Below are 111,951 nucleotides of genomic sequence, written 5' to 3' on the forward strand. Positions count from 1 at the left end.
GATGATCAGGCCCGACGATCGATGCTCCACCTCCTCGCAGAAGTGCCAGAGGAACAGCGATGCGACCCGCTCGTCGCCCGCCCTGAACAGCGTCTTCTCGTGGTCGAGCAACATCTTGAAGAACGGCGTGAAGGTGGCCTCGAGGTCGGCGAGGAACGCCAGGCGCCAGGAGAGTGATTTCTTCTTGGCCAGTCGCTGGTAGTAGTCGATTGCTTCTTGCAGCGTCTCTTCGAGGCCGGGATAGGCACGTGCCAGCGCATCGGCGTGGGTGCGGTGGGCCATGGAGTGCTGGGCCTCTTGGTTCACGAAAGCCCTAGCCTCTTCGAGAACCCCCGGATCCTCGATCTGTGGCATCGCCTCGCGTACGGCCGCCACCACAAACTTCTCGAACGCGATGGCCAGGAACGAGATGGCGTTGGCCTGGAGCGAGAACGCAGGGTTCGAAGGATTCCAGTTGAACGGGATGTCCCCGCCGAAGTCGAAGTCGATCTTGCGTACAACGAGATCTGTCATGGCATCCTGCTCTCTAGCGTCAAAGTGGAGTCAGTGTCACATTTGATTGGCTGGCGTGCAAGGTGCCGCCCGAGATTTGCCACCATTTCGGCATGTCGGCGGTAGCGGTGGCACACTGTCCACTAGTATGTGTCGCAAAAGCGTTGTGAATGATGTCTTCACCTACCGCTTGTTCCGGAGGAGAGCCGATGGCTGGACCTGGCTGGGGAGGCAGTCCTCCCGGCAACGAAGAAGAGGCACGTCGTCGTATCGTCGCTGCGACGGCCGCGTGCGTGCGTCGCCTTGGGGCCTCCGCAACAACGATGCAGGCCGTGGCCGACGAGCTTGGCATCACGCGCCGCACGATGTACCGCTACTTCCCGAGCGTGGAAGCGCTGTTCGCAGCGGTGGGCCTGGCCGCGCTGACGGACTTCCGCGGCCGGGTGGACGAGGCGACCGCGGGCATCACTGACGCTGTGACGCTGGTGGTCGAGTCACTGGCTTTCGCAATCGAAGTCGTCCCCGACGAACCGATGCTGCAACTGCTCATCAACGCTGGCCGCAGCGACCTCTATGTTGCACAGCTGGTGAGCCGGGACGTGGTGACGATGTGCCGGCAAGCGGTTCTCGACGGTCGCGTCGACTGGGCCGTACTGGGCTACGACGAGGCAGCACTCGACGATCTCGTCACCCTGATGTTGCGACTGTTCCACTCCTTCGTCTTCGTGCCACCCGACCCTCCGCTTCTCGGCACCGATCTACGCACATGGCTGCGCCAGTGGATCGGTCCAGCCGTACTCAGCGGTGGGCAGGTGGGCGGACCCCGACTCGCCTAAGTGAACTCGAGGAGCCTCCTCGGCCCCGCACCACGCGACCTCCATCCAATTTCCGCCGCGGGGACCGTTGTGACCCCATCGGCAGCTGCCGCTGCCCAGACCGATCTGTCACCCAGATCGTTCAGCAGACCCTCATGCTTGGCTCTGGTCGCCGCGAATTTCCCTCGACAACTCCAGTAGCAGCGGCGCTACTCCTTGACCCGCTTGGTCTCGTACGCCCACATGGCCACTTCGACCCGGTTGCGTGCACCGATCTTGTTCATCAGCGCGGCGACGTGGGCCTTCACGGTGCTCACGGTGATGTGTAGCTCCTCGGCGATCTCGGCGTTGGTACGTCCGCGGGCGACAGTGAGCAGGACCTGTTCCTCGCGTTCGGTGATCGGCTCGATCGGCTGGGCCGGCGGGGTGGATCGTTCCAAGCCGGCCAGCGTGGTGAGTAGTCGGCGGGTGATGGTGGGGGAGATGAGCGCGTCGCCGTTCGCCGCGGCCTGGATCGCCTGGACCAGCAGCTCGGGTCCGGCGTCCTTGAGCAGGAAGCCCCGAGCCCCGGCCTTGAGTGCGCCGTAGACGTACTCGTCGAGATCGAAGGTCGTGATGACCACGATGGCGAGCGGATCCTCGACGCCGGGGCCGGCGAGCTGGCGGGTGGCTTCGACTCCGTCGATGCCGGGCATCTGGATGTCGAAGAGGCAGACGTCGGGACGTATCTCCCGGGCCAGCGCCACCGCCTGAAGGCCATCGATCGCCTCGCCGACGACCTCGATCCCGGGCTGCGCGTTGAGGATCATCGTCAGGCCGGTGCGGACCAGGAGCTGGTCGTCCGCGACCACCACCCGGATGGTCATTGCGGCACCTCGCGCGGCAGGGTCGCCGAAACGGTCCAGCCACCGGCCGGGTCGGGCCCGGCCCGACACGCACCGCCGAGGAGCTTGGCCCGCTCAGCCATCCCGAGCAAGCCGTAGCCCAGACTGGTCGAGAGGCGGGCTGCGTGTCCGTCGTCGTGCACACGCAACTCTACAACGCCGGCCTCGCCCCGGACCTCCACGCTGACCCTTGTGGGGTGGTGGGCGTGCCGGATCGCGTTGGTGACCGACTCCTGGCAGATCCGGTACACCGCCACCTCGACCGGCAGCGGCAGGTCGGCGAGATTGCCCACGCACTGCACCTGCACCAGGGGGCTCATCCGGATCAGCTCATGAAGGTCGCCGATGCCGTGCTGCGGTGCGTAGTCGGCCGCGTCGCCGTCGCGGAGCACCCGGACCATCGTGCGCATCTCGGACAACGTCCGGGAGGCCTCGGCCTCGATCACGGCCAGTGCCTCGAGGGCGGCGCCGGGGTCTGCGGCCGCCACCGCACGCCCTGCCTGCGCCTGGATCGCAATGGCAGAGACATGGTGAGCGACGGTGTCGTGCAGCTCGCGGGCGAGCTCACCGCGCTCCAGGGTCCTGACCTGCTGGACCTCGCGCCCGTGGGCCACCGCGCGGAAGCGCATCGCGGCCCCGAGCGCGAACGCCGCGACCAGCACGGTGGTGCCGCCGACCAGGTTCCCGAGATTGTCGGTGGTCGCGAGGCTCAGGCCGGCCGGTACGGCGACGATCGCCGTACCGATCAGAGCCTCGCGTCCCGAAGCCCAGCGGTACAAGGCATACGGCAGCACGATGAGGCCGAACATCGAGTCCAGCCCCACCTCCGAGACGTCGTAGACGAAGGTCGGTAGGACCAGCGTCAGCGCGCCACCGAATCCGATCGCGGTCGCCAGCAGCGGATGGGCACGCCGCCAGAGCAGGGCCGGGATGACCAGGAGAGCGACCACGGTGGCCAAGGGGCGCCACGGTACGTCGGGGCGGAAGATCGATTCGGCGCCGGCCGCGATCAGCAGTGCGCTGACCAGGGCCCAGTCCCGCCAGTCCCGCGCTGGCGGGTCCGGGGCGCGGGGCTCGGCCAGGACTGAGCGGACGAAGGCGGTCACCATCACTCCACCCTAGAGAGATGACGGCCTCGTCGTACGGGGCACAAGTACGAGCTTCTCCTCGTTCTTTCGGCCCGGGAGCCCACGGGCTCGGCTGTGCCAACGGCCAGGTCAGATCAGGCTCCGCGACTGATGTGCCCGGCGTCGGCATCGGTGAAGGTGGAGGTACCCACCCGATCAAGCCAAGGAGCATCGTGATGAGAACGCTTCAATCCCACACCGCACTGGAGAATCCACCGTTGCAGAGCACGCTGGAAGATCTGCGCATGCCCGTGCAGGCCAAGCTCGCTGCAGCGTGGGCCAGCTTCATGTTCTTCTACATCTACGTTGACTATCTCCACCTGTACAAGCCCGGCATCATCGACGACATCCTGGCCGGCGTCGTCTTCGAGTTCGACACGAACCAAACCTTTGTCGTCAGCGCGCTCGCGCTCGTGGGGATCCCGGCCCTCATGATCATGCTCTCGATGACGCTGCCCGCGCGCGCGAACCGGACGCTCAACCTCGTCGTGGCATCGCTGTACATCCCTGTCTCTGTGTTCAACGTGGTCGGCTCATCCTGGTTTGTCTTCTACGGCCTCGGCATCGTGGTCGAGGTGCTGCTCCTGGCCTTCATCCTGCGCTCCGCCTGGACCTGGCCACGCCGCACCGTTTCGCCGATGACCTCGGCACGCTGACAACTCGGAGGGAACAGGTCCCGAATCTGTCCCCACTGCCAAGCCAAGAGCCCCTGACCAGCTTGCCGGTCGGGGGCTCTTGCCACGCCCGGGTGCGCTGCCCGGGACGCCCCGTTGCTTCGCCCGCCCGGGCCGGGAGCTAGTTTTCGGTCATGACCGAACCAGATGCCCTTTCTCAACTCACTGCCGATGCCCGTTCGATGATCCCGATCCTGGGCGCCATGGGTCTTGAGGTGCTCGAGGTGACTCCGCACAGTGCAGCCGCGCGGATCCCAGCGGAACCGAACGCCAACCATTTCGGCGCGATGTACGCGGGCTCCCTGTTCACGGTGGCCGAGGTCCTCGGCGGACTGATGGCCGGGTTCATGGACGTGCCCGGTGGTTTGCCACTGGTCAAACGCCTCGAGATCGACTTCACCCGGCCGGCGATGACGGCGGTGACCGCGCGGACCACGCTGTCCGAGGATGAGTTCCTCCGAGTGCAGGCCGAGGCCGTTGCCAACGGCAAGTCGAACTATGAGCTGATCAGCGAGGTCACCGACGAGTCCGGGACGGTCGTGGCCCGCACGCATGGCTACTACCAGATGCGGGTGATGGGCTGACCCCGCCAGCAAGTCGAAGGCCCCTGATCAGCAGAACTGCCGGTCGGGGCTTTTGTTTTGCCGCGAGGCTGGAGGCGGGGATACGAGTGCCCCGACCTGCTGAGGCGTCCCCTTCGTAGATCTGAACTGCGCGTGCCGTCGCATTCCCGTGACCAGGCGTCCGCGTCGCGGATGATCTGGCGAAGCTGCTCGCAGACCTCCTGCTGCCACGGTGGCAGCGGCTGGATGTACGCATCGACTTCTGATCGAGAATTGGCCATGCCCGGCACCCTGGGGTCATCGAAGAAGTGTCGGTCGTCAAGCGCAGACTGACGACATGGCTGACATCGTGCTGTTCCATTCTGTGCTGGGAGTTCGACCAGGCGTTCACGACGCCGCCGATCGGTTCCGCTCCGACGGCCACGAGGTCGTCGTCGTGGATCAGTACGACGGGCGCGTCTTCGACGACTACGCCGAGGCGAGCGCGTTCGCCGAGGCGATCGGCTATCCAGACCTCATGCGTCTCGCCGCTGAGGCGGTCAGGAATGTGCCTGACGGATTCATCGCTGCAGGCTTCTCCAACGGTGGTGGCATGGCCGAGTACGTCGCGACGCAACGCCGCGTGTCGGGTGTGCTGATGCTGTCTGGCGCCCTGGACCTCGCGATGCTCGGCACCGACACATGGCCCGCCGGCGTCGCGGCCCAGATCCACTACGCCGTCGACGACCCCTTCCGGAATCAAGCCTGGATCGACGCCGTCGCCGACCAGGTGCGGGCTGCGGGCGGGCCCGTGGAGATCTTCGACTACCCCGGGGCCGGACACCTTTTCACCGACAGCTCCCTCAAGTCGGAGTTCGACGAGCAGTCGTCCGAGCTGCTGTGGTCTCGCGTGCTTGCCTTCTGCGGCACGCCATCGATGTAGCCGGGAGGATCCACGCAGAACTGGTTTCCTTCCGTGCTGTTCCGTGGGAGACGCGTCACGAGACCTCCGCATGAGGGCTGCGTTCGAGGACGAGTCGGAGCCCGAGAAGCAAAGCGGCACGGAGCCCGAGCCGGCCCCGAGCCATCGACCAGAAGGCAGCGGGTAGATCGTCAGGGGTTGGGTCAGGATCAGGAGTTGAGCAGCACGATCCCGGCGAGGGCGAGTGCGATCACCTTGGCGGTCTCGAGGGCGATGTAGACGTAGTGGACACGCGACCCGGGTGGATCCTGGCCGGACAGGACCAGGTCTGATCGTCGGGTCAGGCGTGGACGGACCACACCGAGCTGGACGGCCAGCACCACGACCGGGATCACGAGCGTGATCATGGCCCAGGTGTCCGGTCGGTCGATGGCGACCGCGCCAACGATGACCACGGCAAAGACGAGCTCGATGGTGTTCAATGCGCGGAACACGAGGCGCCCGATCCCGAGCCCGATCCGGATGGTCACGTCGGGCGCACGGAACTTCAGTGGCGCCTCGATGAACGAGATGGCTGCCACCATGCCGAGCCAGACGAACACGATCGCGACGCTGAGACCTGATGTTCCGCTCATCGGCGTCGCCTCAAGGTGTCGCGCGGTGATCTGTCAGTGAGGGTCATCGTGGGTCCTTGGTCGGGGTCAGGTGGGCCATGCAGAGGTCCGGCTCAGTGAACGGTTCGAGACGCTCGACGGTGACGGGGGAGGACCAGGCCGCCAGAGAGCCTTGCATCAGTCCGAGGTGGATCGGACAGATGACCTCGGAATGGTCCTCGACCAGCTCGATGAAGGGGCAGCGCCGCAGACCGATGCCGACGGCGGAGGTCTCGGGAGCGAAACCCAGGTCGTCCAGCAGTCCGACCAGGCGTCCGATCGAACCTTCCACTGGGTTGTCGTCGGCGACATCCGGCTGCTCTGCCACGGGGGAGTGCATGCTCAGGGCCCATGCATGACCGGCTTCGATGGCCTTGGCTGCGGGATCGGGCGAACCGGCGAGATTTTGGGCCAGGACCTCGGCCAGCAAACGGTACTGGCGTGGGCCGGCGGGATCCATCCTGCGGACGAACCGAAACATCAGGGGTGGACGACCCGGAGCCCTGCGGTCGGCCTCGACCAGCATCGCCTGGCCAACCTCGACCAAGGTGTCCAAGTGGAATCGGGCCGTGTTCGGGTGCACCCCCAGCGATGCAGCGATCTGCACGATCGTCAACGCGCGGTCGGCGTCCCTCAGGACTTGCAGGACCTGGTCGCGGCGACCGCGCGGAGGAGTTTCAGTTGTGGCGTCTGGTGTCATGACGGTTCCTTCGCTGGTTCTGGCAAGGCGGCAACCATCGCCGTATCCACTCCCAATGCACCGAGCAGCGCTGCGCCGCCGGGAGCCTCGAGCGGGCCGGAGCGACCGGGCAACGTGTGGGTGAAGAAGTCGGCGTTGTCGCCCAGAAATGGCTCGAGCTCTGCTGGCAGGTCGTCCTCGTAGAAGATCGCCTCCACCGGGCACACAGGTTCGCAGGCGCCGCAGTCGATGCACTCGTCGGGTTGGATGTACAGGCTTCGACGGCCTTCGTAGATGCAATCGACCGGGCACTCGTCGACGCACCCGCGGTCGGTCACATCCACGCACGGCAGGCCAATCACATATGTCATGCCCTAGAGTTTACACAAACATCGTTTGTATAAACTCTAGGGCAAGGAGAATCAGATGACCGATCATGAGCTCGACGTCCGCGCGCTGCGCAAGCCTGACAAGCACCCGACGATCTTCGCGACGTACGCGGGGCTGGGGGTGGGTGAGTCCTTCGTGCTGGTCAACAACCACGACCCCCGACACCTGCGCGATGAGTTCGAGACCGAGTACCCGGGCGGCTATGAGTGGTCCTACCTGGAGCCAGGTCCCACCGTGTGGCGGATTCAGATCACCAAGCACACCACCACCGCGTTGCCTCGGGTCCTGGCCAACACGGCCGCGTTGGCGAGCGCGGCTGAACCTGACGCCAATGGGGCGATCTGGAACCTGCCGGTACGGCAGCGGGACCTGGACGCCAACGTGATCCGCCTGCTTCCGGGCGGATCGATCGCGGAACATGCCGGCCCTGACATCGACGTGCTCATCCACGTGATCGACGGCACCGGTCACCTGATCACCGAGCGTGGCCGCCTCGAACTGTCGCTCGGGGACGTGGTGTGGTTGCCGCAGCATTCGCGCCGCCAGTTCACGGCAGGCGCCGAAGGCATCCGCTACCTGACGGTCCACCGGCGTCGACACGGACTCGTCCTCGAGCCCGCCACGCGGGCATCGTCGTCGACTGCGGGTGGCGTTGGTGTCTGAAGGGAGGTGCTGGCGATCAGGGCGACCGCACTGATGGCGAGTCCCTAGAGGATGGTCCAGGCCAGCGAGGGCATAGCCGTACACGCGCCCGCCGGGGTGGTTCCAAAGATGGGAACAATACCCCGTAGGGTATGTGTTGCACGAGGTGAGGAGCGCATCCGAGGAGCCGGGCGGGCCACAGATGCCTTCGCCTGTTCACGAGCACCTCGACGAAAGGGTGGGCCCCGATGAAGATGGTGGCCAAGAAGCACTACTCCATCCGCGAGATCTACCGGATCACGTACGACGCGGCTCGAACCAGACGATTCATGGCCGGGACGAACCTGGGTCGGGACAAGCAGTTCACCGAACGGATCATGCTGGCGGTGACCGAGGTCAACGGTTGTGAGCTGTGCTCGTACGCGCACACTCGCTTTGCTCTCGAGGCTGGTCTGAGCGATGCGGAGATCCGCTCCCTGCTGGGCGGCCTCTCGGAGGGGGTGCCGGACCACCAGATCCCCGCCATCGCCTTTGCCCAGCATTACGCCGACACCGGCGGGCACCCGGACTCGGCCGCCTGGCAGAACATTCTCGACGTGTACGGCGAGGACGAGGCGCTCAGCGTCCTGGCCGCTGCCCGCATCATGATGTGGGGGAATGCCGTCGGCATTCCGCTGAGCTCGTTGCGCTCACGACTCAAGGGTGCCGCAGACCCCGGGAGTGGCCTCGGTTACGAGGTTGCGACGATCCTCGGGTCGACTGTCGTGACGCCGTTTGCGCTGCTTCAGGCGCTGGTCTCGGTGAAGCGGCGCGCCGCGGTCGCTCCGGCGGCCAGCAAGGATGTTGTCGCGGGCCGCTGACTCGCACGCCCCTGCACCCGAGCGTGCGCCTTGAATCTGGGCCTTTCATGCGTTGAGTCGCGTGAAATGGGTACGGCGACTGCATGGACAGCGAAAAGTTCACGGCCCCGCCCGATGCCGGCGACGGGCAGCGGTTCTCCTTCGCGTGGGAGCCTCGCTATCGGCTCCCGGCTTTTGCCTTCGGCCTGACACCGCGCACGGCGTGGGTCGAGGTCACAGGCTCCGAGCTGCATGTCCGCTACGGGTTTTGGTCACTGCGCTCAGCGTTGAGCAACATCACCGGCGTCGAGGTCAGCGGGCCCTATGCGTTCCTCAAGACCGCCGGTCCGGCGCACCTGTCGATGAGCGACCGCGGCATCACCTTCGCCACCAACAGTCGCGAGGGTCTGTGCATGACCTTCCGTGAACCCGTGCCCGGGATCGATCCCACCAAGCGGATCAAGCATCCGGGGGCCACGCTGACGGTCTCCGACGTCGCCGGGCTGTCGCGGACTCTCGGGTTCCCGCGTTCTGTGGGCTCCCCATGACCGCGCCACCGTCAGAGTCGGTCGGCGACACGGCAGGAGAAGTGCCGAAGGCGACACTTCGGGTGCTGGTGACAGGTGCAACCGGATACATCGGGTCACGCCTGGTCCCAGTACTGGTCAAGGAGGGACACACGGTCATCGCCGCCAGCCGCTCCTCATCAGGCACGGACGACTATCCGTGGGACGGCGAGGTCGAGACCCGAGAGCTGGACATCGAGGACGAGGACCAGACAGGCGAAGCGGTCGCGGGAGTCGACGCCGTGATCTATCTGGTCCATTCGATGGAGTCTGAGGACTTCGCTCGCAAGGACCGCGAGGCCGCCCAGAGGATGGCCTCGGCCTGCGAGCGCAACGGAGTCTCGCGCATCGTCTACCTGTCCGGGCTGGTGCCCGACGGCGAGCTCTCCGCGCACCTGCGCTCTCGCCAGGAGGTGGAGCAGATCTTCCTGGCCGGGGCGGTGCCGGCGGTCGTGCTGCGTGCGTCGATGGTCATCGGCGCAGGCTCCACGTCGTACGAGCTGCTCAAGCGGCTCAGCGAGCGCGTCCCCTTGATCACGCCGGTCCCGGCGTGGATGCGCAGCAGGATCCAGCCTGTTGCCGTCGAGGACGTCGTGCATGTCATCGCGCGATCCCTACGCGTCGATCCGAGGAACGCTCACTTTGATGTCGGCGGCGATCAGGTGCTGACCTACCCCGAGCTTCTCGGCCTGTTTGCCGACACCGCCGGACTGCGACGCATCCAGGTCATCGTGCCGGGCATACCCCGCTGGATCGTCGGACTGGGCTGCGCCCTCATCGCACAGATGCCGCGGACAGAGGTCAACACCCTCATCGAGAGCCTCAAGCACGACATGATCTGCCACGAGGAGGCGGTCCGAGATGATCTGCTCGAGCCCGGCCACGACTATCTGTCCGTTGCGGAGGCCTTGCGCAGGGCCTTGGATCCGAGCAGCGCTGCCGGCACGTCGTACACCGGGGACGTCCAGGGCGCCGCGCCGACGGATCCCGCCTGACGATGAGTGTGTGCTCAGGCGCGGGGCGCTGTCAGCGCGGCTCCAAGCCAACGTCGCAGATAGGCGCGCACCTCGTCGGGGGAGCGAGGCGTGGCAGGGGGGTGCTGCATCAACGACCCGATCAGGCGCAGCATCAGTTCGGCCAGCCCCTCCAGATCGCCGTCGATGATCCCGTTCGCCTCCCAGTCGACCGGCAGGCTTCGCAAGAACTGTGCGCCAAGGTCGAGACCCGTCGATGAGGTGATCCCGCGGCCGAAGAGATCCTCGTCCTCCGCTTGGAGCAGGATGCCGATGCTCGGCTCCTGCGGCAGTTCCTCCAGGCAGAAGACGATGGCCTCGACCACTGCGTCGATCGGCGCGGGACAAGGCGTCAGGTGGGTCCGCATGCGGTCGGTGAAGTCGATGGCGCCGGCCTCTGCGACGGCGCGGAGCAGCTCTCCGAGACTCGGGAAGTAGCGGTAGACCGTCTGGCGGGTGACTCGGGCGTCGGCCGCGATGTCAGACAGTGTGGTCTTGGCGACCCCCACGCGATCGATGCAGCGGGTGGCTGCGCCGATGATTCGCGCGCGGGCCAGCCCCTCCGTCGCCGGAGGGTCGCCCTGCCATCCGTGATGGGCCACGGCTCAGGCTCTCGCTGACGCGCGGCGGCTGCCGTGGTCGACCGGGTCGGTCTGTCGAGGGCCGTGCATCACTGTGGTCACCGCTCCCATTGTTACATCCATGCATCTCCTGTATGAATGTAACAATACCGCTCCGACGGGGTCAAAGCCAGTCCGGGACGTCCGGGAAGGCCGACGAGAGGCAACGACATGTGGGACTCCTACCGAATCAAGACGGCTGCGACCGGTGTGAAGCGGCTGGCAACTCTGTCGCCCGAGGACAAGCAGGGTTGTATCGACGCGTACCGGTTCTTCCAGCGGATGCAGGCGGGCGAGGAGACCGAGACCGCGCAGGAGACCAAGGCCGTGGCGGACTACTACAAGGTCCTCAACAACATGCTCTCGGTGTTCGACCTGGAGAAGCTGTACATCCCGCCGATGCTGGACATGACCAAGGGCCTGTACGACAACCAGATCCTGACCGAGAAGGCGCTGCTGGCCGACCTCGCGCTGCACGACCCGGCCGGCTCCCACCTGCTCGACATGGGGTGTGGCCGCGGCAGGATCGCCCACCACCTCGCGACCCTGACCGGGGGACAGGTCTCGGGCTACAACATCGACCCCGACCAGGTCGAGAACGGGATCGACTGGGCTGCTCGGTGCGGCATGAGCGACCGACTGCACTTCAAGGTCGGCAATCATCACGAACCGCTCGAGTACGAGTCGGAGTCGTTCGACGGGTGCTTCTCGGTCCAGGCCGTGTGGCCGTTCTTCAAGAAGGAGGAGCTGGACCTGCATGCCCGTGAGATGTACCGGGTGCTCAAGCCCGGCGCCCGCTACGCCTGCTCGGAGTACCTGCTGACGCCGTACTTCGACTGGGAGAACGAGGAGCACGTCGCGCTGCACCGGCTCTTTCTGCCCACATTGGCGGCGACCCGGTCGATGTACCCGGCCGACGTCTGCGGCGCCCTGGAACGTGCGGGCTTCCACATCGAGCTGTCCGCGCCGTCCAGGAGCGAGGCCTGGCCGTTGTGCGACCAGAAGAGTGACCTGATCCGCCGCGGTCGGCACTTGGTCCGCGCCCTTGAGAAGATCAAGGTCGCCCCGGCCTGGATCGAGGAGTCTCTGGAGCTGCTGCAGCGCGGCGGTGAGGCCTGGAACGAAGCCGAGCGCGCGAAGATCGCTGACCTGAACTGGCGGATCGTGGCCACGAAGCAATAGCGCGCCGCCACGGGTGTCGTGCGGCGGCTAGAAGGCGGCGAGGGTGCGGACCTGCTCCTCGTCGGTGATCGTCAGCACCGCGCGATCGAGCACCGCGTGATCGGTCATGCCGGCTTGTCGTCGCGAATGTGGCGGCCGCCGTCGTCGTCGAACTCCACGTTCGCGAAGTTCACGGGGCGTGAAGCATTGGCGATCGCCGTGACCATGGCCGTGCCCAACGGGCCGGCACGGTCGAAAACCTCCACGGTGCCGACTGAGATGCCGTCGAGCTCCACACGGTCGGTGGCCGAGAGGCCGATCTCCCGACTCACGGGAGGTCTCGCGAGCGCGAGGGTGATGTCGGTGTTGATGAACTGCACACCCTCAGTTCCCCAGTTCACGACCATGCTGGTGGCATCGGCGATGCTTGCCACGGCCTGGAATGGTGTGCCAGGTTCGCCGTCCACGATCGGCAGGCCTGCCTGCCAGGTCCGCTTGCGGCCAGCGTTCTGGTGGTCGGCGAACGCCTGCGACCAGGGCTCGTCGCTCGTGAAGAACGGCACTCGCGGCTCCTCACTTGGTGGCACGACGTCGACTGGCGGTGCCTGCGGGTGGTCGACGGGGGACCAGGCCGCGCCGCTGGGGGACTCCGTCGGGAGCAGGAAGGTGCAACTGGCCCGCGCGACCCGGATCCCACCCTGGAGGAGTGTCGCGTCGATCAGGCAGATGCGGCGTCCCTCCCGGACCACCTCCGTCGTCACGGTGCAGGGCGACATCTTGGCGGGTTGGAACAGGTCGACGGTGTAGCGCGCGGGTTGCAGATCGCCCCGGCCGAGGTCGGCGATGCGCTGCTCGAGGCCGCGCGCGAGGGCGCCGCTCACGGCCACGCCGTGGATCTGGTCGTGACTCCACATGCTGCGGGCGATCTCGGTGGGGATGAGGAGGTCGTCCTCGAGGGTGAACATGGCCAAAGACATGGGCGAAGCCTCTCAGGTGAAGGCGCGAGTGGACCGGGCGGCTAGTCCTTGCGGTCCCACGCGATCTCCTCCACGAGCTCGCGGCTGCGCCAGCCGTCGGGCGTCCGCACCAGCTGGTGCAGGTAGTACCCGCCGACCTCCATGCGCCAGAGGCCGCCGTCCGGCTGGCTGATGGCCATGGGGTTCATCAAGTAGATGCGTGCAGCAGCCGTGTCGCCATCGAGGGTGACTTCCTTCTGGCAGGCGTAGTGCTGCATGACCGAGAACATCGGAAGGGTCTGCGCCAACCATTTCCGCACCTCGTCGCGCGTGCCCTTGATCCCGCCGCTCGCGGTGTAGTCGATCGTGGCGTCCGGAGTGAAGACGGCGCCGAAGCGCTCCCAGTCGAGCGTGTCCACGGCGCGCGTGTAGGACGTGATCAGGTCATCGATCTCGATGCGGTCGGAGATGGTCTGCAGGTCGAGCATGAGCGCAAGACTAGAACGTGTTTCAGTTTTGCGCTACTGTCCCGGCATGGTGCTTGAGAGGTTCCGTCTGGACAACCGAGTTGCGATCGTCACCGGCGCAGGCCGAGGGATCGGCGCGGCGAGTGCTCTTGCGCTGGCCGAGGCCGGTGCAGACGTTGTGCTGGCTGCCCGCACGAAGGATCAGTTGCTGGAGGTCGCCGCGCAGGTGGAGGCGATGGGCCGCAGGGCAGTGGTGGTGGCCGCGGATCTCACCGACCTCGACCAGGTGGCCGCCCTAGCGCAGACCGCGATGGATTCCTTCGGGCGGCTCGACGTCGTGATCAACAATGTCGGTGGCTCGATGCCGCGCGAGTTCGTGAAGACGAACGTCGCCGCCCTCGAGGACGCCTTCCACTTCAACGTCTCGACCGCGCACGCGCTCACCCGTGCGGCGCTGCCTCATCTGTTGGCCAGCGACAGCGCAGCGGTCGTCAACATCTCCTCGGTGATGGGACGAGTCAGCGGACGTGGCTACCTGGCCTACGGCACTGCCAAGGCGGCCCTGGCCCACTGGACGCGCCTCGCGGCCCGCGACCTTTCGCCGGGCGTCCGGGTCAACGCGATCGCCGTCGGATCGGTGGCCACCTCGGCCCTCGAGGTCGTCACCGGCGACGAGGGCCTCACGGCGCAGATGGAGGCCAACACCCCACTGCGCCGCATCGGCGACCCCGACGACATCGCCGCCACCGTCTTGTTCCTCGCCAGCCCCGCCGGGGCCTACCTCACCGGCAAGGTGCTGGAGGTGGATGGCGGTATCGACCAGCCCAACCTCGACATGGGGTTGCCTGACCTAGGAGAAAAGCCATGACCACTCGTGTCGTTGCATGGAGCACGGGCAATGTCGGCAAGCACGCCATCGCGGGCATCGCCAACCGTCCCGACTACGAGCTTGTTGGCCTCTGGGTGTCCAATCCGGACAAGGTTGGCAAGGACGCCGGACGCCTGGCCAACCTCGATCGTGACCTCGGCGTGCTCGCCACGAACGATGTCGAGGAGATCATCGCGCTGAAGCCGGACTGTGTCGTGCACACCGCGATGTCCGACGATCGCCTGTTCGAGGCGTTGGCTGATCTTGAGCGGCTGCTGCGCGCCGGCATCAATGTCGTCTCGGCGGGCCCGGTGTTCCTCCAGTATCCGTCCGGCCCGGCGCTCGGGATGTCCGACGGGGTGCGTCAGGCGGCACTCGACGGCGGCGTCTCGCTCCACGTCAACGGCATCGATCCGGGTTTTGCCAACGACTGGCTGCCCTTGTCACTCACCAGCATCAGCGAGCGGATCGACCAGGTGCGCTGCGTCGAGCTGCTCAACTACAACACGTACAACCAGCGCATGATCGTCTTTGACGTCATGGGATTCGGCAAGCCCATGGACGACATCCCGATGCTCCTGCAGCCGGGAATCCTCACGATGGCGTGGGGCAGCGTGGTGCATCAGATCGCCGCTGGGCTCGGAGTCGAGCTCGATGAGGTCGAGGAGTTCTACGAGCGGGTCCCGGCCACCGAGACCTTTGACATCGACTGCGGAACCATCGAAGCGGGGATGGTCGCAGGACTGCACTTCGAGGTGCGAGGCATGATCGGCGGCAAGGCGGTCATCGTGCTGGAGCACGTCACCCGCGTGCACGACGACATCGCCCCGCACTGGCCGCAGCCTGCCGGTCTGGGTTGCTATCGCGTCGAGATCAAGGGTGAGCCCAACTACACGCTCGACCTCCAGCTGCTCGGCACGGACGGTGACCACAACACCGCAGGCCTCAAGGCCACCGCGATGCGGCTCGTGAACTCGATTCCCGCTGTCGTGGCAGCAGAGCCGGGCTTGGTCTCCGCGCTCGACCTGCCTCTGGTCACCGGTCGGGGACTGATCGCCACCTAGGGCACGGCTGACATGCAAACACCGCCCCACCGCGCCGAGGTCATTGCCCTGGTCCGCTCCTCTCCGACGTTCGTGGCTGCGCACGACAAGGAGGGCTGGCTGGGCATCTTCGGAGCCCAGCACGTCGTCGAGGATCCAGTGGGGGCGCTGCCGGTTCGCTCGGAAGATCGGGGTGCATTGGCCACGTTCTGGGATGCGTTCATCGCACCGAACGATGTCGAGTTCCGTGTGGTCCACGACTGGATCGACGGATTTGACGTCGTCCGCGATGTCACGATCGTGACCACCCTGCCGACGGGCGTACAGGTGAGCACCCCCCCCCACCTCATCTACCAGACCGGCTACCAGGACGGTGAGCTGAAGGTCCGGCGTATGGCCGCCCACTGGGAGACCGCTCCGGTCCTGGCTCAGCTGGCCCGGCCCACGCGAGCCCACCTCGGTGCTGCCGCTGGGCAGGGCGTCCATCTGGTGCGTACGCTCGGCGCTGTTCCGGCGATCAGATTCTTCGCGACGGTCCGCAGCGTTGGCCGTCGTGGCAAGAAGGCAGTCCTCGATCACCTGACGGAGCAGGGCATAGGCCCTGTGTCCAAGATCATCGCTTCGGGCAACTGTGTGACCGCGTCGATCACGGTTGACGGCGCGCCAGCAGCGGTCATCGCCCGGGTCGCACCTCGATCACGCGACCTCGTGGATGTGCGGATCTACACCGATCTGGTCTGAGGCGGGTCAGCGCAGCAACAGGCGGACGGCGACGTCCATGGACTTCGTGACGTCCGCGGCCGTCGTGCGGCCGGTAACCCAGCCCATGAGCGCCGACAGCCACACGTCGCCGATGACTCGGACGATCGCGGTGTCCTCGGCAGTGGGCTCTCGGGTCACGTCGGTGCCATCGATGGCGTGCGTGATCATGGCCGTCAGTCGCATGCCGACGAAGTGGATCTCGTCGGCGACCGAGGCGTCGGCGAACATGAACGCCCGAGTCAGGGCCTCGGTCAGCTGAGGCTGCCGTTGCAGTGCCTTGGTGGTGGTGCCCAGGATGTACATGACCCGCTCGTGAGGGGTGTCTCCGGGGACCTGGCGGCTGAGCGTCTGCTCTTCTGCCTGCTCGAACTGACGCCCGAGCGCGGTGACCAGGAGGTGGATCTTGGAGGGGAAGTATCGGTAGAGGGTGCCCAGGGCGACCTCGGCGTCGTCGGCGACCGCGCGCATCTGGACGGCGTCGAAGCCGCCTTCCTCAGCCAGGCTGATCGTGGCGTCGAGGATGCGGCGGTGACGTTCACGCTGCGCATCAGAACCGGGCGTCTTGGTCACGCTGGTCATCCGGCATCGTCTCCTGTCCGCGGCACTGCTGAGTTCATGGTGTTGTTGACGCTAATATTGAAACACGTTCTATTTGCGGAGGCGAACACTGATGTCGATCGGGGTTACTCGTGACCACCTCGAACTGAGCACCACCTTACGTGCCTGGGCCGGTGACCTCGGTGGCATATCCGCTGTGCGGGACGTCGAAACCGACCCCGCAGCGTCGTTCGCCAAGACCTGGCAGGCCGTGGCCGAGGCCGGGCTCTCCGGCATCGGTATCGCTGAGCAGTGCGGTGGTGGAGGCGGCGATCTGCTCGACCAGATGGTCGCGCTGGAGGCGGCGGCACATGCCCTGACGCCGGGTCCTCTGCTGGGGACCGTGCTGGTCGGCCAGATCGTCCGTGCGGCCCACGTTTCCGCACCCGACTCGTGCAACGAGGTGCTCTCCGCGATCGCCGGAGGTGCCCGGGCGGCATGTGCTCTGCGCGGCTCGGTCGCCCTTGCCGGCGGAGGTGCTCGTGGCGACCTCGATGTGGTGCTGGACGTCGTCGACGCCCGCTGGATGCTCGCTCCCGCAGATGACGGCTCGTGGGTGCTGATCGCAGCTCAGGGGTGGGAGGCGCAGCCCGAGGTCGGCTTCGACCTGACTCGGCGTGGAGGTCGCGTCCGGGTTGCTGCCGGGCCGGACGACGTGCTGCACCTCGCTGGCGTTGACGCCGATGCGGTGCGTCGCGTCTTCGTCGCGCTGGTCGCGGCAGAAGCGGCCGGCGTGGCGCAGTGGTGCCTGACCACCGCGGTGGATTATGCCAAGGTGCGCGAGCAGTTCGGAGCGCCCATCGGCTCGTTCCAGGCCATCAAGCAGCTCTGCTCGCACATGCTGGAAACCGCCGAGTCGGTGTCGGCCGTGGCGTGGGACGTTGGAGCCGCCCTGCGGTCAGAGGTGCCAGCCGAGGAAGCAAACTATGCCGCCGACGTCGCCGCCACGATCGCGCTCGACGGCGCCGTGGCTGTGGCGCAGGACTGTATCCAGGTCCTCGGTGGCATTGGATTCACGTTCGAGCACGAAGCCCACCTCTATCTCCGCCGGGCGGTGGCGCTGCGGATCGCGGCGTCGGCGCTGACGGGTGGGACCGAGCAGTCGGCGGCGCGCCTGGCCCGACGGGCCGGTGCGGGCCAGCGCCGGGCGTCGGCGATCGATTTCGAAGGAGCTGACTCGCGGTTCCGCGCCACCACGCGCCCGGAGATCGATGCGATCGCACAGCTTCCGGCCGACGAGCAGCGCTCTGCGCTCGCGCGGGCGGGCTACCTGACTCCGCACTGGCCACGACCGTACGGTCTGGACGCCGGACCGGTGGAGCAGCTCGTCGTCGACGAGGAGCTGGCTCGCGCGGGCCTCAGCCGCCCCGATCTGGCGATCGGTGCCTGGGCGGTGCCGACGATCATCGATCACGGCACGGCCGAACAGGCCGAACGTTTCGCGTTGCCGACACTGATCGGCGACGTCGCCTGGTGCCAGCTGTTCAGCGAGCCGGGAGCGGGCTCCGACCTCGCGTCCCTCAGCACTCGCGCGGTGCGTGCAGACGGTGGCTGGAAGCTGACTGGTCAAAAGGTGTGGACGTCCCGAGCGCGCGAGGCCGACTGGGGCATCTGCCTGGCCCGCACGGACCGCGAGGCCGCACGGCACCGAGGAATTACCTACTTCCTCGTCGACATGACGTCCGACGGCATCGACACACGCCCGCTGCGGGAGATCACCGGCGACGCGATGTTCAACGAGGTCTTCCTCGACGATGTGTTCGTGCCGGACGACTGCGTCGTGGGAGAGATCGACGGGGGTTGGAAGCTCGCCCGCACCACGCTGGCCAATGAACGAGTGGCGATGGCGGGAACCAAGCTGGGGTTGAGCACGGAGCGCGCAGTGGGGCTGCTGGACGGCCGTGGTTCGCAGGCTGACGAGGCGCGGGTCGGACACCAGGTGGCCCTCGCCACGGCCTGCCAGCTGCTCGGGGTCCGGTCGACGCTCCGGTCGATCGCCGGTCGTGGGCCGGGCGCGGAGTCGAGCGTCGCGAAGCTGCTGGGCGTGCGCAATCGTCAGGAGGCCTCCGAGCTGGTCGTGGACATGCTCGGACCCGTCGCGCTGTATTCGGGCGACGACCCACAGGTGTCCAACGACCTGCACGAGATGCTGCTGACGCGGTGCCTGTCAATTGCCGGCGGCACGACGCAGATCCTGCGCAACGTCGTGGCCGAAAGGGTGCTCGGACTACCTCGCGGGTGACGGCTGGTGCGTTGCCCGGTGCCATTGCAACCAGCGCTGTACGGCCGCGATCGTGTGCTGGCTGCGGATCGATGAGAAGACCTCGAAGGCGTGCTGGGTGCCGGGGAGCTCGGCATAGGTCACCGTCGCATCGGACTTCTCCCGGAGGGCGGCGACGAACGCGCGTGCTTGGCCGACCGGCGCCAGGGTGTCGTTTCTCCCATGGATCACGAAGAAGTCGGGGGTGTGGTCGCTGACGTGTGCCAGCGGCGAGGCCTGGACGAAATCGGCGAGATGCGTGCGCGGATCCTTGTCGAACACCCAGGGCCCGAGGAACCGGTCGCGCATGTCGATCGCCGACTGCTGCTTGGTGAGTCCGGCCAGGTCGTAGATGCCGTAGAACGGGACGCAGGCCGCGATCGAGGTGTCCGAGTCCTCGAATCCCGGTTGATAGTCGCGCTCACCGGGTGTGAGTGCCGCCAACGCCGAGAGGTGGCCGCCGGCCGAACCGCCGGTGATCGCGATGTAGGACGGATCGCCGCCGTACTGGGCGATGTTCTCGCGCACCCACGCGATCGTCCGCTTGACGTCGACGATCTGGGCGGGGAACCGGTGCTTGGGGGCCAGCCGGTAGTTGGCGGCCACACAGATCCAACCCTGCTGTGCCATGCGATTCATCAGGATCAGGCCCTGCTGTTCCTTCGCGCCGATCGTCCACCCGCCGCCGTGGACCTGGATCAGCACGGGCGCGTTGCTCAGGTCGACGTCCCGCGGCCGGTAGATGTCGAGGTGGGCGCGGCGTCCGCCCTCGGTGTAGGGGACATTGCGCAGAACTTCTACGTCGTGCTGGCGGAAGCGGAACGGCCGGGCGATCGAACCGCGAGGCAGCCGCAGATCGAGCGGTCCGGGGAGGTCCAGCGTCGTCAGGTAGTCCTTGCCGATGCTCTCGCGGAGAGCATCGTCGAGCTCGGTGCCGACTCGCCGGGACCCGGCAATCGCGTACGTCAACAGTCCGGCTGCCGTCGCTGCTGCCAACAGGCCGGCGGTCGACGGCTTGGATCCGCGGCGCCGGATGGTCAGCTCGGCTGCTGTGTCCACGGCGGCCGCGCCCAGGAGATGGGGCGCGAGCTCACTCACGGGCCAGCCGAGAGCAAAGCTGGGAACCCCGGACCACTTGCCGGGCAGCGGTCGGACCGCATTCAGCGCGAGCGCGGCCAGCGCGATTTGGCGGCGGGTGAACCCGGCAGACACGTGTGAACTCCTCGAAGAATAGAACATGTTCTAGATAAGCCCTAGGATACGGGAATGGATCGACTCAGTGGTCTCGACGCCAGTTTCCTGTACCTCGAGAGCGGCGCACAGCTCATGCATGTGTGCGGCGTCATCGTGGTTGATCCGGCAACCATTCCCGGCGGCTACGACTTTGCAAGGTTCCGGCAGGAGCTGTCTGCGCGAGTCTCGGACATCCCGATGTTCAACCGCAAGCTCAAACTCGTACCCGGCGGCATCGACTTCCCGGTCTGGGTCACCGATGATGAGTTCGACATTGATCGCCACGTCCACCGGCTCGCCGTTCCCGCACCCGGCGGGGACCGGGAGGTGTCTGAGGTCACCGGGCACCTGGCCGGTATTCCCCTCGACCGATCGCGTCCGCTGTGGGAGATGTACGTCATCGAAGGCCTGGCCAACGGCAAGATCGCGGTGTTCTCGAAGATGCACCATGCCTCGGTCGACGGAGTCTCCGGATCGAACATGATCTCCTATCTCTGCAGCCTGGAGCCTGATGCTCCGCCGCTCGACACGGGCTCGGGAACCAACGAGCATCAACGTGTCCCATCTGATCTGGAGCTGGTCGGCCGAGGTGTGATGGCCACCGCGACCAAGCCATGGCAGCTGGCCAGGCTGGTCGCGCCCACGGCGCGAACCTTGGTCGAAAGTGCCAGTCGCGCACGCAGGGGCACCGCGATGGCCGCGCCGCTGACTGCGCCACGAACATCGTTCAACGGGACGATCACGGGCCACCGATCGATCGCCTTCACTGATGTTCCACTGGCCACGATCAAGGAGATCAAGTCGGCCGTGCCCGGCGCCACGGTCAACGATGTGGTGCTCGCGCTCAGCGGAGGTGCGCTGCGTCGCTACCTCCAGGAGCGCGGCGAGCTCCCCGAGACCTCGCTGCTGGCCAGCGTGCCGGTGTCGGTCCGCGGGAAGTCCACGAAGTCCAGCGGGCGCAACCAGGTGTCGTCGATCTTCTGCCGGCTGGGAACCGATGTCGAGGACCCGCTGGAGCGCATCACGGCGATGGCGGTGGCCAACGCTCACGCCAAGGACCACCACACGGCGGTCCCCGCCGACACCTTGCAGGAATGGGCCGAGTTCGCGGCACCGCGCACGTTCGGGCTGGCGGTCCGGATGGTCTCCGACCTCCGGCTCGCGGAGAAGGGACCGGTGATCCACAACCTGGTCATCTCCAACGTGCCCGGGCCGCCCGTGCCGTTGTACTTCGTGGGATCGCGCATCGACGCGATGTATCCGTTGGGTCCGGTCTTCCACGGTGCGGGGCTCAACATCACCGTGATGAGCAACAACGGACAGATGCATATCGGCGCCATCGCGTGCAGCGAGTCGATGCCGCGGGTGTGGGACCTGGTCGACCAGTTCCAGGCCGAGCTCGCGGCGATGCGCGAGGCCGTGCTCGGCGACTGAGTCAGCCCGCCTGGCGGGCCAGCTCGCGATCGCGGATCCGGGCCGACGTGGCGCGAGCGGCTTCGAGCAGCACCGGCACGAACGACTGATACTCCAGCACGCATCCCGCGTGCCCGCAGTCGGCCTCGTGCACCGTCGCGCCCGGGATGCGGGCCGCCAGATCGTACTGGCGAGACGGCGGAATCACGTGGTCGTTGCCGGTGACGACGACCGCGGTGGGGATGTCGATGTGCGACAGCCAGGGCCTCGAGTGGTGGCGACCCAGGGAGGCGACCGCCTGCCCCACGGCCCACCCGCTGGTTGCCCGCCACTGCTTCATCGCCCAACGGGCGGTGTCCGAGCTGTCGGCGTCGATGGACTCCATGGCGGCCGCGCCAGCCTGGTTGACGACCCGTGACCGCGACAGCGTCGCGCTGAGGCCCATGCCGAGCTCCATCGCTGCGTGAAAGATCCGTTCGCGGCCGTTGGTTCGGAAGTGGGCCGTGCTGGCGGCGAGGATGAGCCCACCAGCGGCGTCGGGATGCTGGCGCCAGACCCGCTGCGCCACGACCGATCCCATCGAGTATCCGGCGACGATGGGGCGCACCAGACCCAGCGCTTCGATCACGGCAGCCACATCGTCGGCGCAGTCTGAGATCAGGAACTTCTCGGACGTGATACCACGTCCGTGCCAACGCTGGTCGAAGGTGATGACCCGATAGCGCTCCGCCAGCAGGGGGATCGCCGGGAACCAGGTCAGCTGGCCGGTGCAGCCAACCGCGTGCAACAAGATGATGACGGGAGCATCGGGGGTGGGGCCGGGCACATCGGTCAGCCAGGTTCGCCCGCGACGGGGCAGTTCCAGCCACCGTCCTTCCGGCAGCTCCACCGGCGGGAGGTGGTACAGGTCCCACGAGGAGGGGTCGGGCAGCAGGTGACGCAAGCCGTCGATGGCCAGCTTGACCGGATTGGGCACGTGGAACTCCTCGGGGATCGACTTCCGTACGATTAGAACACGTTATAGTTTTGCTGGGCGGAAGTAGGCCACTCGAAGGAGAAGATCTGCGTGGATTCAGTACTCGACGAGGTGCGCTCCGTCATCGGCGACGTACTCGACCGCGGTGACGGGTCGTGGTTTGCCCTGCAGGAGTCCGGGCTGCTGGCGCTTGCCGCCCCGGAGAGCCTGGGTGGTGAGGCGCTGGGCCTGACCGAGATCTCGGTGCTGCTGCACGAAGTGGGGCGGCGTGCCGCCGACCTCCCGGTGTGGGAGACGTTGGCCTGCGGACTGCTGCCGCTCGTGCGTTCGGGTGCTGACGCCCTGCAGGCCGATCTCGTGCCGCGGGTCCTGGCCGGCGAGCTCATGCTCGTGCCGGCGCTCAGCGAGCCCGGTGCGCCCTTGCCGGTCAGTCCGGCGACCAGGTACGACGACACCGGGGTCAGCGGAACCAAGATCGGAGTGACGGTCCTCGGATCCACGACCCTGCTCCTTGTCTCGGCCACCGGTGCAGACGGCGCACCGGTAGTCGTCCTGGTTGATCCAGCCGGACCGGGGGTGGGTCAGACATCCACCACGACTTCCGCCGGTTCGGTCGAAGCCACCTATACCTTCGACTCGGCTCCGGTGGTCGGAGTGCTCGACGCCGAGGTCGTGCGGAACCACGCCATCGCGGGCCTCGCAGCCCTCGGCGCCGGAGTGGTGGAAGGCGCTCGGGATCTGACCGCTGGCTATATCCGTGACCGCCGTCAGTTCGGTCGCGCACTGGCGGAGTTCCAGGCCGTCGCGCAGCAGATCGCCGATGTCTACATCGCCTCGCGGACGTTCACGCTCACGGCAGGCGAGGTGGTGCGCCGCCTCGACGCCGGCGACCCGGCGGACGACGACCTGGCGATCGCCGCCTTCTGGTTCGCCGATCGTGCCTCCACCGTGATGCAGGTCTGCCAGCACCTGCACGGCGGAATGGGCGTCGACGAGACCTACGCGATGGCTGGCTACTTCGCGCGGGTGCGCGACATCAGCCGACATCTGGGTGGCCCGGTGACGCTCGCTGCCGTCCCGATCTGTGAGTCCGCGGGCAAGAATGCCGAGCTGACGGCAGAGGAGCGCGCCTTCAAGGAGGAAGCCCGGACCTATCTCACCGCACTTGCCAGCGACGCCGACCGCGACGAGATGCGATCGGATCGACATGGGCCGGCCTACCACCGGGTCATCAAGCAGATGGGTGCCGATGGCTGGATGGGCGTGGGCTGGCCGAAGGAGTACGGCGGCCAGGGCCGAGGCGTCATCGAGCAGCAGTCGTTCGTCAACGAAGCCGCTCACGCCGATGTGCACCTGCCCTCCGTGACGCTGCAGACCGTGGGACCGACGCTGCAGGCGTTCGGTACCGAGAAGCAGAAGGACATGTTCCTCGCCGACATCATCACCGGCGACGTGCACTTCGCGATCGGCTACAGCGAGCCGGACGCGGGCACGGACCTTGCATCCATGCGCACCACCGCCCGCCGCGACGGTGACCACTACGTCGTGAACGGTCAGAAGATGTGGACCACGGGCGGTCACGCGGCGGACTACGTCTGGCTGGGTGTCCGCACCGATCCCGACGCGTCCCCGCATCGCGGCATCTCGGTCCTCATCGTCGACACCAAGGACCCCGGCTACTCCTGGACACCGATCGTCACGAGCGACGGCTCGCACCACACCAATGCGACGTACTTCAACGACGTGCGCGTGCCCGTCGACATGCTGGTCGGGGAGGAGAACCGCGGCTGGCAGCTCATCACGACCCAGCTCAACCACGAGCGGGTCATGCTGGGTCCCGCCGGCCGCATCGAGGGCTTGCGCGACATGGTGCGCAAGTGGGCCGAGGGACGTCACACCCCCGATGGCACCCCGGTTCTCGAGCTGCCGTGGGTCCGCGACACCTTGGCCCGTGCCACGGCGTCGTTCCGCATCAACGAGCTGCTCAACTGGGCTGTCGCTCGTGCTGCTGCGATCGAGCGCTCGGCGGTGGCCGATGCCTCGACGTCGAAGGTTTTCGCCAGCGACGAGGTGCAGCGACTCGGACTGGCCCTCGCGGACATCGTCACTGCGTGCGGCGATCCGTCCGACCCGGAAACCGGACGTCTGGCGCAATATCTCGACGCGACCAGCAAGCGCAATCTGGTGCTCAGCTTCGGTGGCGGCGTCAACGAGGTGCAGCGCGAGCTGATCGCGATGTTCGGCCTCGACCTGCCGCGGGTGCCGCGATGACCCACGATCAGATCATGGCTCGCACGGACGAGATCAAGGCGCGGGGCAGCAGCCCGGCGCGGGTCGCGCACGACCCGGTCAATGCCCCCATGATCCGGCACTGGGCCGAGGCGATCGGAGACCGGAATCCCCGCTGGGCCCCGGGACCCGACACCGAGGCGCCGCCGGCGATGGCGCAGGTGTGGACGATGTACGGCCTGGATCCCGCGCGCATGCCCGGCGACCCACTGCCCGACACGATGAAGGTGCTCGACGACGCCGGCTTCACCGCCGTGCTCGGCACGAACTGCGACCAGACGTATTCCCGCACGCTGCGGCCCGGTGAAGTCGTGAGCATCAGCACCCGGCTCGCCGACGTCGTCGGGCCGAAGCTGACCGGGGTGGGGGAGGGCTACTTCATCACGACCCAGAGCGTATGGACGGTCGGCGACGAAGAGGTCGCGACGATGACGTTCCGGGTGCTGAAGTTCAAGCCGGGAACGGGGCGCGTGGTCGTCGACAAGTCGAAGTCGTCCCGCCCGATGATCAACCGCGACACCGAGTTCTTCTGGGCGGGCACCGCGATCGGCGAGCTGCGGGTCCAGAGGTGCAACGCCTGTGGCGAGCTGCGCCACCCGCCCGGTCCGGTTTGTCCGTCGTGCCATGCCATGGATCGCGGATTCGTCGTCGCGTCGGGCCGGGGGACAGTCCACTCGTTCCTGGTCCACCACGCTCCGGCGGTTCCGGGCAAGAAGCTGCCGCTCACGCTGGCTCTCGTCGAGCTCGACGAGGGCGTCCGGATGGTCGGGGAGGTCAGTGGTGACGTGGCGATCGGCGATGCCGTCGAGGTGTGGTTCGACCCGATCGACGATGAGGTGACGCTCGCCAAGTGGCAGCCAGCAGGCACCCCTGCGCCCGAGCCACAGCCTGAAGAGAAGTCCGACCTCCCGGTCTGGGAGCTTCCGATCACCCCGACGCTCGTGGTCTCGACGGCACTGGCCACCCGCGATTTCCAGGACGTCCACCACGATCGGGACCGTTCGATCGGTCACGGCAGCAAGGACATCTTCATCAACATCTTGAGCACGACGGGGCTGGTGCAGCGCTACGTGACCGAATGGGCCGGCCCGCAGACACAGGTGCTCTCGTGCGCGTTGCGGCTCGGAGCGCCCGCGCACCCGTACGACACGCTGCGCTTCACCGGGACCATCGTGTCCGAGATCGATGGCGTGACCACGCTCGACGTCACGGGCCTGGTGTCTGTCGGAACGCACGTCAACGCCCGACTGGAGATCACCCGATGAGCAGCTTCAGCGGCGCCGCGGCCATTGCCGGCATCGGAGCGACCGAGTTCTCGAAGGAGTCGGGACGCTCCGAGCTCCAGCTGTCGGCCGAGGCGACCCTCGCAGCGCTCGCGGATGCGGGGCTCACGGCGTCCGACGTCGACGGGCTCGTGACCTTCACGATGGACTCGACGTCCGAGATCGCGCTGGCCCGCGAGCTCGGCATCGGCGACCTGCGGTTCTTCAGCCGCATCAACTATGGCGGGGGAGCGGCCTGCGCCACGGTGCAGCAGGCGGCGATGGCGGTCGCGACGGGCATGGCCGACGTCGTGGTGGCCTATCGGGGCTTCAATGAGCGATCCGGTCAGCGCTTCGGGCAGGTGCAGAAGTGGGCCGCCGAGCAGGTCAACACCAACGGCCTCGACAACGCGTGGACCTACCCGCAGGGGCTCTCGACTCCCGCCGCCACGGTCGCGATGCAGGCCCGTCGCTACATGCACGAGTACGGCGCCACATCCGAAGACTTCGGTCGTGTCGCGGTGGCGGATCGCCGGCACGCGGCCAACAACCCGGCGGCGTTCTTCTACCAGAAGCCCATCACGATCCAGGACCACCAGAGCTCGCGGATCATCGCCGACCCGCTCCGTCTGCTCGACTGCTGCCAGGAGAGCGACGGGGCTGTCGCGATCGTCGTCACGTCCACCGAGCGGGCCCGCGACCTCAGGGCCGGTGCCGTTCCCATCCTGGCCGCTGCCCAGGGCAGCGCCGCCGACCAGTTCGTCATGACGTCCTACTATCGCGACGACATCGGCATCGCCGAGATGGGCGTCGTGGGCCGCGACCTGTGGCGCCAGTCAGGCCTCGCGCCCGCCGACATCCAGACGGCGGTGCTCTACGACCACTTCACGCCGTACGTGCTCATGCAGCTGGAGGAGCTCGGCTTCTGCGGCCGCGGAGAGGCGAAGGACTTCATCGCCGACGGTGCGATCGAGATCGGGGGCCGACTGCCGCTGAACACCCATGGTGGGCAGCTCGGCGAGGCGTACATCCATGGCATGAACGGGATCGCTGAAGGGGTGCGCCAGATCCGTGGGTCGTCGGTCAACCAGGTCGACGGGGCACGGCACGTCCTCGTCACGGCCGGCACCGGTGTGCCCACCTCGGGGCTCATCCTCGGCGGTGCCTGAGGTCGTTCGGACAGGCTCGACCGTCAGCGGGTCGAGACGGCTCAGGCTCGGGCGATGAGGCAGTCGGCCAATGCTGGCCGCGCGTCGTCGCCGACCGTCGCGGTCACCACGATGCCGGCCGGCTCGTCCCACGCGTTGAGCGTGAGGGTCTCGCCGGGGAAGACGACGCCGGCGAACCGGGCCGAGAATCCGCCCACCGCTGAGGCGTCGCCGTCGAGGAGGAGGTCGGTGATCTCGCGCAGCACGATGCCGTACGTGGCGAGCCCGTGCAGGATTGGCGCGGGGAAGCCAGCCATCTCGGCGAAGGCCGGGTCGGCGTGCAGCGGGTTGCGGTCGCCGCACAGCCGGTAGAGGAGAGCCTGCTGCGGGGTGACGGCGTACGTCGTGGAGGCGTCGGGGGTGCGGTCCGGCACGGTGACCGCGGCGCCTTGGCCACGATTGCCTCCCCAGCCCCCTTCGCCCTTGACGAAGATCGACGAACGGACCCGCCACAGCTCGGCACCGGACGGATCGGTGGCGACGCCTTCCTGCCAGATGACGGCGGCTCTGCCCTTGTCCCAGACGTCGGTGATCGAGGTGGTGAGGCGCGCCGTTCCCGAGGCGGGCAGCGGGCCGCCCAGGTGGACCTCCTGCGCGCCGTGGACGACCCGGGCAAGGTCGATGTCGCAGCCGGGCAGGTCGAGGCTCGGCGGCTCCGTCACGTGGAAGGACGGCGCCACCACCGCGAAGCTGGGCAGCACCTGCAAGGCGTCGTCGTCGAGCGTCCAGCGCAGTGCGTTGGCCGAGAGATTGTCGCCCGAGCGCGAGCCGGCACCCACGGCCAGGTGGTAGAGCAGCACGTCGCTGCTCGTCCAGGAGAAGTCGACGGCGCCAACCGCGGCGCCGATGGCAACGTCAGGATCGATGGGCGTCAGTCGGAGGCCTTCTGGTGGGCGATGTCTTGTGCTGCGAGGTAGCCAAAGGTCATGGCCGGACCGATCGTGGCGCCCGGGCCGGCGTACGTGTATCCCATGACGGCCGACGAACAGTTGCCCGCCGCGTACAGGCCGTCGATGACCGAACCGTCGGGTCGCAGGGCGCGGGCCCGCTCGTCGGTGACGATGCCACCCTTGGTGCCGAGGTCGCCGGGGACGATCTTGACGGCGTAGAACGGGCCCTGGTCGATGCGGTGCAGTGATGGGTTGGGCGTGACCTTCGGATCGGCGTAGTACCGGTCGTAGGCGCTGTCTCCGCGGTGGAAGTCCTCATCGTTGCCGGACTCGGCAAAGCCGTTGAATCGCCGGACGGTCTCGACCAGGTCATCGGCGGGTACCTCGATCTCTTCGGCGAGATCGGCCAGCGAGGTGGCCTTCTTGATCGTGCCCATCTTGTACCAGCGGCCGGGGAAGGGCTGGCGTGGTGAGAGACCCGCGAACAGGTAGCGATTGCGATAGCGCTGGTCCATGACCAGCCACGCCGGCACGTGGGAGACGCCCGTGGCCTCACCCTTGTAGATCTCATGCGTTGCCTCGACGTACGGCAGCGCCTCGTTCATGAACCGCTGCCCGGCCGAGTTCACGATGATCGAGCCGGGCAGATTGCGCTCGGCGAGGCAGAACCACGGACCGGAGGGGAGCGGGATGGTCGGGCCCCACCAGGCGTCGTCCATCAAATCCGTCGAGGCGCCGATGGCCGCTCCGGCCTCGATGCCGGCGCCGGTGTTGCTCGCCGCGCCGGTGCTCCAGGCTGCTTGGGTCGGGGAGGGCAGGTGCTTCTCGCGCAGGGCGTCGTTCTGCTCGAAGCCGCCAGATCCGAGGATGACACCGCAACGGGCACGGAACACCATGTCGGTTCCCTCATGGGAGGCGCGGACGCCCACGACGCGACCGTCCTCGACGATCAGCTCGGTCAGGGCGGTCTCGTAGTGGACAGGGACGCCAGCATCGACCAGGCCCTTGCGCAGGCTGATGGCGAGCGCATTTCCCATCGCGTACATCTTGCGGTGACGCATCGAGTCGATGACACGCTTGACCATGACCCGGATCATCGTGAGCGGGCCGCGGAGGGTGCGAAGCCCAAGGCTGATCTTGCGGAAGTCGGCCTGGGTGACGATCAGGTTGGCCGGCGCCTTGGCATACGGCGGGTGGAGCCGGTCGAGCTCGTCGCCCAGGATCCTGCCGTCCATCGGACGGGGCTCGACGGTTCGGCCGCTGGCCCGGCCGCCCGGCTGCTCGGGCAGGTAGTCCGCGTACTCGGGGACCCACTTGAGCCGCACTGGCGTGTTGTCGAGGAGGAAGTCGATGACCTCAGGTCCGCGGTCGATGTAGGTGTCGCGTCGGATCTTCGGCACCACGTCGCCCACGATCGAGTCGAGGTACAACCGCGCCTGCTCCGCCTCGTCGTCTGCCACCTGGCCGGCTTCGCGCAGCGCCCGGTTGCCCGGGATCCACACGCCCCCACCCGATCGTGCCGTCGAGCCGCCGAAGTAGGCGCTCTTCTCGATCAGGATCGTGTCGAGGCCCTGATGGGCGGCCGCCAGTGCAGCGGTCATTCCGGCGCCACCGGCACCCACCACTACGACATCACACATGTGTTCCATCGGACCTCCAGTCGGGGCTGACTACCGCAAAACTGTAACAGGTTCTAGTATGACTGACATGCTCTCAGACGACGTCCGACAAGCCGTTGCCAGTACGTTGGCCAGCGCCGAGCGAGACCGTGTGCCGGTCTCGCCGCTGCGCGACACCTGGCCGGACCTCGACGTCGTGGACTCCTACTCGATCCAGCTGCTCAACATCGCCGACCGCCTCGCGGCCGGCGCAACGGTGCACGGGCACAAGGTCGGACTCTCGTCGAAGGCCATGCAGGAGATGATGGGAGTCGACGAGCCGGACTACGGTCACCTGCTCTCCGACATGCAGGTCTTCTCGGACGTTCCGCTCAGTGTCGGTCGCTACTGCATGCCGCGCGTCGAGGTCGAGGTCGCGTTCGTGCTGGGTCGGACGCTGCCGGGCGAAGGCTGCACCGAGGCCGATGTGCTCGACGCCACCGACTACGTCACGGCGTCGATCGAGCTGATTGACTCCCGTATCACCAACTGGGACATCAAGATCGCCGACACGATCGCCGACAACGCCTCCAGCGCCGGCTACGTCCTCGGCTCCGCGCGGATCGATCCGGCCGGGCTCGACCTGACCACGATCGAGGCGAAGCTGCTGTGCAACGGCGAGGAGGTCGCTGCCGGCCGATCCGACGCCGTGCTCGGCAACCCCGTGACGGCCGTGGCGTGGCTGGCCCGCAAGGTGGCCTCCTTCGGCGTCACGCTCGACGCCGGTCACGTGATCCTTCCGGGCAGCGTCCACCGCGCCATCGACGCGCGGGCGGGCGACAACTTCGAAGCTGTGTTCACCGACCTGGGCAGCGTGCAGCTGTCCTTCACCGAATAGGGGAGATGTGATGACCCGCAAAGTCACCGCGGCCATCGTCGGCCCGGGCAACATCGGCACCGACCTGCTGTACAAGCTGCTGCGCAGCGACCTCATCGAGCCGCGCTGGATGATCGGTGTGGACGCGAGCTCAGAGGGGCTCAGGCTCGCCCGCGACCGTGGTGTCGAGGCGTCCCACGAAGGCGTCGACTGGTTGCTCAAGCAGGACGAGCTGCCGGACCTGATCTTCGAGGCGACCTCGGCGTACGTCCACCGCGAATACGCGCCGCGCTATGCCGAGGCCGGGATCAAGGCCATCGACCTGACCCCGGCGGCCGTCGGTCCAGCCGTCATCCCGCCGGTCAACGGCGAGGAGCACGTCAAGGCTGACAACGTCAACATGATCACCTGCGGCGGGCAGGCGACCATCCCGATGGTCGCTGCCGTCTCCCGTGTGGCTCGCGTGCCGTACGCCGAGATCGTTGCGTCGGTCTCCAGCGCGTCCGCCGGTCCGGGCACCCGCGCCAACATCGACGAGTTCACCCGCACGACCAGCGCGGGCGTCGAGACGATCGGCGGCGCCGAGCGAGGCAAGGCGATCATCATCCTGAACCCTGCCGAACCGCCCATGATCATGCGCGACACGATCTTCTGCGCCGTAGCGCCCGACGCCGACCGCGACGCCATCTCCGAGTCGGTGGTGCGGATGGTTCGGGCCGTCCAGGAGTACGTCCCGGGCTACCGACTGCTGCAGGACCCGCAGTTCGACGACCCCTCCGATGCGACCCAGGGAAACACCAAGGTCAGCATCTTCGTGGAGGTCGAGGGCGCGGGCGACTACCTGCCGCCCTACGCAGGCAACCTTGACATCATGACCGCCGCCGCGACCCGCGTCGGTGAGTCGATCGCGAAGGAGATCCTCCGATGACCGCGCCAGTTTCCGGTGTCGACGCGACGGTCGACGCGCTCGCTCGCACGTGGTCGCAGACCGATCCGACCAGCAGCCTCGACCTGCGGCTGACCGACACCTGCCTGCGCGACGGCTCGCACCACAAGCGACACCAGTTCGTGCTGCAGGAGGTGCATGACATCGTGCACGCCCTCGACGAGGCCGGGGTCCCCGTGATCGAGGTGACCCACGGCGATGGGCTCGGCGGTTCGTCGTTCAACTACGGCTTCTCAAGGACGCCGGAGCAAGAGCTGATCAAGATGGCCGCAGAGACGGCAACCCGGGCCCGCATCGCCTTCTTGATGCTGCCGGGCGTTGGCACCAAGGACGACATCCGTGCCGCCCAGGACAATGGCGGTCAGATCTGCCGGATCGCAACGCACTGCACCGAGGCGGACACGTCCCGACAGCACTTCGGGCTGGCCCGTGAGCTCGGCCTGGAAACCGTCGGCTTCCTGATGATGAGCCACACGCAGTCACCAGAAGAGCTGGCCCGCCAGGCGCGCATCATGGTCGATGCCGGGTGCCAGTGCGTCTACGTCGTCGACTCGGCCGGCGCGCTGATCATGGAGGGGGTCGCCGATCGCGTGTCGGCGGTTGTTGCCGAGATCGGTCACGAGGCCACCGTCGGATTCCACGGCCATGAGAACCTCGGGCTGGGCGTCGCGAACACCGTGATCGCGGCCCGGGCCGGAGCGACGCAGATCGACGGCTCGGTCCGCCGATTCGGCGCCGGAGCGGGCAACACCCCGCTCGAGGCGTTCATCGGGGTGGCCGACAAGCTGGGTTGGAACACCGGCGTCGACTTCCTGCAGATCGTCGACGCAGCCGAGGACGTGATCCGTCCGGTCATGCCCGAGGAGTGCACGCTCAACCGGATGACCTTGATGATGGGCTACGCCGGTGTCTACTCGTCGTTCCTCAAGCACGCAGGCAATGCCGCCGAGAGGTACGACGTGTCGGGGGCGCAGATCCTGCTCGAGGCGGGTCGGCGCAAGCTGATCGGCGGGCAGGAGGACCAGCTGATCGACATCGCGCTGATGCTCAAGGCCGCTGGCAGCTGAGTGCCCAAGTTCATGTTCGCCCTCTGGGGAGATGGGGCTGCCGGTCTGCTCGAGCCCGAACGGCGGCAGGTGTTGGCCGATGCCGGGGTGTCGCGGATGCAGGTCAATCTCGATGACGCCGCGGTGGCGCCGGCCATGCGCATGCGGACCACCGATCCGGCGATCTCGGCCATCGTCAGCATCTGGTCCGAGTCCGATCCGGCCGACATCGGCGACGTTCTCGAGGTGTTGGGGGCCGCATCTGACCGGGTGGCCGGCTGGCAGGTCGACGAGCGTCGCCCGATCGACCCGCCCGAGGTGGGCGACGGCAGCCGCGTCGACGCCCTGGCCAACATCGCCGTGCTGCGTCAACCTGCCGAGCTGACCCGCGAGGAGTGGTTGCATCGCTGGCTGGTGGACCATACGCCGATCGCCATGGAGACCCAGGCGACCTTCGGGTACGTGCAGAACGTGGTGGTAGCCGCGGTCACGGACGACGCTCCGCCGGTGGCAGCGTTGGTGGAGGAGCTTTTCCCCACGGCAGCGCTCCACGACATCCACGCCTTCTACGGCAGCGGTGGCGATGAAGCCGCGCTGACCGATCGCTTCACGCGGCTGATGGCCAGCGTCGCTCGGATCGGCGCCGACCGTGATCTGGATCTGGTGCCATCGAGCCGATACCTCTTCGACCCGGTCTGATCGACTCGCAGGGGTGCTGTCCAGTCACAAATGGACTGGAATAGCAGCTGTGCAGGCGCTGCGGTCGGGGGATGCTCGTGAACGTGCGCGCTCGATCCAGGTGGCTCAGGACGCTCTCGACGCCGCCAAGGCTGTGGCGCTGTCCGAGCTGCAGATCAGCCGCGATCACGAGCTCGATGGCGCGTCGACCCTGAACGCATGGGTCCGCAACGAGCTGCGGCTCAATGCCGGGCAGGCCGCGGTGCTGGCCCGCAACGTCACCGCTCTCGACGAGCTGCCACGCGTTGCCGAGGTCGCGGCCGCCGGCCGGATCAGTGCAGCGCACGTGCGGGTGTTCGTCGACGGCCTGGCCCATGTCGGGGTCGGCAAGATGCGAGAGTTCGAGGACGTGTTCGTCGAGGTCGCGCTGGCGCACGATCCTGGTGAGCTGTTCGAGACCGTCAAGCACCTCAAGGACGTCGTCCAGCCGGAGGAGCTGGACGATGCGTGGGAGAAGGGGATGGACAAGGAGGATTTCCAGGTCGACGCCGTCCCTGATGGCTGGCACGTCAATGGCTTCCTCAACACCACTACCGGCGCCAAGTTGAAGCAGGTCCTGGACTCTGTCTCAGCACCTCGCGACGCTGAGGACACCCGCACCGGATCCCAGCGACGCGTCCAGGGCCTCGACGACCTGCTGACCTCGATTCTCGGCAGCGGGTTGCCGTCGGACAAGGGCGTCAAACCGCACCTGTCGGTCTTCGTCGACGCGGAGACTCTGCAGGCCGCCGCTCACCACGTCCAGCAGACCACTGAGCAGCCGGCGCACGTTTCAGACCTCATGCCCCAGGTGGAACCAGCCACGCTTGCTGGGCACGGGGCGATCGGGCCGAACCTGCTGATGTACTTCGCCTGCGTGAGTGATTTCACTGCGTTCCTGGTCAAGGCCAACGGCGATGCGCAAGCGCAGATTCTCAATGCTGGTCGTGAGTGCTACCAGCCCAACCAGCTGCAGCGCCGGTCGGTGATCGCCCGCCAGAACGGAGTGTGCGCTTCTCCGAGATGCCATCACACCCACCTGGAGATTCACCACGTCGTCTGGTGGTCACTTGGTGGCACCACGGATCTGGATCTGCTCATCGGGTTGTGCAGCCGATGCCACCATCTGCTGCACCGCGGGCGGCTGCACATCGCCGGCAACGCCGCCGACGGATTCACCTTCACCACCCGCACCGGCCGGCCCCTCAAGCGCCGACGACGAACCGACTACCACCGAGCCGCCTGACCGCCCCGTCCGGCGGCCAACCGGCACGTCCGGCCGCGCACGGGGTGAACCCCAACGGGCTAGCCGACACCAGTTCCATGAGCGGTGACTTGATCGGCCTTCACGCGACCTCGCGGTGGGATGGTCGGCAAACCGGACGCGGAAAGCCGACTCATCCACCTTCACCAGACGCCGCGCCGGTGCACATTAAGGATTTGGTTCGGCTGACGGAGTGATTCCTGGCGCGGACCTTCTCGAGTAGGGCCACGGGTCCGAGTCGCACCGCTCGAGTTGTGCGGTGGGCGCGGTCGTGATGGACTTATTACTAGAACGTGTTCTAGTATTGCCATCAAGACTTTCCAAGGAGATGTAATGACCCAGGCCGTGCTGGATGCCGTACGAGACCTCCTTCCCGCTTTGCGTGAGCGTGCCGATGAGACCGAGCGCCTGCGCCAGGTCCCCGATGCGTCGGTCAAGGATCTGGAGCAGGCCGGTTTCTTCCGGATGCTCCAGCCCAAGCGCTTCGACGGACTCGAGTCCGATCCGATCGACTTCTACACCGCGGTCAGCCTGATCGCCTCCGGGTGCGGTTCGACCGGATGGATCTCCTCGGTGCTCGGCGTCCATCCGTGGCAGATCGCGCTGTTCCACGATGACGCTCAGCAGGCCGTGTGGGGCAGTGACACGTCCACGCGGGTGAGCTCGTCCTACGCCCCCACCGGCAAGGCTGTCGTGACAGATGGTGGCTACAAGCTGGCGGGTCGCTGGAGCTTCTCCTCGGGTTCAGCGCATGCCACCTGGGTGCTGCTCGGCGGACTGGTGACCAATGCCGAGGGCCAGATCGTCGACTTCAAGACGTTCCTGGTGCCGCGCGACAAGTACGAGATCATTGACGTCTGGAACGTTGTCGGCCTCGCCGGTACGGGTTCCAACGACATCGTGGTCGCCGAGACCTTCGTCCCCGAAGAGTTCACGCTCTCGATGGGAGACACCGGCCGTTGCTTCGGCCCGGGACAGGAGCAAAACCCCAGCGATCTGTACAAGCTCCCGTTCCACTCGTTGTTCACCACGACCATCACCGCGCCCATCGTGGGGATGGCCCGTGGGGCCTACACCGAGCACGTCGAGATGCAGCAGGCTCGGGTGCGTGCCGCCTACGCCGGCGAGAAAGCGTCGTCCGACCCCTTCGCCGCGGTGCGAATAGCGCGGGCGTCCAGCTCGATCGACGGTGCCTGGGCGTTGTGCATGTCGAACATTCGCGAGGAGCAGGCCCTGGTGGCCAAGGGCGAGCGGATTCCGATCTCGCTGCGGCTCAAGGTCCGCCGCGATCAGGTGCTCGGCACCCAGCGCGCCATCGACGCGATCGATGAGCTCTTCGAGGCGTCGGGTGGCCGTGCGCTGGCCAACGGCACGTATCTCCAACGCGCCTGGCGCGATGCTCACGCCGGCCGTGTGCACGCCGCGAACGATCCCGAGCGGGCGCTGCAGATGTTCGGGATGGCTGAGTTCGGGCACAAGGTCGACCCGGGAATGTACTGATGACTGACGGCACCCGTGGAGGATTCGATCGTGAGTCGACCCGCCGTTCTGCCAAGGCCGGCGACCTGACACTCAACTACTACGAGGCGGGCGAACCCACCTCCGTCGGTGGCGGGCTTCCCCTTGTGATGCTGCACGGTGGTGGACCGGGCGCGTCGTCGTGGTCCAACTTCGGGCCGGCGCTGCCGGGCTTCGCCGAAGACTTCCGGACCCTGCTCGTTGACCAGCCCGGCTTCGGGCAGAGTGACAAGCCGCCGGTCGAGGGCAACTACTTCCGTTTCGCCGCCGAGGCCGTCAAGCTGCTGCTCGACGAGCTGGGTATCGATCGCATCCACCTGCTGGGCAACAGCCTGGGTGGTGGAACCGCGATGCGGTTTGCCCTGCTCTATCCCGAGCGCGTCGGTCGTCTGGTCCTGATGGGTCCGGGCGGCCTGTCGCTCAACCTGTTCCACGCCGACCCGACCGAAGGCGTCAAGCGGCTGATGGAGTTCGGCGCGGCTCCGTCCGAGGCCGCACTGCGCGGGTTCATCTCCTCGATGGTCGTCAACCAGGACCTGGTCACCGACGAGCTGGTGGCCGAGCGGTTCGCCGATGCGATGGCGCCCGGTTCGATGGAAGCCATGAAGTCGATGGGCATGTCGTTCTGGAACCCGGACAGCTTCGAGGACGGCCTGCTGTGGCGCGATGCCCACAAGCTGCGCCGCCCGACACTGCTCACCTGGGGGCGCGAGGATCGCGTGAACCCCCTCGACGGCGCCTTCGTCGCGTTGAAGATGATCCCCAAGGCTTCGCTGCACGTGTTCCCGAACTGCGGGCACTGGGCGCAGATCGAGGCGGCCGAGGAGTTCCGCGAGGTCTGCACGGCCTACCTCGCGCGTCATATCGAGAGGAGCCGGTCATGATCGACATCCGTTCCATGGGCTACGCGCGCGTGGCCTCGACCAATCTTGAGGAGTGGCGGACGTTCGGCACCAAGGTGCTGGGCCTTGCCGAAGGCCGCGGTCCGACCCAGGAGAACCTCTACTTCCGGATCGACGAGGTCTCCAGCCGGCTGGTCATCGTCCCGTCCGATGTGGACCGGCTCGAGTGTGTCGGCTGGGAGCTCGCCGACCACACCGCGCTGCAGGCCGCGCGGGAGCACCTGGCCAAGGCGGGTGTCGACGTCACCGAGGCGACTGCCGAAGAACTGGCCGACCGTCGCGTCCAGGAGATGATCCGGTTCGCCGATCCGTTCGACAACATCTTCGAGCTGTTCCACGGCATCACCTACGAGTCGCGACCCGTCGTGACGCCCTACGCCTCGACGTTCGTCACCGGCGACCAGGGCATGGGCCACGTCGTGATCCCGGTCGATGACGATGTCGAGGCGCTGAGCTTCTACCGTGACGTCCTGGGCTTCCGGCTGCGGGACTCGATGTCGATGCCGGGGGAGTTCGTCGGCAAGGAGCCGGGCTCGAAGGTGTGGCTGCGGTTCCTCGGCGTGAACCCGCGGCACCACTCGCTGGCGTTCCTGCCGATGCCCAATCCCAGCCGCTGCGTGCACATCATGCTCGAGGTCGAGAAGCTCGACGATGTCGGCCGTGCGCTCGAGCGCGTGCGCAAGCACAAGGCGCCGCTCTCGGCCACGCTCGGCCGGCACATGAACGACGAGATGGTGTCGTTCTACGTCAAGTCGCCCGGTGGCTTCGACATCGAGCTCGGCTGCGAGGGCCTGACCGTCAACGACAAGCGCTGGGTGGCCCGGGAATCAACGGCCGTCTCCTACTGGGGACACGCCTTCGGCCAGTCCGGCTGAGCGGGGCAGGACGGTGGATTCGGTGACTGACGCTGAGCTTCCCGAGGGGATGAGCTCCGACGCTGCTGCGTCCTGGCCCCCTCGGGAGCTGATCGACTCCTTCCTGGGGGGCGACCACGAGGAGTTCGCGTGGCGCCCCGGCGAGGTCGTCCACATCGACGGTGAGGAAGCCCAGGCGGCCGCACTGAAGTTTCGCGATGTGCTCGGACGCTACGCCAGCGGGGTCACCGTCGTCACCACGATGCAGGGGGACACCCCGGTCGGCATGACGTGTCAGTCATTCACCAGCGTCTCGCTCGACCCACCTCTGGTGGCCTTCCTGCCGATGAAGACTTCTCGTGCCTTCGCTGCGATCCGTCAGTCCAGGCGGTTCTGTGTGAACTTCCTCGCCGCCGACCAGACCGAGCTGTCCAACGGGTTCGCCTCGCGGGCCGAGGACAAGTTCGACGGGGTCGACTGGCAACCCACGAGCCTCGGCTCGCCTCGGCTCGAGGGCACAGTCGGCTGGGTCGACTGCGTCGTCCACGACGTCCACGAGGCGGGCGACCACTACCTCGTCATCGGCCGGGTCGAGGACCTCGACCAGGGCAGTGCCTCCAAACCGCTGCTCTTCCACGAGGGCAAGTACCGCACGGCGGAGTAGTAGTCGAGCCGAACCCCTTGACAGACGGTCCGGGCATTCATACATTCATACAAACTCTGGATGAATGGCCCGAAAGGTCGACATGGAACTGGGACGCAGGGCAGTAGTTCTCGGCGGCAGCATGGCGGGGCTGAGCGCCGCTGGTGCCCTGGCTGCGCACTTCGACCGGGTGCTCGTGCTCGAGCGTGACGAGCTGCCACCGGAGGCCGAGCACCGTCGCGGAGTCCCGCAGAGCAAGCACCCGCACTTCCTGCTCAACTCGGGACGGCGGGCACTGGGTGAGCTGTTTCCCGGTTTCGAGTCCGATCTCATCGCTGCCGGCGGCATGCCGCTGATTGCATCGTTGGACACTGCCCACATGACCGACGACGGGTGGTCGCCGCGCAAGAAGGGCGCGCTCGACATGGTCTACGGCTCCCGCATCCTGGTCGAGCGGGTTCTGCGTGACCGGGTTCGAGCCCTCGACAACGTCACGATCCGCGAGGGCGTATCGGTGTCGGGCATCGCCACGGTCGACGGCGGCACCGTGAACGGCCGAGTCACCGGCGTCACCTTCTCGACCGTGACGGGTGACGAGCAGGTCGACGCCGACCTCGTGGTCGACGCGTTGGGCCGCGGCTCGTCCGTCGCCGACTGGCTGACAGCCGCGGGATGGCCTGCCGTCCCGATCATGACCCTCGACGCCAAGGTCACCTATGTGTCGCGCTGGTACGAGCTGCCCTCGGATGCTGAGCGTGCTGACAGCTGGTGGTGGAAGCACATGGTGATCATGCCGACGGAGAAGAAGGGCGATCATCCGATCGAGCACGACTACCTGATCAACTTCTTCCCGATCGAAGGCAACCGCTCGATCGCCTGCATGGGATCGTGGGGTCTGGACATGCCTCGCAACTCCGAGGCTTTCGTCGCCGCGGCCGACAAGTTGCAGACCCCGAAGTTCGCCGCGGCCATGGCGGCTTCGACGCCGACATCAGAGGTGCACCTCACCCGATCGACCGGCAACAAGTGGCGCCGGTACGACAAGCTTGCCGTCGCGCCGCAAGGCATCGTCTTCGTCGGCGACTCGATCTGTGCCTTCAACCCGTTCTACGGTCAGGGCATGAGCTCGGCCGCGTTGTCGGCGCTGCGCCTGCGGGGCGCCCTGCGGTCGACCGGCGCACTGGACGCGGCGTTCTACGGCGGATTCCTGGCTGCGCAGGCCAAGGAGCTCAAGGTCCCGTGGGGGATGGCGATGGCGCGCGACCGTGGCTACGAGTGCGCCACCGGCACCGAAGTGGCACCGGCGTGGATGCGCAAGATCCTCGCCTCGGTGGGTGCTTCGATGTTCAGCACCATCACGGGTGCCTCCCGCGAGGACCATGTGGTGGACGAGCACTTTGCCCGGGTCTTCAATCTCGACGAGTCGATCGGCACGATGCTGCGCAACCCGCGAGTCATCTTCGGTTTGCTGCGCTTCAGGGTCAGGGACATCTTCGGGTGGCACAAGATCGACTTCGGATTCGATCCGCAGCTCGACCCGCCCGGCAAGATCTGGGCGGCGGGTGCCAGTGCTGAAGCAGAGCTGGCGACGGCGGGTGCACGATGAGCGCGACCTGCGACCAGGCAGCAGAGCTGGTCACGCAACAGCTTGGCTTCGACTGCCATGACGTCAGTCCGGTCGCTTCGGTGCGCAGCCCGTTCGACCTGGCGCACTGGACCATGCCGCTGCTCGAGCTGTTGATCATCGCGGGCGCGATCTTTGCGTTGGTCCACGCCATCCGGCGCTACAAGGATGGCGACCCGATCAACCTGGCCCTGTGGTTCGCGCCCTTGGTCTACCTCATGGTGACCGAGCCACCGTTGTACTTCCCGGAGTGGTTCGGCCTCGACGAGGTGTATGGGTTCATCTTTGCCCACAACCAGTTCACGGTGCAGTTCATGTGGGACCGGCTGCCGCTGTACATCATCGCGATCTATCCGGCCCTGTTCCAGCTGGCCTACGAGGCTGTGCGGGTGCTCGGCATCTTCCGCAACCGCGGTGCGTTGGTGGGCTCGATCGCCGTTGCCTTCGTCAGCCAGGTCTTCTACGAGATCTTCGACCAGCTCGGCCCGCAGCTGGGATGGTGGGCGTGGCACGACGACAACCAGATCGTCAACCACCCGGCGCTTGCCTCAGTGCCCATGAACAGCATGCTGCTGTTCGCCTCGGTGTCGTTCGGCGTCATGACCTACCTTGTCGTGCGCTTCATCGGTCCGAAGGAAGACAGCGGCCAGCCTGCACGCGGATGGTCGCTGACGGCCCGCATCGTCCTCATCGGCCTGGTCACCTTTCCGTCGATGGCTGTGGCCGGGATCCCGGCCAGCTTCTTCGGAGGCGACACGCCGAACGTCACGGGGCAGGCGTGGGTGCTCGGGATCGAGCTCGGACTGGTGTGGCTGGCCGGTGGATGGATCCTTCTCGGCGCCTTCCGCGGTCGCGGTACCGACGAGGTCGTGCCGATGACGTCGTTCGCCCGGATCTATCCGGTCACGTACGTCGCCGTGATGGCTGTGTTCTGGGTCGCTGCGATACCGGCCTACTTCGGTGCCACGGACGGGATCACCAGCGACGGCACTCCGATAGGCAGCGGCCTCTACGTGATCGCCTGCTTCATCGCGGCGGACATCATCCTCGCGCTGCTGTACACCGGCCGCCGAAGCCGAGTCGACGTCCTGACAGGGTGAGCACATGGGCCACCACGGCTGGCAGGGCAACCCGCCGCACACCGAGGACGACGCACGTCAGCGCATCATCGCCGCGACGCGATCGTGCGTCGAGAAGTACGGTGCAGCCCGGACGACGGTGTCCGACGTCGCCGGTGAGCTCGGCGTCACCCGGCAGACCGTCTATCGGTACTACCCGAGTCACGCGGTTCTGCTGGAGGCCGTGGCCGAGGCGGGCCTCGTCGACTTCGTGGAACGGATGACGGCGCACCTGAAGACCTTCGACTCGCCGGTCGACGTGGCGATCGAGTCGATCGTCTTCGCGGTCGAGGCGATTCCGCATGAGCCCAGCATCGGGCTGCTCCTCCAGGTCGGGGAGACCGAGGTGTTCAGCCGCGATGCCACGACCACGATGTCGTTCACGATCGGGGCCGACATCCTGCGCAGCATCCCGGTCAGCTGGGCCGACATCGGCGTTCAGGACGACGAGCTGGAAGGGCTGGCTGAGATGCTGATGCGCCTGTTCGTCTCGTTCCTGCAGTTCCCGGGGGAGCCGGCCTACACAGCAGACGACATCCGATCCTTCGCCCGCCGCTGGCTGGGTCCGGCCCTTCACCGCTGACCCTCCGGCACGCCCGCATGAGACCGTCGGCATCCCGATGTCGCCGTGTTGTACGGAATTTTTCGCGTGGTCCGAGGGGTGACACCGGCCCAGCATGCGGACTAGGGTCGATGGCCTGATCCAACTGGGCGGTCGAGGTGAGCACATGTCAGAGATACTTGTGGGGGTAGACCGGAGCGAGCAGAGCAGGCGGGCAGTCGAGTTCGCGGCAGATCGAGCCCATCAGCTGGACCTGAAGGTCGTGGTGGTGCATGTGATCCCCTGGTCACCGTTCTCGTTCACCACCCCGGAGGAAAACGAGCACCGCTCCACGCGCCGGGCCGAGGAGATTGCCGCAGCGACAGACCAGATCGTCGAACCCTTGGCAGCACTGGTTCGCGAGAAGGGAGTCGCGGTCGAGACGCTCGTCAAGCACGGCGATCCGGTGGACACGCTGATCGAGATCGCCTCCCAGCGCGAGAGTCGGCACATCGTGCTCGGGCGCACGGGGGACAGCCGCGTCAAGCGGGCCCTGTTCGGCAGCACGCCCTCCCAGGTGGTGCAGCACTCGACCGTGCCGGTAACGGTGGTCCCGTGAGCACCCTCGGCGCCACCGTCGCGCTGAGCGTGGACGACACCGTCAGCGAGTACTTCGGGCCGATCTCGGACTTCATCGTCAGCGTTGTGTTCTACTCCGTGACGATTTTCGGCGCCGAGATCTCGCTGATCGTGGTGTGGCTGATCTGTGCTGCCCTCTTCTTCACCTTCTGGTTCGGTTTCCCGCAGCTGCGTGGGCTGCCGCACGCGATCAACCTGGTCCGGGGCCGGTACTCCGATCCGGAGGACGCCGGCGAGGTCTCGCACTTCCAGGCCCTTGCGACAGCGGTCTCCGGGACGGTCGGACTCGGGAACATCGCCGGCGTCGCCGTCGCCATCTCCCTGGGTGGACCCGGTGCCACTCTCTGGATGATCCTGGCCGGGTTCCTCGGGATGGCCTCCAAGATGGCTGAGTGCACCCTCGGAGTCATGTACCGCCAGGAGCATGCGGACGGGTCGGTGTCCGGCGGACCGATGTACTACCTGCGCGACGGAGTGGCAAAGGTCACCGGCAACGCCAGACTGGGCAAGTTCCTGGCCGCGTTCTTCGCCGTCTGCTGCATCGGAGGCTCGCTGGGCGGCGGAAACATGTTCCAGGCCAACCAGGCCACTGCCCAGATCGTGGGTGTCACGGGTGGCGATGACAGCCCCTTCGCCGACATCAACTGGGTCATCGGCCTGGTCTTCGCGGCGGCGGTCGGCGCGGTGATCATCGGTGGGATCAAGAGCATCGCCCGGGTGACGGAGAAGATCGTCCCGTTCATGGCCGGCACGTACGTCGCGGCCTGCCTCATCGTCATCGTCGGCAGCATCGACCAGGTGCCCGGCGCATTCGGTGACATCATCGCGGGCGCGTTCAACCCACAGAGCGTGGCCGGAGGGTTCCTCGGGGTGCTGATGGTCGGCTTCCAGCGAGCCGCATTCTCCAACGAGGCCGGGATCGGCTCGGCATCGATCGCACACTCCGCGGTCAAGACCAAGGAGCCGGCGACCGAGGGCTTCGTGGCGCTGCTGGAGCCGCTGATCGACACCATCGTGGTGTGCACGATGACGGCGCTCACGATCGTCATCACCGGCGCCTGGAGCGATCCGGACGCCTCGGAGCTCGGCGGGGTCGAGCTCACCTCACGTGCGTTCGAGTCGGTGATCCCCTGGTTCCCGAACGTCCTGGCGGTAGCGGTCGTCCTGTTCGCGTTCTCGACGATGATCTCGTGGTCGTACTACGGGATGAAGGCGACGGGCTACCTCTTTGGTGACAGCACCACCGCCGAGGTCGTGTTCAAGGTCGTCTTCTGCCTGTTCATCGTGGTGGGTGCCGCCCTGTCGCTGGATCCTGTGATCGGCTTCTCGGACTCGATGATCTTCTCGATGTCGATCGCCAACGTCATCGGCCTGTACATCCTGGCCCGCACGGTCCGCAACGAGGTTCGAAGTCACCGCAGCAAGGTGGAGAGCGGTGAGTTCGCCCGGGTGAAGTGATCCGATGATCGGTCCACTGGAGACTCCAGGTGGATCGGCCCGCCCTACCGGAGCAGGTTGGCTCGGTGCTGGTGGGGGAGGCCGAAGAGCTGGTTGAGGGCCTGGGCTCGCTTGAGGACCAGGTGGGCGTCGTGCTCCCAGGTGATCGCGATACCGCCGTGCAGCTGGACGGTCTCGCCCGCGACGGCCACCGCCGCATCGCTGCAGTACGAACCAGCCGCAGAAGCGAGGCGATCGAGGCCGGGTGTGTCGTGGACGTGGGCCTGCACGGCGGCCCAGGCGCCGGCGCGGGACATCTGGACGAGTACGAGCAGGTCGGCCATGCGGTGCTTGAGCGCCTGGAACGAACCGATCGGGCGGCCGAACTGCGACCGTTGTTTGGTGTATTCGACCGTCATGTCGAGGCCGCGCTGCGCGCAGCCGACCTGAAGGGCAGCCGTGGCGAGAGTGCCGACACGGTGCGCGTGGGCGAGAGCGGCTGCGGCGTCGAGCGTGATCGTCTCAGCAGTCACGCCATCGAGCTCGAGATCGGCGAAGGTCAGAGTCGGGTCTAGGCCGGCGACCTTCGTACGAGTCACCGACGAAGGGGCGACGCTGAACAGTCCGACACCTTCATCGTGGGTGGCGACGACGAGAAGGATCTCGGCGACATCGCCGTACAGGACCGGTGCGACCGAGCCGGTGAGCTTGCCGTCGCTGAAGGTGACACGGACGGGCGCATCTACCGGACCGGTGACTCCGGACCAGGCGAGGGTGGCGACGGTGCCAGCCGCGATCCGCTGCACCAGCGGTCCGCCATCGAGAGCAGCGCTGGCAACGAGCGATGCCAAGAGAGGTGAGGGGGTGAGCGCTCGGCCGAGCTCTTCGAGCACGACGTAGGTCTCGGCGAGGGTGAAGCCGGCTCCACCGCCTTCCTCGGGGATGGCAAGGGCGGCGACGCCCATCTGCTCGCACAGGGTCGACCACAGCTCGGCGTCGAAGGTGTTGAATGCGTTGCGCACGGCTTGGCTGTCCGAGCGTTTTTCGAGCAACTTGCGCACCGAGCCGGCCAGCTCGATGTGGTCCCGCGTGGGTGCGAGGTCTGTCATTGCGTCGGGCTCGACGAACGAGAGGACAGCAGCGAGGCGAGGACGCGCTCGCGGTGGAAGGCCGGAGTGCCCCACGCCGACTGCAGCGCTCGGATGCGGAGCAGCCACAGACTGAGGTCGAATTCGGCGGTGTAGCCGATCGCACCGTGCACCTGCAGACCGACGCGGGCCGAGAGGTTGGCGGCGGCGGCGGCCTGGATCTTGGCAGCGGACACGGCACGAGGCGACGGGTCCAATGCCGCACCGACGATCAGCGGGCGAGCGAAGTCCAGAGCAATGCGTACGTTGGCGAGCTGGTGCTTGATCGCCTGGTACGAGCCGATCGTGCGACCGAACTGGGTGCGCTGCTTCACATAGGTCACCGCGTCAGCGAGCACGCGCTCCCCGGCACCAAGCAGCTCGGCGGAGGCGGCCAGCACGGCGAGGTCGAACGCAGCGTCGACGTCACGAGTGCCGACCGGGCCGGCCTTCGTGACCTTGAACAGGCGTCGGCTGGGATCAACGGACTCGATCGCGTCCGAGTGCTCGGCCTGGTGCACTGTGCCGTCGACCACGACGTAGACGTCGTTGGCGGCGTCGGCATCCACGGCATGCGGAGTGTGTGGCGGGGCGGCGACAGTCGCGACGGTGCCGTCGGCGATCGCCGCACGTTCAGGACCTTCGAGTGCGGCCGCGAGGTAGGCAGCAGACTCGATCCACGGGCCCGGCACAGCATGACGGCCGAGAATCTCGAACGCGCAGACGAGCTCGACCGGCGTAGCGCCGACTCCGCCCTGCTGCTCGGGAATCAGGAGGCCGGACACGCCGACCTCGGTGATCTGCTGCCACAGGTCGAGACCGGGCTTGGCGTCACCCTCGGCCCAGGCGCGGTTGACGGCGACGGGGTCGCTGGCGGCGATCTGACCATGCAGCGCCGACATGAAGTCACGCTGGTCAGAGGTGAGCTCGAACTTCATCCCCGGGCCTCCCTCGGGAGACCGAGGATGCGCTCGGCGACGATATTGCGCTGGATCTCGTTGGTGCCCGCATAGATCGGACCGGACAGGGAGAACAGGTAGCCGTTGGTCCAGGATGAGGCGACCTCACCCTCGGCGCCGAGCAGGTCGAGCGCGCTCTCGTGGAGAGCCACGTCTAGCTCGCTCCACCACACCTTGTTGACCGAGCCGGCCGCACCGATGTCGCCACCGTCGGCGAGCTTGGTGACCGTGCCCCAGGTATAGAGCCGGTAGGCCTCCGCGCGCACCCAGGCGTCGACGACAGCGCTTGAAAGCGCTGGATCAGGATGCTCGGCATACACATCGACCAGGCGGTCGGCCGCGGCGCAGAAACGCCCCGGCGAACGCAGCGACAGCCCACGTTCGTTTCCGGCGGTGCTCATCGCGACCCGCCAGCCTTCGCCGACCGCACCGAGCACGTCGGCGTCGGGGACGAAGACGTCGTCGAGGAACAGCTCGGCGAAGCCGGCCTCGCCGTCGAGCTGCGCGATTGGACGTACGGTCACGCCGCTGGCATCGAGTGGGAAGCAGAAGTAGGTGAGGCCGCGATGGCGCTGCGCCTCCGGATCGGAGCGAAACAGGCCGAAGCCCATGTGCCCGTACGTGGCCCGCGACGACCAGGTCTTCTGCCCGTTGAGCAGCCAGCCGCCATCGACCTTTGTGGCGGTCGAGCGCAGCGAGGCGAGGTCGGAGCCGGCTTCGGGCTCGGACCAGGCCTGGGCCCAGATCGTCTCGCCGGTCGCCATCTGTGGCAGCCAGCGCTTCTGCTGATCGGGAGTGCCGTGATCGAAGATGATCGGTGCGAGCAGGAAGATGCCGTTCTGCGAGACGCGGCCGGGAGCACCAGCGCGGTAGTACTCCTCCTCGAAGATGACCCACTCGATCAGCGACGCGCCACGGCCGCCGAACTCCTCGGGCCACGAGACGACGGACCACTTGGCGTCCGACAGCTGCCGCTCCCACTCTCGATGAGCGGCAAATCCAGCTTCGGTGTCCATCGACGGCAGGGTCTGGGCCGGTACGTTCGCCGCGAGCCAGGAGCGGGCCTGGTCGCGGAAGGTGAGCTGCTCCGGACTGAAGTCGAGGTTCACTCTCTGCTCTGCTCTTTGTTGCCCTGCTCCTTGTTCTTGGCAGCCATCGACTTGGCGTCGAGGCCGCCGAGCGAGTCGGCACCGACCTCAGCATTGTGCGCGTGGGCGAAGTGGTGCAGCCCGAACACTGAGTCCATGCCGGCACGCATGCCCTGCAGGTCCTCGGCCTGGTTGACGGCCTTCTTGGTCAGGGCGAGTCCGAAGCGCGGCATCTGCGAGATGCGGCCGGCGAGCGCCAGCACGGTCGCCTCCAGCTCGGCGGCTGGGACGACTTGGTTGACCATGCCGAGCTCCTGGGCGCGGGTGGCGCTGAAGCGATCACCGGAGAACAGGAACTCCTTGGCGGCGCGCGGGTTCATCACCCACGGGTGCGCGAAGTATTCGACACCCGGGATGCCCATCCGGACGACCGGGTCGGAGAAGAATGCATCATCTGAAGCGATGATGAAGTCGGCCGACCAGGCGAGCATCAGACCGCCGGCGATGCAGGCGCCGTGCACCATCGCGATGACGGGCTTGGGGATCTCGCGCCAACGGCGGCACATGCCGAGGTAGACCTCCGACTCGCGGGCCCAGCGCAGGTCACCGCCTTCTTTTTCGACGTGAGTCCAGTGGATGCCGGCCTTGCGATCGAACTCGACGTCGACGTCGCGGCCAGGTGTGCCGATGTCATGACCGGCACAGAAGTGCTTGCCGTTGCCGGCCAACACGATGACCTTGACGTCGTCGTCATCTGTGGCGCGCACGAACGCAGCGTCGAGCGCGTACGTCATGGCGGAATTCTGCGCGTTGCGGTATTCGGGTCGGTTGAGCGTGATGCGGGCGACCTGGTCGACGACCTCGTATGTCACGACGTCTGTTTCGGTGGTCATCGGGTGCTCCTCAGCTCGGTTTTCAGAACTTTGCCAGAAAGATTGCGCGGCAGGGTCTCAACGAAGGCGACCTCGCGAGGTGCCTTGAAGTTGGCCAGCCGCTCGCGGGCGAACGCGATGACAGCATCGGCGTCGAGGTCGCTGTCGCGGCGACGGACGACAAATGCCTTGCCGACCTCGCCGAGACGCTCGTCGGGGATGCCGATCACGGCCACGTCTGCCACGCCGTCGAGTCGTGCGAGTGACTGCTCGACCTCGGCGGGATAGACGTTGAAGCCGCCGCAGATGTACATGTCCTTGAGGCGGTCGGTGATGCGGAGGTAGCCGCTGTCGTCAAGGACGCCGACGTCGCCGGTGTGCAGCCAGCCATCCGCGTCGATCGCCTCGGCCGTGGCGGCGGGATCGTCGAGGTAGCCGAGCATGACCTGCGATCCACGCAGGAGCAGCTCGCCCTCGGTGCCGGCAGCGAGGTGCTCCCCGGTCTCGGGGTCGGCGATGGCTGTCTCCATGCCGTCGATCGCCTTGCCGCAGGTCGTGGCGACGGTCTCGTCGCCGTCACCCCGGCGGCACATCGTGGCGACAACGCACTCGGTCATCCCGAAGGCGGTGATCACCAGGTCGAAGCTGAGCTCGGTCTGCAGTCGCTCGACGAGCGCAACGGGCACGTTGGCGGCACCGGTGTTGGCGAAGCGCAGTGAAGAGGTGTTGGTGGTCGAGAACGCTGGCGACTCGAGCAGGCCCAGAAAGATCGCTGGCGCACCGGGGACCATGGTGATCTGCTCGGACGCGATCAGCGCCAGCGCTGCATCGGCGTCAAACGTCGCCATCGGATAGATGGTGCATCCGCGGATCAGGCCGACGAGGGCGCCGATCTTGTAGCCATAGGAATGGAAGAACGGGCTGATGACGAGATACCGGTCGTCGCGGCTGACTTCGCCGACAGCACTCCAGCTCGCACCGGACGCAACGCTCTGCCGGTGTGAGCTGAGCACGCCCTTGGGTCGGCCGGTCGTCCCCGACGAGAACAGGATGTCGGCGACGTCGTCGGGGGAGACCGCGTCGGCGGCGGCCTCGACAGCCGCGAGGTCGGCGGCGCTGGCTTCGAGCGAGTCGAGGCTGGCAAGGTCGAGGATCTTCGCGTCGGGTGCGATCGTGCCGAGGTCGGCGATCTGCGTCTTGCCGAGGAATCCGTCGGCGATGACAACCAGAGACGCGCTGGTCCGCTCGACGAGTCCGCTGACTTCGTGCGCGGTGTAGCGGGAGTTGGCTGGCACCAGCGTGCCGCCGGCGTACGTGACGGCGAATCCCGCGACAACCCACTCAATGCTGTTGGGTGCCCAGAGGACGACGCATCCGCCAGGCTCCAAGCCCTTGCCGCGGAAGGCGGCAGCCGTACGGCGCACCTGGTCGTACAGTTCGGTGAACGTGAGCGTGCGTCCGTCCATGACATAGGCCGGAGCGTCGCCAAATTCCTTGGCAGCACGGCGTACGAGTCCTGGGACGGTGGTGTCCACTACGCATCCTCTCAACAAACCAAACACTTGCTTGGTAGGCTACCTTAGCGGAGACCGACGCTGACCCGGAAGGAGCCGATCGTGAACACTGCCACCGATGACGCTGCCTTCCGCACCGAAGTACGCAGCTGGCTCGAAGCCAACCTGGCCGGCCGATGGGCTGCGCTCAAGGGAGTTGGCGGCAGCGGCAGCGGCGAGGACGCGTACGACGAACGGCTCGCCTGGAACCGTCACCTGGCCGAGCACGGCTGGACCTGCCTCGGCTGGCCCGCCGAGCACGGCGGACGCGGGCTCAGCCTCTCGCAACAGGCGATCTTCTATGAGGAGTATGCCCGCGCCGATGCGCCCGAGACCGTCAACCACCTGGGGGAGAAGCTGCTCGGCCCTACGCTGATCGAGTTCGGTACCGACGAGCAGAAGGCCCGCTTCCTCCCCAAGATCCTCCACGTTGCGGAGATGTGGTGCCAGGGCTACTCCGAGCCCGGCGCCGGCTCCGACCTCGCAGCCGTGAGCACCAAGGCAGTCGTCACCAGCTCTGAAGGTGGGCCAGGCGAATGGGTCGTCGACGGCCAGAAGGTGTGGACGTCGTGGGCGCAGAAGTCTGACTGGATCTTCGTCATTGCGCGCACCGAGCAGGGCTCGACCCGCCATCACGGTCTCTCGTTCCTGCTGATGCCGCTGGACCAGGACGGCATCGAGATCCGGCCGATCGAGCAGATCACCGGCGGCTCGGAGTTCAACGAGGTGTTCTTCTCGAGCGCTCGTACCGATGAGTCGATGATTCTCGGTGAGCCTGGCGACGGCTGGAAGGTCGCCATGGCGCTGCTCGGCTTCGAGCGTGGCGTCTCCGTGCTGGGCCAGCAGGTCGGCTTCGAGCGCGAGCTCGACGACCTGATTGAGCTCGCCCGCAGCAATGGCTCGCTCGACGATCCGGTCCTGCGCGATCGTCTGGCTCGGCAGAGCGCCGAGTTCGAGATCATGCGGGTCAACGCGATTCGCTCGCTGACCGAAGCCACCCCCGGCGCCGATAACGTCGCCAAGCTCGTCTGGGCCAACTGGCATCGCCGCCTCGGCGAGCTCGCCATGGAGGTCTGCGGCGCTTCGGCGCTTACCGCCGAGGGCGAGTCGTACGACCTGAGCCGTTGGCAGAATCTCTTCCTCTTCTCCCGCGCCGACACGTTGTATGGCGGCAGCGACGAGATCCAGCGCAACATTCTCGCCGAGCGCGTGCTCGGCCTTCCCCAGGAGGCGCGCGGATGACCGTCATGCGACCTGAACAACTCACCCCCGACTACGTCCCCGGACATGGTCTGCTCGCCGACAAGGTCGTGGTCGTGACCGCCGCGGCCGGTGCGGGCATCGGTGCCGCCGTGGCGCGACGCGCGTTAGAGGAATCGGCCGCTGTGGTCGTCATCAGTGACACCCACGTGCGCCGGCTGGCCGAGTCGCACGATGTCCTGGCCCAGGAGTTCGGCCCCGACCGGGTGCGCTCACTCGCCGTCGATGTGACCGACGAAGCCCAGGTGCAGGCGCTGCTCGATCTCGCCGACGAGCACGGTGGCGTCGACATCATGATCAACAACGCGGGTCTGGGAGGCACGGCCGACGTGCTGGAGATGGCCGACGACGAGTGGTCGCGTGTCCTCGACATCACGCTGACCGGAACCTTCCGTTGTGTGCGGGCCGCCGGCAACCGCATGCGCGACGCGGGCAAGCGCGGGATCATCATCAACAATGCTTCCGTCATCGGCTGGCGAGCCCAGGAAGGTCAGGCCCACTACGCCGCCGCGAAGGCGGGCGTGATGGCGCTGACCCGCTGCGCCGCGCTCGACGTGGCACCCCATGGCATCCGGGTCAATGCGGTCGCCCCTTCGCTGGCCATGCACCCCTTCCTCGCCAAGGTCACCAGCGATGAGTTGCTGGCCGAGCTCAAGCAGCGCGAGGCCTTCGGGCGGGCCGCCGAGCCCTGGGAGGTGGCCAACGTCATGGTCTTCCTGGCGTCGGACTACTCCTCCTACCTGACCGGCGAAGTCATCTCCGTGTCGAGTCAGCGAGCCTGAGTCATGACCCCACCAACGCCACCCTCTGCCCGTCGCGACGAGCTGCTGCAGATCGCAGCCGACCTGTTCGCGACCAAGGGCTTCAAGAACACGACCGTCCGGGACATCGCGGACGCTGCGGGCATCCTCAGCGGATCGCTCTATCACCACTTCGACTCCAAGGAGTCGATGGTCGACGAGATCCTCTCGACCTTCCAGGACGACCTGTTCGGCAAGTACGCCGGCATCGTCACCGGCCACGACGACCCGCGCGCGAAGCTCGAGGCCGCGGTGCGGGTGTCGTTCGAGGCGATCGACCAGCATCGCAGCGAGGTCGCGATCTTCCAGAACGAAGCCGACTACCTCGGGACGTTCGACCGGTTCGGCTACCTGGCCGAGCGCAACCAGCAGTCGCGGGACGTGTGGTTGACCCTGCTGGGGGAAGGAATCAACGCCGGTGTCCTGCGCCAGGATCTCGACATCGAGCTGGTCTACCGCTTCATCCGCGACACCGTCTGGGTCGCGGTCCGCTGGTATCGGCCCGGCGCCAAGCTGAGCCACCACGACATTGCCGACCAGTACCTCACCATTCTTCTCGACGGGATCACCACATGAGCTCTCCCACGGCCTACATCATCGACGCGGTCCGCACCCCGGTCGGCCGCCGTGGTGGTTCGCTCGCCGAGATGCACTCGGCCGATCTGGGCGGCCACGTGCTGAAGGCGCTGATGGACCGCACCGGCGTCGACCCGGGCGCGGTCGACGACGTCATCATGGGTTGTTGCGACACGATCGGATCGCAGGCCGGTGATGTCGCCCGCACCGCGTGGCTGGTCGCCGGGCTCCCCGACCACGTTCCCGGGGTGACGATCGACCGGCAGTGCGGATCCTCGCAGCAGTCGGTCCACTTCGCGGCCCAGGGAGTGATGTCCGGGACGCAGGGCCTGGTCGTCGCGGGTGGCCTGCAGAACATGAGTGCCATCCCCATCTCGGCGGCGATGCTGGTGGCCGACCAGTATGGCTTCAGCACGCCGTTCGCCGAGTCTCCGGGCTGGCAGGCGCGCTACGGCAACCAGGAGGTCAGCCAGTTCAAGTCTGCCGAGATGATCGCGGAGAAGTGGGACATCAGCCGCGAGCAGATGGAGGAGTTCGCCCTGGCCTCGCACGAGCGGGCCCGCACGGCGATTGCCGAGGGCAGGTTCGCGGCAGAGATCGCGCCGGTCGGTGGGTTCACGACCGACGAGTGCCCGCGGGAGACATCGCTGGAGAAGATGGCCGGCCTGACGCCGCTGACCCCCGGCGGACGGATCACGGCCGCCGTCGCCTCCCAGCTCAGCGATGCGGCCAGCGCGGTGCTCATCGCATCGGAGCGAGCCGTCGCCGAGCACGACCTCAGGCCGCGTGCCCGGGTGCACCACCTCTCGGTGCGCGCGGATGACCCGATCTGGATGCTGACCGGCCCGATTGCCGCGACCAAGCATGCGCTGGCCAAGGCGGGCATGTCCGTCTCCGACATCGATCTGTTCGAGTGCAACGAAGCCTTCGCCTCAGTCGTGCTGGCCTGGATGCAGGAGCTGGACGTCCCCCACGACAGGGTCAACGTCAACGGCGGGGGCATCGCCCTGGGTCACCCGATCGGCGCGACCGGCACCCGCCTGATGACGACGCTGCTCCACGAGCTCGAACGCACCGGGGGGCGCTTCGGCCTGCAGGTCATGTGCGAGGGCGGCGGCCAGGCCAACGTCACCATCATCGAGAGGATCTAGTCATGGCAGTGTCCGGAAGCACCGAGTTCGACGTCTCCGCCTCGCCCGAGGAGGTCATGGACGCCGTGGCGGCCATCGAGGATCTCCCTCAGCGTTCGGGTCCGCACCAGTCTGCCGAAGTCGAGTCCCGACATGAGGACGGGCGACCGCACCGGGTGCGAGCCAAGGTCAGTGCGGCCGGCTTCAAGGACGAGGAGGTCACCGACTACGCGTGGGACGGGCTGGAGTCGGTCACGTGGACGCTGGCCGAGAGTGCCGTGCAGTCCACGCAGGTCGGGACCTACACGCTGACGCCCACCGCCTCCGGCACCCACATCACGCTGGATCTTGAGATCGGGGTCAAGGTGCCGATGCCTGGTTTCGTGCTGAAACGAGTGCTGAAGACCGCGCTCGACACCGGCAGCAAGGACTTCAAGAAGTATCTCGAGAGCCGCTGACGTTCACTCGCCCCGCTGGACGGCCCAACCTTGGGGGGACTCCGGGTGCAGGATCGCATCGGTCCCGCCGTCGGCGTAGACGACCGAGCCGACCATCAGGCTGCAGGCGTCGGACAGCATGAATGCGATCAATGCCGCCACCTCCTCCGGGCGTCCGACACGACCTATAGCAGTCGGGTAGGCCTCCAGGAGCGGGCCGATCTCCGGATCGGCCAGGAGCTGATCGGTCATAGGGCTGTCGATCATGCCGGGCGCGACGGCGTTGAGCCGGATGCCGTGGCCGATCCAGGGCTCCGTGGTGCCCTCGCGACGCGCCCACCACGCCAGTGCGGCCTTGGTCGCCGGGTAGACCATGACGGACTCGGCCCTGACCGCGTCGGCACGAGCAGCGGGCTCGTCGTCAGCCAGGCAGAGGTCGGCCACGGAGACGCGCCAACCCGGCATGCCCGTGATGGAGTTCGAGGCAAGCAGGACGACGCTGGCGCCACCCGCCGATGCGAGCTGTGGTTGAAGGCCGCGAGCCAGGGCCACGGCTCCGAAGAAGTTGACTGAGACCACGAGCGCTGAGTCGACGCCGGTGGCGCCGGCCAGACCCGCGCACGGCACCAGTCCGTGCACGACGTCGGTCAGTCGCTGCACCTGTGTCACGGCGTGATTCCGGCCGGCGGGCGTGGACAGGTCGGCCGTCACCTCGGCGTCCCGGAGGTCCACTGTGATGACCCGATCTCCCTGGCTGCGCAGCACCTCGGTCGTGGCGGCACCGATACCGCTGGCGGACCCGCTGACGACGAAGGTCTTCACGTGTCGGTGATCCGGATCAGTCCGGCCAGGGTGGCGATGTAGGCCGCTCCGTCGGGCCCGAGATAGATCGCCGCGTAGTGGTTGTTCCACTGGATCCCGGTGCCGGTGAGGCGGCTCCAGACGGTCTTCCCGGTGCGGATGTCGATCGCGGTGAAGTACCACGCGTCGAGCGTGGATCCCAGCCCCTTGAGCTTGGGCTTGGTGTAGGCGTAGAGCAGGCCGTTGCCGAGGGAGGCCTTGGGCACCGAGCTGGGTGCGATCTCGTCGCTGGTCCACGCGACGTGGCATCCGTCCTGGGTGACCTTCACTCGAGCCAGGCCCGGTGTGGTGGTCTGGCCGAGGATCGTGGTCGTGGGTCCGCCGTAGCCGTAGTTGTTCTCGATGATGAACGAGTTGCCCGCTGCCACCAGGCTGTTGTCGGTCGTGCCGACGTTGTCACCGAGCACCGGCTGGGTGCAGTGCAACCGCTGGGACACCCCCTTGCGGCGGTCGTAGACCAGGATGTTCGTTTGCGGGTCGGCGTTGTCGTTGATGGCGACCCAGCGCTTGCCGAGCAGGGTCGGTGTGGTTCCCGAGCCCTGCGAGAGGTTGCCGGTCTTCAGTCGCGTGCCGTGGTCGTACGTCTCACGCCAGGTGATGTCGGGTCGGCCGGCGGCGTTGGCGTCGAGGCGGTACAACGCGTGCGTGGACACGACATACATGCCCCCGGTCTCGTCGGTCGAGACCGAGTTGGTGACCTCCTCGCCGTCGGGGAGCTGCCGTACCTTCACGGCGCCGGAGGTCCGGTCGAGGGTGCCGACGACGCCCTGCTGGGTGAAGAACCAGATCCGCCCGGACCAGTCGGGCATCGTGGCGATCAGGCAGTCGCCCTCGGGGATGTGCGCGGCCAGCGACCACTCGGCCTGCTGCTGCAGTGATCCATCGGCCTTGACCTTGATCTTGAGGATCGACTTCCGGCCCGTGGTCGGATAGGCGACATCGTTGTCGTCCAGGAAGAAGTACGTGCCGCCGCAGATGTCCGTCAGGGGATTGGCGCCAGTCAGCAGATTGCGGGCCGATGTCCGCAGCTCGGAGATCGGCCGCAGCGTGACCGGGTCGATCACCATCATGCCGAAGCCTTCGAGACCGCCGCACAGCCCGACGATGCGGCCCCGGGAGTCGAAGGCCATCGTGGCGCACTCGCGGACGCCGTAGGACGCCGACTTGATCTTCACGCGCTCGCCCAGCGGGCCGCTGACCTGGTAGGCGTCCGATCCGTAGGCGTCGTTGTGCATCGTGTTGGTGCCGTCGGGGGACAGCCACGGGTTCTGGGGGATGTGGGGGTGCTGGATCGGCCGCTCGGTCGCCGGTGCTCCGACGAAGGCGGGCACCAATGCGTCGGTCGGCAGGGATGGGATCGGCAGACCGGCGATGGCCGGGATCGGCGGGAGCGTGAGCTCGGGCGCGGGTGTCGACGAGGTGGCCGGTGTGGCCAGGGTGGCCGAGAGCGCGGCGACTCCGGCGAGCAGGGCGAGGATGCGGCGCATCTCCAGACTGTAACCGCATGGTTACAGTCTGTATAGACTGTCGCGGTGACCAATTCCGGTGCGGACGGCAGGCCCCATGGGCGCGAGCAGATCCGTTCGGCTGTGCTGTCGGCCGCCAACTCGCTGGTGGCCGAGCGCGGGCCGGACGGCTTCTCGGTGCGCGACATCGCCACCCGGGCGGGGGTCAACCACGCTCTGGTTCACCGCCACTTCGGCACCAAGGCCGATGTGCTCGAGCAGGTCCTGGCCGCCGAGGCCGAGGACGTCGTGGCCGCCGTGCTGCAGTCCGGCTTGCCGATCGCTGGCGATGCGGACGCCGACGTCGTGGCCAGGCTGCTCGACCTGCTGGCCGAGCGCCAGACATACTGGCGGACGTTGGTCCATGCCGTGCTGGCCAGTCCCGAGGCCGCGCTACCGGGTACGGCCTCGACGACCGAACTCTTCTCGGGTCTGTGGCGTGGTGGAGACGTGGACCGGGCGGCGTCGACCTCGGTCGCCGGCATGACCGTGCTCGGCTGGCTGATCTTCGGCACGTTCATGACCGACGCCACGGGCGCCGACCCCGAGGAGGTTCGGCGCGCAGTGGCCGAGCAGGTTGCAGCGCTGATCGCGGGTCAGAGGTAGGCGCCGGCTCGCTTCAAGGATGCCGCAGCCTCGATGATCACGCGATCGATGAGCTGCTCGCAGCTCGGCAGGTCGCTGATGACACCGACGACCTGCCCCGATGCGAGCACACCGGCGGTGGGGTCGCCCTCCACGAGGCCGGCCTTGAGCATCATCGGGGTGTTGGCTGCGAGAGCAAGCTGGCCGAGGGTGCGGCCCTGCTCCTTGCGCATCGCCCGCCCGTCGATCGCGAGCTCCTTCCACGACATGCCGGCCATGCGCTTGAACTGCAGTGTGCGCCGAGCCGTCGGGACGAGCCGTCGGAGGCCGGAGGATCCTTCGACCTGATCGACGAGGTCGGTGCGGAGCATCCGGTGCGGCATGCCGTCGACCTTCTTGGTCACCACGGTGTCGTCGAGGCCCGCGGACAGGTACCGCTGCTTGACCTCGTCGGGCACGCGGCTCTCGGCCGTCAGCAGGAATCGTGTCCCCATGCCGACACCGGCCGCACCGTACGACAGCGCAGCTGCCAGACCGCGCCCGTCGAAGAAGCCTCCCGCCGCGATGACCGGGATGTCGACAGCGTCGAGGACCGTCGGCAGCAGGAGTGTGGTGGGGACGGAGCCGGTGTGGCCGCCGCCCTCTCCGCCCTGGATCATCACGGCGTCGGCACCCCAGGACTCGACCTTCACGGCGTGCTTGGGCAGGCCCACGCTGGGGATCACGACGATGTCGTGCTCCTTGAGGCTGGCAATCAGCTCGGGCTTCGGGGCGAGAGCGAATGAGGCGACCTTGACGCCGTACTCGATCAGGAGCCTGCACCGCGCCGGAGCGTCAGCTGCATCTGCGCGCAGGTTCACGCCGAACGGGGCGTCCGTGCGTTCCTTGACCTCGATGATCGCCTGCTCCAGCTCGGCCAGGGTCATCGTCGCGGATGCGAGGATACCGAGCCCCCCTGCGTTGGCGGTGCCGCTGACCAGACTCGGGCCGGCGACCCAGCCCATGCCGGTCTGCACGACCGGGTGGCGGACGCCTACGAGCTCGGTGAGCGGTGTGGTGAGCAATTGGTCGATCATCGGGGTGCCACTTCGCGGTCTCGGAGACTCCGGGGATCGAGCAGCTCGCGCATCAGCACCAGTTCCTCGGACGTGGGCTCGCGCGTGGCCGGGACATCGCCGTCGGTGTGGATCTCGCAGCCACTCGCGGCCCGAACCTCCTCGACCGATGAGCCGGGATGGACCGACACGAAGCGCAGCGTGTGGCCGGGTCCGCCGAAGTCGAAGACGCCCAGATCAGTGACCAGGCGGTGCACGTCGTGGAACTTCGCGGCGGCCGGGCCAGCGGCCTCGGCGCGGGCGCGCCCGACGCCCGAGACGATGTCGACCTGCTCGACCACGACCCGGGTGGAGTGCTTCGGGACCCAGTAGGAGGTCTTGTTGTTGACCGTGTTGCCCGGGGCTCCGCGCACACCGAGCAATTGACGAGTGGGTTTGTCCCACGAGCCGATGGCGGAGATGTTCTGGTTGCCGTGTCGGTCGACCTGGGTCGCGCCCATCATGACGTGTCTCTTCCCAAAGGAGACGACCGACTCGAGCACGAGGCGGAACGGCATCCAGCCCTCCGTGACGTCCGCCGTCTGGCCGAGCGGGGGAGTACCGCGCAGGATGCGGGCCTCGCCATCGGTCAGCATCAACAATGGGTTGGTGGTGTTCTTGGCCAGCCGCGCGCCGAGCGTGGGGAGCAGGCCCATGGGGCTGCCCATGATCTCGCCGTCATCGGCGAAGCAGTCGGCAATGGCAACGGCGCAGTACTCAGCGCGGGTCACGTCGGTCATGGGGTGGCCTCCTCGGTGAATGCGGTGACTGCGGCTTGGTAGGCGGCCTCGTCGCCGGACAGGAACCGCTGGTTGAACACAGCCCAGTCCTCGGGCGTCTTGGCCGCCGTCGCGTACGCCTTCTGGAACTTCTCGTCCCGCCCATAGGTCGGGGTGCAGTCGGTGAAGTGAGCGCCGTTGGGTGTCTCCACGACGCCGGTCACCATCGTGCGGTTGAGCAACAGGCTCTGCAGGGGGGCATCGACGGTCAGTCCGGCCGTGTCGATGATCTGCTCGGTGGAGACGTACGCTTCGCGGGCCGCCATGCAGAACAGATCGTCGAAGTAGGGATCCGGACCGAGGTACTGTCCGTTGCCCATCGCGTCAGCCCGGTTCATGTGCACCAGCGCGACGTCGAGGTTGAGCGCGGGGACCGCGACCAGCTCCTCGTCCTGGTCATAGGGCGACACGACCGTGCGCAGGTCGGTGTCGTTCTCCAGCACTGCCGATCCCAGACCCGCGCGCATCGGCAGGAAGGAGACGCGCTGGGCGGCGGCGCGCAAACCGTTCTGGAACATGCCCTCGTCCCACTCGCGGAACTGCGCCGTTCCCTCCTGGCGCGCCCGCCCGAACCATGGCTCGAGCGGAATCGAGTCCAGGGTCGCGAACGCATACGTCACCTTGCTGGCCTTGCCGGCCGCCAGCAGCAGGCCGACGTCGGGTCCGGCGTACGAGACGATGTGCAGGTCGGTGAGGTCGCTCCGCAGGATGGCTCGTACCAGTGCCATCGGCTTGCGGCGCGAGCCCCAGCCGCCAATGCCGACTGTCATCCCGCTGTTGATGCGGCCGATGATCTGGTCGATCGTCAGCTCCTTGGACGGTGCCTTCATGTGTTGCCCTCTGTCTTGTCTGTTCCCACGTTGCGCTGACTCTTTGCCGTTCCGGCGAAGTCGTCGCGAAGCTCGTCGCTCACGCCCATGAGGTTGAGCTCCATCGTGAAGCCCTGCTCGAAGCGGTAGCTGGTGTTGACGTCCATGGGGTCGATCCCGTTGAGCGCCTCCTTCGCGGCGCGGATGACCCGGCCGTCCTTGGCGGCGATCTCCGCGGCGAGTCCCAGGGCGAGATCATCGAGCTGATCACGCGGCACGACGTCGTACACCGACCCGTGCTGGACGAGGTCCTTGGCCGGGATCGTCCTGGCCGTGAAGTAGAGCGTGCGCATCAGGTGCTGGGGAACGAGCCGTGCGAGGTGGGTGGCCGCACCCAGCGCACCTTGGTTGACCTCCGGGACGCCGAAGTAGGCGTCGTCGCTCGCGACCACGATGTCGGCGTTGCCGACGAGTCCGACACCGCCCCCGACGCAGAACCCGTGGACCGCGGCGATGACCGGAACGGGGCACTCGTACACCGACTTGAAGGCAGCGAAACAGCCCTTGTTGGCACCGATCAGGGCGTCGAAGCCCGTCGTGTTCTGCATCTCCTTGATGTCCACGCCGGCGTTGAATCCCTTGCCCTCGGCCCGGAGCACGACGACCTTGATCGCCGGGTTGGCCGCGGCCACGTCCAGCGCCGCCGCGATATCGAACCACCCTTGGACGGGGAGCGCGTTGACCGGCGGATGGGCCATCGTGACGACCAGGATGCCGTCGTCTCGGAGGACGGAAGTGACGCTCATGGCTACCTACCTAACGTTTGCTTGGTAGCCTAGCAGCATGACTTTGTCGCTGGACCTGTCCGGACGCGTCGCCCTGGTGACCGGGGGCTCGCGTGGCATCGGCCGGGGGATCGCTGCCGTCCTGGTCGAGGCGGGCGCCTCGGTGATCACCTGCGCTCGATCAGATGTCCTCGAAGCGTCTCCAGGCACCGAGCACATTGCGTGCGACGTCAGGGATGTCGATGCCGTCGGGGCCATGATCGCCGGGATCGTCGATCGGCACGGTCGACTTGACCTGCTGGTCAACAACGCCGGTGGAGCGCCCTACGCCTTGGCTGTCGACTCCGGCGCGCGGCTCGACGAGAAGATCCTCGGCCTCAACCTCGCCGCGGTCCTGACGGTCTCGAAGGCCGCCAATGCCGTGATGCAACAGCAGGACGCCGGCGGTGCCATCGTGAACATCTCCTCGGTCTCTGCCTTGCGTCCGTCGCCGGGCACGGCCTCGTACGGCGCGGCCAAGGCCGGCGTCGACTCGCTCGCCACCTCACTGGCCGTCGAATGGGGGCCCAAGGTGCGGATCAACAGCATCGACGTCGGGTTGTGCCGCACCGAGCAGACTGCCGACCACTACGGCGACGACGCCACAGTGGCGGCGGTCGAGGCCACGATTCCGCTCGGCCGGATGGCCGAGCCCGAAGAGGTCGGTCGCGTGGTCGCGTTCCTGGCCTCCGACCTCGCGTCGTACGTGTCCGGCGCCACCGTCGCCTGCCACGGAGGTGGCGAACCGCCCGTCTTCTTGTACGTCGTCAACCAGGAGAAGAAATGAACATGCTCGAAGGCCGAATCGCGATTGTCACCGGAGCCGGTCGAGGCATTGGTCGAGCGCACGCGCTCGAGCTGGCCCGACAGGGCGCGAAGGTCGTGGTCAACGACTTCGGTGTTTCGCTCGCGGGGGAGCGAGAGGAGTCGCCCGCCGACTCGGTCGTGGCCGAGATCAAGGCGCTCGGAGGTGACGCGGTGTCCAACGGCGCCGACGTCGCGGACTTCGCCGAGGCCGAGGCGATGGTGCAGCAGGCCATCGAGACGTTCGGTGGCCTCGACATCCTGGTCAACAATGCCGGATTCGTCCGCGACCGCATGCTCGTCAACACCTCGGAGGAGGAGTGGGACGCCGTCATCCGTGTGCACCTCAAGGGTCACTTCGCGCCGCTGCGCCACGCGGGAGCGTACTGGCGTGCGGAGTCCAAGGCCGGTCGCCAACGCGATGCGCGGGTCATCAACACCTCATCCGGCGCCGGTCTCCAAGGATCCATCGGCCAGACGACATACTCCGCGGCCAAGGCCGGCATCGCCGGAATGACGCTCGTGGCGGCGGCAGAGATGGGGCGCTACGGCGTCACCGTCAATGCGATCGCCCCGGTGGCACAGACGCGGATGACCGAGGGCGCGTTCGACACCTCGGCGATGGCGCAGCCCGAGGACAACTCTCCGATCGTCGCCTGGCTCGCTTCGGTCGAGGCGGGGGACGTCACGGGCCGGGTCATCGAGATCGACGGAGGTCAGATCTGCGTCGAGCAGGCGTGGACCCACGGACCGAAGCGTGACATCGGCCGCCGCTGGGCGACGGTCGACGTCGGTGCGGCGCTCCGCGAGCTCATCGCGCAAGGCGCAACCCCTGAGCCTGTGTACGGAACCAGCTAGCCCGAGGATCGGCGAGTCTCTCCGCCATCCAGCGGCTGATGGACGAGAGACTCACCGCGGACGGCCGAAACTCTCCGCTCAGACGGAGTAGCCGCCGTCGACGTCGAGCTTCTGACCCGTGATGAAGCCAGCCCGGCTCGACGCCAGGAAGCAGACTGCCTCGGCGATGTCGGCGGCACTGCCGAACGTGCGCAGCGGGATGTTCGACCGGGTGATGGCCAGCGCGTTGTCGTCGAGCTCGCCCGAGGCGATCAGGCGTGCCGCCATCCCATCGGTCAGCATGCCGGGACCGACGGCATTGACGCGGACGCCGAAGCGCCCCTCCTCGGCGGCGAGCGCACGCACCAAGGCATCGACGGCACCCTTGGGTGCGGACGACAGACCGTCGCGGACGGGAAAGCGGGTCGTGGCAGCGGTCGTGATCGCGACGATCGATCCCCGGGTGCCCCGAAGCAGGGGTAGCGCGGGCTGGGCGATGTTGAAGAAGCCCACGGCGTCCTGCGAGATCTGGGCGGCGAAGTCGGCGGGGGAGACCGTGGACAGGTGGACCATCGGCACGTGCGGCCCTGCCGCGTAGACCAGGGTGTGGATTCCGCCGTACGTCCCGGCCAGGTGCGTCAGCAGGGCCGCGCAGTCCTCGGCGCTGGCGAGGTCGAGGGCGTGGGCCGACGATCGCACTCCGGATGCAGCGGCCGCTGCCGCCACTGCCTCGCCGGACTCCTGATTGCCGCGGAAGGTGACCGCGACATCGGAGCCGCGTGCGGCCAGCATCTGGGCCGTGGCGGCGCCAAGCCCCCCACTGCCGCCCACGACGAGGGCGACGCCGGAGTTGTCGGCAAAGTCGGGCGCGAATTGATCGGTCATGAGGTGCCGAACTCTATCGAGTGGTTGTCGATCGCGGGCGGCTCTGATAGAACGTGTTCTAGATTTGTCCGCGACGACGTCAGACGGTGACCGTGATTCTCAGCGACGAAGTCGTCATCATCTCCGGGGTTGGCGCCGGCCTCGGTGCCAAGCTCGCGGCCCGTGCGGCGGCCGAGGGTGCCAAGGTCGTGCTGGCGGCCAGGTCCGGCGATGTCACGGATCAGGTGGCCGCTCAGATCACCGCGGCCGGTGGCGACGCGATCGCCGTGCGGTGCGACGTGCGCAAGCGCGAGGACGTCGAGCGGGTCGCAGCGACGGCCGTGGAGACCTTCGGTGCGATCACAGGCCTGGTCAACGCGGCGTACTCGCACCCCGGTCTCAGCGATCTGCTGGAGACCTCGGACCAGCAGCTGCGTCGGTCGATGGACGTCATCCTGCACGGCGGGTTGGAGATGAGTCGGGCGGTGGTCCCGCACATGGCCGGGGGCGGCTCGATCGTCAACGTCGGCACGATGTCGACCCGCAAGCCGATGCGTGGTGAAGGCGGCTATGCCGTCGCCAAGGCCGCGATGGGGTGCGCCACCCAATACCTGGCTCTCGAGCTCGGCGAGAAGGGCATTCGGGTCAACCAGGCCGTCCTGGGCTGGCTGGACGGACCGGGCGTCCGGTTCTTCCTGACGATGACGGCCGAAGCCTCGGGTATCTCCGAGCAGGAGGTCTACGACGACATAGCGTCACGCAATCCACTCAACCGAATCCCGGCGGACGAGGCGTGTGCCGGAGCCGTCCTGTACTTGCTGTCGAGCCTGGCCTCGGAGGTCACCGGCGCGATCATCGATGTCAATGGCGGGGAGTACATGCCGGCATGAGGTCGCCAGAAGTTGAGCACACGGTCACGTCGGTGAGGGTCCAGATCGAGGCACCGGCAGCGTTCGTGTGGGACGTGCTGGTCGACTACGCGAGGTACCCGGAGTGGAATCCGTTCACCATCGAGGTGCGTACGACACTGGAGATCGGTTCGTCGATCGAGCTGACTCTTCCGTCGTACGACGGAACCGGCGTGATGCTGGTCAGCCAGGAGCGCGTCCGTGAGGTCGAGCCGCCGCACCACCTGCGGTACGACAACCGCGACGAGGTCCCGGGAGTGCTGGGCGTGCGGGATCAGTGGATCGCGTCTCTCGGACCGGGCCGCTGCTCGTACGTCACGACCAACACGCTCAGCGGCGAGCACGCCGCCCTCGTGATCGGCCTCACGGGGGAGTGGATCAAGTCGGGCCTGGACTCTGTGGCCCGGGCGCTGAAGGTTCGCGCCGAGGAGCTGTCGGCATGAAGGCGCGACTGACCGAGCTCGGCTGGGACACCGATCTCGTGATTGAGCTGGACGCCGCCGCGCCGATCGCTGCAGGCCGGGAGATCGTGGTCGAGGTCGAGGCCTGCGGTGTGTGCGGGCGCGACTGCATAGATCGTGCAGGACGGTTCGGGTTCGTGCAGGTGCCGATCATCCCCGGTCACGAGGCGGTCGGTCGGGTCATTGGCATCGGCCCCGACGTCACCGAATGGGCGGTTGGTCAGAGAGTCGCCTCGATGCATCGTGACGCGTGCGGCGCGTGCGAGCCGTGCATCGACGGCGAGACCTCGTTGTGTGGGAGTGCAGCGGCGGTGCTCGGCCTGCTGATCGACGGTGGCTATGCCCGGTGGCTCGTCGCACCTGAGGGTTGCTTCTACGCGATGCCGGACCACATCGAGCCCGCCCTGGCGGCGGTGTTCAACTGCACGCTCGGGACGGCCTGGCGCGGGCTCACGCGGGCCGGGGTCCGCGCCGGCTCCCGGGTGCTCGTGACCGGCGCCAACGGCGGCGTGGGCGCCGCGGCGCTCCAGATCGCCAACAGCCTCGGCGCGATCGCAATCGCGGTCGTCCGTCGCCAGGAGCACGTCGGTGCCGCCACGGCCCAGGGCGCTGCCCACGTCGTGGTCGACGACGGCGGCGGCTTCCACAAGCAGATCCCCGGAGGACCGATCGATGTCGCGATGGACTGCGTCGGCGCGCCGACCTTCAACTCCTCGCTGCGCTCGCTCGCCGTCGGCGGGCGGCTCGTGGCGGTCGGCAACATCACCGGCGAGCGCATCGACCTCAACATCGGCTACGTGATCACCTTCGGCCTGCAGGTGATCGGCTCGTCAGGTGCCAATCGGGCTGACATGGCGGCATTGCTGGCACACCACGAACGCCATCCGTTGGATGTCCCCATCCACGCCCGGATGCCGCTCGCCGAAGCCGATCGTGCGCAGCGGATCGTCGCCGCGGGCGGGCTGCACGGACGCGTCGTGCTCGTCCCGTGACAGCCCGATCGGGACTGGCCGGCCCAGGCTCCTAGCGGAGTCGGGTCTTGCGCATCAGCCTCAGGGAGAGCTGGGTCTGCTTGGCATAGGCCTCGTAGGTCTGCTTGCCCTGCGGCTCCATGATCTGCTTCTTGAGCACGCCGATGTTCTGGGCGTCGGTGTACTTCAGCAGCCCCTGGTCGCCGTGACGGGCACCGACCCCGGACCGCTTGACGCCGCCTGACGGAGTGCCCTTCGAGGCGAAGGCCGTGGCCAGGATGTCGTTGATGTTGACGTTGCCCGAGTCGATGCGTCGGGCCACTGACTTCGCGCGGTCGATGTCGGCACTCCAGACGCTGGCATTGAGCCCGTACTCGGTGTCGTTGGCCAGGTCGATGGCCTCGTCCTCGGTGGCGAAGCGGTACAGACCCACCACAGGCCCGAACGTCTCGGTCGTCCCCGCGAGCATGTCCTTTGTGACGCCCTCGAGGATCGTCGGCTCGAAGAAGGCGGGGCCGAGATCAGGTCGGGCCTCGCCGCCGGTCAGCACGGTGGCTCCCTTGGCCTTGGCATCCTCGACATGGGCGATGACGCGGTCCCGATGGTCGACCGAGACCAGCGATCCCATGTCCGGCTCGAAGTCGTAGCTGGCGCCGACGTTCATCGCAGCGGTCGCGGCGACGAACTTGTCGCGGAACTCGTCGTAGATCGAGTCGTGCACGTACATCCGCTCGATGTGCATGCAGATCTGTCCGGAGTTGCCGAAGCCGCCGAACAGTGCGGCGTGGACGGCCTCGTCGACATCGGCGTCCGCCAGGACCAGCATGGGGTTCTTGCCGCCGAGCTCGAGGCAGGCGCCGATGAGGTTCTTGCCGGCAAGCTCGCCGATGACCTGGCCGGTGGCCGTGGAGCCCGTGAACATGACGTAGTCGGCATGTTCCAGCATCGGGCCGCCGACGTCGGGCCCCTCACCGCAGATGACCTGCAGCAGGCCGACCGGAAGCCCAGCCTGCTCCAACAACTTGACGCCGAGCAGCGGGGACAGGGCGGTTTTGTTGTCGGGCTTGAGCACGACGCCGTTGCCGGCGATCAGAGCCGGAATGGTGTCGGAGATCCCCGTCGCGAACGGGAAGTTCCACGGGGCGATGATCGCCACGACGCCCTTGGGGCGACGCACCTCGGTCGAGCTCGAGAGGACCGGCACAGGTCCAGCACGCTTGTGCTCCTTGAGCAGTGACGGTGCACGCTTGATGTAGTGGCTCGTGCCCATCGGCACGTCGCAGGTCTCCTCGAAGGCCATGCGCCGGTTCTTGCCGCTCTCGGCCTGGATCACGTCGGTGATGAGGAACTGGTTGTCGAGCACCAGGGCATGGAACTTCTTGAGCACCTTGAGCCGCTTCTTGATCGACCACGCGCCCCAGATCTTCTGCGCGTTCCGCGAGGTCGCGAATGCCTGCGCGACGTCCTCAGGTGATGACTGCGGCAGCTCGACCAACAGATCGCCGGTGTAGACCTCGGTCAGCTTCCAGGTGTTGCCGGTGCCGCCGGGGACCCGCCGCACCAGCCCCTCGAGGAACTTCTCGGTGAGCGCCGCGGGGCGTGCCGTGCTCATGCCAGCACCAGATCGGCGGCCTTGTCGCCGATCATGATCGAAGGTGCGTTGGTGTTGCCGCCGATGATCGACGGCATGATCGACGCATCCGCGACGCGCAGTCCCTCGATGCCCTTGACCTTGAGATCCGGCCCGACGACTGCTCGCTCGTCGGTGCCCATCCTGCAGGTGCCGACACCGTGGTAGACCGTCGTCGCGCGGTTGAGGAGCTCGGTCTTCATGGCCTCGGAGTCGATCCCCGCACCCGGGTGCAACTCGGACTTCACATTGCCTCCGAATGCGGCGGACGCCATGATCTCGCGGATCATCTCGACGCCTTCCAGCAGGACCTGTCGGTCGTCGGCTTCGGCGAGATAGTTCATGTCGATGATCGGAGCCGCGCTCGGATCGCTGGACGCCAGCCGCACCGAGCCCCGGCTGCGGGGGTAGATGAGGGTGGCCAGGATGGTCAGCGCCGGGTGGCGGTCGACCTTGTGGCGGATCGGCGCATCCTGGTTGGGCGAGGGGTAGGCCCACGGCAGGACGTGGAGCTGCATGTCCGGGGCGTCGGTCGCCAGCGAGGTGCGAACGAACGCGACGGACTCGAACACCGAGTTCTCCATGAACGACCCGCCGCGGGTCATCTCCTTGGCGAGCCCGCGGGCGAAGTAGGTGGGGATGCCGCGGTGGATGGCGTTCGGCATCGTGAAGGTTGTCGGCACGAACAGGTGATCGTGCAGGTTGTCGCCCACGGGGAGATCTGCCTTGACCTCGATGCCGTGCTCGGCGAGATGGGCCGCTGGGCCGACGCCGGAGAGCATCAGCAGCTGGGGTGATCCGAACACTCCTGCCGAGAGGATGACTTCCTTGCCGGCTCGTATCGTCCGCTTCTTGCCGCCCTTGTCAGCGACCTCGACGCCCGTCGCGCGACCGTTCTCGATCACGATCCGCTGGACGTGGACCTCGGACTGGACCTGGAGTGTCGGCCGATCGGTGTTGGTCAGGTATCCGCGGGACGCGGAGTAGCGCTTGCCGCCGTGGGCGCTCTGCTGGAACCGGCTGACGCCCTCCTGCTCTGCCGCGTTGTAGTCGTTGAGGTTCTTGACACCGAGCGTGTCGGTCGCGGCCTGCTCGAACTGCAGCGAGGCCTCGGTCGGCTGGGTGTGACGGGTCACCTTGATCGGCCCGCCTGCGCCGCGGTAGTCGTCGGCACCGTCCTCGAAGTCCTCGACCCGCTGGTAGACCTTGTTGACTGAGTCGGCGTCCCAGCCGGCGTTGCCCTCGGCAGCCCAGCTGTCGTAGTTGACCCGGTTGCCGCGTACCCACAGCAGGCCGTTGATCGAGCTTGAGCCGCCAATCACCTTGCCCCGGGTCTGCGGGATCACGCGATCGAGCATGTGCTTCTGAGGTGTGGTCTTGTAGCCCCAGTCGAACGCCTTCTTGATCTGTGGGACCGCGTGCATCGGGCCCATCATCCCGGGCTTCGTGACGAGGATCGAAGTGTCCTTCTTGCCCGCCTCGAGCAGGATGACGGATGCTCCGGCTGCTGCGAGCCGAGATGCGACGGCGGAGCCCGCGCTGCCGGCACCCACGACGACGTAGTCGGCTTCGCCGCGGAGAGAAGTCTTGTCGGTCATGGCGATCCTTTGTCAGATGCGTTCGATGATGGTGCCGGATGCCTGTGCGCCACCGGCACACATGGCGATCAGTGCAGTGCTGGCGTCGCGACGTTCGAGCTCGTGCAGCGCGGTCGTGAGCAGTCGGGTTCCGGTCGAGCCGACCGGATGACCCAGAGCGATAGCGCCGCCGTTCACGTTGATCTTGTCCGCGGGGACCGAGTGGACCTTGGCCCATGACATCACGACGCCGGCAAAGGCCTCGTTGACCTCGCAGATGTCGATGTCAGCCATGGACATGCCGGTGTCGGCCAGCAGCTTCTCGGTGGCCTGGACAGGTCCGTCGAGGTGGTAGTACGGATCGGCGCCGACGAGGCAGCTCGAGACGATGCGGGCCCGCGGGGTGAGTCCGAGGGATGCGGCCAGATCGGAGTCCATCACCAGGAGGGCGGAGGCGCCGTCGGAGATCTGGGACGACGTGCCAGCAGTGTGGATGCCCCCGGGGAGCACGGGGTTGAGTCCCGCGAGCTTTTCGAGCGAGGTCTCGCGGATGCCCTGATCGGCATCGACGACCTCGGTGGCACCAGTGGGCTTGCCGTCCTCGCCGAGGACGGGTGCCTTGATGGCAAAGATCTCGCGGGAGAAACGCCCCTCTTCGCGAGCCGCGCGAGCCTTCTCCTGGGACCAGAGGCCGAATGCATCGACATCGGCCCTGGAGAAGCCGCGGTCGCGGACAATGCGATCGGCGCCCTCGAACTGGTTGGGCAGGTCGATCGACCAGTCATCTGGTCGGGGAGAGCCGGCTCCGGCCGGAACGTTGGCGCCCAGCGGCACGCGAGACATCGACTCGACACCGCACGCCATCCCGGCCTTGATCAGCCCGGATCCAATCATGGCGTGGATCAGATGGGTCGCCTGCTGGGCCGACGAGCACTGGGCGTCGATCTGGCTGGAGGCCGTGGCATTGGGAAGACCTGCGTGCATCCAGGCGCGACGCACCATGTTGTTGGACTGCTCGCCCGCCGACGTGACGTTGCCGCCGATCACCTGCTCGACGAGCTCGGCGGGAATCCCAGCACGCGAGATCACCTCTGCCTGGGCCAGGCCCAGCAATACTGCGGGATGGAGTCCGGCTAGCTGGCCGTTCCGCTTGCCCTGCGGCGTGCGGACGGCATCGACGATCACTGGGGTGCCCATGGAGTAAAACTAGAACACGTTCTCGTATTTGACAAGGCTTCCGAAAGGCCTCGAGACGTGCCAAGATAGAACTAGAACGTGTTATAGAAATCTAGGAGACCCTGTGACCACGACGCCTGACCTGCCCCGCGGGTTCGATCCGACCGACCCGAGCCTGAACCAGGAGCGCGTTCCGCTCAAGGAGTTCATGGAGCTGCGGCAGACGGCGCCGGTGTTCTGGGTCGAACAGCCCGAAGAATCGCGCGCTGGCATGGAGGGTGGCACGGGCTACTGGGCCCTCAGCAAGCATGAGGATGTCTCGGCTGCGTCGCGGAGCAAGGAATTCGTGACCAGCGAGAACACGGCCATCATCCGGTTCGCCCCGGAGATGACGCGCGATCAGCTCGAGATGCAGCGCGTGATGCTGCTCAACCAGGATCCGCCGGTCCACACGGCGACTCGGCACATCATCAGCCGTGGCTTCACGCCTCGCTCGATCGCCGCGCAGCGCGACAGCCTCGCAGCGTACTCCGAGGCCATCGTCAAGGCCGCCCTGGCGAAGGGCACCGGGGACTTCGTCGAAGAAGTCGCCGCCGAACTGCCACTGCAGACGATCGCTGAGCTCCTGGGAGTACCCCACGAGGATCGCAAGAAGCTTTTCGAGTGGTCGAACCAGATGATGTCGTACGACGACCCCGAGTATGACGTCGATCCTGAGACCGCGAGCATCGAGATCCTGGGCTACTTCATGGCGTTGGCCGAGGAGCGCAAGGCCGATCCGCGCGACGACATCGTGACCAAGCTGGTCACAGCGGGCGAGGACGGTGAGGGGCTGACCTCCGACGAGTTCGGTTACTTCACCATCTTGTTGGCGGTGGCCGGCAACGAGACAACCCGCAATGCCATCACCCACGGGATGAACGCCTTCTTCGACAACCCTGATCAGTGGGAGCTCTTCAAGCGAGAGCGCCCCGCTTCGGCAGTTGACGAGATCATCCGCTGGGCCACGCCGGTGACGTCGTTCCAGCGCACGGCGACCGAGGACACGACGCTGGGCGGCGTCGACATCAAGAAGGGGCAGCGTGTGGGCTTGTTCTATGCCAGCGCCAACCACGACTCGGACGTCTTCGAGAACCCCGACGAGTTCAACATCCTGCGCGATCCCAACCCACACCTCTCCTTCGGTGGGCACGGCGCGCACTACTGCATCGGTGCGAACCTGGCCCGGCTGGAAGTGGAGCTCATGTTCAACGCGATCGCCGACCACATGCCCGACATCACCAAGGTCGCCGAGCCGCGCCGACTGCGTCACGGCTGGATCAACGGCATCAAGGAGCTGCAGGTCAAGTACTCCTAGGGCACGCGCCTCGTGGCGAGACGGCCGGCCAACCCTTGCGGGGTCGGCCGGCCGCGTTGCGCTCACGTACTGAGCGGTGACTTGGTGGGCTTTCGCGCGAGCCCCAGGTGGCTCAGTCGGCTTTCGCGAGCGGGAAAGCCGACTAGGTCACCGCTCGCGGGGGTTAGTGGGTGGGTTTGTCAGCTCCGACGACCCACATCGCGAAGAACTGCGAGCCGCCTCCGTAGGCGTGGCCGAGCGCCTTGCGGGCACCATCGACCTGGTGCTCGCCGGCCTCGCCCATGACCTGCAATGCTGCCTCGCCGAAACGCAGCATGCCGCTCGCGCCGATCGGGTTCGAGGACAGCACTCCGCCACTCATGTTGATCGGGATGCGTCCCTCGATACGAGTCTCGCCGGCCTCGGTGAGCTTCCAGCCATCGCCCGGGGCGGCGAAGCCGAGGTTCTCCAGCCACATGGGCTCGAACCACGAGAACGGCACGTAGATCTCGGCGCAGTCGATCTCGTCGATGGGCGAGGTGATGCCGGCCTGCTTCCACAGTGCCGCCGAGGCGTCGCGACCCGCGTGCGGGTTGACCTGGTCGCGCTCGGCCGCGGTCGTCGGCTCGCTGCGCATCTGGGTGCCATGGATCCACGCCGGATTGGTGATCCCGGATGCTGCGACAGCCGCCTCCGAGGCGATCACGAGGGCGCAGGCGCCGTCGGACGACGGGCACGTCTCGTCATATCTGATGGGGTCCCAGAGCATCTGCGAGGCCAGAACCGACTCGACCGTGGTCTCGGGGTTGTGCAGGTGGGCGTAGGGATTCTTGAGCGCGTTCTGCCGGTCCTTGGCCGCGACCACGGCACCGATGTGACTCGGCGCGCCGGATCGACGGATGTACGAGCGAACGTGCGGAGCGAAGTAGCCGCCGGCCCCAGCGTGGACCGGCATGATGAACGGCACCGGCACCGACAGCGCCCACATGGCATTGGACTCCGACTGCTTCTCGAATGCGACGGTCAGGACGCGCTCGTGGATGCCAGCCTCGACCAGTGATGCGGCCACGATGGCGGTCGAGCCGCCGACGGAGCCGGCCGTGTGCACCCGCAGCAGTGGCTTGCCGGGAGCGCCGAGCGCCTCGGCGAGATACAGCTCGGGCATCATGACGCCCTCGAAGAGGTCGGGTGCCTTGCCGACGACGATGGCGTCGATGTCGGCGAACGTCAGCTCGGCATCGGCCAGGGCGCGGTCGACCGCCTCGCGCAGGAGTCCGGCGATCGAGACGTCGCTGCGCTTGGCGCGGTGGTGCGTCTGCCCGACGCCGATCACAGCAGCCAGGGTTGTCATGCCCTGCCCTCCATCGTCAGTACGAGGTTTTGTTGCAGGGCGGGGCCGGAGGTGGCGTGCGCGAGTGCCCGCTGGGAGCTGCCGGCCCACACCTGCTGCGCAGCCTCGCCGATCCGGTTGAGCCCTGCGCTGAACATCGGGTTGGCCGTGAGCGCCCCGCCGGACGGATTGACGCGGACGTCGTCGCTGAGGCCGAGGGCCGATCCGAGAATCAGCTCCTGGTGGGAGAACGGCGCATGCAGCTCGACCAGGTCGATGCCAGCAGCGCCGGCAGCCGCGCCCGCCGCCGCGGTGCTGGGCGACGTCGTGAGGTCGCGACTGTTGAGGGCTCCGGGTTCGATGCGGTGCTCGAAACCGGTGATCCATGCGGCCGGGCCGCGCAGTCGATCGAAGGCCGGCGCATCTGCTGCCGAAATCACCATGGCTGCGGCACCGTCCGAGACGGGGGCGCAGTCCCAGCGGCGCAGCGGGTCGGCGTACATCGGCTGGGCCAGGACATCGTCGACGGTCCTGCGGCCGGCCCGGATCGCGTACTCGTTGTCGGCGGCATCGCTCATCGATCGAGCGACGACGGACGCCATCTGATCGGAGTCCCAAACGCCCTGCTCCAGGCCTGACCGCGCCTGGATCGCGGCGACTGACACGGCGTCGGCCCAGAGGGGTTGGACGGTGTACGGATCCATCTGCAGCGACAAGATGCGGCGCAGCTGACCTGCGCTGGCCTTGCCGAAGCCGTAGACCAGAGCCGAGTCGACCAGTCCGGTCTGGATCTTCACCCACGCCTCGTAGAGGGCCCAGGCCGCGTCCATCTCGACGTGCGACTCCATCACTGGCGGGAGGGCGCCGATCGCATCGACGGCCGAGACGAACGAGAACGAACGGCCGGCGAGGTAGTCGCTGGACCCGGAGCACCAGAAGCCGATGTCCGACTTGGTCCATCCGGTCTGCTCGAACAGATCGGCGAAGAGGGGCACGAGCAGCTCGACGCAGGTGGGGGAGCCGTCGAACTCCTTCATCTGACGTTGGGAGAAGCCAACGATGGCCACTTCTCTCATGCCGCCACCTCCGTGAGTCGACATGCTCGCGTCTGCCTGAGCTCACTCACAGGTGCACCTTGAAGCTCTCGTAGTCGGCGTCCGGCTCGCCGGTCGGCTCGAAGTGGCTGATGTTCTCGATGCTCGTGCCCCACTCGTCGCGTGGCTTCCATACCGCCTTGACTCGCATCCCCATGCGAACGTCGGCAGGGTCGACGCCGAGCAGGAGGTGCAGGAAGGCGATGTCGGCACCGTCGAGCAGCATGTACGCCGAGACGTACGGGGGTGTGATCCGTTGACCCAGGAACGGCACGTTGACGATGCAGAAGGTCGTGACGATGCCTGAATCGGGCACCTCGACCTCGGTGGTCGTCGGAACGCCATCGACGGGACAGGCGCCGCGCGGTGGCACGTAGACCTTTTCGCACACGGGGCAGCGCTGGCCGAGGATCTTGCCCTCTGCCAGCCCGCGGAAGAACGCCGACTCCTCGGGCGAGGCCGCGAAGTCGTAGGCGAGCTTGACGGGCGAGATGATGCCCGTCACCGGCTCGCCATCCGGAGCGGGGGGCGGCGCCTCGGGGGCGCCGTCGAGGGGCTCGAACCAGCGGATGTCGGTGATGGCGCCGACGGTCTCGTCGGCCCAGCGGGCCCGCACCCGCATGCCGGTCTCGATCTGGTCGGCGCTGTCCACCGAGACCGCGTGCAGCAGGGGTCGGTCAGCTCCGTCGAGCACGATCTGCGCGAAGGCGAACGGTCGATCCAGGGGCTGGCCCTCGACGGGCTCCGGCACCCAGGCCCAGCTCTGGACCACGCCGTCACTGCTGACCGGCACGAGCTCGGTGATGGGGTCGAAGCTGACGGCGTCGTACTCGGGCGGAGGGACCGCCACGGTGCCGTCCGAGAGCACGCCGCCGAGGATCTGACGACGCTTGAGGCCGGTCATGAAGCCGGTGAGCGTGGGACCGAGAGAACGCGTGTAGTCGAATTCGACCTGCAGGGGAGCATGCAGGGTGCCGGGAGTGCCCATGGGGCAAAGTGAAACACGTTCTAGTTTTCCGGGCAAGGGGCGCAATGCCGGAGCGGGAAAGTCCACGGCTCGAACCATCGCCACAAAGTGGAACGTGTTCTAGTATTGCCGCCATGATCACATCGGACGCCATCTCGTGGAATGCCCCGAACGACGACCATCCGGCCCGCAGCGCCTCGCAGCGCTCCTACTCGGCGGTCGCCAAGGGCGATCTGGAGGAGTGGCTCACGGTCTACGCCGAGGACGCCCTGCTCGAGGACCCGGTCGGACCCTCGATGTTCGACGCCGAGGGCAAGGGCCATCGTGGTCATGAGGGGATCCGGGCCTTCTGGAACCTGGCGATCGCGCCGATCGACACGTTCCAGTTCGAGATCGACGACTCGTTCGCGAACCCGGGCAGCAACACCTGCGCCAACGTCGGACGGGTCAAGACCTCGTTCGCGGACGGCAGCCACACCACGACCGAGCTGATCATGGTCTACGTCGTCAACGACGACGGCAGGGTGGCCTCGATGAAGGCCTTCTGGGAGCCGGAGCGGACCATGGCCTCGTTCACCGCCGCCGAGGCTGCGTCATGAGCGTCTTCGGATCCAACATCCTGGCGGGAAAGGTCGCCTACGTCGCGGGCGGAACCCGCGGTTTCAATCTGGCCATCGCGAAGCGGTACGCGGAGCAGGGCGCCAGGGTCGCCGTGATGAGCCGTGATGCCGAACGATGCGCCTCGGCAGCCCAGGAGATCCAGGATGCCGGCGGCGAGGCGATCGGTCTCCCGGCCGATGCCCGCGATTACGACCGAGTGGCCGAGACCATGCAGGAGACCGCTGACAGGTTCGGCGGCATCGACATCGTCATCGCCGGACAGGCGGGCAACTTCTATGCACCTGCTCTGGGTATGACGGCGTCGGCGTTCAAGTCCGTGATCGACATCGATCTGCAGGGCACGTTCAACCTTTATCGCGCGAGCTTCGAGCACCTGCACAAGCCGGGCGCATCGCTCATCGCGATCACCGCGCCCGAAGCGGTCAAGCCGCTGCCGTTCCAGAGTCACGTGTGTGCCGCCAAGGCCGCGGTCAACATGTTGACCAAATGTCTCGCGATCGAATGGGGGCCGGCGGGGGTGCGGGTCAACGGGATCAGCCCCGGTCCCATCGAGGACACATGGGGCATGGACAACGTCATCGCGACGATGCCCGGCGTCAAGGAGCGCATCACCGCGTCGACGCCGATGCGCCGTTGGGGCACCCACGCCGACGTCGCGGACGCCGCTCTGTTCCTCGCCTCGGAGGCGTCGTCGTACGTGAGCGGCACGATCCTGGACGTCGATGGCGGCATCACGATCAACTCCGCCGGGGCTGACGGGCGCGACGCCATCAACTATCAGGACGACCCGCGCGTCAAGGGTCCCGGCCGAGGCGACCGGTAGACCATGGTTCAGGCACTCGACGAAACCTACCGCGGTCCGCACTCGGGACAGATGCTGCTGCACTCGCTTCGCCGGCACCGCAATGCGCAGGTGCTCCAGCTGGGAGACCGGAGCATCACGGGCCAGGAGATGGCCGACCAGATGAGTTGCTACGTACGGGCCCTCGAGGAGCTCGGTGCGGGCACCGGATCCGCCGTGGGCCTGTTAGCAGCCAATCGGCCCGAGGTGTTGTTCCTGATCGGCGCGGGCCAGACGCAGGGCTATCGACGCACAGCCCTGCACCCGCTTGGATCCCTCGACGACCATGCCTACGTGTTGGCGGACGCTGGGGCGAGTGCTCTGATCGTCGACAACATCCCGGCCTTCCTGGAGCGCGCCGAGGCCTTGCAGGCGAAGGTTCCATCGCTGACGACCGTGATCACGATCGACGATCTGGCCGCCAGGGCCGCCACCTATGCGCCCCAGCCCCTGGTCGCGAAGGAGCTCGCGCCCGATCATGTCGTCGGCGTCACCTACACAGGCGGCACGACCGGTCAGCCCAAGGGAGTCATCGGGACGGCCGCAAGCATTGCCGCGATGACCCAGGTGCAGCTGGCCGAGTGGGAATGGCCGGAGGCGCCCACGTTCCTGATCTGCACACCGCTGTCGCATGCAGGCGCAGCATTCTTCGCACCGACCGTGGCCAAGGGCGGGCGACTCGTGGTGCTGCCCGGCTTCGATCCCGCGACCGTGTTGCGCACGATCGAGGAGCAGAAGATCACCGCCACGATGCTGGTGCCGAGCATGCTCTACGCGCTGATGGACCATCCGGACTCCAAGACTCGCGATCTGTCGAGCCTGGAGACCGTCTACTACGGCGCGGCTCCGATCAACCCAACCCGCTTGGCCGAGGCCATCGATCGGTTCGGGCTGATCTTTGCCCAGTACTTCGGCCAGTCCGAGGCGCCGATGGTGATCTCGTACCTGGCGAAGGCCGACCACACGCCCGAGCGCCTCGCCAGCTGCGGCCGGCCGAGCGCGTTCCTCCGCACCGCGCTGCTGGGTGGGGACGGTCAGCCGGTCGAGCCGGGGCAGCCGGGTGAGATCTGTGTGGCCGGACCCGTGGTGGCAGGTGGCTACTGGAACAAGCCGGCCGAGACGGCCGAGGCATTCCATGACGGCTGGCTGCACACCGGCGATGTCGCCCGGGAGGATGAGGACGGCTTCTGGTTCATCGTCGACCGGGTCAAGGACATGATCGTCAGCGGTGGTTTCAACGTGTTTCCGCGGGAGGTCGAAGACGTCGTGGGCGAGCATCCAGCCGTCGCCCAGGTGGGAGTGATCGGCACGCCTCACGAGAAGTTCGGCGAGGCCGTCACGGCGATCGTGGTGCTGCGTGAGGACGCGCCGCGTGACGAGGAGTCGCTGGCCCGGCTGACGATAGAGATCCAGGGATCGGTCAAGGAGCGCAAGGGCGCGGTGCAGTCGCCCAAGCAGGTCATCGTGGTCGACTCCCTGCCCCTGACAGCTCTGGGCAAGCCCGACAAGAAGGCGCTCCGGGCCGAGTTCTGGACCGGAGGCCGCGGCGTCGGCTAGAGCCGACCGAGCCGAGGCTCAGCGACCCTGGAACTGCGGGGCGCGCTTCTCGGCGAACGCGCGGGGTCCTTCCTTGGCGTCCGCAGAGGCAAAGACGGCGACACCGACGGCAGCATCGTCCTTCCAGCAGTCGTCCTCGTGCTTGCCTTCGGAGTCGCGGATGGTCTTGAGCACTGCCTGGACGGCGAGTGGACCATTCGCCGCGATCAGGCCGGCCAGCTCGTGTGCCTTGGCCAGGGCCTCGCCGTCGGGAACGACGTGCCCGATGAGCCCGATCTCCTTGGCCTCCGGTGCCTTGATGTGACGTCCCGTGAGCAGGAGGTCCGCGGCGACGGTGTACGGAAGCTGCCGGGGGAGACGCACGGCAGAGCCGCCGAGCGGGTAGAGGCCCCACCGCGGCTCGGAGACACCGAACCGTGCCGACTCGCCAGCCACCCTGATGTCGGTGGCCTGCAGAATCTCGGTTCCGCCGGCGATGGCCGGGCCCTCGACCGCTGCGATGAGCGGCTTGGTCAGTCTGAATCCCTTGAGCAGTGGCTTGATGAACGCCGGATCGAACTGGCCGGACTCGAACTTGTCCGACGGGGCCGACGAGGACATCGACTTCAGGTCGGCGCCTGCGCAGAAGCATCCTTCGGCTCCGGTGAGGATCACGACCTTGACGTCGGGGTCGGAGTTGGTCCGGTCCCAGGCCTCACTCATGATCGACATCATCTCGGCCGAGAGCGCGTTGCGTGCCTCGGGACGGTTCATCGTGACGACGAGTGTGTTGCCTTCGAGCTCGACCAGGCAGTGGTCCTTGTTGGATGACATGACCAACAGCGTAGTCAAAAACAAGAACGTGTTCTAGTCTTGGCCACATGCCGCTGAACATTGCTGATCTGTTTGAGCACGCCGTTGACGTTGTCCCGGACCGACCGATCATCCAGGTCGGCCCGCGCAAGGTCACCTATGCCGAGCTGGAGGCCGCCGCCAACCAGCTGGCACACTTCCTCGCCTCACGCGGAATAGGTCGCGGCGATCACGTGGGCATCTACGCCAAGAACAGCATCGAGCACGTCGTGACGCTGCTGGCGATCTTCAAGATCCGCGCCGTCGCGATCAACGTGAACTACCGATACGTCGAGGGCGAGCTCAACTACCTCATCGAGAACTCCGACATGGTCGCGCTCCTGCATGAGCGGACCTATGCCGGGCTGGTCGCTCGGACGGCCCCCAAGCACGCCAAGCTCACCACGGTCGTGGCGATCCCCGATCCCACGGATCCGGACAACCTGGCCGACCTGTCGGCGTTCGGCGGGGTCACCTGGGACGAGGCGATAGCCGGCCAGAGCGCGGAGCGCGACTTCGAGGAGCGCAGCGGGGACGATCGCTACATCGTCTACACCGGTGGCACCACGGGATTCCCCAAGGGCGTGATGTGGCGGCACGAGGACTTCTGGCGCGTTCTCGGCGGCGGCATCGACTTCATGAGCGGCGAGCGGCTGGAGGAGTTCTCCCAGTCCAAGCAGGCCGAGAGCAATGATCCGATGGTGACCTTCCCGCTCAGCCCGCTGATGCACGGTGGCGCGCAGGCGGCGATGCTGATGCACCTGTTCGCGGGGCACCTCACGATCCTCGAGCCGGCCTTCGATGCGGCCGAGACGTGGCGGATCATCGATCGTGAGAAGGTCCAGCTGATCTTCATGACCGGCGACGCCATGGCGCGACCCCTGATCGAGGCCTACGACGCCGGGAGCTTCGACGGCAGCTCACTCGTGGCCGTTGCCAGCAGTGCGGCGATCTTCAGCCGGCCGGTCAAGGAGGTCTGGATGAAGGCCTTTCCCAACGCCTTTTTCACCGACTCGGTGGGCTCGTCCGAGACCGGGTTCTCGGGCACCGGCCTGCAGGACAGCGAGAACATCCAGGGTCAGGGACCGGTTGTCGCACTTGGCGCCGAGACTGTCGTCCTGGACGATCACCTACGGGTGATCGACCCGGCCAGCGTTGGCGCGATCGGACGACTCGCCCGCTCCGGCAGCGTGCCGGTGGGCTACTACGGCGACCCCGAGAAGTCGGCCGCCACGTTCGTCGAGGTCGATGGCGTGCGCTACTCCATCCCGGGCGACTTCGTCCGGGTCGAGGCCGACAACAAGGTGACGCTGCTCGGCCGCGGATCCAACTGCATCAACACCGGTGGCGAGAAGGTCTACCCCGAAGAGGTCGAGATGGCGCTCAAGAGCCATCCCGGTGTGTACGACGCTCTGGTGGTCGGCGTGACCGATGACCGGTGGGGACAGCATGTGTCGGCCGTGGTGCAGCCCCGGACGGATGTGCCGCCCGCCCTTGCCGACCTGCGGGACCATCTCCGTGAGCTGCTCTCGAGCTACAAGCTGCCGCGTTCGGTCGCGTATGTCGAGGAGATCCCGCGGAGCGCCACCGGCAAGGCCAACTATCCGGCCGCGAAGGAGCTGGCCGAAGCCGCTCACCGTGAGGCCGGCGCCGGTGCGCACTGAGCTTTGCGAGCGGTTCGGCATCGACTACCCGATCTTCGCGTTCACGCCCTCGGAGCATGTCGCTGCCGCTGTTTCCCGGGCCGGCGGACTCGGTGTGCTGGGCGCGGTGCGCTTCAATGACGCCGCTGAGCTGGACCGCACCCTCGACTGGCTGGATGACAACACCGACGGCAAGCCATACGGCGTCGACGTGGTCATGCCGATGACGGTGCCCACCGAGGGCACGCCGGTCGACCTGCAGTCGATGATCCCGCCCGACCACATCAGCTTCGTCGAACGCACGCTGCAGCAGCTGGGCGTTCCACCGCTGCCCGAGGGGGAGGGCCGCGATGGCGTGCTCGGCTGGCTGCACTCGGTCGCCCGTTCGCACGTCGACGTGGCGCTCAAGCACCGCCCGGTCCTGATCGCGAACGCGCTCGGTTCACCCCCCAAGGACGTCATCGATCAGGCACATGCGGCCGGCGTGCAGGTGGCTGCCCTGGCGGGTGCTGCGAAGCACGCGATGTCCCACGTGGCCAATGGCGTCGACATCATCATCGCCCAGGGCTACGAAGCGGGCGGCCACACCGGCGAGATCGCCAGCATGGTGCTGACCCCCGAGATCGTCGACGCAGTCGGGCCCGGTGTTGCCGTCCTCGGTGCCGGTGGCATCGGTCGCGGCCGTCAGGTTGCAGCCTCGCTGGCCCTGGGTGCGCAGGGCGTCTGGACGGGCTCGGTGTGGCTCACGACCGAGGAGTACCAAAACCTCAATGCCAACGCCGGCATGACCGAGGCGTTCCTGCGGGCCACGAGCTCGGACACCGTACGTACGCGCATCTACACCGGCAAGCCAGCACGACTTCTCAAGACCAAGTGGACCGACGCATGGGCCACCGAAGACGCACCCGACCCGTTGCCGATGCCGTTGCAGAACCTGCTGGTGGCCGATGCGCACAGTCGATTGAACCGTGCAGGCGACCCGGACACGGTCTCGATGCCGGTGGGTCAGATCGTCGGCTCGATGAACGAGGTGCGATCAGTCGCCGATGTGATGGCCGATCTGGTCCGCGAGTACGAACAGACGGTTGCCCGGCTCGCCAGCCTCTGAGGCTTCGGCCGGGCTACAGGTAGCGAGTGCCGCGCTCCTCGCGGGTCCAGGCGACATCGGCGATGCCGGCCGCGCTGAGCTCGCGGTGGAGCACCTTGTGGGTCGCCGTCCGAGGGAGGTCGTCGACGAGCCGGACGTACCGTGGCCGCGCCTTGGACGAGAGATCGCGCTGCTGGTCCAGGAAGTGCTCGAGCTCGGTCGCCGTCAGTCCGCCCCGCAGGATCAGCGCTGCGGCCACCTGGTCACCGGACCGCTCGTCAGGCACGGCATAGACCGCCACCTGATCGATCGAAGGGTGCCGGAGCAGCACCTGCTCGATCGGTGCGCAGGCAAGATTCTCGCCGTCGACCCGCAGCCAGGCGGCCGTACGACCCGCGAAGTAGACCCATCCTTCAGCGTCGCGATAGGCCAGGTCGCCCGACCAGTACATACCGCCGCGCATCCTTTCCGCCGTGGCTTCTTCGTCGTTGTAGTAGCCGGCGAACTGGCCGGCTCCGGCGGTGTTGACGAGCTCGCCCACACACGCCTCGAGGTTGGTCACTCGACCATCGGCATCCAGCGCGGAGCGCAGGCACTCGGCTCCCGTGTCCGGGTCGTGCACTGCCACGCCGTCGGCGGGCCAGCCGAGGGCTCCGGGAGGAGTTCCCTCGATCTTGCTGACGATGACCGCGTTCTCGGTCGATCCGAATCCGTCCACCACGCGGCAGCCGAAGCGGTCGGCGAAGGCCCGGATGTCGCGGTCCCCGGCCTCGTTGCCGAACACGAGCCGTAGCGGGCTCTCGGCGTCGTCGGGTCGTTCGGGTGTCGCCAGGATGTAGGTCAGCGGCTTGCCGACGTACGACGCATACGTCGCGCCGAACCTACGCACGTCGTCGAGGAAGGCCGAGGCCGAGAACTTCTCCCGGAGAGCCACCGCAGCGCCGTTGAACAGGGCCGGCGCCCATCCGGCCATCAACGCGTTTGAGTGGAACAGCGGCATCGCGACGTAGTGCACGTCGGCGCCGGTCAGGCCGAGGCGCTCGGAGAGATACTGGCCCGGGAAGGCCACCTTGTCGTGGGTGATGCGCACGGCCTTGGGACGTCCGCTGGTTCCGGAGGTGAAGACCAGCATGAACAGGGAGTCGCCGGCCGGGGTGGAATCCGGCGGAGGGGCCGGCGCCAGCTGGTCCTGCCAGGTGTCGTCGCCGGTGTCGACGACCTGGATCCCGTCCAGCGTGAGCCCCTCGAGCAGGTGGCGCTGGGTGGCGTCGGTGAGGAGGAGCTGGACGTCGGCGCGATGCAGGTCCGCCACCAGGGCGTCGCCCCGGCGGGTGCTGTTGACCCCGACGGCGACATGCCCGCCAAGTCCGGCAGCCGCCAGCCCGAGCAGCATCTCGGGGGTGTTGTCCATCAGCAGACCGACGTGGAGAGGGCGCTCCGCGTCCAGAAGTGCCGACACCGCGACGGCCCTTGCTGCGGCATCGGCGACAAATTCGCGCCAGGTCCACGATCGCTCGTGGGTGTGCAGCGCTGGAGTGTCCTGCTGCGCGCGGGCGAGAAGGAGGTCCCGGATCGTCACGCTGGCTCGGTGGCCAGCAGCCGTCCGAGGCGCAGCGCCTGTTCGGTCGCTCCGCCGTACTCGAAGTCATATCTGGTGGCTGCGGTGAAGTAGCGGTGCGCCGCGCCGTCCAGATCGATGCCCACGCCGCCGTGGATGTGCACCGTGGTGTGCGCGACGCGATGGCCGGCGTCGGACGCCCACAGCTTTGCCGTGGCCACGGCCTCCGTGACGGGGAGGCGCTCATCGAGCCGCCAGGCCGCCTGCCACACCGTGAGTGCCAGGAAACGGGTGTCGATGTAGCCATCGGCCAGTCGCTGCGCCACAGCCTGGAACGTGCCGATCGGGCGGTCGAACTGCTCGCGGGTCTTGGCGTACTCCGCGGTGAGGGCGACGGCGCCCTCGGTGACCCCGAGCTGGATGGCGCAGGTCGCGACGGCGAGGAGATCGACCAGACGTTGTGCGGCATCGCTGTCGCCGATGAGTCGATCCGACGCAACTCGCACACCGTCGAGCTCGATGAGTCCGGCGACGTCGCCATCGCTGAGGTGCTGCTCGCCGATCCGCAGACCCGCCGTGCCGGCGTCCACCAGGAAGACCGCAGCACCGTTCGGCGTCGTCGCGGTCACAAGGAAGGCGTTGGCCTCGGTGGCGGCAGGAACGAGGTACTTGGTGCCGGTGAGGACGAATCCGTCGCCGTCCGGGGCGGCCGTGACGGTGGGCACGGAGGGCGCATGCTCGTGCGCCTCGGCGATGGCGCAGCTCAGGACGGTGGCCGCGAAGGCGGACCGCTGTTGACTTTCGCTGCCGTGCTCGCCGACGAACAGGCGAGCGACGCCGTCGGTGGCAAGCGGTGCCGGGGCAACCGTGCGGCCCGCCTCGACGAGGACACGACACAGCTCCAGGAAGCCCAGCCCCGCGCCATCGTGGGACTCAGGCGTCGTGAGTGAGAGCAGGCCCGCGTCACCCAGGGCCTTCCACAGGACGGAGTCGAATCGGTTGCCGGCAGCCTCGACCTCGGCAAGCCGTGACGATGACGTGTGGTCCTTGAGGATCGTGGCGGCCAGGGCGGCGGCCTCGTCGGCCTCGGGGGGAAAGGTGAAGTCCATGGTCGCTCCTCAGCGCTTCGCGGCCGGCAGGCCGAGTCCGACGTAGCCGATGATGTCTCGTTGGATCTCGTTCGTCCCGCCGCCGAACGTCATGACCAGGGATGAGCGGAAGTAGCGCTCGAGGCGTCCACCCAGCACAGCGCCCGGCGAGTCGGCGGCAATGCCCGCGGCAGGACCGACGATCTCCTTGAGCGACCGGTAGACCTCGACGGCCAGTTCCGAGCCGAAGACCTTGACCGCTGATGCGTCGGCGGGGGAGAGGGTGTCGATCTCCGCCGCGAGCTTCCAACCCATCAGGGTCAGCGCTTCGGTACGTGCCTGCGCACGGCCCAGCAGGATCTGCACCCACTGCTGGTCGATGATGCGAGCACCCTGGGCGTCCTTGGTCTTTCGGGCCCAGTCCGTGACCAGCTCGATCGAGTGGACCAGCGGAGCTGACGAAGTGAGCGCCACCCGCTCGCGGTTGAGCTGGTTGGTGATCAGCGCCCAGCCTCCACCGCGACCGCCGATCAGGTTGTCCGCCGGGACGCGGACGTTGTCGTAGTAGGTCGCGCTCGTGCCGACGCCCGCGATGGTGTTGACGGGCGTGTAGGAGAAGCCCGCGGAGTCGGCCGGGACGAGGATCATTGACAGACCCTTGTGCCGCGGAAGATCGGGGTCGGTGCGGCACGCCATCCAGATCCAGTCGGCGTACTGGATCAGGGACGTCCACATCTTCTGGCCGTTGATGACCCATTCGCCGGTGGACTCGTCGAGCTCGGCGCGTGTGCGGAGCGACGCGAGATCTGTGCCGGAGTCGGCTTCGGAGTAGCCGATCGAGAAGTGCAGCTCGCCTCGGACGATGCGAGGCAGGAAGTACTCTCGCTGTGCATCCGTGCCGTAGCGCATGATCGTGGGGCCGACCGTGTTCAGCGTGAGGTGGGGGATGGGCACCCCGGCGACCACAGCGGCGTTGGTGAAGATGAGCTCGTCCACCATGGAGCGATTCTGTCCGCCGTATTCCTTCGGCCAGCCCATGCCCAGCCACCCATCGGTGCCGAGCTGACGAATGACCTCCTTGTAGACCGAGACATCGCCAAACTCCCCGGAGGAAGCCGCGAGGGCGGCGCGACGCTCAGGCGTCACCAGTTCGGAAAAATACCCGCGCAACTCATCACGAAGACGAAGCTGGTCGGCTGTCAGGGCCACATACATGTGGTAAAACTATAACGTGTTCTCGTTTTGGTCTACACGGACCGGCACTCTGGGAGGCGATCGTGACTGAAACCCGCGCATTGGATGCCGGATCCGCACCGGCGCGATTTGCCCGCGGTTGGCACTGTCTGGGCCTCGAGCGAGATTTCAACGATGGCAAGCCTCACGGCGTCCAGGCGTTCGGCGGCAAGCTCGTGGTGTGGAGCGACGCCCAGGGCGAGCTCCACGTGCTGGACGGCTACTGCCGCCACATGGGTGGCGATCTCAGCCAGGGCAGCGTCAAGGGCGACGAGATCGCCTGCCCGTTCCACGACTGGCGGTGGGGCGGCGACGGCAAGTGCAAGGCCATTCCCTATGCCAAGCGGGTTCCTCTGCGCGCGCGCACCCAGCGCTACGAAAGCGTGGTGCGCAACGGCCAGCTCATGATCTGGCACGACCCGGAAGGGAACGCCGCAGATCACGACGCGCTTCCGCCGGAGCTCGACGGCGTCGGCACAGATCGCTACACCGACTGGACGTGGAACGTCATCGAGGTCGACAACGCGCATTGCCGCGAGATCTTGGACAACGTCGTCGACATGGCGCACTTCTTCTACATCCACTTCGCCTTCCCGACCAGCTTCAACAACGTGTTCGAGGGCGACAAGGCCACCCAGTTCCTGGAGTCGACCGGCCGCCCCGACATGAAGGACCAGGGCTACGGGGACGAGAACCTGGTGCTCAAGTCCGAGGCCACCTACTTCGGGCCTTCCTACATGATCAACTGGCTCGACACCGACTACAACGGCTTCCGGACCAAGGTCATCCTGATCAACTGCCACGTACCCACTGGCCCGAACTCGTTCAACCTGCAGTACGGCCTGTGCGTGGAGAAGCCTGAGGGCGTCGACGAGGCCATGTCCAAGTACATCGGCGACAAGTATGCCGAGACCTTCTCCGAAGGCTTCCTGCAGGATGTCGCCATCTGGCAGAACAAGGCGCCCGTGCAGAACCCGTTGCTCTGCGAGGAGGACGGCCCGGTCTACCAACTGCGCCGGTGGTACGAGCAGTTCTATGTCGACCGGGAGGACATCCAGCCCGAGATGGTCGACCGGTTCGAGTTCGAGGTCGACACCAGCAAGGCCAACGAGAACTGGCGGGCCGAGGTCGCGGAGAACCTCGCGCGCAAGGAGGCCGAGGACCATCTCTCCGAGACGGCCGGCGCCTGATGCCGTACATCGTGCCTTCGAGCCCGGAGACCGCCGCCGACCAGCTCCTGTACACGCGGAGCAGCTTGGTCGAGACGTCATGCCTGGACTGCCGTGCGCAGGTGATGGTCCGCAAGAACAGCCAGCACCACACGTCGATCCAGTGGACCCAGGAAGCCGTGGCGCAGTGCACGACCTTCGCTCGGCTGTCGCGTGCAGAGGGTGGGCGCCAAATTCACTCCGGCTGCCCGCGGCTCGTCGCATCGATCGAGTCGGCCGTCACAGATGGCCGCATTCCCGTGGGTTCGCCCGATGAGTGACCCTTCCTTCGAGCTCACGGTCCTGGACGTCGTCGAGGAGACCGCGGACGCACGATCGGTCGTGCTCGACCCGGGCGAGCATCGGGGTCAGTTCGGCTACGTTCCGGGGCAGTTCCTGACCGTCGCCGTGCCCAGTGACCAGACCGGGCTCGTGGCGCGGTGCTACTCGCTCTCGTCGGCGCCGATCGATGACGGCCCCCTGACCATCACGGTCAAGCGCACGCCGGACGGCTATGCGTCCGGGTGGATCTGCAACGAGCTCCGCGCCGGCGACCGGTTGCGTGTCCTTCCGCCGAGCGGCATCTTCACGCCGACGGACCTCGACGCCGATCTGCTGCTGTTCGCCGGCGGCAGCGGCATCACCCCGATGATGTCGATCATCCGTACCTCACTGGCCCGCGGGTCGGGCCAGATCGTGCTCTACTACGCCAACCGCGACGAGAGCTCGGTCATCTTCGCTCCGGACCTGACGGCCATGGCGGCCGATCACCCTGAGCGGTTGCACGTCGTGCACTGGCTCGAGTCGGTCCAGGGTCTGCCCTCGCAGGCGCAGCTGAGTGGGTTCGCCTCGTCCTACCTGGACCGGGACGCCTTCGTCTGCGGTCCTGCCCCGTTCATGGCTTCAACGGTCGCGGCCCTGAAGGGACTGGGATTTCCACGCGAACGTCGGCACCAGGAAAAGTTCGTCTCGCTCGGCGGCAATCCCTTCGACGTCACTGCGGCTGCGGTTCCGGCCGTCCCGGCCGAGGACACCGGCTCGGCCGCCCCGGCGCACCTCCAGGTCTCGCTCGACGGCGAAGATCACGAGTTCGATGACTGGCAGCCAGGCACGACACTGCTCGAGCACCTTGAGAGCAAGGGCGTGAAGGCACCCTTCTCGTGTCGGCTGGGGGAGTGCTCGGCGTGCGCGGTCCGTCTGCTGGAGGGCGAGGTGACGATGCGCGCCAACGACGTGCTCGACGCCGAAGACCTGACCGAGGGGATCCGACTTGCCTGCCAGAGCGATGCGGCCACCGAAAAGGTTCGGGTGACCTACTCCTGATGACGGTGAACATTCCTGACCCGGTCGTGGCCGGCACAGTTGCGTCGTGGTCCGACGAGGTCGACGTCCTCGTCATCGGCGCGGGCATGGCCGGCGTCGCCGCCGCCATCGACGCGGCTCGAGCCGGCGCTCGCGTCCTGGTCGTCGATCGCGGTGGGCGTTTGTCGTGCACCAGCGCGATGGCCGGCGGCCACTTCTATCTCGGTGGCGGGACGCCCGTGCAGCAGGCAGCAGGGTTTGACGACACTCCTGCCGAGATGGCCAAGTACCTCGAGGCGGTCTCGCCCGACTGCGACCCGCTCAAGATTCGGGCCTACAGCGAGGGCAGCGTTGAGCACTTCGAGTGGCTTGAGTCGCTGGGGTTCGAGTTCGAGCGTTCCTACTACCCCCACAAGGCTGTCGTGCAGCCGGGCACCGAAGGGGTCATGTTCACGGGCAACGAGAAGGTCTGGCCGTTCAAGGACATCGCCGCTCCGGCGCCGCGCGGACACAAGCCGCCTGTCGTGGGTGATCTCGGCGGGGCGTCCTTCGTGCTCGACCTGGCCCTGAAGGTGCTGGACGAGCTGGGTGTCGAGGTCCGGTACGACACCGGTGCGACGGCCCTGGTGGCCGATGGCGGCGACGTCGTCGGTGCTGCGTGGAAGCGCTTCGACGAGATCGGCGCAATTCGTGCGAGCGCCGTGGTGATCGCCGCGGGCGGCTTCGTCATGAACAACGAGATGGTCCACACGTTCGCGCCGGCGCTCGAGACCCTTCTGGACCGCGGCATGGCACTGGGCAACACCTACGATGACGGCCTCGGCATCCGACTGGGCGAGTCAGTCGGCGGTGTGGCCGATCACATGGACGGCGCGTTCCTGACCGGACCGTTCTATCCACCGGAGGAGCTGGTCTCCGGAATCTGCGTCAACAACCGCGGCGAGCGATTCGTCGCCGAGGACTCCTACCACTCACGGACCACCGCGTTCGTGCTGGACCAGGACGACCAACAGGCATGGTTGGTCCTGGACTCGGCCCACATGGCTGAACCGGCGTACGGGCTGCAACCCCTCGTCGACGGGTGGGAGACCATCGCCGAGATGGAAGCCGGGCTGGGAGTCCCCGAAGGTTCGCTGGCCCGAACCCTCCAGACCTACAACGCGGCGGCGCAGTCAGGTGACGATCCGGCATTCCACAAGTCGGCTGAGTACGTCGTTCCACTCGACCAGCCCCCCTACGGCGCCTACGATCTGCGCCCCGGCTCGTGCTTCTACGCCGGCTTCACGTGTGGCGGCCTGCGGGTCGACCACGACGGCCGGGTCCTGCGCACCGACGGCAGTGCCGTGCAGGGCGTCTACGCGGCCGGGGCCTGCGCGTCGAACATCTCCGTCGACGGTCGGGGATACGCCTCGGGCATCCAGCTCGGTGAGGCCTCGTTCTTCGGTCGGCGGGCAGGGCGACACGCTGCGCTCGCGCCTGCTCCCGAGGCCGCGAAACGTAACCTTGGTCACACCGATTCGTTGACCACCACGAGTCGCCCGGTTTCGACAGCACCTAGTGCTCCACGTCGTGGGTACCGCTCCCCAGGAGTAGAAGTGCCACAGGAGGAGCCATGGGTATGAGCATCGCGTCGGTCGTCCGCGGCCCCGGCGAGGTCGCGGCCATGGCATGGGACGTCGTGAAGCTGACCTTCACAACTCGTTTCCAGACCCGCGAGTTCGTCGAGCAGGCGTGGTTCGTCGCGAGCATCACGATGATGCCGACGATCCTGGTCTCGATTCCCTTCGGTGCGGTCATCGCCCTGCAGGTCGGCAACCTCACCGGTCAGCTCGGGGCCCAGTCGTTCGCCGGGGCGACCGCCGTGCTCGCCACGGTGCGCGAGGCGGCTCCCATCGCCTCGGCGCTGATCATCGCCGGCGCGGCCGGATCCGCCATCTGCTCGGACCTCGGTGCTCGCAAGATGCGCGAGGAGATCGACGCGATGGAAGTGCTCGGCATCAACCCGGTAGCCCGACTGGTGGTGCCTCGCGCCCTCGCGACCCTGGTCGTGGCGATCTTGATGAACGGCATCGTGATCGCTGCTGGTGTCGGCGGCGGCTACTACTTCACCGTCATCGTGCAGGGCGGGTCGGCCGGGGCGTTCCTCTCCTCGTTCACGGCCCTCGCGACGCTGCCCGACATCTACGTGTCCATGATCAAGGCGGCCTGCTTCGGATTCCTCGCGGCGATCATCGGTTCCTACAAGGGGCTGACCGCCGGTGGCGGGCCCAGCGGCGTGGGACGAGCCGTCAACGAGGCGGTCATCCTCTCGTTCATGATGCTCTTCCTGCTGAACTCGATCATCACGGCGCTGTACTTCCAACTCGTCCCACAGTCGGGCCTCTGATGAGCGCCGTGGGAGACATCGGAATCTCGTTCCTCAAGTCGAGGCGACTGGCACTGGAGACGCTCGGCGACCAACTGCTGTTCTACGTCAAGGCACTGGCCTGGACACCGCGCGCGCTGCGCCTCTACCGCCGCGAGATCGCCAGCACGCTGGCCGAGGTGGTCTTCGGTGTAGGTGCCCTCTCAGTCATCGCCGGCACGGTCGGCGTCATCGCGTTCCTGGCCTTCTTCGCCGGGACAGAGGTCGGCCTGCAGGGTTATGCGTCGCTGAGCCAGATCGGCGTGGCCAAGTTCACCGCCTTCATCTCGGCCTACTTCAACACCCGCGAAGTGGCACCGCTGGTGTCGGCGATCGCGCTGGCTGCCACGGTCGGTTGCGGGTACACCGCCCGGCTCGGCTCGATGCGCATCTCCGAGGAGATCGACGCGCTCGAGGTCATGGGCATCCCGTCGCTGCCGTTCCTGGTCACGACGCGGATGATCGCCGGATTCATCGCGGTGATCCCGCTGTACGCCGTGGCGCTCCTGGCCTCCTACCTGTCGCCCCGGCTGATCACCACCATGATCTACGGGGAGTCCGTGGGCACCTACGACCACTACTTCCGACAATTCCTGCCACCCATCGATGTCCTGTGGTCATTCGGCAAGCTGCTGGTTCTGGCCATCCTGATCATCCTGATCCACTGCTACTACGGCTTCACCGCGTCGGGCGGCCCGGCCGGCGTCGGCGTGGCGGTCGGCCGTGCGATCCGGACGTCGATCGTCACGGTGGTCGTCGCCAACTTCTTCCTGACCTTCGCGATCTGGGGATCCACCACTACCGTCCGAATAACGGGGTAGGGCGATGTTGGTCAATCTCTTTCACGACTCCCCACGCGAGCACCACCGGCTCCAGATGGCCGGAATTGCCCTGCTCGCGTCGATCGGGCTCCTGATCACGTTGTCGATCGCGATCTACGACAAGAAGTTCGTCGCGAGCACCGACGTCACGGTCGTGGCGGATCGCGCCGGCCTGCAGCTCGCCCGCTTCGGTGACGTGCGGCTGTACGGCGCGCTGGTCGGTCACGTGAAGGAGATCGACAGCGACGGCGAACGCGCCGTCATCACGGTGTCGTTGCGTCCCGAGGCCGCCGAGAAGATCCCTGCTGACGTCGGCGTGCGGATCCTGCCGACGACGCTGTTCGGCCAGAACTACATGGAGCTCGTGCCGCCCACCGTGAAGTCGTCGGCAAGCCCCCTGGCCGATGGTGCGGTCATCCCGGCTGACCGGGTGTCGACGAACGTCGAGCTGCAGAGCATCCTTGCCGATCTGTTCCCGCTGCTGAGGTCGGTCAAGCCGGCCGATCTGAATGCCACGCTCTATGCACTTGCACACGCACTGCAGGGCAAGGGAAGCCAGATCGGCGACACGCTGGAGTCGTTGGACGGCTACCTCACCGAGATCAATCGAGAAGTCCCCACGCTGCGCACCGATCTGCAGTTGCTGTCGGAGGTGTCGCAGACCTACAAGCTGGCCGCGCCCGATCTCGTCCGGCTGCTGCGCAGTGCGACCGTGACCGCCAACACCGTGACCCAGCGCGAGAACGACCTCGTGAGGTCGCTCAGCAGTCTCACCGGCCTGGCCAGCATCTCCCGGGTCACCCTGGCCGAGAACGAGAAGGACCTCATCCTCCAGGGGAAGGCAGGGCGGCCGCTGCTGGCCCTGCTGGACACTTACTCGCCGGAGGTGCCGTGCCTGTTGACGGGTCTGGACCGACAGATCGACGACACCAAGAACGTCTTCCAGGACAACATGATCCACCAGACGGTTGAGCTCGGGGCGCCGCAGCGACCCGCCTACACCGCTGACGATGCTCCGTCCTACGGCGAGGTCGGCCGCGGGCCGTGGTGCCTGGGTCTGCCGGACGACTATCCGATTCCGGCGAAGTACTTGCCGTTGAACGACGGATCCAACCGCGACGAGCTGGACGGGGGAATCAAGTGAACAGTCGCGACACGGCCTTCACCCTCGTGGCCATCCGGTTCGGCATCTTCACGATCGTCTCGTTCCTCGTGACGGGCATGTTGGTCGCGATCATGGGCGGCTTCGGCCTGGGATCGCAGACCGAGTACAAGGCGATCTTCTCGAGCGCCTCCGAGATCGCTGCCGGCGACGATGTGCGCATCGCGGGTGTCGTGGTCGGCAAGGTCAAGGACGTCAAGATCTATCAGCGCAAGAACGCCCTGGTGACCTTCAAGGTCAAGGACGACGTCCCGCTGACGAAGGAGTCGGAGGCGAACATCCGGTTCCTCAACCTGATCGGCTCCCGATACATGTCGCTGTCCGAGGGCGACAGCGGCGCACCACGACTGGCACCAGGTTCCACGATGCCGATGTCGCGCACGACCCCCTCGCTCAACCTGACCGATCTGTTCCAGGGCTTCCAGCCGCTGTTCGCGGCTCTGCAGCCCGAAGACGTCAACAAGCTCTCGCTCAACCTGGTTCGCGTGCTGCAGGGTGAGGGCGGCACGGTCCAGGAGCTGCTCGCGAGCACCGCTTCGTTGACGAACACGCTGGCCGATCGCGATCAGCTGGTCGGCGAGGTCATCACCAACCTGAGCACGCTGATGGGCACGGTCGATGATCACCACCAGGAGCTGGACACCCTCATCGTCAGCATGCGGGAGTGGTTCGGCGACCTGGCCAAGGACCGCAAGGTGATCGGCTCGTCCCTGACCAACATCTCGGACCTGACCCAGTCGGTGGCCGATCTGCTGACCAGCGGCCGGCCACTACTCAAGGCCGACGTCGCCGAGCTGCGTCGCCTCTTCACGGTGCTGGCCGAGCCGGACAACAAGGCCTACCTGGACCGCACCCTCGACCTCCTGCCGGACATGCTCTCGAAGCAGACTCGGATCGGCGTGTACGGATCCTGGTACAACTACTACCTCTGCGAGTTCCACGGCGGCGTGATCCTTCCGAGTGTCGTGATGAACTCGTTGCCCGAAAGTGCGCAGCAGGCACTGGCCGACTTCTCGCTGTACAGCAAGGCGAAGAGGTGCCAGTCATGACACAGCGCAGTGATTCCACGCACTCCAAGATCGGCATCGTCAGCATCGCGGTGCTGCTGCTGGTGATGGTCGCCTCCTTCAGCCTGCAGAAGCTCCCGGGATTTCGCGGCACCACGTTCCACGCGGAGCTCGCGGACGCGAGTGGACTGCGTACGGGGTCGGACGTCCAGGTTGCCGGCATCCGCGTCGGTCGCGTCAACAAGCTCAGCATCGGCCCACAGCGCGTGGTCGTCGACTTCGACGTCAAGGGCGCCACGCTGGGCGCCTCGACCAGGGCCAGCGTCGAGGTCAAGAGCCTGCTGGGTGACAAGTTCTTGAACCTCACGCCGGCAGGCAGCGGCTCGTTGAGCGGTGGTGCCACGATCCCGCTGGAACGCACCGATGTCACGTTCGACATCGTCGGCACGCTTGGTCAGCTCACGACCCAGACCGAGGACATCGACAAGGAGAACCTGACGACGGCGTTGAACTCGCTCGCCGAGGTCATGGATTCAGCCGCACCCGAGGTCAAGTCGAGCTTCACGGGCATGTCCCGGCTCTCCAAGACGATTGCCAAGCGGGACGGCGAGATCGAGGAGCTGCTGGCGCGTTCCCGCAACGTCACGAGCCTGCTCGACGAGCGCAAGGGCGACCTCGTCGTGCTGATGAAGCAGGCCGATCTGGTCTTTCAGGAGCTGCAGCAGCGCAAACAGGCGATCCACGACCTGCTGGTCAACGCGAACGATCTGGCCGTGCAGCTGAAGGGCCTGGTCAAGGACAACGAGAAGCAGCTGCGTCCCACGCTGGACAAGATGAAGGACGTCCTGACGTTCCTTCACGCGAGAGAAGACCAGATCGAGACCCTGATCCACAACTACGGTCCGTACGTGAACATCCTGGGGAACGTCGTCGGCAGCGGCCCGTGGTTCGATGCCTACGTCCCCAACATCACCGGCATCTTCACCGGTGAGTTCCAACCCACACCAACCGGCGGTGGCTCATGAGGGACTGGAGATCGACGCCCAAGATGGCGATCGTTGCCGGTGTCGGCGCCGTGCTGATGCTCGCCTACCTGATCCTTCCCGGAGACGGACCGCGCACCGTCACGGCGCACTTCGACCGCGCGATCGCTGTCTACCCGGGCACTGATCTTCGGGTCATGGGTGTGCGGGTCGGTGTCGTGACGGCCGTCGTCCCGGACGGCAACAGCGTCCGCGTCGAGATGACCTATGACCGCGAGTACACGCTGCCGGCCGATGCCAAGGCTGCTGTCGTGACGCCGACCCTGGTCGCCGACCGCTACGTGCAGGTCTTCCCGGCGTACGACGGTGGGAAGGCCATGTCGGATCGCGGTGACATCCCCCTGGATCGCACGCAGACCCCGATCGAGCTCGACCGGATGTACAAGGCATTGGACGATCTCGCGGTGACTCTGGGGCCCAAGTCGGGCTCGACCAGTGGAGCGCTCAACAACCTGCTCTCGGCGAGTGCCAAGGCCCTCGACGGCAATGGCGCAGTCGGGTCCAAGGCCATCCGCAACATGTCGGCCGCGGCAGAGGTGTTCGCGAGCAATCGTGGACCGCTGTTCGACAACGTGCGCTCGCTCGCCGAGATCACCGACACGCTCGCCAAGAACGACACGATCGTCCAAAGCTTCCTCAAGGATCTCACCGGTGTGTCCGGACAGCTGGCCGGCGAGCGTGACGAGCTGGCCGATGTCCTCAAGGCGCTTGCCCAGGTGCTCGGAACCGTCGAGGGGTTCGTCCATGACAACCGCAAGACCCTCAGCACCGACCTCGAGCTGTTGACCAGCCTGCTCGACCGGGTCGACAACCAGAAGGATGCGCTCGGTTTGGTGGTCCAGAAGGGCGCCCTGGCGATGGGCAACCTCGCACTGGCCTTCGATCCCTCCACCGGCACCTACGGCTCCCGCGTGCAGGTCGCCCCTGGCCTCCAGTTCCGTCCGGACCAGTTCGTGTGCCAGACGCTGACCAACGACGGCGTTCCCGAAGAGGTCTGTGATGTCCTCACGAACCTCCTGCAGCCGTTGCTTCCCAACACCTCCGGCATGCAGGCTCCGTCCGTTCCGTCGGACCCCGGAACATCTCCGGACACGTCGGCGCCGGCGGTCACGCCGGACTCGCTGCTGTCCGGCGTGACGGACGGACCTCCGACGCTGCTCTCGCTGCTCGGCGGTGATCTGCTGTGAGGACCCTGAGGCGGCACGTGGCGATCGCAGTCGGCCTGGTGCTCCTGCTGAGCGGCTGCACGTTCAACGGCATCTACGACCTGCCCCTCCCGGGCAACAACGTGGCCGACGACGACAGCTTCGTCGTGAAGGTCGACTTCGCCGACGTGCTGAGTGTCGTCCCGCGAACTGCCGTGATGGTCGCCGATGTGCCGGTGGGTCAGGTCGAGTCCGTGAGCCGGGTCGGCTGGCACGCCCGGTTGACGATTCGCATCCGCAATGACGTCGTCCTCCCCGACAATGCGGTGGCCGAGATTCGCCAGACGAGCCTGCTCGGCGAGAAGTTCGTCGCGCTGCTCCCGCCCACGAAGCCGACGGCCTCGGGGGCCGAGCCGGTCAGCACGGGACGCCTCGGTCCCAACGACTTGATCCCGATGGACAGCACGGGCCGCAATCCCGAGATTGAAGAGGTCCTGGGAGCGTTGTCCTTCCTGCTCAGCGGCGGTGGGATCGGGCAGCTCCAGACCATCACCCACGAGCTCAACGAGGTCATGGAGGGACGCACCGGCAAGGTGCGCGATGTCCTCGAGCAGCTGAACACGCTGGTCGGAGCGCTGGACTCCCAGCGCGGCGACATCGTGAAGGCCATGGAGTCGATCAACGGATTGAGCAAGACATTGATAGCCGAGAAGGAAACCATCGGCGACGCCCTCGACGCGGTGGGGCCCGCGATCGACGTGATGCGCGAGCAGCACTCCCAGCTGGTCAAGATGTTGTCCGAGCTCGACAAGCTCGGTGTGGTCGGCACTCGGGTCGTCGAAGAGACCAAGGACGACCTCCTCGCGCAGCTGCGGCACCTCGAACCGGTGCTGGGCACGCTGGCCGATTCCGGTGACTCGCTCGTCCCGGGCCTCGTGGCAGCAGCCAGCTATCCGTTCCCGATCGACGCCGCCACGACGATCCGAGGCGACTTCGCCAACGTCGTGTTCAAGATGCAGATCAATCTCAACCCGGTGAGCGAGGGCGGGCTGCTTCCGACATCGCTCGACGAGCTCCACACGGTGTGCCGGGCGACGCCGCTCGCACCAATCTGCGGGTCGACGACCGGTGCGCTGACGCAGCTCTGCTCGGTCATCGCGACGCTGCCCCTGTGCACCGATCCGGCGGCCAACATCGCACCCGACGACGGCGGGACCACACCTGCCCCTTCGGAGCCGTCGACCACCTCCAGCTCACCCTCGGCTCCGGCGAGCGGCGACACAGGCACCGGCACCGGCCTGGGAACCTCGGTCTGGCAACGATTGCTCGATGGCCTGCTGGGAGGCGGTGCGTGATGAGAAAGGGAATCAAGTTCCGACTGATGGCCTTCGCGCTCCTGAGCGCGGTGGGCATCGTGTACATCGGGAGCTCATACCTCGGCGTGGTCGACCGTCTCCTCGGTCGCGGCTACACCGTGCACGTGCTCCTGCCCGCCTCGGGTGGCCTCTTCGAGGGCAGCGAAGTCACGTATCGCGGCGTCAAGATCGGCAAGGTGTCGCAGATGGTCGTCGAGGACGACGGTCTGCGCGTCGACGTGGCGCTGCAGGAAGGTACCCGCGTACCCCGCGACTCGCCCGTGAGCGTCGACAACCTCACCGCCGTGGGGGAGCAGTACCTGTCGTTCGAGCCCGATTCCAAGCAGGGCCCCATGCTGAAGGACGGCGACGTCGTGCGGGGCACCAAGGACAGCCTCCCAGTTGCCGAGGAAGACCTCCTGCAGAACCTGAATCGGTTCATCTCCAGCGTCGACGGCGATGACCTGAACACCGTCGTGGGCGAGCTTGGCACGATGTTCGGCGACAACGCGAGCCCCCTGAGGTCGATGATCGACAGCACCCAGCTGTTCGTCGAGGCGGCCATTGCCAACGAGGCGCCCACGATCGACCTGATCCGCAACGGCCGTACGGTGCTCCAGACCCAGGCAGACAACTCGGCCAACATCCGCGCCTTCGCGCGCGATCTGGCCGATCTCACCGACACCTTGGCGACATCGGACTCGGACTTCCGGAAGATCCTGAAGGACGCGGCACCGGCCGCGGACGAGCTGAACCTGCTGGTGACCGATCTGCGCACGTTGCTCCCCGAGTTCCTCGACCCCATGATCAGTCTTTCCAAGCTCATCGATGCACGCCTCCCGGCACTCGAACAGCTCCTGGTCACCTTCCCGCGGCTCGTCGCGGTCGGACCGTCGGCGCTCTCGCCGGGGGTCCAGAAGTTCGGCCGGGTCCACCTCAACCTGAACCAGGATCCGCCGCCCTGCACGCAGGGCTACCTGCCGGCCGCCCAATGGCGAGCAACGTCGAAGGAGAGCTATGTCCCCTACTACCCGGCCGAGTGCTCGTCCGGAGCTCCAGTGAACATGCGCGGCATGAAATATGCTCCGGCCCCCGTCGACTGGAGGAGTCAGCTGATCGGTGGTGAAGAGTGAATCGCGAGAACCTCACGCACCCCGTTCTTGCGGTCGTGCTGGTGGGTCTGTGCGGGTGGTTGATGCTGTTTGCGTTCAACGGCGCGTCGGCCGCACCGGGATCCACGCCCGCCGAGGCGCAGGCCGATGAGTTCGCTGCCATCCAGAGCGCGGCCCGGGCAGAGACACTGGCCTTTCTGGAGATCGACCACACCCGGATGGACAAGCTGACCGACCGCGTGATTGCCGGCGCGACGGGAGACTTCAAGAAGCAGTACAAGGCTTCGCTCGCCGCGCTCAAGGAGTCAGCGACGGCCCAGGAATCCATCTCCGAGGGGCGGGTGGACGAGGTCGGGCTGAGTGAGGTCGACAGCGACTCCGCGACCGTGTTCGTGGCGGCGGGCAGCGAAGTGAGGAACAAGGAGACCAAGGGTGAGGTCGAAGATCGGTTCTGGCGCATCAAGCTCTCCATGGTCAAGGAGAGCGGCCAATGGCTGGTCTCCCAGCTCGAGTTCGTGGGCTGAGCCGTGGCCAGGTTGAAGCGCGACGAGCGCATCTGCCCCCTGTGTGGGGAGAGCATCAAGTCGGTCGCAGTCCGTTGTCGGTATTGTCATGCCGACGTCGAGGCTCAGGCCGAGCCCGGCCCCGACACCAGGGCCCGATCGAAGATCCAGCGGCTTTCGGGACCGGCAGAGTCCCGCCCCTCGCCACAGGCGGCCCATCCAGATCTCGAGTCGGCCGTGCTCGAGTCGGCCGTGGAGGAGACCGCTGTCGGTTCGGAGCAGCCTCCGGCGCCGGCCAGGACTGCGCGCGCCGTCCTGCGCCGGAACCTGACCGTCGTGCTGGCAGTGCTGGTGCTTCTGGCCGCCGTGGGCGTCGGGGTGAACTGGTGGCGTGCCGAGCAGACGTCCGCGGTGGCTCCCAACGGAGCTCTGGTCGGTGACGACGCGCGGACCCAGGTGCTGGTGGAGGCCGCCGATCTGTCCCAGCGGGCGTTGTCCTACAGCTACAAGTCGCTGGACAACGACATGGAGGTCGCCCGGGCGCGCATGACGGCATCGTTCAAGAAGGAGTACGACGCCACGATGACGCAGGTGCGTGACAACACCGAGACCAACCAGATCATCCTTCAGGCGGTTGTGGTGTCGTCGGCCATCATCAGTGCCACCGAGCACAAGGCCAAGGTCCTGCTGTTTCTCAACCAGACCACCGAGGTGGGCAAGACCAAGAAGCAGCAGCTGAGCCGCAACAGCCTGGTCGTGACCCTGACCAGAGGCGATGGCGACTGGCTCATGTCCAAACTGACCGCGTTGGGCTAGACTAGAACACGTTCTAGTATGTGCGGCGTGGAGTCGCTTCGAGCGTCATGAATGGAGACAGTGATGGCAAGGGTTGAGGTCGACTACGACGCATGCGAGTCCAATGCGCTGTGCGAGGCGCTCGCGCCTGACATGTTCATGCTCGACGACGACGACAACCTCCAGGTCAGCGACCCGAAGGTGACCGACGAGAACCGCACTCGGGTCGAGCAGGCTGTAGCTGCCTGCCCCAAGACGGCGCTTCGCATTGTGGAGGATGCGTGAGCGAGACCTCCCTCGACGGCCGCGTGGCCGTCGTCACGGGTGCGGGTGCCGGGCTTGGTCGCGCTGAGGCTCTCGCCGTTGCGCGTGCCGGGGCCCGGGTCGTTCTCAACGACCTGCCCGGAGCCGCCGACGAGACATTGGACGAGCTCACGTCGCTGGGCGCCGAGGCAGCCATCGCCGCCGGCGACATCGGCGAGGCGTCGACCGCGAGCCTGATCGTCGAGACCGCGCTGCAGAAGTTCGGCTCGTTGGACATCGTGGTCAACAATGCCGGTGTCACGCGCGATCGGATGCTGTTCAACATGTCTGACGACGAGTTCGATCTGGTCGTCCGCATTCATCTGCGTGGTCATTTCCTGCTCTCCCGCAACGCTGCCGCACACTGGAAGCGTGTCGCGAAGGAGACCGGCCAGCCGGTCGACGCCAGTGTGATCAACACGGCTTCTGAAGCGTTCCTCACCGGATCACCGGGTCAGGCCAACTACGCGGCAGCCAAGGCCGGCATCACCGCTCTGACTCTGTCGACCGCGCGGGGCCTGTCTCGTATCGGCGTCCGGGCGAACGCCATCTGCCCCCGCGCGCGTACGGCCATGACGGCCGCAGTGTTCGGGCCCGATGACTCGGGGAGCGGCATCGACCCGTACAGCGCCGATCATGTCGCCCCGCTGGTCGCCTACCTGGCGTCGCCGGCGGCACGTCGCATCAGCGGCCAGGTGTTCGTCGTCTACGGCGGGATGGTCGCGCTCATGGCGGCTCCCGTCGTGGAGCAGCGCTTCGACACCGAGGGTGACCTCTGGTCGACCGAGGAGCTCGATCGGACGCTCGGCGGGTTCTTCGTCGACCGCGATCCGGGCACGTCGTTCGCGGCCGACTCCATCCTTTCGCTCTGACTCCCACTCCCACCGCACACAGACATCGAGGAAGACCATGAACCGACTGGACGGCAAGCACGCCATCATCACCGGTGGCGCCCAAGGACAAGGCGAGGCGATCGCGCGGGCGTTCGTTCGCGAAGGCGCCAGGGTCGTCATCGCCGATGTCGCCGACGAGGCCGGATCGGCACTCGCCGCCGACCTGGGAGACGCAGCAGTCTTCATCCATCACGATGTGAGTGACGCTGCATCGTGGGACCGACTCGTGCCCGAGGCCGAGTCGCACCTCGGCGCGCCCGTGGACGTCCTGGTCAACAACGCCGGCATCCTGCGGTTCGGCGAGGTCGACACGATGCCGATGGACGACTTCGACCTGCTCCTCAACGTCAACCAGCGTGGCTGCTTCCTGGGAATGCGGGCCGTCGCACCGGCGATGAAGCAGGGCCGTCGAGGTTCGATCATCAACTGCTCCTCGGTGGAGGGACTGGCAGGAATGGCCTCGCTGACGGCCTACACCGGCACCAAGTTCGCGATTCGCGGCATGACGAAGGCTGCTGCGGTCGAGCTGGGCGCGTTCGGGGTGCGAGTGAACTCGGTGCACCCCGGCATGATCGACACGCCCATGACCCAGGCCCACGGCGGCGATGCGGCGATGGAGTGGGGCGCGACCCGCGTGCCCCTGGAGCGAGTCGGAACGCCCGAAGACATCGCACCGCTCTACGTGTACCTGGCCAGTGATGAGAGCGGCTACACGACAGGTGGTGAGTTCGCGGTCGACGGTGGCGTGACGGCCACCCACTCCTTCTATCCGGGCAACAGCGGTCGAGGCGGCGCCTGAGGCCACCCCGGGCCGTGCCACCCCGTCGGACTGAGGAATCGCTGGGGTCCTGGGTATGCGCGACTTCTATCCCGAGCTCGAGCCCTTCGAATCCGGCCTGCTCGAGGTCGGTGATGGCCAGCAGATCCACTACGAGGTCTCCGGCAATCCCGACGGCAAGCCTGCCGTCTATCTCCATGGCGGTCCCGGCGCGGGATCCAGCCCGGACCAGCGGCGGGTCTTCGATCCAGCGGAGTACCGCATCGTGCTGTTCGACCAACGTGGTTGTGGCCGGAGCCTGCCGCACGCCAGTGCACCGGAAGCCGATCTGAGCGCCGTCACGACGTGGCACATCGTTGCGGACATCGAGGCGCTGCGCTCCCACCTCGGCATCGACACGTGGCTCGTGTGCGGCGGCTCGTGGGGCTCGGCCCTGGCTCTGGCGTATGCGGAGAAGCACCCCGAGAGAGTCAGCGAGCTGGTCCTTCGCGGTATCTTCACGCTGCGCCACAGCGAGGTTGACTGGTTCTACGAGGGTGGGGCTGCCCACGTCTATCCAGACCTCTGGGAGGGGTTCGTCGAGCCTGTGCCCGAGGACCAGCGGGACCGGCTCGTCGAGGCGTACAGCCGCTTGCTCAACAACCCTGACCCTGCGGTGCACGTCCCTGCCGCCAAGGCGTGGTCGCGGTGGGAGTCCTCGACCGTCACTCTCCTGCAGGACGCGGCGATGATCGCGCAGTTCACCGAGGATGCGTTCGCGGTGGCCTTCGCGCGGATCGAGAACCACTTCTTCATGAACGACGGGTGGTTCGGCGACGGCCAGCTCATCGCGGAGGCGGCGAGGCTCAAGGACATCCCCAGTGTCATCGTTCAGGGCCGCTACGACATGTGCACCCCCGCGACGACGGCCTGGGACCTGCATCGGGCCTGGCCCGAGGCGGAGTTCCGGATGATCGCGGACGCCGGCCACTCCTTGAAGGAGCCCGGGATCCTCGATGCCGTCATCGAGGCTACGGATCGCTTCGCTCGGTGACGCGGTGTGATGCTCAGCGGGCGAGTGATCGCCGCAGATAGGGCGCGGTGATGCTGTCGGCGACCTCCAGCAGCCCTGCCGGGGTGGCCGAGGCGACGACGGTGCCCCCGAGATCGCCGCCGCCGGGTCCCAGCTCGATGACCCAGTCGGCCGCGGCGATGATCTGCATGTCGTGCTCCACGATGATCACGGTGTCACCGGCATCGGTGAGCCGACCCAGCACGCGGACGAGGTCGCGGACGTTGACCGGGTGGAGCCCACCGGTCGGCTCGTCCAGCACGAACACGGTGTTCTCACGACGCGGACGCTGGAGCTCTGTGGCGAGCTTGATCCGCTGGGCCTCACCGCCGGACAGCTCGGTCGCCGGCTGCCCGAGGGTCAGGTAGCCGAGTCCGACGTCCAGCAGCGTGGCCAGTGAGCGGTGTACCCCAGGAACCTCGGTGAAGAACGCCGAGGCCTCCTGCACCGTCATGGCAAGCACCTCACCGATGTCCCGTCCCCGGTAGTGGACCTCGAGCGTCTCGGGGTTGTAGCGCGAGCCGTGGCACGTGGGACAGGTCGAATAGCTCGTCGGTAGGAAGACGAGCTCGATCGCGATGAATCCCTCGCCCTCGCAGGTCGGGCAACGGCCCGCCTCGACGTTGAACGAGAATCGACCCGCCGCCCACCCGCGCTCGAGAGCATCCGGGGTGGCGGCGAAGAGTCGTCGCACCCCGTCGAACAGACCCGTGTAGGTCGCGAGGTTCGAGCGTGGAGAGCGACCGATCGGTCGCTGATCGATCGAGATGATGCGCTGGGGATCGCCGATCGCCTCGCCCGGGGCCTCCAGTCGCTCGACGATCGCGGCCAGCAGGGAGGACTTGCCCGACCCCGAGACCCCCGTGATCGCGGTCATGACGCCGCTGGGCAGGCGGATGCTGACGTCCTGCAGGTTGTGCAGGGACAGGTGGTCGATCGTGTTCCAGTCGGTGGGCTGTCGGGCGGCCAGCGTCGGAGCCGCGGTCCGGCTGAACATGAACTCGGCAGTCGCCGAGTCCTCGACATCGGCCAGCCCCTCAGGGGGTCCGCTGTGCACGACGTGACCGCCGAGGACGCCGGCGCTGGGGCCGACGTCGACGACCCAGTCGGCGTTCCGGGCGATCGACAGGTCGTGCTCGACGACGAACAGCGAGTTGCCGGCAGCCACCAGCTCACGCAGCGCGGCGTACAGCGCCTCGGAGTCGGCCGGGTGCAGGCCCGCGGACGGCTCGTCCAGGACATAGAGGACGCCGAACAGCCCCGCGCGCAGCTGACCGGCCAGGCGCACGCGCTGCAGCTCGCCGGGGGAGAGGGCAGTGCTGCTGCGATCCATCGACAGGTAGCCGAGTCCGAGTCCGATGATCGCCTCGACCCGGGCGCTGAAGTCCTTGACGAGCGACCGGGCGGCCGACGAGGCAGCAGCGCCGTGGCGGCCAGTGCCGCGTGCCTGCTCCTCCAACCCGGTGTCGAGCAGGGCGCACACCTCCGACAGCGGCTTCGCCGCCATCGCTGCGATGTCGACCCCGGCGAACGTGACCGCGAGGGCCGCCGGTCGCAGCCTCCTGCCATGACACGTCGGGCAGGGCCCATCGGCGATGAAGGCCTCGAGCTTCTCGCGCTGTGTGGGCGACTGGGTCTTGGCCAGGTTGCGCAGCAGGTACTTCTGGGCCGATGACCAGTGACCGTGGTAGGCGCTCGCCTCGCCCTGCTTGTTGCCCTGGAGGAGCATCCGGGGCTCCTCGTCGGTGAAGAGCAGCCAGTTGCGATCGGCCTGGGGAATCGTGTGCCACGGGGCGTGGATGTCGATCCCGAGCTTGGTGACCATGCGTCGAACGTTGAGTCCCACCCATGCCTTGTTCGCCCAGACGCCGATCGCCCCGTCATCGATCGACCGGGTCGGGTCAGGCACGAGCAGCGCCTCCGTGGTGCTGCGCGCGACCCCGCTCCCATGGCACGTGGGACAGGCGCCGACGGCGGTGTTGGGCGAGAACGCCGCCGCGGGGAGGTGCTCTGCTCCGTCGAGATAGGTCCCGGCCCGGCTGAACAGGAGCCGGAGGACGTCCGACAAGGAGCTCAGAGTTCCCAGGGTCGACCGGGAGCTCGCGGCGCCGCGCGCCTGCTGGAGCGCTACGGCCGGAGGAAGCCCGTCGAGGGTGTCGATGGCGGGAGCGCCGACCTGTGACAGGAGCCGGCGGGCGTAGGGCGCCACCGACTCGAAGTAGCGGCGCTGAGACTCCGCAAAGACCGTACCGAACGCCAGCGAGGACTTGCCGGACCCTGAAACGCCGGTGAAGACCACGAAGGAGTCGCGGGGGAGATCGACATCGACGTTCTGCAGGTTGTGCTCGCGCGCTCCACGGACCCGGATCCAGCCGGAGGAACCCTCTGGAAGGGGCGTTCCGTGCAGGTCGATCTCGGGGTGCTTGAGCATCCCGCCAACGTAGCCGGAGCCCGCCTATCCCGCGCTTCGGCGGCTGGTCGGGCGGATGCAGACGTCAGGCAGCTCGAACCAGCGGATGTGCTCGAAGTCGCGAGACACGAGGTCGCCGGACCCATCGAGGGCGGGAGGCTCCTGCTCGGCAAGCAGACGGACGCCTTCAGCGAGGTGCTCTGCCAACATCGACTCGGGCGAGGTCGGCGGCTGGGCCGGGTGCTGCATCTGCCCCTCGGGTCCGTAGCTGATCTGGTCGAGCCGCAGCGGCGGCTCCACGAGCCCGCGGCGATGGAGCCAGATGCCGGTCGCCGGATCGAACAGGTACTCGCCGAGCATGCGCCACCCGTCGCGAGCGACCAGCGCGACGGCCTCGCTGATGTAGTCGAAGACCGCCTCGGAGATGAAGTAGTTGAAGTTGATCCGGACCCAGCCGGGCTTGATCCCCTCGCACCCCCTGGTGATCTCCCGCTCGAACTCGCGGGACCGCTCGAGCTCGATGCCGAGCAGCCGGTGGCCGTACGGGCCGGCGCACGAGCACCCGCCCCGGGACTGGATGCCGAACAGGTCGTTGAGTAGGGCAACTACGAAGTTGTGGTGCAGGAACTTCCCACTCGGTGCGCGGATCACGAACGAGACGATCGAAAGTCGCTCCGCGTCGAGGTTTCCGAGGATCTCGATGGTGGGCTCGTCCGCCCAACGGTCCAGAGCGCGCCGCAGGAAACGCTCCTCGGTCTCGCGGATCACCTCGATGCCGACGGCCTGCTTGAGCTGGAAGACCAGGCCGGCCCGGATCGACTCGACGATCGCGGGCGTACCACCTTCCTCGCGCTGGGCCGCGTCCGTCAGGTAGCGGTGCTCGTCCGGATTGACGTAGGTGACGGTTCCGCCGCCGGGGACATCCGGAACCCGGTTGGTCAGCAGGTCACGTCGCACCACCAGTACCCCTGGGGTGCTCGGCCCGCCGATGAACTTGTGCGGGCTGAGGAAGATCGCGTCCTTGTAGCAGTCGAGATCGTCCGCGTCGGGACCGTTCATCTCGATCTCGACGTACGGTGCCGCGGCGGCGAAGTCCCAGAAGGACAAGGCGCCGTGACGATGGAGCAGCGACGAGATCGCGGCCGTGTCGCTGATGATTCCCGTGACGTTGCTCGCGGCCGAGAAGCTGCCGATCTTCAGGGGGCGGTCGGCGTGCGCGATGAGCTCCGCCTCGAGCTGGGCCAGATCGATGTGCCCGTCGCCATCTGCCGGGATCGAGACGACGTCGGCGATCGACTCGCGCCATGGCAGCTCGTTGGAGTGGTGCTCGAAGGGGCCGAGGAAGACGACCGGTCGCTCAGCGGCCGGAATGGCGTCGCTGAGGTGGTAGCGGTCCTCGAGCACCGAGGGGATGCGCAGGCCGAGAATGCCGATCAGCTTGTCGATCGCTCCGGTGCATCCTGAGCCGGCGAAGATCACCACGGTGCTGTCGTCTGCGCCGACGGCATCATGGATGATCTGGCGTGCGTCCGACCGCAACCGGGTGGTCTGCAACCCGGTGCCGCTGGACTCGGTGTGCGTGTTGGCATAGCTGGGAAGCACCTGCTGACGGATGAAGTCCTCGATGAACCCCAGCGCCCGCCCCGAAGCGGTGTAGTCGGCATAGGTGACTCGCCTGGGTCCGAACGGACCGATCATCACGTGATCGTCGCCGACCACCGATGCGCGGATGCGGCGCAGCAGCGGTGAGTCACCGGGACGTTCGGAGTCGTCCTTCATGGCCTGCTCATCAGGTTGAGGCGTTCGTCTCGGTCGATCCTCGGGGGGAGAATGCGCAGCCAGGAGCGACGCCGAGCTTGGCGAAGACCATCGCGGCCGGGCAGACCCCCGTCACGCTGGATTGCAGGACGTTGAGTCCCACGAAGCCGAGCAGGAGCAACCACCAGGTCGAGACGAGCGCCGTGAGCAGCACACCGATCAGGATCATGATGCCAGCGAAGGCAAGGACGGCACGGTCGAGGTTCAGTGATTCAGGCATGGGTGCTCTCTTCCTGGGTGGGCGCGGCGGCGTCGGCGAACTCGCAGAACGCGTCGTAGGCGCGCGGACCGTAGATCGTCGCGGGACCGCCGTTCATCAGGAACGTGACGCCGATGGCCTCGGCCGCCTCCTGCCGGGTGGCGCCGGCGCGGACCGCGGCCTGAGTGTGTGAGGCAATGCAGCCGTCGCAGCTCTCGACGACGCCGATCGCGACGGCGATCAGCTCCTTGGTCTTGACGTCGAGGGCACCGGGAGCAAACGACGCCTTGTGCAGCTCGCCAAAGCCCTGGTAGACGTCGGGGATCGCCCGGCGAAGAGCCCGGTGCAGAGGGGAGAGGTCGTCGAGGACGTCCTTCCCGTGCCCGGCCGTGTGGGTCGTGGGTGTCATGGGGTTCCTTTCGTGGTGCCTGGCGAGGAGGACGCCCGGTGGTGCTCGGACGACTAGCGGTGCCCCTTGGAGGCCATCCGGAGGATGCGCAGGTTGAAGGCGATGAACCGGGTCAGCTGGAACACGACGCTGTTGCGTCGCCGCAGGGTGGCTGCGGTGGGCAGCGGCGCCCCGCTCAGGTCGGCGACGGGCTGGTTGTCGTCGGTGGGGGCGGGCTCGGACGAGGAACTGGTGGGGGTCATGTCGATCACTCCGGGATGAGGTGCCAGCCGAAGCGGGCCTTGGCCTTGTGGATGAACAGGTAGTGCAGGGCGAGCTTGACCCAGTGACCACTGAGCCCGATCTCCCCGCGGGTGTCGCGCAGGTCGCGACCGGTGGTGAACCGTGCGTAGTCCGGCACGACGGGCATCATCGTCATGGCGGCGGCCGAGCCGTTCCGCATGCCGGCGCCGGCCGAGGCGACGCACGCGGCGCCCATGTGTGCCATCGAGGCGGTGTGCGCGGGTGCGCGGGCGCCGTGCTTGATCCGGTCGACGATGGTCAGGGCCGCGGTCTTTCCCATGACCCCTGACGGCATGCCGGTGCGGGGCGGGGCCGGCGCGATGACCGTGCCGTTCAGGCTCTTGCGCGGGCGGGAGATCTGGTGCGGGGGGGCGAAGGCGATGCCGACCGCGAAGATGTTGTCGTGGCCCGGGGCCAGGTAGGTCTCCGGCCAGTCCTCGGCACGCCAGTCCTCGTACGGCTTGGGCGTGTAGTCGGCGTCGACCTTCATGAACCCGCTGGGGGCGAACATGGTGTCGGTGATGTCGGCACCGGAGCGGTCGTAGGCGGCCAGAGGTACGCCCCCGAAGGGCGGCAGCAGCATCGCGAAGTCGAAGCCCAGGCTGTGGTGCTCGCCGTCGAGGGTCTCGTAGTGCACGACTCCGGCTTCGACCCGCTCGACATGTGCGCCGAGGATCGGCTCGACGTCGCGCTCGCGGAACAGCGAGGCGGTCCACAGCTCGCTCGAGGTCTGGAACCCGTTCTCCTCGAACGTCATCCCGTCGACGCCGAAGTCGCCAAGTGCGGCCTCGTTCGTCAGGTAGACCAGCCGCGCGAGGTCGCGTACGCCCGCCTGACGCAGCTCGTGGTCGACGTTGAACACGTACTCGAACGCCGCTCCCTCGCACGTGCAGGTGCCGTGGCCCATGCCGACCACGAGCGTCTGTGGGGTGCCGCCCTGCATCAGCTCGATCGACTCGCGCAACGCTGCAGCAGCCTCGATGGCGTGATCGGCCGTGCACACCGACACGGTGTGACCGTCAGGTCCGAGACCCTCGGTCGCGCCGAACTTCAACTGAGGGCCGGTCGCATTGATCAGGTAGTCGTAGCGGATCCGCTCCTCCCGACCTGCCGTCGCGCGACTGGTGTGAACGACGTCGACAGCGCCGCGTGGATCGGTCTGGTCGCCGTCCGGTCGAATTGCGATGGCCTTGGCCTGCCGGAACTCGATGCCCTTGCGTGCGTAGACCGGCGCGAGTGGAAAGACGACCTGCTTCTTGGACATCCGGCCGACGCCGACCCAGATGTTCGACGGGATCCAGTTCCACTGCGAGTTCGGCGACACGACCGTGACGGTGTCGTCCTTCCCCAGCAGCCGATTGAGGTGAAGCGCTGCGGTGTGTCCGGACACTCCTGCTCCGAGGACGACGATGTCGGCCATCATGACTCCCTTTCGTGCTTGTCTGGTGATGATTTTCACGATACCCATGGGGGTATCTACGCACTAGGGACTTCGGTCCCTCGTTCGAGGGGGCTGAGGCCCTGTCGCGGGGGCGGGACGATCGACAGACTCGTGGGTGCACACACATCTCGCGAAGGAGCCCCACATGCAGATTCAGGTCAACACCGACAACAACGTCGACTCCGGCGATCAGCTCACCAAGCTCGTCGAGGACGGGATCGAGATGGCCCTGGGTCCCCAGTCGATGCGCATCACGCGGGTGGACGTCCACTTCGGCGACGAGAGCGCAGGCCGCGCGACAGAGGCGGACATGAAGTGCATGATCGAGGTTCGTCCTGCCAGCCACGAGCCGGTCGTCGTGACCGACCACGCGTCGACGACCGAGGAGGCGTTCCACGGGGCCGTCGACAAGATGCAGCACCTGCTGGCAAGCCTGTTCGGCAAGCTTGACGACCGGCACCCCGGCCAGCCCTCCGGCAAGCGCTCGTAGGCGAGTCCAGCCGGCGCTGGTCCAAGGATCGATCCCGTCGGTTCGCCCGGGGCCGGTCGGGGCGGGTCGGGCGGGATCGTCACGTCATCGAAATGAACATGAATTCATGTTAAGGTCACGTGATTCCGGCCCCCGTTGGACACGAGAGGTGTGACATGTCATCAGTCATTGTGGTGGAGACCGCCCTGGACGGACGGGTGCTCCTGATCAAGCTCAACCGCCCGGAGGCGCGTAACGCGGTCAACGGTGAGATGGCCCGTGAGCTTGCGGCGGTGATGGACCGCCTCGACGCCGATCCAGCGCTTCGCCTGGGGATCCTGTACGGCGAGGGCCGGGGGTTCAGCGCGGGGATGGACCTCAAGGCGTTCCTCGACGGGGACCTGCCCACCGTCGAGGGCCGAGGCTTCGGTGGGTTCGCGCAGTCCCCGCCGCGCAAACCGCTGATCGCGGCGATCGAAGGCTTCGCCGTCGCCGGTGGACTGGAGCTGGCGCTGGCGTGCGACCTCATCGTGGCCGCGCACGACGCCAAGCTGGGGCTGCCTGAGGTCAAGCGGTCGCTGACCGCCGCGGGCGGGGGACTGCTGCGTCTCGCGCAGCGGATTCCGTACCACGTCGCCGCGGAGATCGCTCTGACCGGAGATCCCCTGCCCGCTCAGCGCCTGTACGACGTCGGGCTGATCAATCGCCTGGCCGAGCCGGGTCAGGCGCTCGACATGGCCATGAGCCTGGCGGCGCAGATCGTCGACAACGCGCCGCTCGCCCTGGAGGGCACCAAGTTCGTGCTCGCGGGGGCGGGCGACTGGGGGATGGCCGAGGGCTGGGACAAGCAGCACGACATCACCGTCAGCGTCAGCACGTCCGAGGATGCGCGCGAAGGTGCCACGGCATTCGCCGAACGCCGACCTCCCGTGTGGCAGGGACGCTGAGACCTTCCGGGTCGGCGCGCACCTCGACGTGCGCGCCCGGGTCTCAGTCCCGGTCGAGTGATGCCAGGAAGGCGATGAGCGCGTCGTTGACCTCGGCGGCACGCTCCTGCTGGACCCAGTGCCCGGCGCCTTCGACGACGATCGGCTCCTGGAGGTTGGTGAAGACCTCGCCGAGACGATCCGACGGCATGAAGCCCCGGACCGGGTCGAGAGAGCCGGTGAGGAACATGGCCGGAACCTCGGACGTACGCTTCGACATCGTGATCGACTGCTCCCAGTTGCGATCGATGTTGCGGTAGTAGTTGAGTCCACCGGCGAATCCGGTCTGCTCAAAGGCTCGCACGTAGACGTCTAGCTCGTCGGGTGTGAGCCATCCGGGCAGCTCTGCGGGCTCGAAGGTGCCGCCGACGGCGGTCGAGATCGACGCCATCATCGCGGTCATGGTCGCACGCACGTCGCGGGCCAGGTTCTCCTCAGGTGGACCCTGCTGCTGGAACTGGATCATGTAGAAGCTCTCGCCGAGCCGCTTGCGCATGATCTGGGTCGGCGCAACGGGTGCGGGCGGACCGAACGGCACGCTCAGCCCTGCGACGGCACGGACCCGATCGGGGTGGGACAGGCCCAACGGCCACACCATGCCGGCGCCCCAGTCGTGGCCCACGAACACCGCCTGCTGCTCGCCGAGTGCATCGAGCAGGCCGATCAGGTCGTTGCCCACGTTCTGCGCGCTGTACGACTCGACGTCGGTCGGCTGGTCGCTCCCGCCGTAGCCGCGCATGTCCGGGACGATGACGCGATAGCCGGCCTCGACCAGCGCGGGGACCTGATGGCGCCACGAGTAGCCGATCTCGGGGAAGCCGTGCGCAAGCACCACCGCGGGGCCCGATCCGGCCACCCGGACGCTCAGGGTGATGCCGTTGGTCGCCACGTCCATGACGTCGTCGGGGCGCGGAGTGCTGGCGTCGGCAGCGGGCATCTGGGTCGTCCAATCTCGGTGGGGCGGGGGCATCCGCAAACATGAATCCAACGTCAACTTTACAGTAGGATCAGATGTGTGGGAACTATCTATCTGGTGAGGCACGGCCAGGCATCATTCGGGTCCGACGACTACGACAAGCTCTCCCAGCGGGGGCACGAGCAAGCGGCACGGCTCGGATCCAGCTGGGCGTCGGCGGGCATCGTGCCGACGCGACGGGTGTCGGGATCGATGCGTCGCCAGCGGGAGACCGCGACCGGGGTCGTCGCGGCCGGTGATGCCGGCGCGCCGCACCGGGTCGATCCGCAGTGGAACGAGTTCGAGCACGTCGGGATGACCGCCCAGCACGCGCAGGACAGTGGGGGAGACCAGAAGGTCTTCCAGGCCTCGCTCAACCTGGCGCTGGCCCAGTGGATGAGCGGCGAAGGAGACTTTCCCGAGAGCTATGCCGACTTCTGCACGCGCATCCGGACGGGGTTCGCCGACGTGGTCGCGGCGGCGGGGCCGGGTGGGAAGGTTGCGGTCTTCTCGTCGGCCGGACCCATTGCCCTGGTCGTCTCGCACCTGCTGACCGCGAGCGACGCCCTCTTCACGACCCTCAACGACGTGGTCGTCAACGCCAGCGTCACCACGGTGATCGTCGGCCGGACCGGGCCCCGACTGCTGACCTTCAACGATCACGCGCACGTGCTCCCGGGCCTCGCGACCTATCGGTGAGGACGTGAGCGGGCCCGGCTCGTGACGCGATCGGCGCGGATCAGCTTCCGACCGTGGTGGCGATCCCACCATCGATCGGGATGATCGCGCCGGTCAGGTACGAACCCGCCCGGCTGGACAGGAACACGACGCCCCCGGCGATGTCGTCGGGGCGTCCGATCCGGTTCAGTCGGGAGTGTGCCGCGATCTCGTCGCGAGACTCCGCGAGCCGCGACGCCATCATCTTGGACTCGAACGGCCCCGGCGCGATCGCGTTGACCGTGATCCACTTCTCGCCGAGCTTGGCGGCAAGGACCCGGGTCAGCTGGTGGACCGCGGCCTTGCTCGGGCCGTAGGAGTACGCCTCGTGCTGTGGTGTGTGGATGGCGTCGATCGAGCCGATGTTGATGATCCGCGCAGGATCGTCCTGGCTGCCGGACCTCTCCAGCAGTGGTAGGAAGGCCTGGGTGAGGAAGAAGGGAGCCTTGACGTTGACGTTGAAGACCCGGTCCCAGGCGGCGGCCGGGAAGTCCTCGAGCGCGGCGCCCCAGGTCGCGCCGGCATTGTTGACGAGGATGTCGATGTGATCCTCGCGCGCCATGATCTCGGCGGCGAATGCCGTGCAACCGTTCTCGGTGGACAGGTCGGCCGAGAGGCCCGTGACCGGGCCGAACTCCTCGAGCTCGGTGACGGCCGCAGCGACGGCGTCGCTCTTGCGCGAAGCGACGTAGACCCGGGCGCCGGCCTGGAGCAGGCCGCGTGCGGCCATCAGACCGATCCCG

At 67.1% G+C, this 111,951-nt stretch carries 113 protein-coding genes (2 of these 113 running past the window's edge); 69 read left to right on the forward strand and 44 right to left on the reverse strand.

The genetic code is table 11. The annotated features are described in order from the left end of the window. Positions 1-513 carry the 5' end (the start) of a metal-dependent hydrolase gene (locus C6I20_RS03085; protein WP_118394619.1) on the reverse strand. It extends 1,449 nt beyond the left edge of the window, so only the first 513 of its 1,962 coding nucleotides appear in the window; it begins with the start codon at positions 511-513; its stop codon lies beyond the left edge, outside the window. Between the two features lie 188 nt (positions 514-701). Here C6I20_RS03085 and C6I20_RS03090 point away from each other — a divergent pair, with 188 nt between their 5' ends. Beyond that, a complete protein-coding gene (locus C6I20_RS03090) occupies positions 702-1,328 on the forward strand; it encodes a TetR/AcrR family transcriptional regulator (protein ID WP_162891088.1) in 627 nt (208 codons plus the stop codon). Between the two features lie 188 nt (positions 1,329-1,516). Here the strand turns inward: C6I20_RS03090 and C6I20_RS03095 are convergent, their stop codons facing one another. Both C6I20_RS03095 and C6I20_RS03100 read right to left on the reverse strand, forming a co-directional pair. Beyond that, a complete protein-coding gene (locus C6I20_RS03095; RefSeq protein WP_118394621.1) occupies positions 1,517-2,173 on the reverse strand; it encodes a response regulator transcription factor in 657 nt (218 codons plus the stop codon). Further along, positions 2,170-3,300 (reverse strand): sensor histidine kinase, encoded by a 1,131-nt coding sequence (locus C6I20_RS03100; RefSeq protein WP_118394622.1) that lies wholly within the window; start codon positions 3,298-3,300, stop codon positions 2,170-2,172. Before C6I20_RS03100 ends, C6I20_RS03095 begins: the two co-directional genes overlap by 4 nt. Positions 3,301-3,317: 17 nt before the next feature. Between C6I20_RS03100 and C6I20_RS17580 the strand changes: the two genes are divergently transcribed. The 3 genes from C6I20_RS17580 (at position 3,318) to C6I20_RS03115 (ending at position 5,477) form a co-directional block, all read left to right on the forward strand. After that, entirely contained in the window at positions 3,318-3,974 is a 657-nt protein-coding gene (locus tag C6I20_RS17580) for a DUF6326 family protein (RefSeq protein ID WP_254052227.1), read from the forward strand. A gap of 152 nt (positions 3,975-4,126) precedes the next feature. Further along, entirely contained in the window at positions 4,127-4,576 is a 450-nt protein-coding gene (locus tag C6I20_RS03110; RefSeq protein WP_118394624.1) for a PaaI family thioesterase, read from the forward strand. A gap of 316 nt (positions 4,577-4,892) precedes the next feature. Further along, a complete protein-coding gene (locus tag C6I20_RS03115) occupies positions 4,893-5,477 on the forward strand; it encodes a dienelactone hydrolase family protein (RefSeq protein ID WP_162891089.1) in 585 nt (194 codons plus the stop codon). A gap of 188 nt (positions 5,478-5,665) precedes the next feature. Here C6I20_RS03115 and C6I20_RS03120 read toward each other — a convergent pair whose 3' ends face one another. From C6I20_RS03120 to fdxA, 3 genes are read right to left on the reverse strand one after another with little or no spacing between them, the layout of a single operon-like run. Continuing rightward, the gene (locus C6I20_RS03120) at positions 5,666-6,091 is read right to left on the reverse strand and encodes a hypothetical protein (protein ID WP_118394625.1); all 426 of its coding nucleotides are present in this window, start codon (positions 6,089-6,091) and stop codon (positions 5,666-5,668) included. Between the two features lie 43 nt (positions 6,092-6,134). Then, the gene (locus tag C6I20_RS03125) at positions 6,135-6,809 is read right to left on the reverse strand and encodes a metalloregulator ArsR/SmtB family transcription factor (RefSeq protein ID WP_118394626.1); all 675 of its coding nucleotides are present in this window, start codon (positions 6,807-6,809) and stop codon (positions 6,135-6,137) included. After that, positions 6,806-7,159, reverse strand: a complete 354-nt coding sequence (gene fdxA / locus C6I20_RS03130) for a ferredoxin (RefSeq protein WP_118394627.1) — start codon at positions 7,157-7,159, stop codon at positions 6,806-6,808. The genes C6I20_RS03125 and fdxA overlap by 4 nt, the downstream gene beginning before the upstream one ends. Before the next feature lie 55 nt (positions 7,160-7,214). On the opposite strand from fdxA, the gene C6I20_RS03135 reads away from it, so the two are divergent. The 4 genes from C6I20_RS03135 (at position 7,215) to C6I20_RS03150 (ending at position 10,220) form a co-directional block, all read left to right on the forward strand. Next, complete coding sequence (locus C6I20_RS03135; protein ID WP_118394628.1) at positions 7,215-7,841, forward strand: DUF2249 domain-containing protein; 627 nt, start codon at positions 7,215-7,217, stop codon at positions 7,839-7,841. 227 nt (positions 7,842-8,068) lie between these two features. Then, complete coding sequence (locus C6I20_RS03140) at positions 8,069-8,680, forward strand: carboxymuconolactone decarboxylase family protein (protein WP_216822978.1); 612 nt, start codon at positions 8,069-8,071, stop codon at positions 8,678-8,680. A gap of 83 nt (positions 8,681-8,763) precedes the next feature. Beyond that, positions 8,764-9,207, forward strand: coding sequence for a hypothetical protein (locus tag C6I20_RS03145; protein WP_118394629.1), 444 nt, complete (start codon positions 8,764-8,766; stop codon positions 9,205-9,207). Further along, positions 9,204-10,220 (forward strand): NAD(P)H-binding protein, encoded by a 1,017-nt coding sequence (locus C6I20_RS03150; RefSeq protein WP_118394630.1) that lies wholly within the window; start codon positions 9,204-9,206, stop codon positions 10,218-10,220. The genes C6I20_RS03145 and C6I20_RS03150 overlap by 4 nt, the downstream gene beginning before the upstream one ends. 14 nt (positions 10,221-10,234) lie before the next feature. Here the strand turns inward: C6I20_RS03150 and C6I20_RS03155 are convergent, their stop codons facing one another. Next, positions 10,235-10,840: a TetR/AcrR family transcriptional regulator gene (locus C6I20_RS03155; protein WP_118394631.1), complete on the reverse strand. Its 606-nt coding sequence runs from the start codon at positions 10,838-10,840 to the stop codon at positions 10,235-10,237. Positions 10,841-11,029: 189 nt separating this feature from the next. On the opposite strand from C6I20_RS03155, the gene C6I20_RS03160 reads away from it, so the two are divergent. Beyond that, complete coding sequence (locus tag C6I20_RS03160; RefSeq protein WP_118394632.1) at positions 11,030-12,040, forward strand: class I SAM-dependent methyltransferase; 1,011 nt, start codon at positions 11,030-11,032, stop codon at positions 12,038-12,040. Between the two features lie 104 nt (positions 12,041-12,144). Here C6I20_RS03160 and C6I20_RS03165 read toward each other — a convergent pair whose 3' ends face one another. Both C6I20_RS03165 and C6I20_RS03170 read right to left on the reverse strand, forming a co-directional pair. Further along, positions 12,145-12,996: a thioesterase family protein gene (locus C6I20_RS03165; protein ID WP_118394633.1), complete on the reverse strand. Its 852-nt coding sequence runs from the start codon at positions 12,994-12,996 to the stop codon at positions 12,145-12,147. A gap of 41 nt (positions 12,997-13,037) precedes the next feature. Continuing rightward, the gene (locus C6I20_RS03170) at positions 13,038-13,463 is read right to left on the reverse strand and encodes a nuclear transport factor 2 family protein (RefSeq protein WP_118394634.1); all 426 of its coding nucleotides are present in this window, start codon (positions 13,461-13,463) and stop codon (positions 13,038-13,040) included. Between the two features lie 46 nt (positions 13,464-13,509). Here C6I20_RS03170 and C6I20_RS03175 point away from each other — a divergent pair, with 46 nt between their 5' ends. The 3 genes from C6I20_RS03175 to C6I20_RS03185 are packed head-to-tail and all read left to right on the forward strand — an operon-like array spanning position 13,510 to position 16,094. After that, positions 13,510-14,310, forward strand: coding sequence for an SDR family oxidoreductase (locus C6I20_RS03175; RefSeq protein ID WP_118394635.1), 801 nt, complete (start codon positions 13,510-13,512; stop codon positions 14,308-14,310). Next, on the forward strand, positions 14,307-15,374 hold the full coding sequence (locus C6I20_RS03180) for a diacylglycerol kinase (RefSeq protein ID WP_118394636.1): 1,068 nt from the start codon (positions 14,307-14,309) through the stop codon (positions 15,372-15,374). The genes C6I20_RS03175 and C6I20_RS03180 overlap by 4 nt, the downstream gene beginning before the upstream one ends. A gap of 12 nt (positions 15,375-15,386) precedes the next feature. Next, positions 15,387-16,094 (forward strand): hypothetical protein, encoded by a 708-nt coding sequence (locus tag C6I20_RS03185; protein WP_216822979.1) that lies wholly within the window; start codon positions 15,387-15,389, stop codon positions 16,092-16,094. Between the two features lie 6 nt (positions 16,095-16,100). On the opposite strand, the gene C6I20_RS03190 is transcribed toward C6I20_RS03185, so the two are convergent. Next, a complete protein-coding gene (locus tag C6I20_RS03190) occupies positions 16,101-16,694 on the reverse strand; it encodes a TetR family transcriptional regulator (RefSeq protein WP_118394637.1) in 594 nt (197 codons plus the stop codon). A gap of 175 nt (positions 16,695-16,869) precedes the next feature. Between C6I20_RS03190 and C6I20_RS03195 the strand changes: the two genes are divergently transcribed. Continuing rightward, positions 16,870-18,954 carry an acyl-CoA dehydrogenase family protein gene (locus C6I20_RS03195; protein ID WP_371682657.1) on the forward strand — a complete coding sequence of 695 codons (2,085 nt, stop codon included), beginning with the start codon at positions 16,870-16,872 and terminating at the stop codon, positions 18,952-18,954. Here the strand turns inward: C6I20_RS03195 and C6I20_RS03200 are convergent. Next, positions 18,940-20,184, reverse strand: coding sequence for an alpha/beta hydrolase (locus C6I20_RS03200; protein WP_216822980.1), 1,245 nt, complete (start codon positions 20,182-20,184; stop codon positions 18,940-18,942). The two genes, C6I20_RS03195 and C6I20_RS03200, sit on opposite strands and share 15 nt — an antisense overlap. A gap of 54 nt (positions 20,185-20,238) precedes the next feature. Between C6I20_RS03200 and C6I20_RS03205 the strand changes: the two genes are divergently transcribed. Next, the gene (locus tag C6I20_RS03205) at positions 20,239-21,639 is read left to right on the forward strand and encodes a wax ester/triacylglycerol synthase family O-acyltransferase (RefSeq protein ID WP_118394640.1); all 1,401 of its coding nucleotides are present in this window, start codon (positions 20,239-20,241) and stop codon (positions 21,637-21,639) included. Position 21,640: 1 nt separating this feature from the next. On the opposite strand, the gene C6I20_RS03210 is transcribed toward C6I20_RS03205, so the two are convergent. After that, entirely contained in the window at positions 21,641-22,594 is a 954-nt protein-coding gene (locus tag C6I20_RS03210; RefSeq protein WP_254052228.1) for an alpha/beta fold hydrolase, read from the reverse strand. Between the two features lie 90 nt (positions 22,595-22,684). Here C6I20_RS03210 and C6I20_RS03215 point away from each other — a divergent pair, with 90 nt between their 5' ends. The 3 genes from C6I20_RS03215 to C6I20_RS03225 are packed head-to-tail and all read left to right on the forward strand — an operon-like array spanning position 22,685 to position 27,314. After that, complete coding sequence (locus tag C6I20_RS03215; RefSeq protein WP_254052229.1) at positions 22,685-24,865, forward strand: acyl-CoA dehydrogenase; 2,181 nt, start codon at positions 22,685-22,687, stop codon at positions 24,863-24,865. Between the two features lie 14 nt (positions 24,866-24,879). Next, the gene (locus tag C6I20_RS17735; protein ID WP_305765011.1) at positions 24,880-26,148 is read left to right on the forward strand and encodes an OB-fold domain-containing protein; all 1,269 of its coding nucleotides are present in this window, start codon (positions 24,880-24,882) and stop codon (positions 26,146-26,148) included. Beyond that, positions 26,145-27,314: a lipid-transfer protein gene (locus C6I20_RS03225; RefSeq protein ID WP_118394644.1), complete on the forward strand. Its 1,170-nt coding sequence runs from the start codon at positions 26,145-26,147 to the stop codon at positions 27,312-27,314. Before C6I20_RS17735 ends, C6I20_RS03225 begins: the two co-directional genes overlap by 4 nt. Before the next feature lie 41 nt (positions 27,315-27,355). Here the strand turns inward: C6I20_RS03225 and C6I20_RS03230 are convergent, their stop codons facing one another. Next, a complete protein-coding gene (locus tag C6I20_RS03230; RefSeq protein ID WP_118394645.1) occupies positions 27,356-28,228 on the reverse strand; it encodes a MaoC/PaaZ C-terminal domain-containing protein in 873 nt (290 codons plus the stop codon). Then, the gene (gene kstD / locus C6I20_RS03235) at positions 28,225-29,892 is read right to left on the reverse strand and encodes a 3-oxosteroid 1-dehydrogenase (RefSeq protein WP_118394646.1); all 1,668 of its coding nucleotides are present in this window, start codon (positions 29,890-29,892) and stop codon (positions 28,225-28,227) included. The genes C6I20_RS03230 and kstD overlap by 4 nt, the downstream gene beginning before the upstream one ends. Before the next feature lie 58 nt (positions 29,893-29,950). Between kstD and C6I20_RS03240 the strand changes: the two genes are divergently transcribed. The 14 genes from C6I20_RS03240 to C6I20_RS03305 all read left to right on the forward strand — a co-directional run bounded on the left by C6I20_RS03240 (position 29,951) and on the right by C6I20_RS03305 (position 43,988). Continuing rightward, positions 29,951-30,739, forward strand: a complete 789-nt coding sequence (locus C6I20_RS03240) for a 2-keto-4-pentenoate hydratase (RefSeq protein WP_118394647.1) — start codon at positions 29,951-29,953, stop codon at positions 30,737-30,739. A 10-nt stretch (positions 30,740-30,749) separates the two neighbouring features. After that, on the forward strand, positions 30,750-31,646 hold the full coding sequence (locus tag C6I20_RS03245) for an acetaldehyde dehydrogenase (acetylating) (RefSeq protein ID WP_118394648.1): 897 nt from the start codon (positions 30,750-30,752) through the stop codon (positions 31,644-31,646). After that, complete coding sequence (gene dmpG, locus C6I20_RS03250) at positions 31,643-32,731, forward strand: 4-hydroxy-2-oxovalerate aldolase (protein WP_216822982.1); 1,089 nt, start codon at positions 31,643-31,645, stop codon at positions 32,729-32,731. Before C6I20_RS03245 ends, dmpG begins: the two co-directional genes overlap by 4 nt. Before the next feature lie 69 nt (positions 32,732-32,800). After that, positions 32,801-33,409: an EthD domain-containing protein gene (locus C6I20_RS03255; protein ID WP_254052312.1), complete on the forward strand. Its 609-nt coding sequence runs from the start codon at positions 32,801-32,803 to the stop codon at positions 33,407-33,409. Positions 33,410-33,458: 49 nt separating this feature from the next. Then, entirely contained in the window at positions 33,459-34,673 is a 1,215-nt protein-coding gene (locus tag C6I20_RS03260) for an HNH endonuclease (protein ID WP_162891090.1), read from the forward strand. Positions 34,674-35,024: 351 nt separating this feature from the next. Further along, a complete protein-coding gene (gene hsaA, locus C6I20_RS03265; RefSeq protein WP_118394651.1) occupies positions 35,025-36,191 on the forward strand; it encodes a 3-hydroxy-9,10-secoandrosta-1,3,5(10)-triene-9,17-dione monooxygenase oxygenase subunit in 1,167 nt (388 codons plus the stop codon). Next, complete coding sequence (hsaD, locus tag C6I20_RS03270) at positions 36,191-37,093, forward strand: 4,5:9,10-diseco-3-hydroxy-5,9,17-trioxoandrosta-1(10),2-diene-4-oate hydrolase (RefSeq protein ID WP_118394652.1); 903 nt, start codon at positions 36,191-36,193, stop codon at positions 37,091-37,093. The genes hsaA and hsaD overlap by 1 nt, the downstream gene beginning before the upstream one ends. Next, positions 37,090-37,986 (forward strand): iron-dependent extradiol dioxygenase HsaC, encoded by an 897-nt coding sequence (gene hsaC / locus C6I20_RS03275; protein WP_118394653.1) that lies wholly within the window; start codon positions 37,090-37,092, stop codon positions 37,984-37,986. Before hsaD ends, hsaC begins: the two co-directional genes overlap by 4 nt. 22 nt (positions 37,987-38,008) lie before the next feature. Then, positions 38,009-38,629: a flavin reductase family protein gene (locus C6I20_RS03280; protein WP_254052232.1), complete on the forward strand. Its 621-nt coding sequence runs from the start codon at positions 38,009-38,011 to the stop codon at positions 38,627-38,629. Positions 38,630-38,693: 64 nt separating this feature from the next. Further along, the gene (locus C6I20_RS03285) at positions 38,694-40,214 is read left to right on the forward strand and encodes an NAD(P)/FAD-dependent oxidoreductase (protein WP_216822983.1); all 1,521 of its coding nucleotides are present in this window, start codon (positions 38,694-38,696) and stop codon (positions 40,212-40,214) included. Continuing rightward, a complete protein-coding gene (locus C6I20_RS03290; protein ID WP_118394655.1) occupies positions 40,211-41,332 on the forward strand; it encodes a hypothetical protein in 1,122 nt (373 codons plus the stop codon). The genes C6I20_RS03285 and C6I20_RS03290 overlap by 4 nt, the downstream gene beginning before the upstream one ends. 4 nt (positions 41,333-41,336) lie before the next feature. Further along, complete coding sequence (locus C6I20_RS03295; protein ID WP_118394656.1) at positions 41,337-41,933, forward strand: TetR/AcrR family transcriptional regulator; 597 nt, start codon at positions 41,337-41,339, stop codon at positions 41,931-41,933. Between the two features lie 145 nt (positions 41,934-42,078). Continuing rightward, the gene (locus C6I20_RS03300) at positions 42,079-42,510 is read left to right on the forward strand and encodes a universal stress protein (protein WP_162891091.1); all 432 of its coding nucleotides are present in this window, start codon (positions 42,079-42,081) and stop codon (positions 42,508-42,510) included. After that, positions 42,507-43,988: a sodium:alanine symporter family protein gene (locus C6I20_RS03305; RefSeq protein WP_118394658.1), complete on the forward strand. Its 1,482-nt coding sequence runs from the start codon at positions 42,507-42,509 to the stop codon at positions 43,986-43,988. The genes C6I20_RS03300 and C6I20_RS03305 overlap by 4 nt, the downstream gene beginning before the upstream one ends. A 44-nt stretch (positions 43,989-44,032) precedes the next feature. On the opposite strand, the gene C6I20_RS03310 is transcribed toward C6I20_RS03305, so the two are convergent. Genes C6I20_RS03310 through C6I20_RS03330 form a run of 5 tightly spaced genes read right to left on the reverse strand, consistent with a single transcriptional unit; the run spans position 44,033 to position 49,548 of the window. Then, complete coding sequence (locus C6I20_RS03310) at positions 44,033-45,076, reverse strand: acyl-CoA dehydrogenase family protein (protein ID WP_118394659.1); 1,044 nt, start codon at positions 45,074-45,076, stop codon at positions 44,033-44,035. Continuing rightward, entirely contained in the window at positions 45,073-46,032 is a 960-nt protein-coding gene (locus C6I20_RS03315) for an acyl-CoA dehydrogenase family protein (RefSeq protein ID WP_118394660.1), read from the reverse strand. Before C6I20_RS03315 ends, C6I20_RS03310 begins: the two co-directional genes overlap by 4 nt. Continuing rightward, positions 46,029-47,162 (reverse strand): acyl-CoA dehydrogenase family protein, encoded by a 1,134-nt coding sequence (locus tag C6I20_RS03320; RefSeq protein WP_118394661.1) that lies wholly within the window; start codon positions 47,160-47,162, stop codon positions 46,029-46,031. The genes C6I20_RS03315 and C6I20_RS03320 overlap by 4 nt, the downstream gene beginning before the upstream one ends. Next, a complete protein-coding gene (locus tag C6I20_RS03325; RefSeq protein WP_118394662.1) occupies positions 47,159-48,034 on the reverse strand; it encodes an enoyl-CoA hydratase in 876 nt (291 codons plus the stop codon). Before C6I20_RS03325 ends, C6I20_RS03320 begins: the two co-directional genes overlap by 4 nt. Further along, positions 48,031-49,548: a FadD3 family acyl-CoA ligase gene (locus tag C6I20_RS03330; protein ID WP_118394663.1), complete on the reverse strand. Its 1,518-nt coding sequence runs from the start codon at positions 49,546-49,548 to the stop codon at positions 48,031-48,033. The genes C6I20_RS03325 and C6I20_RS03330 overlap by 4 nt, the downstream gene beginning before the upstream one ends. A gap of 81 nt (positions 49,549-49,629) precedes the next feature. On the opposite strand from C6I20_RS03330, the gene C6I20_RS03335 reads away from it, so the two are divergent. The 5 genes from C6I20_RS03335 to C6I20_RS03355 are packed head-to-tail and all read left to right on the forward strand — an operon-like array spanning position 49,630 to position 53,790. Beyond that, positions 49,630-50,808 (forward strand): acyl-CoA dehydrogenase family protein, encoded by a 1,179-nt coding sequence (locus tag C6I20_RS03335; protein WP_118394664.1) that lies wholly within the window; start codon positions 49,630-49,632, stop codon positions 50,806-50,808. Continuing rightward, complete coding sequence (locus C6I20_RS03340; RefSeq protein ID WP_118394665.1) at positions 50,805-51,608, forward strand: SDR family oxidoreductase; 804 nt, start codon at positions 50,805-50,807, stop codon at positions 51,606-51,608. The genes C6I20_RS03335 and C6I20_RS03340 overlap by 4 nt, the downstream gene beginning before the upstream one ends. Before the next feature lie 3 nt (positions 51,609-51,611). Next, entirely contained in the window at positions 51,612-52,202 is a 591-nt protein-coding gene (locus C6I20_RS03345) for a TetR/AcrR family transcriptional regulator (protein WP_118394666.1), read from the forward strand. Then, complete coding sequence (locus C6I20_RS03350; RefSeq protein ID WP_118394667.1) at positions 52,199-53,353, forward strand: acetyl-CoA C-acetyltransferase; 1,155 nt, start codon at positions 52,199-52,201, stop codon at positions 53,351-53,353. The genes C6I20_RS03345 and C6I20_RS03350 overlap by 4 nt, the downstream gene beginning before the upstream one ends. A gap of 2 nt (positions 53,354-53,355) precedes the next feature. Next, entirely contained in the window at positions 53,356-53,790 is a 435-nt protein-coding gene (locus C6I20_RS03355) for an SRPBCC family protein (RefSeq protein WP_118394668.1), read from the forward strand. Positions 53,791-53,793: 3 nt separating this feature from the next. Here C6I20_RS03355 and C6I20_RS03360 read toward each other — a convergent pair whose 3' ends face one another. Beyond that, the gene (locus tag C6I20_RS03360) at positions 53,794-54,591 is read right to left on the reverse strand and encodes an SDR family oxidoreductase (RefSeq protein WP_118394669.1); all 798 of its coding nucleotides are present in this window, start codon (positions 54,589-54,591) and stop codon (positions 53,794-53,796) included. Continuing rightward, positions 54,588-56,117: a hypothetical protein gene (locus tag C6I20_RS03365; protein ID WP_118394670.1), complete on the reverse strand. Its 1,530-nt coding sequence runs from the start codon at positions 56,115-56,117 to the stop codon at positions 54,588-54,590. Before C6I20_RS03365 ends, C6I20_RS03360 begins: the two co-directional genes overlap by 4 nt. A 45-nt stretch (positions 56,118-56,162) precedes the next feature. Here C6I20_RS03365 and C6I20_RS03370 point away from each other — a divergent pair, with 45 nt between their 5' ends. After that, the gene (locus C6I20_RS03370; RefSeq protein WP_118394671.1) at positions 56,163-56,741 is read left to right on the forward strand and encodes a TetR/AcrR family transcriptional regulator; all 579 of its coding nucleotides are present in this window, start codon (positions 56,163-56,165) and stop codon (positions 56,739-56,741) included. Here the strand turns inward: C6I20_RS03370 and C6I20_RS03375 are convergent. The 4 genes from C6I20_RS03375 to C6I20_RS03390 are packed head-to-tail and all read right to left on the reverse strand — an operon-like array spanning position 56,732 to position 60,208. After that, positions 56,732-57,796, reverse strand: a complete 1,065-nt coding sequence (locus C6I20_RS03375; protein WP_174232939.1) for a nitronate monooxygenase family protein — start codon at positions 57,794-57,796, stop codon at positions 56,732-56,734. The two genes, C6I20_RS03370 and C6I20_RS03375, sit on opposite strands and share 10 nt — an antisense overlap. Beyond that, positions 57,793-58,554: a CoA-transferase subunit beta gene (locus C6I20_RS03380; protein ID WP_118394672.1), complete on the reverse strand. Its 762-nt coding sequence runs from the start codon at positions 58,552-58,554 to the stop codon at positions 57,793-57,795. The genes C6I20_RS03375 and C6I20_RS03380 overlap by 4 nt, the downstream gene beginning before the upstream one ends. Then, positions 58,551-59,423: a CoA transferase subunit A gene (locus C6I20_RS03385; RefSeq protein WP_118394673.1), complete on the reverse strand. Its 873-nt coding sequence runs from the start codon at positions 59,421-59,423 to the stop codon at positions 58,551-58,553. The genes C6I20_RS03380 and C6I20_RS03385 overlap by 4 nt, the downstream gene beginning before the upstream one ends. Then, the gene (locus C6I20_RS03390; RefSeq protein WP_118394674.1) at positions 59,420-60,208 is read right to left on the reverse strand and encodes an enoyl-CoA hydratase family protein; all 789 of its coding nucleotides are present in this window, start codon (positions 60,206-60,208) and stop codon (positions 59,420-59,422) included. Before C6I20_RS03390 ends, C6I20_RS03385 begins: the two co-directional genes overlap by 4 nt. A 37-nt stretch (positions 60,209-60,245) precedes the next feature. On the opposite strand from C6I20_RS03390, the gene C6I20_RS03395 reads away from it, so the two are divergent. Both C6I20_RS03395 and C6I20_RS03400 read left to right on the forward strand, forming a co-directional pair. Continuing rightward, a complete protein-coding gene (locus C6I20_RS03395) occupies positions 60,246-61,013 on the forward strand; it encodes an SDR family oxidoreductase (protein WP_118394675.1) in 768 nt (255 codons plus the stop codon). Next, positions 61,010-61,888 (forward strand): SDR family oxidoreductase, encoded by an 879-nt coding sequence (locus tag C6I20_RS03400; protein ID WP_118394676.1) that lies wholly within the window; start codon positions 61,010-61,012, stop codon positions 61,886-61,888. Before C6I20_RS03395 ends, C6I20_RS03400 begins: the two co-directional genes overlap by 4 nt. Before the next feature lie 78 nt (positions 61,889-61,966). Here C6I20_RS03400 and C6I20_RS03405 read toward each other — a convergent pair whose 3' ends face one another. After that, on the reverse strand, positions 61,967-62,752 hold the full coding sequence (locus C6I20_RS03405) for an SDR family NAD(P)-dependent oxidoreductase (RefSeq protein ID WP_118394677.1): 786 nt from the start codon (positions 62,750-62,752) through the stop codon (positions 61,967-61,969). Between the two features lie 92 nt (positions 62,753-62,844). Between C6I20_RS03405 and C6I20_RS03410 the strand changes: the two genes are divergently transcribed. Genes C6I20_RS03410 through C6I20_RS03420 form a run of 3 tightly spaced genes read left to right on the forward strand, consistent with a single transcriptional unit; the run spans position 62,845 to position 65,092 of the window. Further along, complete coding sequence (locus C6I20_RS03410; RefSeq protein ID WP_118398546.1) at positions 62,845-63,621, forward strand: SDR family oxidoreductase; 777 nt, start codon at positions 62,845-62,847, stop codon at positions 63,619-63,621. A gap of 32 nt (positions 63,622-63,653) precedes the next feature. Next, a complete protein-coding gene (locus C6I20_RS03415) occupies positions 63,654-64,082 on the forward strand; it encodes an SRPBCC domain-containing protein (RefSeq protein ID WP_254052233.1) in 429 nt (142 codons plus the stop codon). Further along, complete coding sequence (locus C6I20_RS03420) at positions 64,079-65,092, forward strand: alcohol dehydrogenase catalytic domain-containing protein (RefSeq protein WP_118394679.1); 1,014 nt, start codon at positions 64,079-64,081, stop codon at positions 65,090-65,092. The genes C6I20_RS03415 and C6I20_RS03420 overlap by 4 nt, the downstream gene beginning before the upstream one ends. Before the next feature lie 31 nt (positions 65,093-65,123). Here C6I20_RS03420 and C6I20_RS03425 read toward each other — a convergent pair whose 3' ends face one another. Genes C6I20_RS03425 through C6I20_RS03435 form a run of 3 tightly spaced genes read right to left on the reverse strand, consistent with a single transcriptional unit; the run spans position 65,124 to position 69,475 of the window. Beyond that, entirely contained in the window at positions 65,124-66,683 is a 1,560-nt protein-coding gene (locus C6I20_RS03425; RefSeq protein ID WP_118394680.1) for a succinic semialdehyde dehydrogenase, read from the reverse strand. Then, complete coding sequence (locus C6I20_RS03430) at positions 66,680-68,299, reverse strand: GMC family oxidoreductase (protein ID WP_118394681.1); 1,620 nt, start codon at positions 68,297-68,299, stop codon at positions 66,680-66,682. Before C6I20_RS03430 ends, C6I20_RS03425 begins: the two co-directional genes overlap by 4 nt. Positions 68,300-68,311: 12 nt before the next feature. After that, positions 68,312-69,475, reverse strand: a complete 1,164-nt coding sequence (locus C6I20_RS03435) for a steroid 3-ketoacyl-CoA thiolase (RefSeq protein WP_118394682.1) — start codon at positions 69,473-69,475, stop codon at positions 68,312-68,314. A 103-nt stretch (positions 69,476-69,578) separates the two neighbouring features. Between C6I20_RS03435 and C6I20_RS03440 the strand changes: the two genes are divergently transcribed. Next, positions 69,579-70,811, forward strand: coding sequence for a cytochrome P450 (locus C6I20_RS03440; protein WP_254052234.1), 1,233 nt, complete (start codon positions 69,579-69,581; stop codon positions 70,809-70,811). A 163-nt stretch (positions 70,812-70,974) separates the two neighbouring features. On the opposite strand, the gene C6I20_RS03445 is transcribed toward C6I20_RS03440, so the two are convergent. Genes C6I20_RS03445 through C6I20_RS03455 form a run of 3 tightly spaced genes read right to left on the reverse strand, consistent with a single transcriptional unit; the run spans position 70,975 to position 74,202 of the window. Beyond that, positions 70,975-72,141, reverse strand: a complete 1,167-nt coding sequence (locus tag C6I20_RS03445) for a thiolase domain-containing protein (RefSeq protein ID WP_118394683.1) — start codon at positions 72,139-72,141, stop codon at positions 70,975-70,977. Beyond that, entirely contained in the window at positions 72,138-73,196 is a 1,059-nt protein-coding gene (locus C6I20_RS03450) for a thiolase domain-containing protein (protein ID WP_118394684.1), read from the reverse strand. Before C6I20_RS03450 ends, C6I20_RS03445 begins: the two co-directional genes overlap by 4 nt. 46 nt (positions 73,197-73,242) lie before the next feature. Continuing rightward, positions 73,243-74,202 (reverse strand): Zn-ribbon domain-containing OB-fold protein, encoded by a 960-nt coding sequence (locus C6I20_RS03455; protein ID WP_118394685.1) that lies wholly within the window; start codon positions 74,200-74,202, stop codon positions 73,243-73,245. Between the two features lie 113 nt (positions 74,203-74,315). On the opposite strand from C6I20_RS03455, the gene C6I20_RS03460 reads away from it, so the two are divergent. Genes C6I20_RS03460 through fadD8 form a run of 3 tightly spaced genes read left to right on the forward strand, consistent with a single transcriptional unit; the run spans position 74,316 to position 77,200 of the window. Beyond that, a complete protein-coding gene (locus C6I20_RS03460; RefSeq protein WP_118394686.1) occupies positions 74,316-74,780 on the forward strand; it encodes a nuclear transport factor 2 family protein in 465 nt (154 codons plus the stop codon). Further along, positions 74,777-75,625 carry an SDR family oxidoreductase gene (locus C6I20_RS03465; protein WP_118394687.1) on the forward strand — a complete coding sequence of 283 codons (849 nt, stop codon included), beginning with the start codon at positions 74,777-74,779 and terminating at the stop codon, positions 75,623-75,625. Before C6I20_RS03460 ends, C6I20_RS03465 begins: the two co-directional genes overlap by 4 nt. Positions 75,626-75,628: 3 nt before the next feature. Next, a complete protein-coding gene (fadD8, locus tag C6I20_RS03470) occupies positions 75,629-77,200 on the forward strand; it encodes a fatty-acid--CoA ligase FadD8 (RefSeq protein ID WP_118394688.1) in 1,572 nt (523 codons plus the stop codon). A gap of 18 nt (positions 77,201-77,218) precedes the next feature. Here the strand turns inward: fadD8 and C6I20_RS03475 are convergent, their stop codons facing one another. Then, on the reverse strand, positions 77,219-78,013 hold the full coding sequence (locus C6I20_RS03475) for a crotonase/enoyl-CoA hydratase family protein (RefSeq protein WP_118394689.1): 795 nt from the start codon (positions 78,011-78,013) through the stop codon (positions 77,219-77,221). A gap of 47 nt (positions 78,014-78,060) precedes the next feature. Between C6I20_RS03475 and C6I20_RS03480 the strand changes: the two genes are divergently transcribed. Both C6I20_RS03480 and C6I20_RS03485 read left to right on the forward strand, forming a co-directional pair. Beyond that, a complete protein-coding gene (locus C6I20_RS03480; RefSeq protein ID WP_118394690.1) occupies positions 78,061-79,695 on the forward strand; it encodes an acyl-CoA synthetase in 1,635 nt (544 codons plus the stop codon). Beyond that, positions 79,685-80,782 (forward strand): nitronate monooxygenase family protein, encoded by a 1,098-nt coding sequence (locus tag C6I20_RS03485; protein ID WP_118398552.1) that lies wholly within the window; start codon positions 79,685-79,687, stop codon positions 80,780-80,782. Before C6I20_RS03480 ends, C6I20_RS03485 begins: the two co-directional genes overlap by 11 nt. 13 nt (positions 80,783-80,795) lie before the next feature. Here the strand turns inward: C6I20_RS03485 and C6I20_RS03490 are convergent, their stop codons facing one another. From C6I20_RS03490 to C6I20_RS03500, 3 genes are read right to left on the reverse strand one after another with little or no spacing between them, the layout of a single operon-like run. Continuing rightward, positions 80,796-82,340 carry an AMP-binding protein gene (locus C6I20_RS03490; protein ID WP_118394691.1) on the reverse strand — a complete coding sequence of 515 codons (1,545 nt, stop codon included), beginning with the start codon at positions 82,338-82,340 and terminating at the stop codon, positions 80,796-80,798. Then, a complete protein-coding gene (locus C6I20_RS03495; RefSeq protein ID WP_118394692.1) occupies positions 82,337-83,428 on the reverse strand; it encodes an acyl-CoA dehydrogenase family protein in 1,092 nt (363 codons plus the stop codon). Before C6I20_RS03495 ends, C6I20_RS03490 begins: the two co-directional genes overlap by 4 nt. A 9-nt stretch (positions 83,429-83,437) precedes the next feature. Next, entirely contained in the window at positions 83,438-84,622 is a 1,185-nt protein-coding gene (locus C6I20_RS03500) for an acyl-CoA dehydrogenase family protein (protein ID WP_118394693.1), read from the reverse strand. Positions 84,623-84,684: 62 nt separating this feature from the next. Between C6I20_RS03500 and C6I20_RS03505 the strand changes: the two genes are divergently transcribed. The 18 genes from C6I20_RS03505 (at position 84,685) to pip (ending at position 101,504) form a co-directional block, all read left to right on the forward strand. Beyond that, positions 84,685-85,830, forward strand: a complete 1,146-nt coding sequence (locus tag C6I20_RS03505; RefSeq protein ID WP_118394694.1) for a Rieske 2Fe-2S domain-containing protein — start codon at positions 84,685-84,687, stop codon at positions 85,828-85,830. Further along, positions 85,830-86,129: a hypothetical protein gene (locus C6I20_RS03510; protein ID WP_118394695.1), complete on the forward strand. Its 300-nt coding sequence runs from the start codon at positions 85,830-85,832 to the stop codon at positions 86,127-86,129. Before C6I20_RS03505 ends, C6I20_RS03510 begins: the two co-directional genes overlap by 1 nt. Then, positions 86,122-87,171, forward strand: coding sequence for a ferredoxin--NADP reductase (locus C6I20_RS03515; protein ID WP_118394696.1), 1,050 nt, complete (start codon positions 86,122-86,124; stop codon positions 87,169-87,171). The genes C6I20_RS03510 and C6I20_RS03515 overlap by 8 nt, the downstream gene beginning before the upstream one ends. A gap of 5 nt (positions 87,172-87,176) precedes the next feature. Beyond that, positions 87,177-88,772 carry an FAD-binding protein gene (locus C6I20_RS03520; RefSeq protein ID WP_371682658.1) on the forward strand — a complete coding sequence of 532 codons (1,596 nt, stop codon included), beginning with the start codon at positions 87,177-87,179 and terminating at the stop codon, positions 88,770-88,772. Beyond that, on the forward strand, positions 88,763-89,536 hold the full coding sequence (locus C6I20_RS03525) for an ABC transporter permease (protein WP_118394698.1): 774 nt from the start codon (positions 88,763-88,765) through the stop codon (positions 89,534-89,536). Before C6I20_RS03520 ends, C6I20_RS03525 begins: the two co-directional genes overlap by 10 nt. Then, positions 89,536-90,375, forward strand: a complete 840-nt coding sequence (locus C6I20_RS03530; protein WP_118394699.1) for an ABC transporter permease — start codon at positions 89,536-89,538, stop codon at positions 90,373-90,375. The genes C6I20_RS03525 and C6I20_RS03530 overlap by 1 nt, the downstream gene beginning before the upstream one ends. 4 nt (positions 90,376-90,379) lie before the next feature. Then, positions 90,380-91,519 (forward strand): MCE family protein, encoded by a 1,140-nt coding sequence (locus tag C6I20_RS03535; RefSeq protein ID WP_118394700.1) that lies wholly within the window; start codon positions 90,380-90,382, stop codon positions 91,517-91,519. Next, positions 91,516-92,586, forward strand: a complete 1,071-nt coding sequence (locus tag C6I20_RS03540) for an MCE family protein (protein ID WP_118394701.1) — start codon at positions 91,516-91,518, stop codon at positions 92,584-92,586. The genes C6I20_RS03535 and C6I20_RS03540 overlap by 4 nt, the downstream gene beginning before the upstream one ends. Then, positions 92,583-93,569, forward strand: coding sequence for an MCE family protein (locus C6I20_RS03545; RefSeq protein ID WP_118394702.1), 987 nt, complete (start codon positions 92,583-92,585; stop codon positions 93,567-93,569). Before C6I20_RS03540 ends, C6I20_RS03545 begins: the two co-directional genes overlap by 4 nt. Next, entirely contained in the window at positions 93,566-94,774 is a 1,209-nt protein-coding gene (locus C6I20_RS03550) for an MCE family protein (protein WP_118394703.1), read from the forward strand. The genes C6I20_RS03545 and C6I20_RS03550 overlap by 4 nt, the downstream gene beginning before the upstream one ends. Positions 94,775-94,791: 17 nt before the next feature. Then, entirely contained in the window at positions 94,792-96,087 is a 1,296-nt protein-coding gene (locus C6I20_RS03555; RefSeq protein ID WP_162891092.1) for an MCE family protein, read from the forward strand. Continuing rightward, positions 96,087-97,220, forward strand: coding sequence for an MCE family protein (locus C6I20_RS03560; RefSeq protein WP_118394705.1), 1,134 nt, complete (start codon positions 96,087-96,089; stop codon positions 97,218-97,220). Before C6I20_RS03555 ends, C6I20_RS03560 begins: the two co-directional genes overlap by 1 nt. Beyond that, entirely contained in the window at positions 97,217-97,723 is a 507-nt protein-coding gene (locus tag C6I20_RS03565; protein WP_118394706.1) for a hypothetical protein, read from the forward strand. Before C6I20_RS03560 ends, C6I20_RS03565 begins: the two co-directional genes overlap by 4 nt. Before the next feature lie 216 nt (positions 97,724-97,939). Further along, positions 97,940-98,518 (forward strand): hypothetical protein, encoded by a 579-nt coding sequence (locus tag C6I20_RS03570; RefSeq protein WP_118394707.1) that lies wholly within the window; start codon positions 97,940-97,942, stop codon positions 98,516-98,518. Between the two features lie 63 nt (positions 98,519-98,581). Then, complete coding sequence (locus C6I20_RS03575; RefSeq protein WP_118394708.1) at positions 98,582-98,782, forward strand: ferredoxin; 201 nt, start codon at positions 98,582-98,584, stop codon at positions 98,780-98,782. Beyond that, on the forward strand, positions 98,779-99,672 hold the full coding sequence (locus C6I20_RS03580) for a 3-oxoacyl-ACP reductase (RefSeq protein WP_118394709.1): 894 nt from the start codon (positions 98,779-98,781) through the stop codon (positions 99,670-99,672). The genes C6I20_RS03575 and C6I20_RS03580 overlap by 4 nt, the downstream gene beginning before the upstream one ends. A gap of 37 nt (positions 99,673-99,709) precedes the next feature. Beyond that, positions 99,710-100,492, forward strand: a complete 783-nt coding sequence (locus C6I20_RS03585; RefSeq protein ID WP_118394710.1) for an SDR family NAD(P)-dependent oxidoreductase — start codon at positions 99,710-99,712, stop codon at positions 100,490-100,492. Between the two features lie 55 nt (positions 100,493-100,547). Then, on the forward strand, positions 100,548-101,504 hold the full coding sequence (pip, locus tag C6I20_RS03590) for a prolyl aminopeptidase (protein ID WP_118394711.1): 957 nt from the start codon (positions 100,548-100,550) through the stop codon (positions 101,502-101,504). Between the two features lie 13 nt (positions 101,505-101,517). Here pip and C6I20_RS03595 read toward each other — a convergent pair whose 3' ends face one another. Genes C6I20_RS03595 through C6I20_RS03620 form a run of 6 tightly spaced genes read right to left on the reverse strand, consistent with a single transcriptional unit; the run spans position 101,518 to position 108,108 of the window. Next, entirely contained in the window at positions 101,518-103,953 is a 2,436-nt protein-coding gene (locus tag C6I20_RS03595) for an excinuclease ABC subunit UvrA (RefSeq protein WP_118394712.1), read from the reverse strand. Positions 103,954-103,977: 24 nt separating this feature from the next. Further along, the gene (locus C6I20_RS03600) at positions 103,978-105,711 is read right to left on the reverse strand and encodes an aminotransferase class V-fold PLP-dependent enzyme (RefSeq protein ID WP_118394713.1); all 1,734 of its coding nucleotides are present in this window, start codon (positions 105,709-105,711) and stop codon (positions 103,978-103,980) included. A gap of 10 nt (positions 105,712-105,721) precedes the next feature. Continuing rightward, positions 105,722-105,970 (reverse strand): DUF2892 domain-containing protein, encoded by a 249-nt coding sequence (locus C6I20_RS03605; protein ID WP_254052235.1) that lies wholly within the window; start codon positions 105,968-105,970, stop codon positions 105,722-105,724. Continuing rightward, a complete protein-coding gene (locus tag C6I20_RS03610; RefSeq protein WP_118394714.1) occupies positions 105,963-106,358 on the reverse strand; it encodes a carboxymuconolactone decarboxylase family protein in 396 nt (131 codons plus the stop codon). Before C6I20_RS03610 ends, C6I20_RS03605 begins: the two co-directional genes overlap by 8 nt. A 53-nt stretch (positions 106,359-106,411) precedes the next feature. Beyond that, positions 106,412-106,600 (reverse strand): hypothetical protein, encoded by a 189-nt coding sequence (locus C6I20_RS03615; RefSeq protein ID WP_118394715.1) that lies wholly within the window; start codon positions 106,598-106,600, stop codon positions 106,412-106,414. Positions 106,601-106,605: 5 nt separating this feature from the next. Then, on the reverse strand, positions 106,606-108,108 hold the full coding sequence (locus C6I20_RS03620; RefSeq protein WP_254052236.1) for an NAD(P)/FAD-dependent oxidoreductase: 1,503 nt from the start codon (positions 108,106-108,108) through the stop codon (positions 106,606-106,608). Positions 108,109-108,226: 118 nt separating this feature from the next. Here C6I20_RS03620 and C6I20_RS03625 point away from each other — a divergent pair, with 118 nt between their 5' ends. After that, on the forward strand, positions 108,227-108,571 hold the full coding sequence (locus C6I20_RS03625; protein ID WP_118394716.1) for an HPF/RaiA family ribosome-associated protein: 345 nt from the start codon (positions 108,227-108,229) through the stop codon (positions 108,569-108,571). Positions 108,572-108,726: 155 nt separating this feature from the next. Further along, positions 108,727-109,497 (forward strand): crotonase/enoyl-CoA hydratase family protein, encoded by a 771-nt coding sequence (locus C6I20_RS03630; RefSeq protein ID WP_118394717.1) that lies wholly within the window; start codon positions 108,727-108,729, stop codon positions 109,495-109,497. Between the two features lie 43 nt (positions 109,498-109,540). Here C6I20_RS03630 and C6I20_RS03635 read toward each other — a convergent pair whose 3' ends face one another. Then, complete coding sequence (locus tag C6I20_RS03635; RefSeq protein WP_254052237.1) at positions 109,541-110,473, reverse strand: alpha/beta fold hydrolase; 933 nt, start codon at positions 110,471-110,473, stop codon at positions 109,541-109,543. Positions 110,474-110,551: 78 nt separating this feature from the next. Here C6I20_RS03635 and C6I20_RS03640 point away from each other — a divergent pair, with 78 nt between their 5' ends. Then, positions 110,552-111,190, forward strand: coding sequence for a histidine phosphatase family protein (locus tag C6I20_RS03640; RefSeq protein ID WP_162891093.1), 639 nt, complete (start codon positions 110,552-110,554; stop codon positions 111,188-111,190). 40 nt (positions 111,191-111,230) lie between these two features. On the opposite strand, the gene C6I20_RS03645 is transcribed toward C6I20_RS03640, so the two are convergent. Continuing rightward, positions 111,231-111,951, reverse strand: the 3' portion of a protein-coding gene (locus C6I20_RS03645) for an SDR family oxidoreductase (RefSeq protein WP_118394719.1). 65 nt of this gene lie beyond the right edge of the window; 721 of the gene's 786 nt are visible here — the last part of the coding sequence; its start codon lies off the right edge, out of view; it ends in the stop codon at positions 111,231-111,233.

The organism is Aeromicrobium sp. A1-2, from assembly GCF_003443875.1.
Classification (GTDB): domain Bacteria; phylum Actinomycetota; class Actinomycetes; order Propionibacteriales; family Nocardioidaceae; genus Aeromicrobium.

What these genes read in the sequence shown, in the direction of transcription:
- C6I20_RS03180 (WP_118394636.1), top strand. Translation starts at nt 14,307, where the DNA reads ATGACCACTCGTGTCGTTGCATGGAGCACGGGCAATGTCGGCAAGCAC.
- C6I20_RS03190 (WP_118394637.1), bottom strand. Translation starts at nt 16,694, where the DNA reads ATGACCAGCGTGACCAAGACGCCCGGTTCTGATGCGCAGCGTGAACGT.
- C6I20_RS03300 (WP_162891091.1), top strand. Translation starts at nt 42,079, where the DNA reads ATGTCAGAGATACTTGTGGGGGTAGACCGGAGCGAGCAGAGCAGGCGG.
- C6I20_RS03315 (WP_118394660.1), bottom strand. Translation starts at nt 46,032, where the DNA reads ATGAAGTTCGAGCTCACCTCTGACCAGCGTGACTTCATGTCGGCGCTG.
- C6I20_RS03170 (WP_118394634.1), bottom strand. Translation starts at nt 13,463, where the DNA reads ATGCTCGACCTGCAGACCATCTCCGACCGCATCGAGATCGATGACCTG.
- C6I20_RS03295 (WP_118394656.1), top strand. Translation starts at nt 41,337, where the DNA reads ATGGGCCACCACGGCTGGCAGGGCAACCCGCCGCACACCGAGGACGAC.
- C6I20_RS03545 (WP_118394702.1), top strand. Translation starts at nt 92,583, where the DNA reads ATGACACAGCGCAGTGATTCCACGCACTCCAAGATCGGCATCGTCAGC.
- C6I20_RS03550 (WP_118394703.1), top strand. Translation starts at nt 93,566, where the DNA reads ATGAGGGACTGGAGATCGACGCCCAAGATGGCGATCGTTGCCGGTGTC.
- C6I20_RS03400 (WP_118394676.1), top strand. Translation starts at nt 61,010, where the DNA reads ATGAACATGCTCGAAGGCCGAATCGCGATTGTCACCGGAGCCGGTCGA.
- C6I20_RS03585 (WP_118394710.1), top strand. Translation starts at nt 99,710, where the DNA reads ATGAACCGACTGGACGGCAAGCACGCCATCATCACCGGTGGCGCCCAA.
- C6I20_RS03445 (WP_118394683.1), bottom strand. Translation starts at nt 72,141, where the DNA reads ATGACAACCCTGGCTGCTGTGATCGGCGTCGGGCAGACGCACCACCGC.
- C6I20_RS03495 (WP_118394692.1), bottom strand. Translation starts at nt 83,428, where the DNA reads ATGGACTTCACCTTTCCCCCCGAGGCCGACGAGGCCGCCGCCCTGGCC.
- C6I20_RS03165 (WP_118394633.1), bottom strand. Translation starts at nt 12,996, where the DNA reads ATGTCTTTGGCCATGTTCACCCTCGAGGACGACCTCCTCATCCCCACC.
- C6I20_RS03245 (WP_118394648.1), top strand. Translation starts at nt 30,750, where the DNA reads ATGACCCGCAAAGTCACCGCGGCCATCGTCGGCCCGGGCAACATCGGC.
- C6I20_RS03205 (WP_118394640.1), top strand. Translation starts at nt 20,239, where the DNA reads ATGGATCGACTCAGTGGTCTCGACGCCAGTTTCCTGTACCTCGAGAGC.
- C6I20_RS03090 (WP_162891088.1), top strand. Translation starts at nt 702, where the DNA reads ATGGCTGGACCTGGCTGGGGAGGCAGTCCTCCCGGCAACGAAGAAGAG.
- C6I20_RS03605 (WP_254052235.1), bottom strand. Translation starts at nt 105,970, where the DNA reads ATGCCTGAATCACTGAACCTCGACCGTGCCGTCCTTGCCTTCGCTGGC.
- C6I20_RS03310 (WP_118394659.1), bottom strand. Translation starts at nt 45,076, where the DNA reads ATGACAGACCTCGCACCCACGCGGGACCACATCGAGCTGGCCGGCTCG.
- C6I20_RS03355 (WP_118394668.1), top strand. Translation starts at nt 53,356, where the DNA reads ATGGCAGTGTCCGGAAGCACCGAGTTCGACGTCTCCGCCTCGCCCGAG.
- C6I20_RS03325 (WP_118394662.1), bottom strand. Translation starts at nt 48,034, where the DNA reads ATGACCACCGAAACAGACGTCGTGACATACGAGGTCGTCGACCAGGTC.
- C6I20_RS03460 (WP_118394686.1), top strand. Translation starts at nt 74,316, where the DNA reads ATGATCACATCGGACGCCATCTCGTGGAATGCCCCGAACGACGACCAT.
- C6I20_RS03175 (WP_118394635.1), top strand. Translation starts at nt 13,510, where the DNA reads ATGGTGCTTGAGAGGTTCCGTCTGGACAACCGAGTTGCGATCGTCACC.
- C6I20_RS03365 (WP_118394670.1), bottom strand. Translation starts at nt 56,117, where the DNA reads ATGCGCCGCATCCTCGCCCTGCTCGCCGGAGTCGCCGCGCTCTCGGCC.
- C6I20_RS03110 (WP_118394624.1), top strand. Translation starts at nt 4,127, where the DNA reads ATGACCGAACCAGATGCCCTTTCTCAACTCACTGCCGATGCCCGTTCG.
- C6I20_RS03375 (WP_174232939.1), bottom strand. Translation starts at nt 57,796, where the DNA reads ATGATCGACCAATTGCTCACCACACCGCTCACCGAGCTCGTAGGCGTC.
- C6I20_RS03510 (WP_118394695.1), top strand. Translation starts at nt 85,830, where the DNA reads ATGCCGTACATCGTGCCTTCGAGCCCGGAGACCGCCGCCGACCAGCTC.
- C6I20_RS03450 (WP_118394684.1), bottom strand. Translation starts at nt 73,196, where the DNA reads ATGAGAGAAGTGGCCATCGTTGGCTTCTCCCAACGTCAGATGAAGGAG.
- C6I20_RS03185 (WP_216822979.1), top strand. Translation starts at nt 15,387, where the DNA reads ATGCAAACACCGCCCCACCGCGCCGAGGTCATTGCCCTGGTCCGCTCC.
- C6I20_RS03095 (WP_118394621.1), bottom strand. Translation starts at nt 2,173, where the DNA reads ATGACCATCCGGGTGGTGGTCGCGGACGACCAGCTCCTGGTCCGCACC.
- hsaA (WP_118394651.1), top strand. Translation starts at nt 35,025, where the DNA reads ATGACCCAGGCCGTGCTGGATGCCGTACGAGACCTCCTTCCCGCTTTG.
- C6I20_RS03150 (WP_118394630.1), top strand. Translation starts at nt 9,204, where the DNA reads ATGACCGCGCCACCGTCAGAGTCGGTCGGCGACACGGCAGGAGAAGTG.
- kstD (WP_118394646.1), bottom strand. Translation starts at nt 29,892, where the DNA reads ATGGAACACATGTGTGATGTCGTAGTGGTGGGTGCCGGTGGCGCCGGA.
- hsaD (WP_118394652.1), top strand. Translation starts at nt 36,191, where the DNA reads ATGACTGACGGCACCCGTGGAGGATTCGATCGTGAGTCGACCCGCCGT.
- C6I20_RS03535 (WP_118394700.1), top strand. Translation starts at nt 90,380, where the DNA reads ATGTTGGTCAATCTCTTTCACGACTCCCCACGCGAGCACCACCGGCTC.
- C6I20_RS03395 (WP_118394675.1), top strand. Translation starts at nt 60,246, where the DNA reads ATGACTTTGTCGCTGGACCTGTCCGGACGCGTCGCCCTGGTGACCGGG.
- C6I20_RS03285 (WP_216822983.1), top strand. Translation starts at nt 38,694, where the DNA reads ATGGCCCGAAAGGTCGACATGGAACTGGGACGCAGGGCAGTAGTTCTC.
- C6I20_RS03385 (WP_118394673.1), bottom strand. Translation starts at nt 59,423, where the DNA reads ATGAAGGCACCGTCCAAGGAGCTGACGATCGACCAGATCATCGGCCGC.
- C6I20_RS03420 (WP_118394679.1), top strand. Translation starts at nt 64,079, where the DNA reads ATGAAGGCGCGACTGACCGAGCTCGGCTGGGACACCGATCTCGTGATT.
- C6I20_RS03455 (WP_118394685.1), bottom strand. Translation starts at nt 74,202, where the DNA reads ATGGGCACTCCCGGCACCCTGCATGCTCCCCTGCAGGTCGAATTCGAC.
- C6I20_RS03345 (WP_118394666.1), top strand. Translation starts at nt 51,612, where the DNA reads ATGACCCCACCAACGCCACCCTCTGCCCGTCGCGACGAGCTGCTGCAG.
- C6I20_RS03100 (WP_118394622.1), bottom strand. Translation starts at nt 3,300, where the DNA reads ATGGTGACCGCCTTCGTCCGCTCAGTCCTGGCCGAGCCCCGCGCCCCG.
- C6I20_RS03115 (WP_162891089.1), top strand. Translation starts at nt 4,893, where the DNA reads ATGGCTGACATCGTGCTGTTCCATTCTGTGCTGGGAGTTCGACCAGGC.
- C6I20_RS03610 (WP_118394714.1), bottom strand. Translation starts at nt 106,358, where the DNA reads ATGACACCCACGACCCACACGGCCGGGCACGGGAAGGACGTCCTCGAC.
- C6I20_RS03140 (WP_216822978.1), top strand. Translation starts at nt 8,069, where the DNA reads ATGAAGATGGTGGCCAAGAAGCACTACTCCATCCGCGAGATCTACCGG.
- C6I20_RS03350 (WP_118394667.1), top strand. Translation starts at nt 52,199, where the DNA reads ATGAGCTCTCCCACGGCCTACATCATCGACGCGGTCCGCACCCCGGTC.
- C6I20_RS03145 (WP_118394629.1), top strand. Translation starts at nt 8,764, where the DNA reads ATGGACAGCGAAAAGTTCACGGCCCCGCCCGATGCCGGCGACGGGCAG.
- C6I20_RS03125 (WP_118394626.1), bottom strand. Translation starts at nt 6,809, where the DNA reads ATGACACCAGACGCCACAACTGAAACTCCTCCGCGCGGTCGCCGCGAC.
- C6I20_RS03120 (WP_118394625.1), bottom strand. Translation starts at nt 6,091, where the DNA reads ATGAGCGGAACATCAGGTCTCAGCGTCGCGATCGTGTTCGTCTGGCTC.
- C6I20_RS03635 (WP_254052237.1), bottom strand. Translation starts at nt 110,473, where the DNA reads ATGCCCGCTGCCGACGCCAGCACTCCGCGCCCCGACGACGTCATGGAC.
- C6I20_RS03625 (WP_118394716.1), top strand. Translation starts at nt 108,227, where the DNA reads ATGCAGATTCAGGTCAACACCGACAACAACGTCGACTCCGGCGATCAG.
- C6I20_RS17735 (WP_305765011.1), top strand. Translation starts at nt 24,880, where the DNA reads ATGGCTCGCACGGACGAGATCAAGGCGCGGGGCAGCAGCCCGGCGCGG.
- C6I20_RS03240 (WP_118394647.1), top strand. Translation starts at nt 29,951, where the DNA reads ATGCTCTCAGACGACGTCCGACAAGCCGTTGCCAGTACGTTGGCCAGC.
- C6I20_RS03160 (WP_118394632.1), top strand. Translation starts at nt 11,030, where the DNA reads ATGTGGGACTCCTACCGAATCAAGACGGCTGCGACCGGTGTGAAGCGG.
- C6I20_RS03390 (WP_118394674.1), bottom strand. Translation starts at nt 60,208, where the DNA reads ATGAGCGTCACTTCCGTCCTCCGAGACGACGGCATCCTGGTCGTCACG.
- C6I20_RS03515 (WP_118394696.1), top strand. Translation starts at nt 86,122, where the DNA reads ATGAGTGACCCTTCCTTCGAGCTCACGGTCCTGGACGTCGTCGAGGAG.
- C6I20_RS03425 (WP_118394680.1), bottom strand. Translation starts at nt 66,683, where the DNA reads ATGAGCACGGCACGCCCCGCGGCGCTCACCGAGAAGTTCCTCGAGGGG.
- C6I20_RS03435 (WP_118394682.1), bottom strand. Translation starts at nt 69,475, where the DNA reads ATGGGCACCCCAGTGATCGTCGATGCCGTCCGCACGCCGCAGGGCAAG.
- C6I20_RS03405 (WP_118394677.1), bottom strand. Translation starts at nt 62,752, where the DNA reads ATGACCGATCAATTCGCGCCCGACTTTGCCGACAACTCCGGCGTCGCC.
- C6I20_RS03500 (WP_118394693.1), bottom strand. Translation starts at nt 84,622, where the DNA reads ATGTATGTGGCCCTGACAGCCGACCAGCTTCGTCTTCGTGATGAGTTG.
- C6I20_RS03480 (WP_118394690.1), top strand. Translation starts at nt 78,061, where the DNA reads ATGCCGCTGAACATTGCTGATCTGTTTGAGCACGCCGTTGACGTTGTC.
- C6I20_RS03525 (WP_118394698.1), top strand. Translation starts at nt 88,763, where the DNA reads ATGGGTATGAGCATCGCGTCGGTCGTCCGCGGCCCCGGCGAGGTCGCG.
- C6I20_RS03465 (WP_118394687.1), top strand. Translation starts at nt 74,777, where the DNA reads ATGAGCGTCTTCGGATCCAACATCCTGGCGGGAAAGGTCGCCTACGTC.
- C6I20_RS03620 (WP_254052236.1), bottom strand. Translation starts at nt 108,108, where the DNA reads ATGGGTATCGTGAAAATCATCACCAGACAAGCACGAAAGGGAGTCATG.
- C6I20_RS03380 (WP_118394672.1), bottom strand. Translation starts at nt 58,554, where the DNA reads ATGACCGACGTGACCCGCGCTGAGTACTGCGCCGTTGCCATTGCCGAC.
- C6I20_RS03615 (WP_118394715.1), bottom strand. Translation starts at nt 106,600, where the DNA reads ATGACCCCCACCAGTTCCTCGTCCGAGCCCGCCCCCACCGACGACAAC.
- C6I20_RS17580 (WP_254052227.1), top strand. Translation starts at nt 3,318, where the DNA reads ATGACGGCCTCGTCGTACGGGGCACAAGTACGAGCTTCTCCTCGTTCT.
- C6I20_RS03135 (WP_118394628.1), top strand. Translation starts at nt 7,215, where the DNA reads ATGACCGATCATGAGCTCGACGTCCGCGCGCTGCGCAAGCCTGACAAG.
- pip (WP_118394711.1), top strand. Translation starts at nt 100,548, where the DNA reads ATGCGCGACTTCTATCCCGAGCTCGAGCCCTTCGAATCCGGCCTGCTC.
- C6I20_RS03630 (WP_118394717.1), top strand. Translation starts at nt 108,727, where the DNA reads ATGTCATCAGTCATTGTGGTGGAGACCGCCCTGGACGGACGGGTGCTC.
- hsaC (WP_118394653.1), top strand. Translation starts at nt 37,090, where the DNA reads ATGATCGACATCCGTTCCATGGGCTACGCGCGCGTGGCCTCGACCAAT.
- fdxA (WP_118394627.1), bottom strand. Translation starts at nt 7,159, where the DNA reads ATGACATATGTGATTGGCCTGCCGTGCGTGGATGTGACCGACCGCGGG.
- C6I20_RS03560 (WP_118394705.1), top strand. Translation starts at nt 96,087, where the DNA reads ATGAGAAAGGGAATCAAGTTCCGACTGATGGCCTTCGCGCTCCTGAGC.
- C6I20_RS03430 (WP_118394681.1), bottom strand. Translation starts at nt 68,299, where the DNA reads ATGACCGACAAGACTTCTCTCCGCGGCGAAGCCGACTACGTCGTCGTG.
- C6I20_RS03340 (WP_118394665.1), top strand. Translation starts at nt 50,805, where the DNA reads ATGACCGTCATGCGACCTGAACAACTCACCCCCGACTACGTCCCCGGA.
- C6I20_RS03290 (WP_118394655.1), top strand. Translation starts at nt 40,211, where the DNA reads ATGAGCGCGACCTGCGACCAGGCAGCAGAGCTGGTCACGCAACAGCTT.
- C6I20_RS03225 (WP_118394644.1), top strand. Translation starts at nt 26,145, where the DNA reads ATGAGCAGCTTCAGCGGCGCCGCGGCCATTGCCGGCATCGGAGCGACC.
- C6I20_RS03595 (WP_118394712.1), bottom strand. Translation starts at nt 103,953, where the DNA reads ATGCTCAAGCACCCCGAGATCGACCTGCACGGAACGCCCCTTCCAGAG.
- C6I20_RS03575 (WP_118394708.1), top strand. Translation starts at nt 98,582, where the DNA reads ATGGCAAGGGTTGAGGTCGACTACGACGCATGCGAGTCCAATGCGCTG.
- dmpG (WP_216822982.1), top strand. Translation starts at nt 31,643, where the DNA reads ATGACCGCGCCAGTTTCCGGTGTCGACGCGACGGTCGACGCGCTCGCT.
- C6I20_RS03600 (WP_118394713.1), bottom strand. Translation starts at nt 105,711, where the DNA reads ATGAAGGACGACTCCGAACGTCCCGGTGACTCACCGCTGCTGCGCCGC.
- fadD8 (WP_118394688.1), top strand. Translation starts at nt 75,629, where the DNA reads ATGGTTCAGGCACTCGACGAAACCTACCGCGGTCCGCACTCGGGACAG.
- C6I20_RS03475 (WP_118394689.1), bottom strand. Translation starts at nt 78,013, where the DNA reads ATGTCATCCAACAAGGACCACTGCCTGGTCGAGCTCGAAGGCAACACA.
- C6I20_RS03530 (WP_118394699.1), top strand. Translation starts at nt 89,536, where the DNA reads ATGAGCGCCGTGGGAGACATCGGAATCTCGTTCCTCAAGTCGAGGCGA.